The sequence below is a fragment of the Vibrio gallaecicus genome (assembly GCF_024347495.1).
Taxonomy (GTDB): Bacteria; Pseudomonadota; Gammaproteobacteria; order Enterobacterales; family Vibrionaceae; genus Vibrio; species Vibrio gallaecicus.
In genome coordinates this window covers 1,499,458-1,614,800 of the sequence record NZ_AP025490.1, presented here as the reverse complement: position 1 = coordinate 1,614,800, position 115,343 = coordinate 1,499,458, and the positions used below count along the sequence as shown (strand labels likewise).

At 45.2% G+C, this 115,343-nt stretch carries 64 protein-coding genes and 1 pseudogene (2 of these 65 only partly in view); 37 read left to right on the top strand and 28 right to left on the bottom strand.

Annotated features, from left to right (window positions below; translation table 11 throughout):
• The 4 genes from OCU78_RS06970 to rsmF form a co-directional block, all read left to right on the top strand.
• Positions 1-1,204, top strand: the 3' portion of a protein-coding gene (locus OCU78_RS06970; protein WP_137373311.1) for an ABC transporter ATP-binding protein. It extends 593 nt beyond the left edge of the window; only the last 1,204 of its 1,797 coding nucleotides appear in the window; the start codon falls outside the window, past its left edge; its stop codon occupies positions 1,202-1,204.
• A gap of 111 nt (positions 1,205-1,315) precedes the next feature.
• Positions 1,316-2,557 (top strand): paraquat-inducible protein A, encoded by a 1,242-nt coding sequence (locus OCU78_RS06965; RefSeq protein WP_137373265.1) that lies wholly within the window; start codon positions 1,316-1,318, stop codon positions 2,555-2,557.
• Positions 2,550-5,207: an MlaD family protein gene (locus OCU78_RS06960; protein WP_137373266.1), complete on the top strand. Its 2,658-nt coding sequence runs from the start codon at positions 2,550-2,552 to the stop codon at positions 5,205-5,207. Before OCU78_RS06965 ends, OCU78_RS06960 begins: the two co-directional genes overlap by 8 nt.
• Positions 5,208-5,407: 200 nt before the next feature.
• Complete coding sequence (gene rsmF / locus OCU78_RS06955; protein ID WP_137373267.1) at positions 5,408-6,829, top strand: 16S rRNA (cytosine(1407)-C(5))-methyltransferase RsmF; 1,422 nt, start codon at positions 5,408-5,410, stop codon at positions 6,827-6,829.
• Between the two features lie 119 nt (positions 6,830-6,948).
• Here rsmF and OCU78_RS06950 read toward each other — a convergent pair whose 3' ends face one another.
• On the bottom strand, positions 6,949-7,791 hold the full coding sequence (locus OCU78_RS06950; RefSeq protein ID WP_137373312.1) for a CvfB family protein: 843 nt from the start codon (positions 7,789-7,791) through the stop codon (positions 6,949-6,951).
• A gap of 97 nt (positions 7,792-7,888) precedes the next feature.
• Here OCU78_RS06950 and OCU78_RS06945 point away from each other — a divergent pair, with 97 nt between their 5' ends.
• Positions 7,889-9,244 carry a hypothetical protein gene (locus tag OCU78_RS06945; protein WP_137373268.1) on the top strand — a complete coding sequence of 452 codons (1,356 nt, stop codon included), beginning with the start codon at positions 7,889-7,891 and terminating at the stop codon, positions 9,242-9,244.
• A 102-nt stretch (positions 9,245-9,346) separates the two neighbouring features.
• On the opposite strand, the gene OCU78_RS06940 is transcribed toward OCU78_RS06945, so the two are convergent.
• Together OCU78_RS06940 and OCU78_RS06935 are read right to left on the bottom strand one after the other, a co-directional pair.
• A complete protein-coding gene (locus OCU78_RS06940; RefSeq protein WP_137373269.1) occupies positions 9,347-9,829 on the bottom strand; it encodes a PaaI family thioesterase in 483 nt (160 codons plus the stop codon).
• Between the two features lie 259 nt (positions 9,830-10,088).
• Complete coding sequence (locus OCU78_RS06935; RefSeq protein ID WP_137373270.1) at positions 10,089-10,976, bottom strand: putative PEP-binding protein; 888 nt, start codon at positions 10,974-10,976, stop codon at positions 10,089-10,091.
• Between the two features lie 208 nt (positions 10,977-11,184).
• On the opposite strand from OCU78_RS06935, the gene OCU78_RS06930 reads away from it, so the two are divergent.
• Together OCU78_RS06930 and OCU78_RS06925 are read left to right on the top strand one after the other, a co-directional pair.
• Positions 11,185-12,237, top strand: coding sequence for a 3-deoxy-7-phosphoheptulonate synthase (locus OCU78_RS06930; protein ID WP_137373271.1), 1,053 nt, complete (start codon positions 11,185-11,187; stop codon positions 12,235-12,237).
• Between the two features lie 14 nt (positions 12,238-12,251).
• Entirely contained in the window at positions 12,252-12,734 is a 483-nt protein-coding gene (locus OCU78_RS06925; RefSeq protein WP_137373272.1) for a YajQ family cyclic di-GMP-binding protein, read from the top strand.
• Between the two features lie 119 nt (positions 12,735-12,853).
• Here OCU78_RS06925 and OCU78_RS06920 read toward each other — a convergent pair whose 3' ends face one another.
• On the bottom strand, positions 12,854-13,792 hold the full coding sequence (locus OCU78_RS06920; RefSeq protein ID WP_137373273.1) for a precorrin-2 dehydrogenase/sirohydrochlorin ferrochelatase family protein: 939 nt from the start codon (positions 13,790-13,792) through the stop codon (positions 12,854-12,856).
• 495 nt (positions 13,793-14,287) lie between these two features.
• Between OCU78_RS06920 and OCU78_RS06915 the strand changes: the two genes are divergently transcribed.
• The 6 genes from OCU78_RS06915 to OCU78_RS06890 all read left to right on the top strand — a co-directional run bounded on the left by OCU78_RS06915 (position 14,288) and on the right by OCU78_RS06890 (position 19,874).
• On the top strand, positions 14,288-15,316 hold the full coding sequence (locus OCU78_RS06915) for an amino acid ABC transporter substrate-binding protein (protein ID WP_137373274.1): 1,029 nt from the start codon (positions 14,288-14,290) through the stop codon (positions 15,314-15,316).
• 71 nt (positions 15,317-15,387) lie between these two features.
• Positions 15,388-16,593: an amino acid ABC transporter permease gene (locus OCU78_RS06910; protein ID WP_137373275.1), complete on the top strand. Its 1,206-nt coding sequence runs from the start codon at positions 15,388-15,390 to the stop codon at positions 16,591-16,593.
• Position 16,594: 1 nt separating this feature from the next.
• Entirely contained in the window at positions 16,595-17,692 is a 1,098-nt protein-coding gene (locus tag OCU78_RS06905; protein ID WP_137373276.1) for an amino acid ABC transporter permease, read from the top strand.
• 22 nt (positions 17,693-17,714) lie between these two features.
• Positions 17,715-18,479 (top strand): amino acid ABC transporter ATP-binding protein, encoded by a 765-nt coding sequence (locus OCU78_RS06900; RefSeq protein WP_137373277.1) that lies wholly within the window; start codon positions 17,715-17,717, stop codon positions 18,477-18,479.
• 260 nt (positions 18,480-18,739) lie between these two features.
• Entirely contained in the window at positions 18,740-19,405 is a 666-nt protein-coding gene (locus OCU78_RS06895) for a Bax inhibitor-1/YccA family protein (protein ID WP_137373278.1), read from the top strand.
• A gap of 139 nt (positions 19,406-19,544) precedes the next feature.
• Positions 19,545-19,874, top strand: coding sequence for a TusE/DsrC/DsvC family sulfur relay protein (locus tag OCU78_RS06890; protein ID WP_137373279.1), 330 nt, complete (start codon positions 19,545-19,547; stop codon positions 19,872-19,874).
• Between the two features lie 42 nt (positions 19,875-19,916).
• On the opposite strand, the gene OCU78_RS06885 is transcribed toward OCU78_RS06890, so the two are convergent.
• Complete coding sequence (locus OCU78_RS06885) at positions 19,917-20,210, bottom strand: acylphosphatase (RefSeq protein ID WP_137373280.1); 294 nt, start codon at positions 20,208-20,210, stop codon at positions 19,917-19,919.
• A gap of 90 nt (positions 20,211-20,300) precedes the next feature.
• Between OCU78_RS06885 and OCU78_RS06880 the strand changes: the two genes are divergently transcribed.
• On the top strand, positions 20,301-21,704 hold the full coding sequence (locus OCU78_RS06880; protein WP_137373313.1) for a methyl-accepting chemotaxis protein: 1,404 nt from the start codon (positions 20,301-20,303) through the stop codon (positions 21,702-21,704).
• A gap of 120 nt (positions 21,705-21,824) precedes the next feature.
• On the top strand, positions 21,825-23,018 hold the full coding sequence (locus OCU78_RS06875) for a class I SAM-dependent methyltransferase (protein ID WP_137373281.1): 1,194 nt from the start codon (positions 21,825-21,827) through the stop codon (positions 23,016-23,018).
• A 98-nt stretch (positions 23,019-23,116) separates the two neighbouring features.
• Here OCU78_RS06875 and OCU78_RS06870 read toward each other — a convergent pair whose 3' ends face one another.
• A complete protein-coding gene (locus tag OCU78_RS06870) occupies positions 23,117-62,629 on the bottom strand; it encodes an Ig-like domain-containing protein (RefSeq protein ID WP_261856027.1) in 39,513 nt (13,170 codons plus the stop codon).
• Positions 62,630-63,008: 379 nt separating this feature from the next.
• Between OCU78_RS06870 and OCU78_RS06865 the strand changes: the two genes are divergently transcribed.
• From OCU78_RS06865 to OCU78_RS06850, 4 genes are all read left to right on the top strand, one after another.
• A complete protein-coding gene (locus OCU78_RS06865; RefSeq protein ID WP_137372791.1) occupies positions 63,009-64,319 on the top strand; it encodes a TolC family outer membrane protein in 1,311 nt (436 codons plus the stop codon).
• A gap of 3 nt (positions 64,320-64,322) precedes the next feature.
• Positions 64,323-64,937, top strand: a complete 615-nt coding sequence (locus OCU78_RS06860; protein ID WP_137372790.1) for an OmpA family protein — start codon at positions 64,323-64,325, stop codon at positions 64,935-64,937.
• Between the two features lie 140 nt (positions 64,938-65,077).
• On the top strand, positions 65,078-65,428 hold the full coding sequence (locus OCU78_RS06855; RefSeq protein WP_137372789.1) for a DUF2750 domain-containing protein: 351 nt from the start codon (positions 65,078-65,080) through the stop codon (positions 65,426-65,428).
• A 160-nt stretch (positions 65,429-65,588) separates the two neighbouring features.
• Complete coding sequence (locus OCU78_RS06850) at positions 65,589-67,604, top strand: tetratricopeptide repeat-containing diguanylate cyclase (RefSeq protein ID WP_137372788.1); 2,016 nt, start codon at positions 65,589-65,591, stop codon at positions 67,602-67,604.
• Here OCU78_RS06850 and queC read toward each other — a convergent pair.
• Positions 67,543-68,229 carry a 7-cyano-7-deazaguanine synthase QueC gene (queC, locus tag OCU78_RS06845; protein WP_137372787.1) on the bottom strand — a complete coding sequence of 229 codons (687 nt, stop codon included), beginning with the start codon at positions 68,227-68,229 and terminating at the stop codon, positions 67,543-67,545. The two genes, OCU78_RS06850 and queC, sit on opposite strands and share 62 nt — an antisense overlap.
• A 119-nt stretch (positions 68,230-68,348) precedes the next feature.
• Positions 68,349-68,999: a 7-carboxy-7-deazaguanine synthase QueE gene (gene queE / locus OCU78_RS06840; RefSeq protein ID WP_167494004.1), complete on the bottom strand. Its 651-nt coding sequence runs from the start codon at positions 68,997-68,999 to the stop codon at positions 68,349-68,351.
• Between the two features lie 204 nt (positions 69,000-69,203).
• Here queE and OCU78_RS06835 point away from each other — a divergent pair, with 204 nt between their 5' ends.
• The 15 genes and pseudogenes from OCU78_RS06835 to OCU78_RS06765 form a co-directional block, all read left to right on the top strand.
• The gene (locus OCU78_RS06835) at positions 69,204-70,019 is read left to right on the top strand and encodes a Cof-type HAD-IIB family hydrolase (protein ID WP_137372785.1); all 816 of its coding nucleotides are present in this window, start codon (positions 69,204-69,206) and stop codon (positions 70,017-70,019) included.
• 239 nt (positions 70,020-70,258) lie between these two features.
• On the top strand, positions 70,259-71,437 hold the full coding sequence (locus OCU78_RS06830) for a glycosyltransferase family 4 protein (RefSeq protein ID WP_137372784.1): 1,179 nt from the start codon (positions 70,259-70,261) through the stop codon (positions 71,435-71,437).
• Between the two features lie 117 nt (positions 71,438-71,554).
• A complete protein-coding gene (locus OCU78_RS06825; RefSeq protein ID WP_137372783.1) occupies positions 71,555-72,781 on the top strand; it encodes a glycosyltransferase family 4 protein in 1,227 nt (408 codons plus the stop codon).
• Positions 72,778-74,310 carry a lipopolysaccharide biosynthesis protein gene (locus OCU78_RS06820; RefSeq protein WP_137372782.1) on the top strand — a complete coding sequence of 511 codons (1,533 nt, stop codon included), beginning with the start codon at positions 72,778-72,780 and terminating at the stop codon, positions 74,308-74,310. The genes OCU78_RS06825 and OCU78_RS06820 overlap by 4 nt, the downstream gene beginning before the upstream one ends.
• Complete coding sequence (locus OCU78_RS06815) at positions 74,310-75,689, top strand: O-antigen ligase family protein (protein ID WP_137372781.1); 1,380 nt, start codon at positions 74,310-74,312, stop codon at positions 75,687-75,689. Before OCU78_RS06820 ends, OCU78_RS06815 begins: the two co-directional genes overlap by 1 nt.
• 86 nt (positions 75,690-75,775) lie before the next feature.
• The gene (locus OCU78_RS06810) at positions 75,776-76,540 is read left to right on the top strand and encodes an acyltransferase (protein WP_137372780.1); all 765 of its coding nucleotides are present in this window, start codon (positions 75,776-75,778) and stop codon (positions 76,538-76,540) included.
• On the top strand, positions 76,533-77,651 hold the full coding sequence (locus OCU78_RS06805; RefSeq protein ID WP_137372779.1) for a glycosyltransferase: 1,119 nt from the start codon (positions 76,533-76,535) through the stop codon (positions 77,649-77,651). Before OCU78_RS06810 ends, OCU78_RS06805 begins: the two co-directional genes overlap by 8 nt.
• Positions 77,648-79,072, top strand: a complete 1,425-nt coding sequence (locus OCU78_RS06800; protein ID WP_137372778.1) for a GumC family protein — start codon at positions 77,648-77,650, stop codon at positions 79,070-79,072. Before OCU78_RS06805 ends, OCU78_RS06800 begins: the two co-directional genes overlap by 4 nt.
• Before the next feature lie 271 nt (positions 79,073-79,343).
• Positions 79,344-80,456 carry a glycosyltransferase gene (locus OCU78_RS06795; protein ID WP_137372777.1) on the top strand — a complete coding sequence of 371 codons (1,113 nt, stop codon included), beginning with the start codon at positions 79,344-79,346 and terminating at the stop codon, positions 80,454-80,456.
• The gene (locus OCU78_RS06790; RefSeq protein ID WP_137372776.1) at positions 80,453-81,640 is read left to right on the top strand and encodes a glycosyltransferase family 2 protein; all 1,188 of its coding nucleotides are present in this window, start codon (positions 80,453-80,455) and stop codon (positions 81,638-81,640) included. Before OCU78_RS06795 ends, OCU78_RS06790 begins: the two co-directional genes overlap by 4 nt.
• A gap of 12 nt (positions 81,641-81,652) precedes the next feature.
• Positions 81,653-82,312, top strand: coding sequence for a sugar transferase (locus OCU78_RS06785; protein WP_372266786.1), 660 nt, complete (start codon positions 81,653-81,655; stop codon positions 82,310-82,312).
• 50 nt (positions 82,313-82,362) lie between these two features.
• Complete coding sequence (locus OCU78_RS06780; RefSeq protein ID WP_137372774.1) at positions 82,363-83,241, top strand: LysR family transcriptional regulator; 879 nt, start codon at positions 82,363-82,365, stop codon at positions 83,239-83,241.
• Between the two features lie 99 nt (positions 83,242-83,340).
• Entirely contained in the window at positions 83,341-84,465 is a 1,125-nt protein-coding gene (locus OCU78_RS06775) for an efflux RND transporter periplasmic adaptor subunit (protein WP_137372773.1), read from the top strand.
• 7 nt (positions 84,466-84,472) lie between these two features.
• Positions 84,473-87,592: an efflux RND transporter permease subunit gene (locus tag OCU78_RS06770; protein WP_137372818.1), complete on the top strand. Its 3,120-nt coding sequence runs from the start codon at positions 84,473-84,475 to the stop codon at positions 87,590-87,592.
• A gap of 17 nt (positions 87,593-87,609) precedes the next feature.
• Positions 87,610-89,088, top strand: a pseudogene (locus OCU78_RS06765) (efflux transporter outer membrane subunit); the annotation flags it as partial.
• Between the two features lie 257 nt (positions 89,089-89,345).
• Here the strand turns inward: OCU78_RS06765 and artM are convergent.
• From artM to artP, 4 genes are all read right to left on the bottom strand, one after another.
• Positions 89,346-90,014 carry an arginine ABC transporter permease ArtM gene (gene artM, locus OCU78_RS06760; RefSeq protein WP_137372772.1) on the bottom strand — a complete coding sequence of 223 codons (669 nt, stop codon included), beginning with the start codon at positions 90,012-90,014 and terminating at the stop codon, positions 89,346-89,348.
• Positions 90,011-90,700, bottom strand: coding sequence for an arginine ABC transporter permease ArtQ (gene artQ / locus OCU78_RS06755; protein WP_137372816.1), 690 nt, complete (start codon positions 90,698-90,700; stop codon positions 90,011-90,013). The genes artM and artQ overlap by 4 nt, the downstream gene beginning before the upstream one ends.
• A 1-nt stretch (position 90,701) precedes the next feature.
• A complete protein-coding gene (locus OCU78_RS06750; protein ID WP_137372771.1) occupies positions 90,702-91,433 on the bottom strand; it encodes a lysine/arginine/ornithine ABC transporter substrate-binding protein in 732 nt (243 codons plus the stop codon).
• A gap of 88 nt (positions 91,434-91,521) precedes the next feature.
• Entirely contained in the window at positions 91,522-92,250 is a 729-nt protein-coding gene (gene artP / locus OCU78_RS06745; protein ID WP_137372815.1) for an arginine ABC transporter ATP-binding protein ArtP, read from the bottom strand.
• 412 nt (positions 92,251-92,662) lie between these two features.
• Here artP and OCU78_RS06740 point away from each other — a divergent pair, with 412 nt between their 5' ends.
• A complete protein-coding gene (locus OCU78_RS06740) occupies positions 92,663-94,549 on the top strand; it encodes an ABC transporter ATP-binding protein/permease (protein WP_137372770.1) in 1,887 nt (628 codons plus the stop codon).
• A gap of 122 nt (positions 94,550-94,671) precedes the next feature.
• On the opposite strand, the gene OCU78_RS06735 is transcribed toward OCU78_RS06740, so the two are convergent.
• From OCU78_RS06735 to OCU78_RS06720, 4 genes are all read right to left on the bottom strand, one after another.
• A complete protein-coding gene (locus tag OCU78_RS06735; RefSeq protein WP_137372814.1) occupies positions 94,672-96,888 on the bottom strand; it encodes a TonB-dependent siderophore receptor in 2,217 nt (738 codons plus the stop codon).
• 456 nt (positions 96,889-97,344) lie between these two features.
• Positions 97,345-99,321 (bottom strand): Fe(3+)-hydroxamate ABC transporter permease FhuB, encoded by a 1,977-nt coding sequence (fhuB, locus tag OCU78_RS06730; RefSeq protein WP_137372769.1) that lies wholly within the window; start codon positions 99,319-99,321, stop codon positions 97,345-97,347.
• Positions 99,318-100,241: an ABC transporter substrate-binding protein gene (locus tag OCU78_RS06725; RefSeq protein ID WP_137372768.1), complete on the bottom strand. Its 924-nt coding sequence runs from the start codon at positions 100,239-100,241 to the stop codon at positions 99,318-99,320. Before OCU78_RS06725 ends, fhuB begins: the two co-directional genes overlap by 4 nt.
• Positions 100,238-101,017 carry an ABC transporter ATP-binding protein gene (locus OCU78_RS06720; protein WP_137372767.1) on the bottom strand — a complete coding sequence of 260 codons (780 nt, stop codon included), beginning with the start codon at positions 101,015-101,017 and terminating at the stop codon, positions 100,238-100,240. The genes OCU78_RS06725 and OCU78_RS06720 overlap by 4 nt, the downstream gene beginning before the upstream one ends.
• A gap of 430 nt (positions 101,018-101,447) precedes the next feature.
• Here OCU78_RS06720 and OCU78_RS06715 point away from each other — a divergent pair, with 430 nt between their 5' ends.
• A complete protein-coding gene (locus tag OCU78_RS06715; RefSeq protein ID WP_137372766.1) occupies positions 101,448-101,885 on the top strand; it encodes an acyl-CoA thioesterase in 438 nt (145 codons plus the stop codon).
• A 173-nt stretch (positions 101,886-102,058) separates the two neighbouring features.
• On the opposite strand, the gene OCU78_RS06710 is transcribed toward OCU78_RS06715, so the two are convergent.
• A complete protein-coding gene (locus tag OCU78_RS06710) occupies positions 102,059-104,314 on the bottom strand; it encodes a peptidase U32 family protein (RefSeq protein ID WP_137372765.1) in 2,256 nt (751 codons plus the stop codon).
• 229 nt (positions 104,315-104,543) lie between these two features.
• Between OCU78_RS06710 and OCU78_RS06705 the strand changes: the two genes are divergently transcribed.
• On the top strand, positions 104,544-105,191 hold the full coding sequence (locus OCU78_RS06705; protein WP_137372813.1) for a glutathione S-transferase: 648 nt from the start codon (positions 104,544-104,546) through the stop codon (positions 105,189-105,191).
• 89 nt (positions 105,192-105,280) lie between these two features.
• Here the strand turns inward: OCU78_RS06705 and OCU78_RS06700 are convergent, their stop codons facing one another.
• The 11 genes from OCU78_RS06700 to OCU78_RS06650 form a co-directional block, all read right to left on the bottom strand.
• Complete coding sequence (locus OCU78_RS06700) at positions 105,281-105,898, bottom strand: OmpA family protein (protein ID WP_167494002.1); 618 nt, start codon at positions 105,896-105,898, stop codon at positions 105,281-105,283.
• 11 nt (positions 105,899-105,909) lie between these two features.
• On the bottom strand, positions 105,910-107,340 hold the full coding sequence (locus OCU78_RS06695) for a TadE/TadG family type IV pilus assembly protein (RefSeq protein WP_240701711.1): 1,431 nt from the start codon (positions 107,338-107,340) through the stop codon (positions 105,910-105,912).
• A 1-nt stretch (position 107,341) separates the two neighbouring features.
• Positions 107,342-107,878 carry a tight adherence pilus pseudopilin TadF gene (gene tadF / locus OCU78_RS06690; protein WP_137372812.1) on the bottom strand — a complete coding sequence of 179 codons (537 nt, stop codon included), beginning with the start codon at positions 107,876-107,878 and terminating at the stop codon, positions 107,342-107,344.
• Entirely contained in the window at positions 107,862-108,428 is a 567-nt protein-coding gene (locus OCU78_RS06685; protein ID WP_137372763.1) for a TadE/TadG family type IV pilus assembly protein, read from the bottom strand. The genes tadF and OCU78_RS06685 overlap by 17 nt, the downstream gene beginning before the upstream one ends.
• Complete coding sequence (locus tag OCU78_RS06680) at positions 108,418-109,020, bottom strand: tetratricopeptide repeat protein (RefSeq protein ID WP_261856026.1); 603 nt, start codon at positions 109,018-109,020, stop codon at positions 108,418-108,420. Before OCU78_RS06680 ends, OCU78_RS06685 begins: the two co-directional genes overlap by 11 nt.
• Before the next feature lie 163 nt (positions 109,021-109,183).
• Positions 109,184-110,068: a type II secretion system F family protein gene (locus OCU78_RS06675; RefSeq protein ID WP_137372761.1), complete on the bottom strand. Its 885-nt coding sequence runs from the start codon at positions 110,066-110,068 to the stop codon at positions 109,184-109,186.
• Positions 110,068-110,997, bottom strand: a complete 930-nt coding sequence (locus OCU78_RS06670; protein WP_137372760.1) for a type II secretion system F family protein — start codon at positions 110,995-110,997, stop codon at positions 110,068-110,070. The genes OCU78_RS06675 and OCU78_RS06670 overlap by 1 nt, the downstream gene beginning before the upstream one ends.
• Positions 110,994-112,274: a CpaF family protein gene (locus tag OCU78_RS06665; RefSeq protein WP_137372759.1), complete on the bottom strand. Its 1,281-nt coding sequence runs from the start codon at positions 112,272-112,274 to the stop codon at positions 110,994-110,996. Before OCU78_RS06665 ends, OCU78_RS06670 begins: the two co-directional genes overlap by 4 nt.
• Positions 112,274-113,509: an AAA family ATPase gene (locus OCU78_RS06660; RefSeq protein WP_137372758.1), complete on the bottom strand. Its 1,236-nt coding sequence runs from the start codon at positions 113,507-113,509 to the stop codon at positions 112,274-112,276. Before OCU78_RS06660 ends, OCU78_RS06665 begins: the two co-directional genes overlap by 1 nt.
• A gap of 12 nt (positions 113,510-113,521) precedes the next feature.
• Positions 113,522-114,073, bottom strand: coding sequence for a hypothetical protein (locus tag OCU78_RS06655; protein WP_137372757.1), 552 nt, complete (start codon positions 114,071-114,073; stop codon positions 113,522-113,524).
• Positions 114,070-115,343 carry the 3' portion of a type II and III secretion system protein family protein gene (locus OCU78_RS06650; RefSeq protein WP_137372756.1) on the bottom strand. It continues 64 nt past the right edge of the window, so the window shows 1,274 of its 1,338 coding nt (coding positions 65-1,338); its start codon lies beyond the right edge, outside the window; the stop codon is at positions 114,070-114,072. The genes OCU78_RS06655 and OCU78_RS06650 overlap by 4 nt, the downstream gene beginning before the upstream one ends.

Genomic DNA, 115,343 nt, shown 5'->3' with positions numbered 1-115,343 from the left:
AAAGCTAGGCAGTAAGGTTAAGCACCTAAAGAAACGTGAGAACCAATCATTTGAGCATTTTCAAAATCGTTTAGTTGAAACGTTAGACGGCATTTACCAACTAAGAGCCGCGAATAAAGAAAGAATTTTTTTAGACGAATTAAAAGCGCAAGCTAATCAGGTTCGTATAGATGCTGATAAATATGCTTGGCAATCGGAAGCGGCAGGCCGAGTTTCATTCCTTCTCTTTTTATTGGGTTTCGAACTTTTTAGAGCTGTTGCTATGCTGATGGTGTTATTCAGCGACTTAACTATCGGTCAAATCTTCGCTGTCTTTGGCTATCTATGGTTTATGTTAGGTCCTGTACAAGAGTTATTAGGTATTCAATTCTCTTGGTATAGCGCTAAGGCAGCCTTGAAACGAATCAATGACCTTTTACTACTTGAGGAAGAGTACCGACCAATTAGTAAGGTCAACCCGTTTACTTCTAATAAAGAAGTTGACGTCTCCATAGAAAACGTTACATTCTCTTACAATTTAGAAAACACTGTTTTAAATGATTTATCGCTGGAAATACCCGCAGGGAAGAAAGTCGCACTTGTTGGTGCCAGTGGTGGTGGTAAATCTACGTTGATACAGCTTTTGATTGGTGTCTACCAAGCAGATTCCGGTAATATTCGTTTCAATGGTGAGACGACAGAAGACATCAGCTTCGACATAATAAGAAATCAAATAGCAGTTGTATTACAACAACCTATACTCTTTAACGACACCTTAAGGCATAATCTGACTCTTGGTGAAGACTACGACGAAATGGCTTTATGGCGTGCACTTGAAGTATCACAAATGCAAGATGTCATTACTCAGCTAAGTGATGGGTTAGATACTCAGATTGGTCGTAGTGGTGTTCGCTTATCAGGCGGGCAAAGACAAAGGTTAGCTATTGCTAGAATGGTGCTCAGTAACCCGAAGTTTGTTATTCTTGATGAAGCAACGTCGGCTTTAGACACCGCAACAGAAGCCGCTCTTCATAAAGCATTAAGTGAGTTTCTTAAAGATAGAACAACGCTCATTGTTGCTCATAGACTTTCAGCCGTGAAGCAAGCTGATTTAATATATGTATTGGAAGATGGGCAAGTTACCCAAACAGGAACACATGGCGAACTGGTTGAACAACAAGGTCTCTATCAAACACTTTATGGGAGTGTACAGTCGCACGCCTAGCGTTTTACATTTTATGAATGCCTGCTCATTTGAGCAGTCATTCATAAACCTTGTCGGGCACGTTTCACTTATACGTGCCCTTATTGCCTTCTCACCTATCAGGAAGGCTGCATGACCGTCTCAACCAAGCATCAATGTGATACAACCAATGTCCGTCTTTGTCAGGGTTGCGAACTACCTGTAGAGCGCGTCTCTGTTCCTTCTGGTAAAACAGCTTACTGCCCGAGATGTAGTACACAACTTTATAGAGGCGGGAGCCCTAGTTTATCCGGAAACCTAGCTTTAGCAGTAACATGCTTATTGCTATTTATACCCTCTCATTTTTTTGATTTTATTAGTATTCGTCTTATAGGGGTGATGATCCCTGCAACGTTACCTTCAGGTATGGTGACATTAATGGGCGAAGGCTTCCCTCTGCTCGCCCTTTTAATCCTATTCTGCAGTTCGATCGCCCCGTTTCTAGTCTGCTTTTCAGTTTTAGTGGCTCACGCTTCCCTGCATTTCAGATGGTTTATACCTCTTAAGTTATCTCTAAAGACTATTCAGACTTTAAAGCACTGGATGATGCTCGATGTATTTTTAGTGAGTGTCGCGATCTCATGTTTTAAGCTGCAAGATTATTCCGATATTTTTATTGGTGTAGGTTTAGTTGGATTGCTACTTTTACAATTGTTTTGCGTGTTGTTGATCACTCGAATCAGTGTAAGGCGTTACTGGGAGTCGTGGACCCAAGAGTCTCAATATGATTTCGAGAATAAAACCGTGCATTGCCACAATTGCCACCTTTCACAGCCTGAAAACGGAGCTTGCGTGCGTTGTCATCAAAAGCTTCACCACAGAAAACCCAATTCGATTCAAAAAACGTGGGCACTGCTTATAGCGGCATCGGTTGCGATAATACCTGCGAACGTCATTCCGATTTCTATACTGATAACAAATGGTCAGCGCTTAGAAGACACCATATTTTCTGGTGTAGCGTCATTAATCAAAAGTGAAATGTATGGCATCGCCATTATTATTTTCGTCGCTAGTATTGTTGTACCTGTTGCGAAAATTTTAGGGCTTGCTTACATCTTGCTGTGCATCCAATTTAAACGTTCCGTCTTCCATAAGCAGAGGATGATTGTTTACTTCGTTGTTAAATGGGTTGGAAAATGGTCTGTGATGGATTTATTCGTTATTTCGATAATGATGACATTAGTTGACCGTGGACAAATTTTGAACTTTACACCGGGCTTTGGTGCCGTTGCATTTGGTATTGTCGTCATCCTTACCATGCTTGCTGTTGAAAGCCTTGATCCTAGATTAATTTGGGATAACTACACCTCTAAAGATGAGTCAGTGAATGAATAATAACAACCAATCACAAACTTCTTATTCGCCAGAAGTTAAAAAGAACAAAGGCATATCTCCACTTTGGATATTGCCAATTCTTACTATGTTGCTTGCTGGTTGGCTTGTCATGAAGTCGATACACGATGCTGGTCAACGCGTTCAAATTTACTTCTCGGACGCGGCAGGGTTGATCGCAGGTCGCACAACAATCCGCTATCAAGGTTTAGAGGTCGGTATGGTTCGAGATATTACCCTATCTGAAGACCTTTCTAATATTTATGTGGATGCGGATATCTACCCTGAAGCAAAAAAACTTCTTTCAAAAGAAACTCGCTTCTGGCTAGTGAAACCAACAGCAAGTTTATCTGGAATTTCCGGGCTAGATGCTTTGGTCTCTGGTAACTACATTGCGATCCACCCTAGCGAAACGTCTAGTGAACCTGAAACAGTATTTAACGCTTTAGATAGTGCCCCCTCTGATTTACTCGCATCTGACGGCTTAAATATTATGCTCACCGCAAAAGATTTAGGCGGTATTTCTGTTGGTTCTCAGATTGTTTATAAAAAAATCCCTATCGGTGAGGTATACAGCTACAAGCTCAATGACAATTCTAAATCTGTAACAATCAAAGCAGCAATTCATGACGAATATAGCCATATCATTACAGACGAAAGCCGTTTTTGGAATGTCAGTGGCTTAGGTGCAAGTATTGGGTTTTCTGGTGTTGACGTTAGGATGGAAAGCCTAAGTGCCCTTCTTGGCGGTTCTATTGCTGTCGACTCTCCTGGCGGTGGAGAGGCAGTTGAAATGAACACCAAATTCAAACTCTATCAAGATTTGAAAACGGCTGGCCGTGGTATAGCGGTCAAAATATCCGTTCCTGATGACAATAAAATCAGTTCAACAGGCGCTCCTATTATGTATCGAGGAATTGAGATCGGACAAGTCACTGACTTATCTTTAAGCGAAGGTCGTGAAGAAGTGATCGCCTCCGCTGCTATTCAGCCGGCTTTCAGTGATTTTCTCAATACAGGCAGTAAATTCATATTGGAAGAAGCAAAAGTATCCCTAACTGGTGTGGAAAACATTGCTAACCTTGTCACCGGTAATTTCTTAACTCTCGTGCCAGGAGAAGGAAGTAAAGCCCGCAGTTTTCACGCTATTCGCAAGCATGAATACAATCAGCAACAAGAGAAATCCATTGCGATTCGTTTAAAATCTAATAACTCTTTTGGATTAGATGTAGGCACAAACCTCCTTTATAAAGGGATTGCCGTTGGCTCGATTATCGAAGTTGGCTTGATAGAAAACGTTGGCAAAGATAATGCTAAACATGAAGTCTACATGGATGCACTTATTGATAACCAGTATGCTCACCTTATCAAAAGTAATAACCGCTTTTATGTGACCGGCAGCGCGACTGCTGAACTCACAGAATCAGGACTTAGTGTGACAGTCCCACCTGCGAAACAGTTATTAACAGGCTCTATTAGTTTTGTGAGTGAAGGCGCTGAAAGAGCACGCCCTGACTATCAATTATTTAAAAGCCAGTCGCTAGCTGAACTGGCAAAATATAACCAATCGGGCTCTCAGACTTTATCGCTTTTTGCCAGTGAGTTGCCTCCTATTTCTAAAGGAAGTCCCCTTCTCTATCGCAACCTACAAGTAGGCAGCATTTCTGATTTTTACCTAACTGACGGTGGTGTGAAAATTAAAGCGACTATTGAAAACCGATACAAGCACCTCGTGACCAACCAAACTGTATTTTGGAATCGTTCAGGTGTGGAAGTTGATGCGTCTTTATCAGGTATCAGTATTAAAGCAGATCCTCTAAAAACATTAGTTCAAGGTGGAATAGCGTTTGATTCTCTACCTGGCATTGATAATAAGATCGGTAAACAATGGAAGCTTTATTCTGATTCAAAGACCGCCCGTAAATTTGGTAGAGCTATCCAGCTGACATCTTCTGGCGCTCAAGAAGTCAGTAAAGGTACACCAATTAAATTCCAAGGCGTTACAGTTGGCGAAGTGACACTAGTTGTTCCAAACTTCAAAAAACGCGGCATAGAAGTAACAGCAAGAGTACTACCTGAATACGTGGATAGAATTGCAGTCAATGATAGCCACTTTTGGGTCGCTGAAGCGGAAATTGGTTTGGATGGAATAAAAAATGTATCGGCTTTATTATCTAAGTACATCAACGTTGAGCCGGGGAAAGGTCAACCACAACTCTCTTTCACGCTTTCAAGCTCTCCGAATAAGGTCGAAGGCAAAACCTTCATTCTTCAAAGTGAAACCCGAGGCTCTGTGAAAGTTGGAACTCCAGTATTATTCCGTGAAATGGAAATAGGCTCAGTAACCGATGTAAAACTTGGACAATTTGCTGACCGCATTATTTCAACGATTGAAGTCCTACCTGAATACACCTACTTAATAAGAAGCAACAGCGTATTTTGGAACACTTCTGGTGTGGATGTCTCTATTGGTTTGTCCGGCGCAAATATTAAGTCAGGAACAGTAGATAGCTTAATTCGTGGTGGAATTACTTTCTCAACCCCTGAAGGTAAGCAATTACAGGCAACAGCAGAAGAAGGTCAATCATTCTATTTATATCCTACTGCCGAAGATGGATGGAAAGAATGGCGCACAGCCATCCCTAAGCCATAAGGTTTAGGTTTAGGTTTAGGTTTAGGTTTAGGTTTAGCCAAGTTTCTAGTCCACCTTTACCAAAAGATTGTCAGAATAGACTTAACAAGTCGAAATCAACAGTAATTATAAATGCAGCCTTAGTGCTGCATTTTTATTGTTTAGCCTACCTCCATTTTCGATTACACTTCCCACATTATCGCTTTTATCGAGATTTTCATTTGCACGCTAATATTTATATCCCCGAAGAATTCTTAAAAAATATTGAAGAGATCATGCCTAGCCACTTAGATATGGCTTCTTTTATTTCCGCATGCCAAAAGCCTCTTCGTAAAAGTATACGCGTCAATACTCTAAAAATTAGCGTTACTGACTTTTTAAAACGTGCTGAAGCTAAGGGCTGGGAATTAGAACCTGTGCCTTGGTGCAACACTGGATTTTGGATAACAGCAGACGAAAGTGAAATTCCATTGGGAAACACGGCTGAACACATGTCTGGTTTATTCTACATTCAAGAAGCCAGTTCTATGATGCCTGTTTCTGCACTCTTCCAAAACAATGAAAAGTATCAAGCTGTTTTGGATACCGCAGCTGCCCCAGGGTCTAAAACCACGCAGATTGCCTCTCTGATGAATAACGAAGGCGTACTTGTTGCTAACGAATATGCAGCAAGTCGTGTAAAAGTACTCCATGCGAACATTGAACGATGCGGTGTAAGAAATGCGGCATTAAGTAATTTCGATGGACGAGTATTTGGCGGTTGGTTACCAGAGCAATTTGATGCGGTATTACTTGATGCTCCTTGTTCAGGAGAAGGTACAATTCGTAAAGATGCTGATGCGATGAAAAACTGGAGCCATCAGTCAGTTTTAGACATTGCTGAAACACAAAAAGATCTGATTGAAAGTGCTTTTCATGCATTAAAAACTAATGGGGTTCTAGTTTACTCAACCTGCACATTAAGCACAGAAGAAAACCAGCAAGTTTGTCATCATCTAAAAGAAACATTTGGCGATGCCGTTGAGTTTGAAACCTTAGATACTTTATTTGAAAATGCTCAAGCAGCAACAACTGAAGAAGGCTTCTTACACATATTCCCGCAAGTTTATGACTGTGAAGGTTTCTTTGTTGCTAGGATTCGAAAGCTAGCATCTGTCACTCCGCCAAAAGTTAAGAAAAGAATGGGAAAATTTCCATTTTCGAAAGCACCATCAAAAATTCAAGATGAAGTGTCTAGCCTCCTGTTAGAAGCACTAGATGTCACCTTGCCTTCAGACTCTCAGGTATGGATACGTGATAAAGATGTTTGGTTATTCCCTGCTGCATTAGAACCAATGATTGGTGAGTTTCGCTTTTCCCGTATGGGAATTAAAATTGCCGAGACTCATAAAAAAGGTTATCGCTGGCAACACCAAGTAGCAACCACGCTGGCTACAGGCAACGAGTCTAATATCATCAAACTGTGCATTGAAGATGCCAGAGAATGGTTTATGGGAAGAGATGTTCGCCCTGAATCAATACCAGGCAAAGGTGAAGTACTCGTAGAATTTGATGGAGCAATTATTGGATTAGGTAAGTGGGTAGGAAACCGAATTAAGAATGGTCTGCCTCGTGAACTAGTAAAAGATAAGAACTTATTCTAAATATTCAGTTCAGAAATTTCATTCAGAGAGCTCTATGACTCATATAGCTTCTGATAAACATAAAAAAGCCCCAATCAATAAGCGTATTGATTGGGGCTTAAATCTTTGAATTTTAAAAATTAAGCTTCTTTAGCTAAACGGATACCTTCAGAATCGATAGTGATTTTACCTGCTTTATATAAACCACCGATTGTTTTCTTAAACGTACCTTTACTTGTTCTAAATGCGGCAAAGATTGCATCAGGTGATGATTTATCGTTTAGAGGTAAAAAGCCCTCTTTCTTTTCAAGTAAGTCCATTACTTTTGCGCTTAGGTCGTCCATTTTACCTACGCCAATTTTTTGAAGTGATAAATCAATTTTGCCATCTTCGCGTACGTTCTTAATGTAGCCTTTTAGAGCTTTACCAATAAATAGCTTTCCAATGACTTCAGAAGGGAAAATCATACCCCAGTGTTCACCGTTCACAATCGCTTTGTAGCCTAATTGACTACGCTCCGCAATGATCAAATCCACCTGTTCGTTAGTCTTGTATTCGGCTGGAGTATTATCAAGCCATTTATTGAATTTTGTTGTACCAACAATACGGCTCGATGCCTTATCAATGTACACGTATACTAGGATAGATTGACCTTCATTCAAACGACCGCGTTGTTCGCTAAATGGAACTAACAAATCTTTACTTTTTACGCCCCAACTCATGAAAGCGCCAATGCTATTAACACCTTCAACAGTCATTAATCCAAATTCACCTACTTGTGCGATAGGTTTTTCTGTTGTCGCTGCAATTTGATTATCTGAGTCGATGTATAAGAAGACATCTAACTTATGACCAATTTCAACACCTTCAGGAGTAAATTTTTTCGGTAATAACACGGTTCCGTAGTCACCAGCATTAAGGAATACACCGAAATCAGCTTGTTTTACTACTTCTAAGTTGTTTACTTGACCAACATTAATCATCAAAATTGTCTCTACTTTAAATTTGCCAGAGATTATACGTGATCTCTGTTATGCTTTCGCTAGTTTCATTAATATTTTTCAACTCTAGGAGCCCTCGTTGATCACCGTAGATAAACAAGATGCAATTACACTCAAAATAAACCATGCAATGGCGAAAACAAAAACGTTGGACATGGATGTATATCTTTTTATTCCCGGCGAACTCGGTCTTACTCCTGAAGTCCTCTCTGAAAGTGCTTTTTACTACAGTTCGATTACTCAAAAACGCGCGTATTATAGTGATAAAACACTATTACCTTTGGTTCACAGTCGCTTGGCCAAACGTGGCAGGTTATCAATTACCCAATATCGAGTAAGTCTAAGTTTATTCGCATACCAATACGTTATCGCTCTTGATACCGCGGTTAACAGTTTAAATAAAGCACCTGGTGACAGCGTAACAGCTGATGAGGTCGATGAAGTCATTGAACTTGCTTTAGATATTCTCAAGAAACTAAGACGAAGTATCCCTTACGAAGAAAACCTCAAGCGCTACTATGCCAATATTGATAACTACCTTTCTTGGTACACAGAACAGAAGTTTTTATCTCTTATTGCTCATATGCCAAGAGACAATGAATACTCCACTATAAAAGAGCGTTTAGTTGCACTTTGTGAAAAAGAAACCGCTCACCGCCGATTAAATCGATATAACTCGACTCAAGTTCGTGAAGATGTCACGCGCTTAAGTAATAAGATGCGCCTTTTAAGACGTTTGATTGAACACCCGATTGTCTTAAAAGAAAAGACAACCTCTATGGGTAACAATGTCAAACGAGCAGTAAAAGGGATAGCAACTGGGTTGGTGATGGTCTTTGTTACCACTACAGTCATATTAGCTCGAGACTTTCTTGGAGAGATCACCGCATCTTTCATCGTTTCTATGTCGTTTATTTATGCGCTACGAGAGATATTTAAAGACGATTTAAGAGATATTCTATGGCGTTGGATCCGTAAAGGAAAACCTAAGTGGAAGCGCCGCTACTACGACCCAACAACTAACAAATCAGTTGGGCAAAAATTGGAATGGCTGGACTACACTGCCTTCTCAAAGTTAGCGGATAAGATTCAATCCATCCGTAAAAAGCGAGTGGTTCAACGGGAAGAGCAAATTTTGCATTATCGCTCTCAAACCCACATGTCTACATCACTGTTTATGAGTGGCTACGAAGAAACACGCGAATCTGTATCCATTAGCCTTCGAGCTTTAACTCGATTAATGGATAAAGGCTCCAATAAGATCTATAGGCTGAATGAGGGGCAAGTTAGCAGAGAGTCTGTTGAAAAACGCCACCTATTAAACTTGATTATTAAAGAAAATAACCATGATGCAGAGCCAACTTATTATCGTTGGAAAATTGTCATGAACCGTTCAAAGATTGTCGATATCGAAGAAATTAAGCAAGATGCTTAACCGGTAATTTACACTTTCAATAACAAGAGCCCATTTTACCTAGATGGGCTTTTTGACATCAAAGAGCCTACCTCTCAGTACAAACACAAATTGACTCTCTCATTATTGCTTCGGTATTTTCTTAATTGAGAGTGTTAAGGTGAATTTTGCCATCACTTCGTCATTACTCAATGTTGGGCATGTTGCTAAGATCGTAACTGTTTGATTAATTCTTTCACCAGTTTCCATTGTTTCCTCTAGCATCGCATCAATCAACTCACCATCGGTACAAGTAAAATGAACATCCGCTTCAGGTCGTTTCAAGAACTCTCCTGTCACCCCTTTAAAAGCCAGTGATATTTTCGCGCCTTGATCTTGAGCTTTACTCATTGCTAGGAAACCACCCGCAACATCTGCCCCAACAGCAAGAACACCAAAATACATGCTATTTAGATGATTCTTAGTTCTTCGCTTTAATGGAATTTTAACTTCAACTAGTTGTTGATTAAGCTTAATTAGCTTAGGTCTAGCAAGCCAAATAAACGGAACTTGGAAGAAGCCAAACATGTTCAGATACAGGTTTGCTTTTTGAAGTGAAGAGAGCATATTAATCAGCCTATTTTATAGTTGTCCGACCAGTTAATATTCATTCCATTTAAATGTCAAAATTTTGTTACAAAAAAGTGCAGTTAAAACAAAGTTTAAAGAAATGTACTGACTCGTTGATGATATAGCTGGCGAGAAGTAACAAAAAAGGCATTGCTATAAGAAGCAATGCCTTTCATCAATTTACGGAGTAACGTGTACTAGTATTTAAATACTCGCTTTTGATAACTAGTACTTAGTCACTTGAAGAGAAGTAACATTATGCTGTAATAACAGCATCAACACCTTCTAAGTCAGCAATGTAACCTTGAAGTTTCGGATAATCCACAAGCCCTTGAGTAACCAATAATACTGGCTTTTTCGCTTGTAAAGACGATTTCACAATCATATCAATTAAAGTAATTACAGACTCATTCTGTGGGTCAAATGCATGTTGCTGAGCTTCATTCTGTTTATCTACGCCCAATGTAAATTGCGTTAAGTTATCAACATTGACCACTACACCATCAAAGTAATGCAGTAAACGTTCACTAAGTAGAACAGCTGATGGGACATCACATGAGAATAAAACTTTGAGCCCGTTTAGACCTCTAGGCAAGCCTTGCTCTGCAAGTAAATCGATAATTTTAGCAGCGTCACTTAACGAGCGAACGAAGGGCACAACAATCTCAATATTGAAGCCTTGCTCTCTTAACGTTTTGATTACCATACATTCTAGCGAAAATGCATGACTATAAGCATCAGTCGCGTATCGAGCAACCCCTCTCACACCAAGTGCCGGGTTAACTTCTTCTATCTCATTCTTGCCGCCGAGAAGTGAGTTAAGCGCATAACTGTCAGCGCCGCTCAATGCGACGCGAATTGATTTATGAGAAGGCTGAACAGCGGCAGAGATAGCTGAAACTAGAGTTTGGACAAAATGTTCTGAAACGGCTTGTTCACCAACAATGGCACCTAGCGATGTTTTTTCTAAGTCAGATAAAGCACTTAGATGATTTTCGATACTCGGATGATAAAAAACGCGCTCCATAAGCAATTCAGATAATGAAACGTATAAATGTTCCGAACCATTACTCTCATTATAAGAAGGCAATACATCACCTAAAGTTAATTCAGGGTGTAACTCTCTTGGGTTTCCTTGAGTCATGACTGCTCCAGCATTGTTATATTTGTATTGAATTGAAAATACCGATAGCTGCTTGTTAATACAAGCAAAAATAGACTGTTTAAGACCTTGGCAATGATAAAACACGTAATATTGGAAATATGAGAGATAAGTTTGACGCAAGGGAGTTTATTCCTAGGGTCAATTCCGTTATCTTAACCGCTTCGCAATAGAATAATAAAGTTATCACATGCCATTAAAAACTGATGAGTTGAGAACCCAAGCACTGGGGCCAATGCCAACTCCTGCCGAATTAGGCAATGCACACCCTATTACAGATGATGTGGCTGAGCGTATTGCACAGTCACGTCGTCAAATTGAAGACATCCTAACTGGTCGCGACAATCGTTTACTTGTTATTGTTGGTCCATGTTCAGTTCATGATACAGATGCAGCTCTAGACTACGCGCAGCGCCTAAGTCAAATTCAAGAACAATATAAAGACGAACTTTTCGTAGTAATGAGAACATACTTTGAAAAGCCTCGTACTGTCGTTGGCTGGAAAGGTTTGATTACAGATCCGAACCTAGACGGGTCGTATGCCTTAGAAACAGGACTAAACAAGGCTCGTAAATTATTGCTTGATATTAACAAGCTTGGTTTAGCGACAGCTACTGAGTTCTTAGACATGATCACAGGTCAATACATCGCTGACTTGATCACTTGGGGCGCTATCGGTGCACGCACTACAGAGTCACAAATTCACAGAGAAATGGCTTCAGCTCTTTCATGCCCTGTTGGTTTCAAAAACGCGACTAATGGCAATGTGAAGATTGCTATTGATGCTATTCGTGCTGCTCAAGCTTCTCACTATTTTTACTCTCCAGATAAAAATGGTCGCATGACGGTGTACCGCACTGCTGGTAATCCTCATGGGCATATCATTTTACGTGGTGGCGACAAAGGCACAAACTTCGATAGCGAATCAGTTGCTGAAGCTTGCACTCAACTAGAGCAATTCAACTTACCTCAGCGTCTAATCGTCGATTTCAGCCATGCAAACTGCCAAAAGCAGCATCGTAAGCAGTTAGAAGTTGCTGAAGATATCTGCAACCAAATCAAATCTGGTAAAAACCAAGTTGCAGGTATTATGGCGGAAAGCTTTATTGAAGAAGGCAACCAGCCGATGACTGACATCACCAACCTAGAATATGGTAAGTCAATCACTGACCCATGCCTAAGCTGGAGTGACACCGTCACCATGCTAGATATGCTTGCTAATGCAATTAAAGAACGAAACTAATTAGGAACGTCGACATGCCATCATTTGATATTATTTCTGAAGTAGAAGCAGTAGAGCTGCGTAATGCTGTAGATAACGCTAACCGTGAACTATCAACTCGTTTTGATTTTCGTGGCGTAGAAGCAAGCTTCGACTACAAAGATGAGTCAGTAAAACTAAGCGCTCAAGATGATTTTCAACTTAAGCAAATGCGTGACATTCTGCGCAGTAACTTAACGAAGCGCAATGTAGATCCTAACGCAATGGAAGCCAAAAAAGCCGACCAAACGGGTCGCACATGGTTCCAAACTGTTATCTTCAAGCAAGGTATTGAAACTGACGTTGCTAAGAAAATAGTTAAACTGATTAAAGATAACAAAGTCAAAGTTCAAGCTTCAATTCAAGGCGAGAAAGTTCGCGTTACTGGTAAAAAGCGCGATGACCTACAAGCAGTGATGAGCCTAGTTCGTAACGGTGAACTTGGTCAACCATTCCAGTTTGATAATTTCCGTGACTAATTAGCCCTATTTGCCTTTATCTAGTATTAAAGGAAATAAGTGCAAGCTAATTAGTACAGATTAAAAAGCCTCTGTTTTATACAGAGGCTTTTTTGTAGTCATCTTAATCCTAGTAAGGATTACATCACTTTCGCAGTAGACAGCTTTAAATCCTGACCAACAAGTAGGTTGTACTCAACGCTTGCTGGTGGAATAAATACACACACCCTCAGGTTCTCAGCTCTCGCATTTTCAAGCTTTGTTGAAAGCTCGCCACTTCCATCGAAGCTATCTCTTTCAGCATCACGCCTGCATAAGTCAACAAACTCAAAAGGACAAGCTTTCGGGTACAGCACAAGTTCCGATTCTTGCATTAAGCGCAGCGCCTTCATAGAAAGCAGTTCAACGTCATCTTCAAACTCAACCCAAGTTACTCGCCCTTCACTCTCTAAATTTTCAACCAACGATTTTTGATAATAGGCTTCTAGTTGCTCTCGGTTTGAAACTTGCTCTATAAAGCTCGAAGATAGAAAACGCTCCCAGAACTTTCTTCTTTCATCGACTGTAGGAAATGACTCTTTAATTGAATTGCGTTTTGATGCACCAAAGTCCGCTACTAAACCGAGGTTTTGAGGTAATACGGTTTCGAGTTTTTCTCTAATGTTTCGAACTAAAACAGGAGATGCACCACCACTAGAGATAGCAATTTGGATTCTTCCGCGATTTATCATCGACGGAGTGATGAAATCACAATATGGAAGGTCATCAACCACATTGACTAAAATACCAAGCTTTTTTGCATCATTATGTACTTGATGGTTTAGGTTAGGATTATCAGTTGTCGCCCAAACTTGTAGGTATTGTTTTGAAATAATATTCGAAGAATAAAAATTTTGAATCCAATGAATTTTGCCTTCATCTATTAAATTCTTTAAATAAGGCTCTACCTTAGGTGAAACTAGCGTAACTTCCCCTCCAGCACGCAATAAACTATCTACTTTACGGCAAGCAACTTCTCCACCGCCTACTACTAAGATTGGCTTATTTTCTACATCTAAAAACATTGGGAAATAACGCATATTCTTCCTTGAGTTCATTTATATAACTATTCAATCATGCTACCAAATTTGGAGCATATTCACAGTTAACTGATCTGTTTAAAAATAATTAATCACCAAATTTCACTATTTGTTGAGTTCATTATTTCAGCAAATAGACATTAATTTGGAATATATATCTAGTCGTTTGAGAATATCAAACCCTAAATCTCGTTGCACCAAGTGTGTGAGATGTTGCACTATTTACATTCACGTAACATTTGGTCATTCTAAATGTGTTCGGATTTGTGATTTCACTCAAAATTCTTTTTAAATTATACATTTGTGAAACTACGAATCCTTTCCTAATCTTATAAACAGTTGTTTAAAAACCGAACTTATGGATTTGCAAAATGCAAACGGTGATTTAAAAACAACGACAAAAAGTAAACGCGACAGTAACACGTACACAGAATTTTATTCGCACACTTGCTCAGGCATATTTGATTTTACATGGAATATACAGGAAGGATACAAATGACAAATAAACTCACACTTCTTGCTTCAGTAGTAGCTGCTTCAACAGCAATGATGGCAACATCTGCGTCAGCGGCAGAAAGCACTCTGGACAAAGTAACTTCACAAGGCGTATTAACTTGTGGTGTAAGTACGGGGCTTCCAGGGTTTTCTAACCCTAACTCAAAAGGTGAGTGGGAAGGAATCGATGTTGAATATTGTCAAGCTCTTGCTGCTGCAGTACTTGGTGATAAATCAAAAGTTAAGTATGTACCATTAACAGCAAAAGAACGATTCACTGCGCTTCAATCTGGTGAAATTGATGTTCTTTCTCGTAACACAACTTGGACTCTGCACCGTGACACAGCACTTGGTCTAAATTTCGTAGGTGTGAACTACTACGATGGTCAAGGCTTCATGGTTAAGAAAGATCTAGGTCTAACAAGTGCTAAACAACTTGATGGCGCATCTGTTTGTGTACAATCAGGTACTACTACAGAGCTAAACCTAGCCGATTACTTCCGTAATAATGGTATGTCATACAAACCAGTAGTATTTGATACAGCAGCACAAACATCTAAAGGTTTTGATGCTGGACGTTGTGATGTCCTAACAACAGACCAATCTGGTCTATATGCCCTTAGACTGAACCTAAAAGATCCATCTTCTGCACAAGTTCTACCAGAAATCATTTCTAAAGAACCACTTGGCCCAGTTGTTCGTCAAGATGACGACAAATGGTTCAATGTTGCTAAATGGACACTTTCAGCGATGATTAATGCTGAAGAATATGGCATTAGCTCTAAAAACGTAGACCAAATGCTTAAATCTAAAGATCCAAACATCAAGCGTATTCTTGGCGTAGATGGTCCTAAAGGTAAAGCTCTAGGTATCAGTGATGATTGGGGTTACCAAGTAATCAAACAAGTAGGTAACTACGGCGAAAGTTTTGAGCGTACTGTTGGTACTGGTTCACCACTAGCGATTTCTCGTGGTGTGAATGCACTTTGGAATGCGGGCGGCTTTATGTACGCTCCACCTATCCGTTAATAAAATAGAAAGTATCAATTAGGGCGGGAATTTCCGCCCTCTTTATTAAATGGATTTGAGGTTATAGCAGTATGAAACCTAACGAAACTCTCACCCCATCCCAGGCAAAGCCTAAACCTAAAAGCGCCAACCTTCTTTACAACCCTACTTTCCGCTCTGTTGTCTTTCAAATAATTGCGGTAGGCGCTCTCGTAGCGTTCATTTATACAATTGTAAATAACGCTTTAACAAACTTAGATGCCCGTGGTATTGCCACTGGTTTTGATTTTTTATCCCAAGAAGCTGGTTTTGGTATCGGCTTAACCCTTGTTGAGTACGATGAAACTTTCTCTTACGGAAGAACCTTCTTAGTCGGCTTACTTAATACTGCACTGGTTTCAGTTCTAGGTATCATCCTGGCAACAGTGATCGGCTTTAGTATGGGTATCGCAAGACTTTCATCTAACTGGCTCGTCAGCCGTTTTGCAGCAGTCTATATAGAAATTTTCCGAAATATCCCTCTACTACTACAAATATTCTTTTGGTATTTTGCTGTGTTACAAGCACTACCATCTGCACGAAATAGTATGAGTTTGGGCGAAGCTATCTTTTTGAATGTTCGTGGATTGTACTTCCCAGGTCCAGTACTGGAATCAGGGAGTAACATTGTTATTGCGGCGTTTATTGCAGGCATTATTGCTACGATCTTCATCAACATATGGGCAAATAACAAACAAAAACTTACAGGACAGCAAACCCCTATGGGTCGCATTGCAGCTGCTCTCATTATCGGTTTACCTTTGGTCATGTACTTTATCATGGGTATGCCAATTTCAGCTGATTACCCAGAACTTAAAGGATTCAACTTTAAAGGCGGGATAAGCATTATCCCAGAGCTTGCAGCACTGATGCTTGCATTGAGCATATACACAGCCTCTTTCATTGCTGAAATTGTTCGCTCGGGTATTAACGCAGTAAGTCATGGTCAAACAGAAGCCGCTATGTCTCTTGGCATCCCAAGATCTCGTACGCTTAAACTTGTTATTATCCCGCAAGCGTTAAGAATCATTATTCCTCCTTTGACCAGTCAATATTTAAACCTAACTAAAAACTCATCGCTTGCTATGGCTATTGGTTACCCAGATCTTGTCTCTGTTTTTGCAGGCACAACACTAAACCAAACTGGTCAAGCTATAGAAGTGATCGCAATGACTATGGGTGTTTATCTAACATTAAGCCTATTAACGTCTGCCCTTATGAATATATACAACCGCAAAGTTGCGTTGGTGGAGAGATAAGATGAGCATACATCAATTTCAACCAGACCTTCCGCCACCAGGAAATACTGTCGGCCCAGTCGGTTGGTTAAGAAAGAATCTTTTTAATGGTCCAGTAAACAGTGTTGTTACTGTCGTTCTTGCTTACTTTGCACTGTCACTTTTGTGGTCGGTTGCTGATTGGGCAATTATTAGCGCAGATTGGATAGGCACAACTCGTGATGCTTGTACAAGTGAAGGCGCTTGTTGGGTTTTCATTAGTGTTCGTTGGGATCAGTTTATGTATGGGTTTTACCCAGAAGCTGAACTTTGGCGCCCTCGTCTATTTTATATCACTCTTGCGATATTCGTGGTTTTGCTTGCTTACGAAAAAACCCCTAAACGTATTTGGATCTGGTTATTTTTTGTAAACATTTACCCATTCATTATTGCAGCTTTACTTTATGGCGGAGTCTTTGGACTTGAAGTTGTCGATACTCACAAATGGGGCGGTTTACTCGTCACACTGATTATCGCGCTTGTCGGGATTGTTGTTTCATTACCTATTGGTGTTGCTTTAGCACTAGGTAGACGCTCTGAAATGCCGATAATTCGCAGTATGTGTACCGTGTATATCGAAATATGGCGTGGTGTACCTCTTATTACTGTTCTATTCATGGCTTCGGTTATGTTGCCTCTATTTTTATCTGAAGGCACAGAAACAGATAAGCTAATCCGAGCTTTGATTGGTGTGGTGCTATTTAGTGCTGCGTATATGGCGGAAGTAATTAGAGGTGGACTTCAAGCCATTCCAAAAGGTCAATATGAAGCTGCCGATGCTTTAGGCTTAAGTTACTGGAAAAAGACAGGACTAATCATCCTTCCACAAGCTCTGAAAATCACAATCCCATCAATTGTGAATACTTTCATCGGGCTGTTCAAAGATACAAGTCTAGTTTTAATTATCGGTATGTTTGACGTACTGGGTATTGGTCAAGCAGCGAATACCGACCCAGAGTGGCTTGGGTATTCAACAGAAAGTTATGTATTTGTCGCGTTAGTGTTCTGGGTGTTCTGTTTCGGCATGTCGAGATATTCGATATGGCTAGAAAATAGACTTCACACCGGTCACAAACGATAGTTAACAAGATCAAGGACGTATTATGACGCAGCAATCAGACAACAACTCACAAGGTCTTATGATCGAGTTAAAAGACATGAACAAGTGGTACGGAGAGTTTCACGTACTTAAAAATATCAACTTAGAAGTAAAGAAAGGCGAGAAAATTGTAATCTGTGGTCCTTCTGGCTCTGGTAAGTCGACGATGATTCGTTGCATCAACCGCCTAGAGGAACACCAAAAAGGTCACATTTTTGTTTCAGGCAATGAGCTAACAGAAGATCTAAAAAACATTGAGGCAGTTCGCCGTGATGTAGGAATGTGCTTCCAACATTTCAACTTGTTCCCTCACCTAACGGTTTTAGAGAACTGTACGCTCGCTCCAATTTGGGTTAAGAAGATGCCAAAGGGTGAAGCCGAAGCCATCGCAATGAAATACCTTGAGCGTGTAAAAATCCCTGAGCAAGCAGATAAATTCCCGGGGCAACTGTCCGGTGGTCAGCAACAACGTGTAGCAATTGCAAGATCTCTATGTATGAACCCGCAGGTAATGTTGTTTGATGAACCAACGTCAGCACTCGACCCAGAGATGGTTCGTGAAGTACTTGATGTTATGGTGGAGTTAGCAGAAGAAGGCATGACTATGCTTTGTGTTACTCATGAAATGGGATTCGCTAAAGAGGTAGCTGATCGGGTTATATTCATGGATGCCGGTGAAATCATTGAAGAAAATAACCCTGTAGACTTCTTTGAAAACCCACAATCAGATCGAACTCAAAACTTCTTGAGCCAAATCCTGCATCACTAATGTGATATAATCATGATAATACAGAGGCGACTTCGGTCGCCTCTTTGTTGTTAATGTATCAATTGCAAAATAATTCATTGTTAACCGTTTCATTTGTGGCACATCAACCCTAGCAACACTTTGTTACATATTGAGAAACACTTAACCTACTATTTTGATTATTATTTTAAATATACAAAAGGAATGAAAGACTTGATTTTTCGAACTTTCAGCCCCATAAATGTACTAATAACTATTGAAGTCACCTTACGAGGAAGATTATGAACAGCCCTATGTTTTCACGCACAGCATCTCAAGAGAGCGCTTTGCAAACCAATAAAGTACTGCGTAATACTTATGCTCTACTTTCTATGACGTTACTTTGGTCTGCTCTTGTGGCAGGTGTATCTATGGCGATGAACCTTCCTCGTCCAGGTCTAATTATCATGCTTGTGGGTTTCTACGGCTTACTTTTCCTAACAGAAAAGAACCGCGACAACAGCATGGGTCTTGTATTTACGTTCCTATTTACAGGCTTCCTTGGCTACACAATCGGTCCGATCCTGAATATGTATGTTGGCGCTGGTATGGGTGATGTCATCCTAACCGCTCTTGGCGGTACTGCACTAGCCTTCATGGCAGCGTCTGCTTATGCACTAACGACTAAACGCGATCTTTCATTCCTAAACGGTATGTTAATGGCTGGTTTCGTTGTTCTACTAGTTGGTATGGTTGCTAACATCTTCCTACAGATGCCACTACTTTCACTAGCGATGAGCGGTATGTTTATCCTGTTCTCTACTGGTGTAATTTTGCTAACTACGCAAAGCATCATTCGTGGCGGTGAGACTAACTACATCTCAGCAACGATTAGCCTGTACGTTTCAATCTACAACATCTTCATCAGCCTACTAAGCATTCTAGGCATCATGAATAGCGACGACTAGTTACATCCATTACTAAATAAATCTAGCCCAAGAGCCTCCCTCTTGGGCTTTTTTGTATCTAGAAATACAATATCTCTTGAGAAAAGTGATCTTGGCCATGTACCCTACTTTAAATAGCTAATTTGATTCTGGATTAAACATGTTTGAATATAACGGCAAACAAATAAAAACTGATGCTCAGGGTTACCTGTTAGACTCGACGCAGTGGGAAGCGGGCATGATTGAGATACTTGCCAAAGATGAAGGTATTGAACTTACTGAAGCTCATTTGGAAGTGGTCCATTTTGTCCGAAGTTTTTACGAGGAATTCAATACCTCACCAGCGGTTCGTATGCTTGTTAAAGCGATGGCAAAAGCTCATGGTCCAGAAAAAGGGAACAGCAAATATTTATTTAAGTTGTTTAAAACGGGTCCTGCCAAACAAGCGACTAAATTAGCGGGGCTACCTAAGCCTGCAAAATGCTTGTAAGATTAAGTACTTCATTTAAATAGTACCTGTACGATACTGTTGCTACAGTATCGTAAATGACTCAAAGCCTCTTACAACACCACCTTCAATTAACTCCTTTTCTTCCAGTAAATCAACCGCTTCAACAGCCGCCCTTTCAGGTCCAATACTCACCCAGTTACGTAATTCAGATATATTCTCTTGGCTCCCAATAGCTAAAGTTTCAACACTCCCGTTAATGAGGTTCTTGGCATAACCTCGAATCCCAAGCTTTAAAGCAATTCTACGAGTGTGATATCGAAAACCCACGCCTTGAACTCTGCCAGAAACGACAATTTTTGAACGGATAGAATTCATAATATTGCTCCGTAATTTACAAGGGTGATATAATTCTCAATATCTATTCATCCACTTCTCACAAGTGGAACAAAAATGAGAATAATAATTATGAAAGAAATACCATTCCGCTGGATCGATAAGTACCTTATTCACTTAAAGATCCAAGAAAAGTTTTACCTGCTCTTCATCCTTCCCTTAATTGCTCTCATCATATTAACTTTAGTTCTTGATAACGCAGCTGACTCATTACTTGCACACTTATATCAGGATGAACTTTTATTGATGAAAGGGCTTATTGAAGCTGGGCAATTATCAAAAGACCAGGTAGGCGCTTTAATCAGTAACTCAGACAGTATTACATTTGGGTATGGTGTAGGCTCAGTATCAGTAATGAACGGTGCATTTAGTTTAGTTGCCAATTATGAGCAAAACTTATGGACATCATTATCGACGACGCAAATTACTCTTATTGCCGTAACACTCTCTCTTATTGCACTAGGTGTTTATTACATAATGACATTCATCGGTGGAGCGATGTTCTCAATGAACAAGGCTTTAAATACGCTAGCCAATGGTGATTTAACAAGTAGGATGAATTACTTTTCGGTTCGTGATGAATTTAGTGAAATCGCAATTACTATCGATAAAGTTGCTGATCGCGAACAAAAAATGGTGCTATCAATCCAAGAATCTGTCGCTCTTATGCAGCAGATCAGTTCTGATTTAAACCTGTCCACACAACAGAGCTCTGCTATATCTAATACTCAACAAGAACATTTAAATGGACTTGCAAGTGCTACGGAAGAAATGGCTTCAACAATCCGCGAAGTAGCGAATTTAGCACACGAATCAAGCAATCAGACCATGGATGCTCAAAGCGTCGCACAAAGTGGTCAGCATAAGGTTTCAAATACTTTAAATTCCATTTCAAACCTATCGACTGAAATTCAATCAGCCTCTCAAGCGGTGGAAGAGCTTGATGCGAATGCGGCTCAAATCGATGAAGTGGTTACCACTATCAACGCTATTTCTGAGCAAACTAACTTATTGGCATTGAATGCTGCAATTGAAGCTGCGCGAGCTGGTGAGCAAGGTCGTGGGTTTGCTGTAGTTGCTGATGAAGTCCGTGCATTAGCAGGAAGAACTCAACAAGCAACGGTTGAAATTCAAACCATGATTGAGGCGCTACAACGTAACAGCCAATCTCTTACTAAGTTAATGGAAGTGACCGTTTCAAATGCAAATGAAGGTCAAACATTAATGTCTGAGGTAAATGTTGAAATTGGTTCGTTAGCTGAGAAAAACCAATCGATTTCTGATAGTAGTACACAAATTGCTACAGCAGCTGAAGAACAAGGCGTTGTTGCAGATAACATTGCACATAGTGTTGAAGAGATTCGTAATCAATCTAATAACGTATGCGAAATGATCAGCACAACAAATTCCAACGTTGATCGTCTTCGCTCACAAAGTGACTCAATGGAAGGCTTATTAACGGGATTAAAGGCCTAGCCTTCTTCCTTAGTCCCGTTTTACTCTATAAGGGCTGTTCATACAGCCCTTTCTTATTTGCTTTTCCTACCTTCTTACCCGACAATACAGCCCCTCCAAATTCAACTAAAAGATCAGACTATGATTCCTGCAATTTATCTAGCTAAAGGCCGTGACAAATCACTTCGTCGTAAACACCCATGGGTTTTTTCACGTGGTATCGACAAAGTAGAAGGAGAACCTCAATCAGGAGAGACTGTTGATGTTTTCGCACAAAATGGTAAATGGCTAGCTAAAGCAGCGTACTCTCCATCGTCACAGATCAGAGCTCGTATTTGGAGTTTTGAAAAAGAAGAAATTGATAAATCATTCTTCATTAAACGAATCCAAAATGCGCAACTCATTCGTGAAGACATTATTGAACGTGACGGGCTAACTGGTTATCGCCTAATCGCTGCTGAGTCAGATGGCTTACCAGGTATCACTATTGATAAGTATCAAAATTACCTTGTATGCCAATTATTAAGCGCTGGTGCTGAGTTTAACAAACCAGTATTAGTTGAAGCTCTTGTTCATTGCTTCCCTGATTGCAATATTTATGAACGCTCTGATGTGGCGGTTCGTAAAAAAGAAGGCCTAGAACAAACTGTTGGGGTATTGCATGGTGATGAGCCACCTAAATCGGTAGTTATCGAAGAAAATGGTGTAAAAATCAGCGTCGATATCGTTGACGGACATAAAACTGGCTTCTACCTCGATCAACGAGATAGCCGAAAAGAAGCAATGAAATATGTAAAAGACAAAGATGTTCTAAACTGTTTTTCTTACACTGGCGGCTTTGGTCTATACGCTTTAAAGGGCGAAGCGAAACGAGTAATTAACGCTGATGTATCACAACCAGCTTTAGACACAGCTAAGTTTAATGCCGAATTGAATAAGTTCGACATTTCAAAAAAACGTGCCGTATTTTTGAATGCTGACGTTTTTAAGTTACTGCGTGAGTACCGAGACCAAGGTACTAAGTTCGACGTAGTTATCATGGATCCACCAAAATTTGTTTCAAGTAAGAACAACCTGACATCAGGCGCGAATGGCTATAAGGATATTAATATGCTTGCCATGCAAATCCTTAAACCAGGTGGAACCCTACTTACATATTCTTGTTCAGGTTTGATGGGAGCAGATTTGTTCCAAAAAATCATTGCAGATGCGGCATTAGATGCCGAGCGCAGCGTGAAATTTGTTGAACGCTTTGAACAAGCTGCAGACCACTTAACAGATACAGCCTACCCTGAAGGTTTCTACTTAAAAGGTTTCGCCTGTAAAGTACTGTAGCAAATGAAAGGCAGTAAGCCACTTCGCTTTTTATATCGCAGACTCATTTTCAATAGACACAAAAAAGGGCCTTTCGGCCCTTTTTATTTATCATCTATTTATGATGTTGGTAAGTTTGTCATCAATGAGTTCACAAGATTAGTAAGTTCATCACTTGTAAAGGTACCTGAATTATCAGTATCTAACCCGCTCAAGTTACTCGCTTGACCTTGTAGAACAATAGTCTGCGAACCTTGATCATTAGTAACTGTAATTTCTAAGTCCTGACTATCATCACTGATTCTTGCAGTTAAGCGCCCTAGAACTTCATCCATAGTATTATCGTCATGTAATAATTCAGATAAATCAATTCGATCACTACCTACTTCAAAATCAGTAATCACATCTTGATGGTTGTTCAAAGGTTCATCAACCCACTTGAAGATATCATCACCGTCGCCACCAGTAAGAATGTCATCACCTAAACCGCCGATTAAGATATCGCTACCGTCGCCACCGAGTAAAATATCGTCACCAGCGGCTCCTAGAAGTACATCATTACCGGCATGACCTAAGATAATGTCATCTTGTTCAGTACCTTGGAACTGATCATCCCCTGTAGAAGCATTAAATGATGAAGTAGGAACAGCGTTGACTTCTCCATTAGGACTGATGTTTAAAGTAATGAGTTGTTGTGACTGAACGCCTTGGCTGTCTTCTACAGTTACAAGGATTTCAAACGCAACCGCTTTACCAGTTTCAATTTCTGTGACGCCACTTGATGGTTGGAAATAATACGAACCATCTTGTGCAATTCGGAATTCACCGTAGACAATATCAACAACCAGTTCATTTCCAACAGTATCTTTAGCAAATGTTAAACCTGTTGGCAGGTTGATGGTATTACCATCAGTATCGACTTTCTGAATTACAGAAGCTTTAGTCTCATCGATTACTACTGCTGCTGCATCTAAACCAGATAAAGAGAGTAACAAAGAACCTGCAATGCCGATTGTAGGGCGCAGCTTAGGTAATTCTGTAGTAATTGTTGAGTCTGGTATGTAGACAACTTTTCCATTAGCGCCTGCAACTTCTGTAAGGCCACTTACTGGAACATTTCCCGAGCTACCTACACCTACAGCTGTTACCTCTTTATCAACAATGAAGCTGTCCCAATCGCTATTGGTATCACTATCCCAGCTACCATTATTTTGACCATCACTCAAGAAGTACACAACGTCATTAGTTTGACCAGACGGCAAATCAGACACAGGAGAAACCTTATAACCATCTATTGCAGCTCCTACTCCATCTTCATAATAAGTCCAGCCTTCTGCATCAAAAATGCCGTTATAATCGTCTTCATCTACTTTTTCTTGTGCTGTCTCCAAAAGAGCTATTGCTTCCGTAACGGTTTTCCAACCAGTATTCGTCGCTTCAGAATCAAAGTCTATTAGTTGTACCCAAACTTTTTCACTGCCTTCTTGTGAATCGACGTTTTGCAAGAGATTAATTGACGCTTGAAGCACGTATTCAATTCTCATGTCACTCAGGCCACTAGGAGTACTTGCCATACTACCAGATGAGTCAATAATCAGTGAGATAACCGTTGTTGGAACACTACCACCTTGATCTGCCATGACATCGTTAGTTTCAGCAACATTAACACTAGTACTTGCTGTTGAACCATTCACATCAACGGCAACAACTTCAACATCAATATCTAACTGTTCACCAGAACTATCTCTTACAGCAAGATTGTCATAGTTAATATGTTGCGTAGTGTCTCCTACAATGTCGATGACCCAAACAGATTCATTACCTACTGTTACGAAGCCCCCGATAACATTACCTGTATCTTTATCAACAATTTCTGCAGAATCTGGTAACCCGGAAATTCTAACTTCATCTAGGTACTCACTTCCGTCCGTATCAGCAACAGAAGCTGTAACTGTAAATCCAGCATCTTGAAGCACATTGAATGTTCCATCTTCATTCAGTTCAACAATGGCATCAGCAAAAATTAAACGTTCAATTTGATACAGTTTATCACCAGTACTGCCCGACTCCGGTGTGTCGCGATTCAAATTATCAATGATTGTCCAATCATGCAGCGTCGTCGTATCACCGACAAAAGTTAGATTGTATTCAGAAAAGTTACCTTCATAAACAGCTGTATCAATAGCGCTTTCAGCATCCAAAGAACCTGTACCGCCAGATATATGATCATCCCCATCACGTCCAACGAAAATATCAGAACCGGTGCCTCCTGGGTTTGTATTAGCATCTCCAATCAAACTATCACCAGAGCTTACATCAGAACCAACAATTAAATCATTTCCTACAGTTCCCGTTTTTTGATCATATTGATTCATTACAGTATGACCAAGTTCAGCATAATCACTCTCAGTAAAACTGGTGTTAGCGTTAGCATTAACGAGCTTAGTATGCAGTGCATCACTAATTACAACATTTGAAGCATCCCCAAATACTACTGTGACATTAGGTTTATCGGCTACAGCATTTACCGCAAGTGTTGCAGTACCTTCAGTAGATTTGACTCCATCTGAAACAGTAACTGTAAACGGTACGCTATCAAAATGTTTATCCGAAGCCGGTGTAAACTCTGCTGAGGTCACTTCCCCTTCTGAATCTATTACAAGCTGAACCGAACCATAAGATGGGTCAACCTTTACATCTGTAATAAATGTCTGGTCTCCATCAGCATCGGTAATATTAAGCTTATCCAGAGACAAACTAACCACTTGATCTTCGTTAGAAGCATCAAACTGAGAGTCATTCAAAACTGGTGCTTTATTTGTTGAATCCTGTGTGCTTGAAGTTGAAATGGTTATAACACCAGTATCGGTTCCTTTGTCACTATCTGTAGCTTCATAGGTGATTTTTTCAGAAACAATCGCATCTACAACTTCAACACCTTGCAATGTGATATTAGAGTTCGAACCATTTGATTGGTCCCCATTAACTGTATATACACGAATCTCATCAAACCCACCATCAAGCTGGATATTTGCAGTGAATTCACCACTTCCATCATAAACGGCAGAATTAGTATCATCATCAAAGATGTAAGGGTCGTTGCCTACCTGAACACCATCTTTAAATAAGATAACTTGTATCTCAGCATCAGCATCATTGTTGTCGGCATAGTGAGCCCAGACACTGCCAAAATCGATATTAACCTCAGTTACTGTTACCTCAGTGGCGTTAGGATCACCAACCTTAGTAAAGTCTATAGAGATATAATCCTTAGTTGAAACGTCAAGCTCTTTATCACCTACACCTAACCCTGACTCATTAACAACATTATCATAATGCAAAGTTTCAGGTGTTAATGTGCTAGATGAATCCGGTCTATCTCCATCGAAACGACCACCAGAAATGATTACACCGCTGCCCAATGTATAGGTCGTCTCTGAACCACTAATGTTATTAAAATCTTCAGACGCATCAAAAGACAGGTCTGAGTTTATGGTCTCATCAAGTACATATTCGATTTGGGTGTCTTCAGTTAGAACTGTATTTTCATCAACCAATGTACGAGTATCACCATCAACCACATATAAAGAACCAAGCTCAGGAAGAACAATAATCGAAAGTTGAACATCTTTACTATCAGTACTGCTTAAATCATCCTCAGCATCACTTACGTGAGAATCGAACATGAACTGTGCTGACTGCTCTGTACCTAAATCAACACTAAAGCTAGAAGCACTAGGGTCGATATTGGTAGATAACGCATCACTCCCAATAAACTGAGTACCTGCAGGTTGATCTTGATATGTTAACTCAGCAACAATATTCAGTTCACCGTCTACAACCGTACCCATATCAACATCAAAAGATAAAGACCCAGAATTTATATCAGCTTGAGTAAGAACTTTAGTCTCAATCTGTTGCCCTTCGACTTGAACCGTCAAGGTAGCACCGACTAGGGCACCAGCAGGCAATAACACATTGTATGAAACTACAGATCTATCACTGTTAATAATATCGTCTTCATCTTTTACGATAACGACCGAAGGAGCAAATAGCTCTTCAACAGTTTTACCGCCATCAGTAAAGTTAAAGTTTTCAAACTCAATGAAAGTATTCACATCACCATTGTTTTCGGTGATTGACACTGAACCATCTGCATTAAGTGTCACTGAAGCAGAGTCCAAAGAGAAATCAAACACAGCTGTATCTGTACCGGCTCCGCCATCTACTATTAACCTATTGTCAATGTCATTTTCAGTGGCATTGAATTGGTCATTACCTTCACCAAGCAATACGAAATCATCGGTCGCCTCTTGTACAGCTAGATTAGCGTCGCCATGGTAATAATGAACAGTATTCGACGCTTCGCTTGTATTGCCATAATTGTCGACCTGCTTAGCAGTAAAGAACTCATTGTCATTAACAGATGTAGATACCAGGTTTGATATATCGGTAGTCCAATTACCATCCTTATCTACTGTAATCGGAGCAACGTTCACCTGATTATTGTCTTCATCGAATAATAAAATGGTTGAGCCAGGCTCACCCGTACCGTCCAATGTAACTTCAGAATAATTACTAGCTGCAGAATCATCTGAGATATTTGTAATCACAGGAGATTCTGGAGTCTCAGTAAACACAAAGTAACGTTCTGTATTTGAAGCAACGAAATCGTTACCAGCATCATCACTTCCAGTCACAGTTGCAGTAAGATCTGCAGGATTAGGCATGACCAAATTCGAACCATGAGTTACTAGCTTAAAGGTATTGTCGGCAAGAACCTCTGTCGAACCAATAAGAACTTTGCTACCTCCAACTCCCAAATAAATAAGTACAATATCCCCTTCACTTGCATCACCAGAAACTTTACCTGTTATCTCTTGATCAGATGACGCTTCTTCAGCATTAACAATCCCATCACCAGTCACTTGATCGATATCGATACCAGCTCCCGCTTCGGTATCGATGATGACTTCAAGCTCGGTCGACGTCGCGCTATTACCCGCATCGTCCGTCGCTTTCACCGTGATGCTGTTCGCACCTTCTGTCAGCTGACCGTCTGTCGCCGTGAAGGTCCACACGCCCTCAACTTTAACCGCTTCACCCAGCAAGGTCGTGCCGTTGAACACTTCCACTTTCTCAACATCATCATCGATGTTGCCGAACGTGAAGGTTGGCGTCGTATCGTTGGTCAGGTTGTCTGTGTCGCTGCCGTGAGCGTCTTCTTTGCCGCTGTCGCTCGACGCAACCAGATCGATGGTCGGTTTGCTGATACCCGTATCAACCTCGTAACCACCGTCTTTGTTGTCTCCGCTGGTTTCGGTCGTCGCCGTGAACGGGTTGCCCGCTTCATCGGTGCCACTCACGCTCGCCACGATGGTGCTGTCCGCATCCGCAACTAACTCGCTGCCCGGTACATTGATGCTGTAAGTGCCATCCGCTTTCACCGTGCCTGTGTAATCGGTTGAGTTGCCGTTCACCGTCAACGTCACCGTATCACCTTCTTTCGCGTCGCCACCCACGGTACCCGTAATGGTCACGTCACCAGCCGCTTCCGCTGCGTTCACGATGTCGTCGCCTGCGATATCATCATCGATTGTGATGGTCGCCGCCGCGTCGGTATCGATGGTCACTGCGAGTGCGTCTGATGTGTCGCTATTACCCGCATCGTCCGTCGCTTTCACCGTGATGCTGTTCGCACCTTCTGTCAGCTGACCGTCTGTCGCCGTGAAGGTCCACACGCCCTCAACTTTAACCGCTTCACCCAGCAAGGTCGTGCCGTTGAACACTTCCACTTTCTCAACATCATCATCGATGTTGCCGAACGTGAAGGTTGGCGTCGTATCGTTGGTCAGGTTGTCTGTGTCGCTGCCGTGAGCGTCTTCTTTGCCGCTGTCGCTCGACGCAACCAGATCGATGGTCGGTTTGCTGATACCCGTATCAACCTCGTAACCACCGTCTTTGTTGTCTCCGCTGGTTTCGGTCGTCGCCGTGAACGGGTTGCCCGCTTCATCGGTGCCACTCACGCTCGCCACGATGGTGCTGTCCGCATCCGCAACTAACTCGCTGCCCGGTACATTGATGCTGTAAGTGCCATCCGCTTTCACCGTGCCTGTGTAATCGGTTGAGTTGCCGTTCACCGTCAACGTCACCGTATCACCTTCTTTCGCGTCGCCACCCACGGTACCCGTAATGGTCACGTCACCAGCCGCTTCCGCTGCGTTCACGATGTCGTCGCCTGCGATATCATCATCGATTGTGATGGTCGCCGCCGCGTCGGTATCGATGGTCACTGCGAGTGCGTCTGATGTGTCGCTATTACCCGCATCGTCCGTCGCTTTCACCGTGATGCTGTTCGCACCTTCTGTCAGCTGACCGTCTGTCGCCGTGAAGGTCCACACGCCCTCAACTTTAACCGCTTCACCCAGCAAGGTCGTGCCGTTGAACACTTCCACTTTCTCAACATCATCATCGATGTTGCCGAACGTGAAGGTTGGCGTCGTATCGTTGGTCAGGTTGTCTGTGTCGCTGCCGTGAGCGTCTTCTTTGCCGCTGTCGCTCGACGCAACCAGATCGATGGTCGGTTTGCTGATACCCGTATCAACCTCGTAACCACCGTCTTTGTTGTCTCCGCTGGTTTCGGTCGTCGCCGTGAACGGGTTGCCCGCTTCATCGGTGCCACTCACGCTCGCCACGATGGTGCTGTCCGCATCCGCAACTAACTCGCTGCCCGGTACATTGATGCTGTAAGTGCCATCCGCTTTCACCGTGCCTGTGTAATCGGTTGAGTTGCCGTTCACCGTCAACGTCACCGTATCACCTTCTTTCGCGTCGCCACCCACGGTACCCGTAATGGTCACGTCACCAGCCGCTTCCGCTGCGTTCACGATGTCGTCGCCTGCGATATCATCATCGATTGTGATGGTCGCCGCCGCGTCGGTATCGATGGTCACTGCGAGTGCGTCTGATGTGTCGCTATTACCCGCATCGTCCGTCGCTTTCACCGTGATGCTGTTCGCACCTTCTGTCAGCTGACCGTCTGTCGCCGTGAAGGTCCACACGCCCTCAACTTTAACCGCTTCACCCAGCAAGGTCGTGCCGTTGAACACTTCCACTTTCTCAACATCATCATCGATGTTGCCGAACGTGAAGGTTGGCGTCGTATCGTTGGTCAGGTTGTCTGTGTCGCTGCCGTGAGCGTCTTCTTTGCCGCTGTCGCTCGACGCAACCAGATCGATGGTCGGTTTGCTGATACCCGTATCAACCTCGTAACCACCGTCTTTGTTGTCTCCGCTGGTTTCGGTCGTCGCCGTGAACGGGTTGCCCGCTTCATCGGTGCCACTCACGCTCGCCACGATGGTGCTGTCCGCATCCGCAACTAACTCGCTGCCCGGTACATTGATGCTGTAAGTGCCATCCGCTTTCACCGTGCCTGTGTAATCGGTTGAGTTGCCGTTCACCGTCAACGTCACCGTATCACCTTCTTTCGCGTCGCCACCCACGGTACCCGTAATGGTCACGTCACCAGCCGCTTCCGCTGCGTTCACGATGTCGTCGCCTGCGATATCATCATCGATTGTGATGGTCGCCGCCGCGTCGGTATCGATGGTCACTGCGAGTGCGTCTGATGTGTCGCTATTACCCGCATCGTCCGTCGCTTTCACCGTGATGCTGTTCGCACCTTCTGTCAGCTGACCGTCTGTCGCCGTGAAGGTCCACACGCCCTCAACTTTAACCGCTTCACCCAGCAAGGTCGTGCCGTTGAACACTTCCACTTTCTCAACATCATCATCGATGTTGCCGAACGTGAAGGTTGGCGTCGTATCGTTGGTCAGGTTGTCTGTGTCGCTGCCGTGAGCGTCTTCTTTGCCGCTGTCGCTCGACGCAACCAGATCGATGGTCGGTTTGCTGATACCCGTATCAACCTCGTAACCACCGTCTTTGTTGTCTCCGCTGGTTTCGGTCGTCGCCGTGAACGGGTTGCCCGCTTCATCGGTGCCACTCACGCTCGCCACGATGGTGCTGTCCGCATCCGCAACTAACTCGCTGCCCGGTACATTGATGCTGTAAGTGCCATCCGCTTTCACCGTGCCTGTGTAATCGGTTGAGTTGCCGTTCACCGTCAACGTCACCGTATCACCTTCTTTCGCGTCGCCACCCACGGTACCCGTAATGGTCACGTCACCAGCCGCTTCCGCTGCGTTCACGATGTCGTCGCCTGCGATATCATCATCGATTGTGATGGTCGCCGCCGCGTCGGTATCGATGGTCACTGCGAGTGCGTCTGATGTGTCGCTATTACCCGCATCGTCCGTCGCTTTCACCGTGATGCTGTTCGCACCTTCTGTCAGCTGACCGTCTGTCGCCGTGAAGGTCCACACGCCCTCAACTTTAACCGCTTCACCCAGCAAGGTCGTGCCGTTGAACACTTCCACTTTCTCAACATCATCATCGATGTTGCCGAACGTGAAGGTTGGCGTCGTATCGTTGGTCAGGTTGTCTGTGTCGCTGCCGTGAGCGTCTTCTTTGCCGCTGTCGCTCGACGCAACCAGATCGATGGTCGGTTTGCTGATACCCGTATCAACCTCGTAACCACCGTCTTTGTTGTCTCCGCTGGTTTCGGTCGTCGCCGTGAACGGGTTGCCCGCTTCATCGGTGCCACTCACGCTCGCCACGATGGTGCTGTCCGCATCCGCAACTAACTCGCTGCCCGGTACATTGATGCTGTAAGTGCCATCCGCTTTCACCGTGCCTGTGTAATCGGTTGAGTTGCCGTTCACCGTCAACGTCACCGTATCACCTTCTTTCGCGTCGCCACCCACGGTACCCGTAATGGTCACGTCACCAGCCGCTTCCGCTGCGTTCACGATGTCGTCGCCTGCGATATCATCATCGATTGTGATGGTCGCCGCCGCGTCGGTATCGATGGTCACTGCGAGTGCGTCTGATGTGTCGCTATTACCCGCATCGTCCGTCGCTTTCACCGTGATGCTGTTCGCACCTTCTGTCAGCTGACCGTCTGTCGCCGTGAAGGTCCACACGCCCTCAACTTTAACCGCTTCACCCAGCAAGGTCGTGCCGTTGAACACTTCCACTTTCTCAACATCATCATCGATGTTGCCGAACGTGAAGGTTGGCGTCGTATCGTTGGTCAGGTTGTCTGTGTCGCTGCCGTGAGCGTCTTCTTTGCCGCTGTCGCTCGACGCAACCAGATCGATGGTCGGTTTGCTGATACCCGTATCAACCTCGTAACCACCGTCTTTGTTGTCTCCGCTGGTTTCGGTCGTCGCCGTGAACGGGTTGCCCGCTTCATCGGTGCCACTCACGCTCGCCACGATGGTGCTGTCCGCATCCGCAACTAACTCGCTGCCCGGTACATTGATGCTGTAAGTGCCATCCGCTTTCACCGTGCCTGTGTAATCGGTTGAGTTGCCGTTCACCGTCAACGTCACCGTATCACCTTCTTTCGCGTCGCCACCCACGGTACCCGTAATGGTCACGTCACCAGCCGCTTCCGCTGCGTTCACGATGTCGTCGCCTGCGATATCATCATCGATTGTGATGGTCGCCGCCGCGTCGGTATCGATGGTCACTGCGAGTGCGTCTGATGTGTCGCTATTACCCGCATCGTCCGTCGCTTTCACCGTGATGCTGTTCGCACCTTCTGTCAGCTGACCGTCTGTCGCCGTGAAGGTCCACACGCCCTCAACTTTAACCGCTTCACCCAGCAAGGTCGTGCCGTTGAACACTTCCACTTTCTCAACATCATCATCGATGTTGCCGAACGTGAAGGTTGGCGTCGTATCGTTGGTCAGGTTGTCTGTGTCGCTGCCGTGAGCGTCTTCTTTGCCGCTGTCGCTCGACGCAACCAGATCGATGGTCGGTTTGCTGATACCCGTATCAACCTCGTAACCACCGTCTTTGTTGTCTCCGCTGGTTTCGGTCGTCGCCGTGAACGGGTTGCCCGCTTCATCGGTGCCACTCACGCTCGCCACGATGGTGCTGTCCGCATCCGCAACTAACTCGCTGCCCGGTACATTGATGCTGTAAGTGCCATCCGCTTTCACCGTGCCTGTGTAATCGGTTGAGTTGCCGTTCACCGTCAACGTCACCGTATCACCTTCTTTCGCGTCGCCACCCACGGTACCCGTAATGGTCACGTCACCAGCCGCTTCCGCTGCGTTCACGATGTCGTCGCCTGCGATATCATCATCGATTGTGATGGTCGCCGCCGCGTCGGTATCGATGGTCACTGCGAGTGCGTCTGATGTGTCGCTATTACCCGCATCGTCCGTCGCTTTCACCGTGATGCTGTTCGCACCTTCTGTCAGCTGACCGTCTGTCGCCGTGAAGGTCCACACGCCCTCAACTTTAACCGCTTCACCCAGCAAGGTCGTGCCGTTGAACACTTCCACTTTCTCAACATCATCATCGATGTTGCCGAACGTGAAGGTTGGCGTCGTATCGTTGGTCAGGTTGTCTGTGTCGCTGCCGTGAGCGTCTTCTTTGCCGCTGTCGCTCGACGCAACCAGATCGATGGTCGGTTTGCTGATACCCGTATCAACCTCGTAACCACCGTCTTTGTTGTCTCCGCTGGTTTCGGTCGTCGCCGTGAACGGGTTGCCCGCTTCATCGGTGCCACTCACGCTCGCCACGATGGTGCTGTCCGCATCCGCAACTAACTCGCTGCCCGGTACATTGATGCTGTAAGTGCCATCCGCTTTCACCGTGCCTGTGTAATCGGTTGAGTTGCCGTTCACCGTCAACGTCACCGTATCACCTTCTTTCGCGTCGCCACCCACGGTACCCGTAATGGTCACGTCACCAGCCGCTTCCGCTGCGTTCACGATGTCGTCGCCTGCGATATCATCATCGATTGTGATGGTCGCCGCCGCGTCGGTATCGATGGTCACTGCGAGTGCGTCTGATGTGTCGCTATTACCCGCATCGTCCGTCGCTTTCACCGTGATGCTGTTCGCACCTTCTGTCAGCTGACCGTCTGTCGCCGTGAAGGTCCACACGCCCTCAACTTTAACCGCTTCACCCAGCAAGGTCGTGCCGTTGAACACTTCCACTTTCTCAACATCATCATCGATGTTGCCGAACGTGAAGGTTGGCGTCGTATCGTTGGTCAGGTTGTCTGTGTCGCTGCCGTGAGCGTCTTCTTTGCCGCTGTCGCTCGACGCAACCAGATCGATGGTCGGTTTGCTGATACCCGTATCAACCTCGTAACCACCGTCTTTGTTGTCTCCGCTGGTTTCGGTCGTCGCCGTGAACGGGTTGCCCGCTTCATCGGTGCCACTCACGCTCGCCACGATGGTGCTGTCCGCATCCGCAACTAACTCGCTGCCCGGTACATTGATGCTGTAAGTGCCATCCGCTTTCACCGTGCCTGTGTAATCGGTTGAGTTGCCGTTCACCGTCAACGTCACCGTATCACCTTCTTTCGCGTCGCCACCCACGGTACCCGTAATGGTCACGTCACCAGCCGCTTCCGCTGCGTTCACGATGTCGTCGCCTGCGATATCATCATCGATTGTGATGGTCGCCGCCGCGTCGGTATCGATGGTCACTGCGAGTGCGTCTGATGTGTCGCTATTACCCGCATCGTCCGTCGCTTTCACCGTGATGCTGTTCGCACCTTCTGTCAGCTGACCGTCTGTCGCCGTGAAGGTCCACACGCCCTCAACTTTAACCGCTTCACCCAGCAAGGTCGTGCCGTTGAACACTTCCACTTTCTCAACATCATCATCGATGTTGCCGAACGTGAAGGTTGGCGTCGTATCGTTGGTCAGGTTGTCTGTGTCGCTGCCGTGAGCGTCTTCTTTGCCGCTGTCGCTCGACGCAACCAGATCGATGGTCGGTTTGCTGATACCCGTATCAACCTCGTAACCACCGTCTTTGTTGTCTCCGCTGGTTTCGGTCGTCGCCGTGAACGGGTTGCCCGCTTCATCGGTGCCACTCACGCTCGCCACGATGGTGCTGTCCGCATCCGCAACTAACTCGCTGCCCGGTACATTGATGCTGTAAGTGCCATCCGCTTTCACCGTGCCTGTGTAATCGGTTGAGTTGCCGTTCACCGTCAACGTCACCGTATCACCTTCTTTCGCGTCGCCACCCACGGTACCCGTAATGGTCACGTCACCAGCCGCTTCCGCTGCGTTCACGATGTCGTCGCCTGCGATATCATCATCGATTGTGATGGTCGCCGCCGCGTCGGTATCGATGGTCACTGCGAGTGCGTCTGATGTGTCGCTATTACCCGCATCGTCCGTCGCTTTCACCGTGATGCTGTTCGCACCTTCTGTCAGCTGACCGTCTGTCGCCGTGAAGGTCCACACGCCCTCAACTTTAACCGCTTCACCCAGCAAGGTCGTGCCGTTGAACACTTCCACTTTCTCAACATCATCATCGATGTTGCCGAACGTGAAGGTTGGCGTCGTATCGTTGGTCAGGTTGTCTGTGTCGCTGCCGTGAGCGTCTTCTTTGCCGCTGTCGCTCGACGCAACCAGATCGATGGTCGGTTTGCTGATACCCGTATCAACCTCGTAACCACCGTCTTTGTTGTCTCCGCTGGTTTCGGTCGTCGCCGTGAACGGGTTGCCCGCTTCATCGGTGCCACTCACGCTCGCCACGATGGTGCTGTCCGCATCCGCAACTAACTCGCTGCCCGGTACATTGATGCTGTAAGTGCCATCCGCTTTCACCGTGCCTGTGTAATCGGTTGAGTTGCCGTTCACCGTCAACGTCACCGTATCACCTTCTTTCGCGTCGCCACCCACGGTACCCGTAATGGTCACGTCACCAGCCGCTTCCGCTGCGTTCACGATGTCGTCGCCTGCGATATCATCATCGATTGTGATGGTCGCCGCCGCGTCGGTATCGATGGTCACTGCGAGTGCGTCTGATGTGTCGCTATTACCCGCATCGTCCGTCGCTTTCACCGTGATGCTGTTCGCACCTTCTGTCAGCTGACCGTCTGTCGCCGTGAAGGTCCACACGCCCTCAACTTTAACCGCTTCACCCAGCAAGGTCGTGCCGTTGAACACTTCCACTTTCTCAACATCATCATCGATGTTGCCGAACGTGAAGGTTGGCGTCGTATCGTTGGTCAGGTTGTCTGTGTCGCTGCCGTGAGCGTCTTCTTTGCCGCTGTCGCTCGACGCAACCAGATCGATGGTCGGTTTGCTGATACCCGTATCAACCTCGTAACCACCGTCTTTGTTGTCTCCGCTGGTTTCGGTCGTCGCCGTGAACGGGTTGCCCGCTTCATCGGTGCCACTCACGCTCGCCACGATGGTGCTGTCCGCATCCGCAACTAACTCGCTGCCCGGTACATTGATGCTGTAAGTGCCATCCGCTTTCACCGTGCCTGTGTAATCGGTTGAGTTGCCGTTCACCGTCAACGTCACCGTATCACCTTCTTTCGCGTCGCCACCCACGGTACCCGTAATGGTCACGTCACCAGCCGCTTCCGCTGCGTTCACGATGTCGTCGCCTGCGATATCATCATCGATTGTGATGGTCGCCGCCGCGTCGGTATCGATGGTCACTGCGAGTGCGTCTGATGTGTCGCTATTACCCGCATCGTCCGTCGCTTTCACCGTGATGCTGTTCGCACCTTCTGTCAGCTGACCGTCTGTCGCCGTGAAGGTCCACACGCCCTCAACTTTAACCGCTTCACCCAGCAAGGTCGTGCCGTTGAACACTTCCACTTTCTCAACATCATCATCGATGTTGCCGAACGTGAAGGTTGGCGTCGTATCGTTGGTCAGGTTGTCTGTGTCGCTGCCGTGAGCGTCTTCTTTGCCGCTGTCGCTCGACGCAACCAGATCGATGGTCGGTTTGCTGATACCCGTATCAACCTCGTAACCACCGTCTTTGTTGTCTCCGCTGGTTTCGGTCGTCGCCGTGAACGGGTTGCCCGCTTCATCGGTGCCACTCACGCTCGCCACGATGGTGCTGTCCGCATCCGCAACTAACTCGCTGCCCGGTACATTGATGCTGTAAGTGCCATCCGCTTTCACCGTGCCTGTGTAATCGGTTGAGTTGCCGTTCACCGTCAACGTCACCGTATCACCTTCTTTCGCGTCGCCACCCACGGTACCCGTAATGGTCACGTCACCAGCCGCTTCCGCTGCGTTCACGATGTCGTCGCCTGCGATATCATCATCGATTGTGATGGTCGCCGCCGCGTCGGTATCGATGGTCACTGCGAGTGCGTCTGATGTGTCGCTATTACCCGCATCGTCCGTCGCTTTCACCGTGATGCTGTTCGCACCTTCTGTCAGCTGACCGTCTGTCGCCGTGAAGGTCCACACGCCCTCAACTTTAACCGCTTCACCCAGCAAGGTCGTGCCGTTGAACACTTCCACTTTCTCAACATCATCATCGATGTTGCCGAACGTGAAGGTTGGCGTCGTATCGTTGGTCAGGTTGTCTGTGTCGCTGCCGTGAGCGTCTTCTTTGCCGCTGTCGCTCGACGCAACCAGATCGATGGTCGGTTTGCTGATACCCGTATCAACCTCGTAACCACCGTCTTTGTTGTCTCCGCTGGTTTCGGTCGTCGCCGTGAACGGGTTGCCCGCTTCATCGGTGCCACTCACGCTCGCCACGATGGTGCTGTCCGCATCCGCAACTAACTCGCTGCCCGGTACATTGATGCTGTAAGTGCCATCCGCTTTCACCGTGCCTGTGTAATCGGTTGAGTTGCCGTTCACCGTCAACGTCACCGTATCACCTTCTTTCGCGTCGCCACCCACGGTACCCGTAATGGTCACGTCACCAGCCGCTTCCGCTGCGTTCACGATGTCGTCGCCTGCGATATCATCATCGATTGTGATGGTCGCCGCCGCGTCGGTATCGATGGTCACTGCGAGTGCGTCTGATGTGTCGCTATTACCCGCATCGTCCGTCGCTTTCACCGTGATGCTGTTCGCACCTTCTGTCAGCTGACCGTCTGTCGCCGTGAAGGTCCACACGCCCTCAACTTTAACCGCTTCACCCAGCAAGGTCGTGCCGTTGAACACTTCCACTTTCTCAACATCATCATCGATGTTGCCGAACGTGAAGGTTGGCGTCGTATCGTTGGTCAGGTTGTCTGTGTCGCTGCCGTGAGCGTCTTCTTTGCCGCTGTCGCTCGACGCAACCAGATCGATGGTCGGTTTGCTGATACCCGTATCAACCTCGTAACCACCGTCTTTGTTGTCTCCGCTGGTTTCGGTCGTCGCCGTGAACGGGTTGCCCGCTTCATCGGTGCCACTCACGCTCGCCACGATGGTGCTGTCCGCATCCGCAACTAACTCGCTGCCCGGTACATTGATGCTGTAAGTGCCATCCGCTTTCACCGTGCCTGTGTAATCGGTTGAGTTGCCGTTCACCGTCAACGTCACCGTATCACCTTCTTTCGCGTCGCCACCCACGGTACCCGTAATGGTCACGTCACCAGCCGCTTCCGCTGCGTTCACGATGTCGTCGCCTGCGATATCATCATCGATTGTGATGGTCGCCGCCGCGTCGGTATCGATGGTCACTGCGAGTGCGTCTGATGTGTCGCTATTACCCGCATCGTCCGTCGCTTTCACCGTGATGCTGTTCGCACCTTCTGTCAGCTGACCGTCTGTCGCCGTGAAGGTCCACACGCCCTCAACTTTAACCGCTTCACCCAGCAAGGTCGTGCCGTTGAACACTTCCACTTTCTCAACATCATCATCGATGTTGCCGAACGTGAAGGTTGGCGTCGTATCGTTGGTCAGGTTGTCTGTGTCGCTGCCGTGAGCGTCTTCTTTGCCGCTGTCGCTCGACGCAACCAGATCGATGGTCGGTTTGCTGATACCCGTATCAACCTCGTAACCACCGTCTTTGTTGTCTCCGCTGGTTTCGGTCGTCGCCGTGAACGGGTTGCCCGCTTCATCGGTGCCACTCACGCTCGCCACGATGGTGCTGTCCGCATCCGCAACTAACTCGCTGCCCGGTACATTGATGCTGTAAGTGCCATCCGCTTTCACCGTGCCTGTGTAATCGGTTGAGTTGCCGTTCACCGTCAACGTCACCGTATCACCTTCTTTCGCGTCGCCACCCACGGTACCCGTAATGGTCACGTCACCAGCCGCTTCCGCTGCGTTCACGATGTCGTCGCCTGCGATATCATCATCGATTGTGATGGTCGCCGCCGCGTCGGTATCGATGGTCACTGCGAGTGCGTCTGATGTGTCGCTATTACCCGCATCGTCCGTCGCTTTCACCGTGATGCTGTTCGCACCTTCTGTCAGCTGACCGTCTGTCGCCGTGAAGGTCCACACGCCCTCAACTTTAACCGCTTCACCCAGCAAGGTCGTGCCGTTGAACACTTCCACTTTCTCAACATCATCATCGATGTTGCCGAACGTGAAGGTTGGCGTCGTATCGTTGGTCAGGTTGTCTGTGTCGCTGCCGTGAGCGTCTTCTTTGCCGCTGTCGCTCGACGCAACCAGATCGATGGTCGGTTTGCTGATACCCGTATCAACCTCGTAACCACCGTCTTTGTTGTCTCCGCTGGTTTCGGTCGTCGCCGTGAACGGGTTGCCCGCTTCATCGGTGCCACTCACGCTCGCCACGATGGTGCTGTCCGCATCCGCAACTAACTCGCTGCCCGGTACATTGATGCTGTAAGTGCCATCCGCTTTCACCGTGCCTGTGTAATCGGTTGAGTTGCCGTTCACCGTCAACGTCACCGTATCACCTTCTTTCGCGTCGCCACCCACGGTACCCGTAATGGTCACGTCACCAGCCGCTTCCGCTGCGTTCACGATGTCGTCGCCTGCGATATCATCATCGATTGTGATGGTCGCCGCCGCGTCGGTATCGATGGTCACTGCGAGTGCGTCTGATGTGTCGCTATTACCCGCATCGTCCGTCGCTTTCACCGTGATGCTGTTCGCACCTTCTGTCAGCTGACCGTCTGTCGCCGTGAAGGTCCACACGCCCTCAACTTTAACCGCTTCACCCAGCAAGGTCGTGCCGTTGAACACTTCCACTTTCTCAACATCATCATCGATGTTGCCGAACGTGAAGGTTGGCGTCGTATCGTTGGTCAGGTTGTCTGTGTCGCTGCCGTGAGCGTCTTCTTTGCCGCTGTCGCTCGACGCAACCAGATCGATGGTCGGTTTGCTGATACCCGTATCAACCTCGTAACCACCGTCTTTGTTGTCTCCGCTGGTTTCGGTCGTCGCCGTGAACGGGTTGCCCGCTTCATCGGTGCCACTCACGCTCGCCACGATGGTGCTGTCCGCATCCGCAACTAACTCGCTGCCCGGTACATTGATGCTGTAAGTGCCATCCGCTTTCACCGTGCCTGTGTAATCGGTTGAGTTGCCGTTCACCGTCAACGTCACCGTATCACCTTCTTTCGCGTCGCCACCCACGGTACCCGTAATGGTCACGTCACCAGCCGCTTCCGCTGCGTTCACGATGTCGTCGCCTGCGATATCATCATCGATTGTGATGGTCGCCGCCGCGTCGGTATCGATGGTCACTGCGAGTGCGTCTGATGTGTCGCTATTACCCGCATCGTCCGTCGCTTTCACCGTGATGCTGTTCGCACCTTCTGTCAGCTGACCGTCTGTCGCCGTGAAGGTCCACACGCCCTCAACTTTAACCGCTTCACCCAGCAAGGTCGTGCCGTTGAACACTTCCACTTTCTCAACATCATCATCGATGTTGCCGAACGTGAAGGTTGGCGTCGTATCGTTGGTCAGGTTGTCTGTGTCGCTGCCGTGAGCGTCTTCTTTGCCGCTGTCGCTCGACGCAACCAGATCGATGGTCGGTTTGCTGATACCCGTATCAACCTCGTAACCACCGTCTTTGTTGTCTCCGCTGGTTTCGGTCGTCGCCGTGAACGGGTTGCCCGCTTCATCGGTGCCACTCACGCTCGCCACGATGGTGCTGTCCGCATCCGCAACTAACTCGCTGCCCGGTACATTGATGCTGTAAGTGCCATCCGCTTTCACCGTGCCTGTGTAATCGGTTGAGTTGCCGTTCACCGTCAACGTCACCGTATCACCTTCTTTCGCGTCGCCACCCACGGTACCCGTAATGGTCACGTCACCAGCCGCTTCCGCTGCGTTCACGATGTCGTCGCCTGCGATATCATCATCGATTGTGATGGTCGCCGCCGCGTCGGTATCGATGGTCACTGCGAGTGCGTCTGATGTGTCGCTATTACCCGCATCGTCCGTCGCTTTCACCGTGATGCTGTTCGCACCTTCTGTCAGCTGACCGTCTGTCGCCGTGAAGGTCCACACGCCCTCAACTTTAACCGCTTCACCCAGCAAGGTCGTGCCGTTGAACACTTCCACTTTCTCAACATCATCATCGATGTTGCCGAACGTGAAGGTTGGCGTCGTATCGTTGGTCAGGTTGTCTGTGTCGCTGCCGTGAGCGTCTTCTTTGCCGCTGTCGCTCGACGCAACCAGATCGATGGTCGGTTTGCTGATACCCGTATCAACCTCGTAACCACCGTCTTTGTTGTCTCCGCTGGTTTCGGTCGTCGCCGTGAACGGGTTGCCCGCTTCATCGGTGCCACTCACGCTCGCCACGATGGTGCTGTCCGCATCCGCAACTAACTCGCTGCCCGGTACATTGATGCTGTAAGTGCCATCCGCTTTCACCGTGCCTGTGTAATCGGTTGAGTTGCCGTTCACCGTCAACGTCACCGTATCACCTTCTTTCGCGTCGCCACCCACGGTACCCGTAATGGTCACGTCACCAGCCGCTTCCGCTGCGTTCACGATGTCGTCGCCTGCGATATCATCATCGATTGTGATGGTCGCCGCCGCGTCGGTATCGATGGTCACTGCGAGTGCGTCTGATGTGTCGCTATTACCCGCATCGTCCGTCGCTTTCACCGTGATGCTGTTCGCACCTTCTGTCAGCTGACCGTCTGTCGCCGTGAAGGTCCACACGCCCTCAACTTTAACCGCTTCACCCAGCAAGGTCGTGCCGTTGAACACTTCCACTTTCTCAACATCATCATCGATGTTGCCGAACGTGAAGGTTGGCGTCGTATCGTTGGTCAGGTTGTCTGTGTCGCTGCCGTGAGCGTCTTCTTTGCCGCTGTCGCTCGACGCAACCAGATCGATGGTCGGTTTGCTGATACCCGTATCAACCTCGTAACCACCGTCTTTGTTGTCTCCGCTGGTTTCGGTCGTCGCCGTGAACGGGTTGCCCGCTTCATCGGTGCCACTCACGCTCGCCACGATGGTGCTGTCCGCATCCGCAACTAACTCGCTGCCCGGTACATTGATGCTGTAAGTGCCATCCGCTTTCACCGTGCCTGTGTAATCGGTTGAGTTGCCGTTCACCGTCAACGTCACCGTATCACCTTCTTTCGCGTCGCCACCCACGGTACCCGTAATGGTCACGTCACCAGCCGCTTCCGCTGCGTTCACGATGTCGTCGCCTGCGATATCATCATCGATTGTGATGGTCGCCGCCGCGTCGGTATCGATGGTCACTGCGAGTGCGTCTGATGTGTCGCTATTACCCGCATCGTCCGTCGCTTTCACCGTGATGCTGTTCGCACCTTCTGTCAGCTGACCGTCTGTCGCCGTGAAGGTCCACACGCCCTCAACTTTAACCGCTTCACCCAGCAAGGTCGTGCCGTTGAACACTTCCACTTTCTCAACATCATCATCGATGTTGCCGAACGTGAAGGTTGGCGTCGTATCGTTGGTCAGGTTGTCTGTGTCGCTGCCGTGAGCGTCTTCTTTGCCGCTGTCGCTCGACGCAACCAGATCGATGGTCGGTTTGCTGATACCCGTATCAACCTCGTAACCACCGTCTTTGTTGTCTCCGCTGGTTTCGGTCGTCGCCGTGAACGGGTTGCCCGCTTCATCGGTGCCACTCACGCTCGCCACGATGGTGCTGTCCGCATCCGCAACTAACTCGCTGCCCGGTACATTGATGCTGTAAGTGCCATCCGCTTTCACCGTGCCTGTGTAATCGGTTGAGTTGCCGTTCACCGTCAACGTCACCGTATCACCTTCTTTCGCGTCGCCACCCACGGTACCCGTAATGGTCACGTCACCAGCCGCTTCCGCTGCGTTCACGATGTCGTCGCCTGCGATATCATCATCGATTGTGATGGTCGCCGCCGCGTCGGTATCGATGGTCACTGCGAGTGCGTCTGATGTGTCGCTATTACCCGCATCGTCCGTCGCTTTCACCGTGATGCTGTTCGCACCTTCTGTCAGCTGACCGTCTGTCGCCGTGAAGGTCCACACGCCCTCAACTTTAACCGCTTCACCCAGCAAGGTCGTGCCGTTGAACACTTCCACTTTCTCAACATCATCATCGATGTTGCCGAACGTGAAGGTTGGCGTCGTATCGTTGGTCAGGTTGTCTGTGTCGCTGCCGTGAGCGTCTTCTTTGCCGCTGTCGCTCGACGCAACCAGATCGATGGTCGGTTTGCTGATACCCGTATCAACCTCGTAACCACCGTCTTTGTTGTCTCCGCTGGTTTCGGTCGTCGCCGTGAACGGGTTGCCCGCTTCATCGGTGCCACTCACGCTCGCCACGATGGTGCTGTCCGCATCCGCAACTAACTCGCTGCCCGGTACATTGATGCTGTAAGTGCCATCCGCTTTCACCGTGCCTGTGTAATCGGTTGAGTTGCCGTTCACCGTCAACGTCACCGTATCACCTTCTTTCGCGTCGCCACCCACGGTACCCGTAATGGTCACGTCACCAGCCGCTTCCGCTGCGTTCACGATGTCGTCGCCTGCGATATCATCATCGATTGTGATGGTCGCCGCCGCGTCGGTATCGATGGTCACTGCGAGTGCGTCTGATGTGTCGCTATTACCCGCATCGTCCGTCGCTTTCACCGTGATGCTGTTCGCACCTTCTGTCAGCTGACCGTCTGTCGCCGTGAAGGTCCACACGCCCTCAACTTTAACCGCTTCACCCAGCAAGGTCGTGCCGTTGAACACTTCCACTTTCTCAACATCATCATCGATGTTGCCGAACGTGAAGGTTGGCGTCGTATCGTTGGTCAGGTTGTCTGTGTCGCTGCCGTGAGCGTCTTCTTTGCCGCTGTCGCTCGACGCAACCAGATCGATGGTCGGTTTGCTGATACCCGTATCAACCTCGTAACCACCGTCTTTGTTGTCTCCGCTGGTTTCGGTCGTCGCCGTGAACGGGTTGCCCGCTTCATCGGTGCCACTCACGCTCGCCACGATGGTGCTGTCCGCATCCGCAACTAACTCGCTGCCCGGTACATTGATGCTGTAAGTGCCATCCGCTTTCACCGTGCCTGTGTAATCGGTTGAGTTGCCGTTCACCGTCAACGTCACCGTATCACCTTCTTTCGCGTCGCCACCCACGGTACCCGTAATGGTCACGTCACCAGCCGCTTCCGCTGCGTTCACGATGTCGTCGCCTGCGATATCATCATCGATTGTGATGGTCGCCGCCGCGTCGGTATCGATGGTCACTGCGAGTGCGTCTGATGTGTCGCTATTACCCGCATCGTCCGTCGCTTTCACCGTGATGCTGTTCGCACCTTCTGTCAGCTGACCGTCTGTCGCCGTGAAGGTCCACACGCCCTCAACTTTAACCGCTTCACCCAGCAAGGTCGTGCCGTTGAACACTTCCACTTTCTCAACATCATCATCGATGTTGCCGAACGTGAAGGTTGGCGTCGTATCGTTGGTCAGGTTGTCTGTGTCGCTGCCGTGAGCGTCTTCTTTGCCGCTGTCGCTCGACGCAACCAGATCGATGGTCGGTTTGCTGATACCCGTATCAACCTCGTAACCACCGTCTTTGTTGTCTCCGCTGGTTTCGGTCGTCGCCGTGAACGGGTTGCCCGCTTCATCGGTGCCACTCACGCTCGCCACGATGGTGCTGTCCGCATCCGCAACTAACTCGCTGCCCGGTACATTGATGCTGTAAGTGCCATCCGCTTTCACCGTGCCTGTGTAATCGGTTGAGTTGCCGTTCACCGTCAACGTCACCGTATCACCTTCTTTCGCGTCGCCACCCACGGTACCCGTAATGGTCACGTCACCAGCCGCTTCCGCTGCGTTCACGATGTCGTCGCCTGCGATATCATCATCGATTGTGATGGTCGCCGCCGCGTCGGTATCGATGGTCACTGCGAGTGCGTCTGATGTGTCGCTATTACCCGCATCGTCCGTCGCTTTCACCGTGATGCTGTTCGCACCTTCTGTCAGCTGACCGTCTGTCGCCGTGAAGGTCCACACGCCCTCAACTTTAACCGCTTCACCCAGCAAGGTCGTGCCGTTGAACACTTCCACTTTCTCAACATCATCATCGATGTTGCCGAACGTGAAGGTTGGCGTCGTATCGTTGGTCAGGTTGTCTGTGTCGCTGCCGTGAGCGTCTTCTTTGCCGCTGTCGCTCGACGCAACCAGATCGATGGTCGGTTTGCTGATACCCGTATCAACCTCGTAACCACCGTCTTTGTTGTCTCCGCTGGTTTCGGTCGTCGCCGTGAACGGGTTGCCCGCTTCATCGGTGCCACTCACGCTCGCCACGATGGTGCTGTCCGCATCCGCAACTAACTCGCTGCCCGGTACATTGATGCTGTAAGTGCCATCCGCTTTCACCGTGCCTGTGTAATCGGTTGAGTTGCCGTTCACCGTCAACGTCACCGTATCACCTTCTTTCGCGTCGCCACCCACGGTACCCGTAATGGTCACGTCACCAGCCGCTTCCGCTGCGTTCACGATGTCGTCGCCTGCGATATCATCATCGATTGTGATGGTCGCCGCCGCGTCGGTATCGATGGTCACTGCGAGTGCGTCTGATGTGTCGCTATTACCCGCATCGTCCGTCGCTTTCACCGTGATGCTGTTCGCACCTTCTGTCAGCTGACCGTCTGTCGCCGTGAAGGTCCACACGCCCTCAACTTTAACCGCTTCACCCAGCAAGGTCGTGCCGTTGAACACTTCCACTTTCTCAACATCATCATCGATGTTGCCGAACGTGAAGGTTGGCGTCGTATCGTTGGTCAGGTTGTCTGTGTCGCTGCCGTGAGCGTCTTCTTTGCCGCTGTCGCTCGACGCAACCAGATCGATGGTCGGTTTGCTGATACCCGTATCAACCTCGTAACCACCGTCTTTGTTGTCTCCGCTGGTTTCGGTCGTCGCCGTGAACGGGTTGCCCGCTTCATCGGTGCCACTCACGCTCGCCACGATGGTGCTGTCCGCATCCGCAACTAACTCGCTGCCCGGTACATTGATGCTGTAAGTGCCATCCGCTTTCACCGTGCCTGTGTAATCGGTTGAGTTGCCGTTCACCGTCAACGTCACCGTATCACCTTCTTTCGCGTCGCCACCCACGGTACCCGTAATGGTCACGTCACCAGCCGCTTCCGCTGCGTTCACGATGTCGTCGCCTGCGATATCATCATCGATTGTGATGGTCGCCGCCGCGTCGGTATCGATGGTCACTGCGAGTGCGTCTGATGTGTCGCTATTACCCGCATCGTCCGTCGCTTTCACCGTGATGCTGTTCGCACCTTCTGTCAGCTGACCGTCTGTCGCCGTGAAGGTCCACACGCCCTCAACTTTAACCGCTTCACCCAGCAAGGTCGTGCCGTTGAACACTTCCACTTTCTCAACATCATCATCGATGTTGCCGAACGTGAAGGTTGGCGTCGTATCGTTGGTCAGGTTGTCTGTGTCGCTGCCGTGAGCGTCTTCTTTGCCGCTGTCGCTCGACGCAACCAGATCGATGGTCGGTTTGCTGATACCCGTATCAACCTCGTAACCACCGTCTTTGTTGTCTCCGCTGGTTTCGGTCGTCGCCGTGAACGGGTTGCCCGCTTCATCGGTGCCACTCACGCTCGCCACGATGGTGCTGTCCGCATCCGCAACTAACTCGCTGCCCGGTACATTGATGCTGTAAGTGCCATCCGCTTTCACCGTGCCTGTGTAATCGGTTGAGTTGCCGTTCACCGTCAACGTCACCGTATCACCTTCTTTCGCGTCGCCACCCACGGTACCCGTAATGGTCACGTCACCAGCCGCTTCCGCTGCGTTCACGATGTCGTCGCCTGCGATATCATCATCGATTGTGATGGTCGCCGCCGCGTCGGTATCGATGGTCACTGCGAGTGCGTCTGATGTGTCGCTATTACCCGCATCGTCCGTCGCTTTCACCGTGATGCTGTTCGCACCTTCTGTCAGCTGACCGTCTGTCGCCGTGAAGGTCCACACGCCCTCAACTTTAACCGCTTCACCCAGCAAGGTCGTGCCGTTGAACACTTCCACTTTCTCAACATCATCATCGATGTTGCCGAACGTGAAGGTTGGCGTCGTATCGTTGGTCAGGTTGTCTGTGTCGCTGCCGTGAGCGTCTTCTTTGCCGCTGTCGCTCGACGCAACCAGATCGATGGTCGGTTTGCTGATACCCGTATCAACCTCGTAACCACCGTCTTTGTTGTCTCCGCTGGTTTCGGTCGTCGCCGTGAACGGGTTGCCCGCTTCATCGGTGCCACTCACGCTCGCCACGATGGTGCTGTCCGCATCCGCAACTAACTCGCTGCCCGGTACATTGATGCTGTAAGTGCCATCCGCTTTCACCGTGCCTGTGTAATCGGTTGAGTTGCCGTTCACCGTCAACGTCACCGTATCACCTTCTTTCGCGTCGCCACCCACGGTACCCGTAATGGTCACGTCACCAGCCGCTTCCGCTGCGTTCACGATGTCGTCGCCTGCGATATCATCATCGATTGTGATGGTCGCCGCCGCGTCGGTATCGATGGTCACTGCGAGTGCGTCTGATGTGTCGCTATTACCCGCATCGTCCGTCGCTTTCACCGTGATGCTGTTCGCACCTTCTGTCAGCTGACCGTCTGTCGCCGTGAAGGTCCACACGCCCTCAACTTTAACCGCTTCACCCAGCAAGGTCGTGCCGTTGAACACTTCCACTTTCTCAACATCATCATCGATGTTGCCGAACGTGAAGGTTGGCGTCGTATCGTTGGTCAGGTTGTCTGTGTCGCTGCCGTGAGCGTCTTCTTTGCCGCTGTCGCTCGACGCAACCAGATCGATGGTCGGTTTGCTGATACCCGTATCAACCTCGTAACCACCGTCTTTGTTGTCTCCGCTGGTTTCGGTCGTCGCCGTGAACGGGTTGCCCGCTTCATCGGTGCCACTCACGCTCGCCACGATGGTGCTGTCCGCATCCGCAACTAACTCGCTGCCCGGTACATTGATGCTGTAAGTGCCATCCGCTTTCACCGTGCCTGTGTAATCGGTTGAGTTGCCGTTCACCGTCAACGTCACCGTATCACCTTCTTTCGCGTCGCCACCCACGGTACCCGTAATGGTCACGTCACCAGCCGCTTCCGCTGCGTTCACGATGTCGTCGCCTGCGATATCATCATCGATTGTGATGGTCGCCGCCGCGTCGGTATCGATGGTCACTGCGAGTGCGTCTGATGTGTCGCTATTACCCGCATCGTCCGTCGCTTTCACCGTGATGCTGTTCGCACCTTCTGTCAGCTGACCGTCTGTCGCCGTGAAGGTCCACACGCCCTCAACTTTAACCGCTTCACCCAGCAAGGTCGTGCCGTTGAACACTTCCACTTTCTCAACATCATCATCGATGTTGCCGAACGTGAAGGTTGGCGTCGTATCGTTGGTCAGGTTGTCTGTGTCGCTGCCGTGAGCGTCTTCTTTGCCGCTGTCGCTCGACGCAACCAGATCGATGGTCGGTTTGCTGATACCCGTATCAACCTCGTAACCACCGTCTTTGTTGTCTCCGCTGGTTTCGGTCGTCGCCGTGAACGGGTTGCCCGCTTCATCGGTGCCACTCACGCTCGCCACGATGGTGCTGTCCGCATCCGCAACTAACTCGCTGCCCGGTACATTGATGCTGTAAGTGCCATCCGCTTTCACCGTGCCTGTGTAATCGGTTGAGTTGCCGTTCACCGTCAACGTCACCGTATCACCTTCTTTCGCGTCGCCACCCACGGTACCCGTAATGGTCACGTCACCAGCCGCTTCCGCTGCGTTCACGATGTCGTCGCCTGCGATATCATCATCGATTGTGATGGTCGCCGCCGCGTCGGTATCGATGGTCACTGCGAGTGCGTCTGATGTGTCGCTATTACCCGCATCGTCCGTCGCTTTCACCGTGATGCTGTTCGCACCTTCTGTCAGCTGACCGTCTGTCGCCGTGAAGGTCCACACGCCCTCAACTTTAACCGCTTCACCCAGCAAGGTCGTGCCGTTGAACACTTCCACTTTCTCAACATCATCATCGATGTTGCCGAACGTGAAGGTTGGCGTCGTATCGTTGGTCAGGTTGTCTGTGTCGCTGCCGTGAGCGTCTTCTTTGCCGCTGTCGCTCGACGCAACCAGATCGATGGTCGGTTTGCTGATACCCGTATCAACCTCGTAACCACCGTCTTTGTTGTCTCCGCTGGTTTCGGTCGTCGCCGTGAACGGGTTGCCCGCTTCATCGGTGCCACTCACGCTCGCCACGATGGTGCTGTCCGCATCCGCAACTAACTCGCTGCCCGGTACATTGATGCTGTAAGTGCCATCCGCTTTCACCGTGCCTGTGTAATCGGTTGAGTTGCCGTTCACCGTCAACGTCACCGTATCACCTTCTTTCGCGTCGCCACCCACGGTACCCGTAATGGTCACGTCACCAGCCGCTTCCGCTGCGTTCACGATGTCGTCGCCTGCGATATCATCATCGATTGTGATGGTCGCCGCCGCGTCGGTATCGATGGTCACTGCGAGTGCGTCTGATGTGTCGCTATTACCCGCATCGTCCGTCGCTTTCACCGTGATGCTGTTCGCACCTTCTGTCAGCTGACCGTCTGTCGCCGTGAAGGTCCACACGCCCTCAACTTTAACCGCTTCACCCAGCAAGGTCGTGCCGTTGAACACTTCCACTTTCTCAACATCATCATCGATGTTGCCGAACGTGAAGGTTGGCGTCGTATCGTTGGTCAGGTTGTCTGTGTCGCTGCCGTGAGCGTCTTCTTTGCCGCTGTCGCTCGACGCAACCAGATCGATGGTCGGTTTGCTGATACCCGTATCAACCTCGTAACCACCGTCTTTGTTGTCTCCGCTGGTTTCGGTCGTCGCCGTGAACGGGTTGCCCGCTTCATCGGTGCCACTCACGCTCGCCACGATGGTGCTGTCCGCATCCGCAACTAACTCGCTGCCCGGTACATTGATGCTGTAAGTGCCATCCGCTTTCACCGTGCCTGTGTAATCGGTTGAGTTGCCGTTCACCGTCAACGTCACCGTATCACCTTCTTTCGCGTCGCCACCCACGGTACCCGTAATGGTCACGTCACCAGCCGCTTCCGCTGCGTTCACGATGTCGTCGCCTGCGATATCATCATCGATTGTGATGGTCGCCGCCGCGTCGGTATCGATGGTCACTGCGAGTGCGTCTGATGTGTCGCTATTACCCGCATCGTCCGTCGCTTTCACCGTGATGCTGTTCGCACCTTCTGTCAGCTGACCGTCTGTCGCCGTGAAGGTCCACACGCCCTCAACTTTAACCGCTTCACCCAGCAAGGTCGTGCCGTTGAACACTTCCACTTTCTCAACATCATCATCGATGTTGCCGAACGTGAAGGTTGGCGTCGTATCGTTGGTCAGGTTGTCTGTGTCGCTGCCGTGAGCGTCTTCTTTGCCGCTGTCGCTCGACGCAACCAGATCGATGGTCGGTTTGCTGATACCCGTATCAACCTCGTAACCACCGTCTTTGTTGTCTCCGCTGGTTTCGGTCGTCGCCGTGAACGGGTTGCCCGCTTCATCGGTGCCACTCACGCTCGCCACGATGGTGCTGTCCGCATCCGCAACTAACTCGCTGCCCGGTACATTGATGCTGTAAGTGCCATCCGCTTTCACCGTGCCTGTGTAATCGGTTGAGTTGCCGTTCACCGTCAACGTCACCGTATCACCTTCTTTCGCGTCGCCACCCACGGTACCCGTAATGGTCACGTCACCAGCCGCTTCCGCTGCGTTCACGATGTCGTCGCCTGCGATATCATCATCGATTGTGATGGTCGCCGCCGCGTCGGTATCGATGGTCACTGCGAGTGCGTCTGATGTGTCGCTATTACCCGCATCGTCCGTCGCTTTCACCGTGATGCTGTTCGCACCTTCTGTCAGCTGACCGTCTGTCGCCGTGAAGGTCCACACGCCCTCAACTTTAACCGCTTCACCCAGCAAGGTCGTGCCGTTGAACACTTCCACTTTCTCAACATCATCATCGATGTTGCCGAACGTGAAGGTTGGCGTCGTATCGTTGGTCAGGTTGTCTGTGTCGCTGCCGTGAGCGTCTTCTTTGCCGCTGTCGCTCGACGCAACCAGATCGATGGTCGGTTTGCTGATACCCGTATCAACCTCGTAACCACCGTCTTTGTTGTCTCCGCTGGTTTCGGTCGTCGCCGTGAACGGGTTGCCCGCTTCATCGGTGCCACTCACGCTCGCCACGATGGTGCTGTCCGCATCCGCAACTAACTCGCTGCCCGGTACATTGATGCTGTAAGTGCCATCCGCTTTCACCGTGCCTGTGTAATCGGTTGAGTTGCCGTTCACCGTCAACGTCACCGTATCACCTTCTTTCGCGTCGCCACCCACGGTACCCGTAATGGTCACGTCACCAGCCGCTTCCGCTGCGTTCACGATGTCGTCGCCTGCGATATCATCATCGATTGTGATGGTCGCCGCCGCGTCGGTATCGATGGTCACTGCGAGTGCGTCTGATGTGTCGCTATTACCCGCATCGTCCGTCGCTTTCACCGTGATGCTGTTCGCACCTTCTGTCAGCTGACCGTCTGTCGCCGTGAAGGTCCACACGCCCTCAACTTTAACCGCTTCACCCAGCAAGGTCGTGCCGTTGAACACTTCCACTTTCTCAACATCATCATCGATGTTGCCGAACGTGAAGGTTGGCGTCGTATCGTTGGTCAGGTTGTCTGTGTCGCTGCCGTGAGCGTCTTCTTTGCCGCTGTCGCTCGACGCAACCAGATCGATGGTCGGTTTGCTGATACCCGTATCAACCTCGTAACCACCGTCTTTGTTGTCTCCGCTGGTTTCGGTCGTCGCCGTGAACGGGTTGCCCGCTTCATCGGTGCCACTCACGCTCGCCACGATGGTGCTGTCCGCATCCGCAACTAACTCGCTGCCCGGTACATTGATGCTGTAAGTGCCATCCGCTTTCACCGTGCCTGTGTAATCGGTTGAGTTGCCGTTCACCGTCAACGTCACCGTATCACCTTCTTTCGCGTCGCCACCCACGGTACCCGTAATGGTCACGTCACCAGCCGCTTCCGCTGCGTTCACGATGTCGTCGCCTGCGATATCATCATCGATTGTGATGGTCGCCGCCGCGTCGGTATCGATGGTCACTGCGAGTGCGTCTGATGTGTCGCTATTACCCGCATCGTCCGTCGCTTTCACCGTGATGCTGTTCGCACCTTCTGTCAGCTGACCGTCTGTCGCCGTGAAGGTCCACACGCCCTCAACTTTAACCGCTTCACCCAGCAAGGTCGTGCCGTTGAACACTTCCACTTTCTCAACATCATCATCGATGTTGCCGAACGTGAAGGTTGGCGTCGTATCGTTGGTCAGGTTGTCTGTGTCGCTGCCGTGAGCGTCTTCTTTGCCGCTGTCGCTCGACGCAACCAGATCGATGGTCGGTTTGCTGATACCCGTATCAACCTCGTAACCACCGTCTTTGTTGTCTCCGCTGGTTTCGGTCGTCGCCGTGAACGGGTTGCCCGCTTCATCGGTGCCACTCACGCTCGCCACGATGGTGCTGTCCGCATCCGCAACTAACTCGCTGCCCGGTACATTGATGCTGTAAGTGCCATCCGCTTTCACCGTGCCTGTGTAATCGGTTGAGTTGCCGTTCACCGTCAACGTCACCGTATCACCTTCTTTCGCGTCGCCACCCACGGTACCCGTAATGGTCACGTCACCAGCCGCTTCCGCTGCGTTCACGATGTCGTCGCCTGCGATATCATCATCGATTGTGATGGTCGCCGCCGCGTCGGTATCGATGGTCACTGCGAGTGCGTCTGATGTGTCGCTATTACCCGCATCGTCCGTCGCTTTCACCGTGATGCTGTTCGCACCTTCTGTCAGCTGACCGTCTGTCGCCGTGAAGGTCCACACGCCCTCAACTTTAACCGCTTCACCCAGCAAGGTCGTGCCGTTGAACACTTCCACTTTCTCAACATCATCATCGATGTTGCCGAACGTGAAGGTTGGCGTCGTATCGTTGGTCAGGTTGTCTGTGTCGCTGCCGTGAGCGTCTTCTTTGCCGCTGTCGCTCGACGCAACCAGATCGATGGTCGGTTTGCTGATACCCGTATCAACCTCGTAACCACCGTCTTTGTTGTCTCCGCTGGTTTCGGTCGTCGCCGTGAACGGGTTGCCCGCTTCATCGGTGCCACTCACGCTCGCCACGATGGTGCTGTCCGCATCCGCAACTAACTCGCTGCCCGGTACATTGATGCTGTAAGTGCCATCCGCTTTCACCGTGCCTGTGTAATCGGTTGAGTTGCCGTTCACCGTCAACGTCACCGTATCACCTTCTTTCGCGTCGCCACCCACGGTACCCGTAATGGTCACGTCACCAGCCGCTTCCGCTGCGTTCACGATGTCGTCGCCTGCGATATCATCATCGATTGTGATGGTCGCCGCCGCGTCGGTATCGATGGTCACTGCGAGTGCGTCTGATGTGTCGCTATTACCCGCATCGTCCGTCGCTTTCACCGTGATGCTGTTCGCACCTTCTGTCAGCTGACCGTCTGTCGCCGTGAAGGTCCACACGCCCTCAACTTTAACCGCTTCACCCAGCAAGGTCGTGCCGTTGAACACTTCCACTTTCTCAACATCATCATCGATGTTGCCGAACGTGAAGGTTGGCGTCGTATCGTTGGTCAGGTTGTCTGTGTCGCTGCCGTGAGCGTCTTCTTTGCCGCTGTCGCTCGACGCAACCAGATCGATGGTCGGTTTGCTGATACCCGTATCAACCTCGTAACCACCGTCTTTGTTGTCTCCGCTGGTTTCGGTCGTCGCCGTGAACGGGTTGCCCGCTTCATCGGTGCCACTCACGCTCGCCACGATGGTGCTGTCCGCATCCGCAACTAACTCGCTGCCCGGTACATTGATGCTGTAAGTGCCATCCGCTTTCACCGTGCCTGTGTAATCGGTTGAGTTGCCGTTCACCGTCAACGTCACCGTATCACCTTCTTTCGCGTCGCCACCCACGGTACCCGTAATGGTCACGTCACCAGCCGCTTCCGCTGCGTTCACGATGTCGTCGCCTGCGATATCATCATCGATTGTGATGGTCGCCGCCGCGTCGGTATCGATGGTCACTGCGAGTGCGTCTGATGTGTCGCTATTACCCGCATCGTCCGTCGCTTTCACCGTGATGCTGTTCGCACCTTCTGTCAGCTGACCGTCTGTCGCCGTGAAGGTCCACACGCCCTCAACTTTAACCGCTTCACCCAGCAAGGTCGTGCCGTTGAACACTTCCACTTTCTCAACATCATCATCGATGTTGCCGAACGTGAAGGTTGGCGTCGTATCGTTGGTCAGGTTGTCTGTGTCGCTGCCGTGAGCGTCTTCTTTGCCGCTGTCGCTCGACGCAACCAGATCGATGGTCGGTTTGCTGATACCCGTATCAACCTCGTAACCACCGTCTTTGTTGTCTCCGCTGGTTTCGGTCGTCGCCGTGAACGGGTTGCCCGCTTCATCGGTGCCACTCACGCTCGCCACGATGGTGCTGTCCGCATCCGCAACTAACTCGCTGCCCGGTACATTGATGCTGTAAGTGCCATCCGCTTTCACCGTGCCTGTGTAATCGGTTGAGTTGCCGTTCACCGTCAACGTCACCGTATCACCTTCTTTCGCGTCGCCACCCACGGTACCCGTAATGGTCACGTCACCAGCCGCTTCCGCTGCGTTCACGATGTCGTCGCCTGCGATATCATCATCGATTGTGATGGTCGCCGCCGCGTCGGTATCGATGGTCACTGCGAGTGCGTCTGATGTGTCGCTATTACCCGCATCGTCCGTCGCTTTCACCGTGATGCTGTTCGCACCTTCTGTCAGCTGACCGTCTGTCGCCGTGAAGGTCCACACGCCCTCAACTTTAACCGCTTCACCCAGCAAGGTCGTGCCGTTGAACACTTCCACTTTCTCAACATCATCATCGATGTTGCCGAACGTGAAGGTTGGCGTCGTATCGTTGGTCAGGTTGTCTGTGTCGCTGCCGTGAGCGTCTTCTTTGCCGCTGTCGCTCGACGCAACCAGATCGATGGTCGGTTTGCTGATACCCGTATCAACCTCGTAACCACCGTCTTTGTTGTCTCCGCTGGTTTCGGTCGTCGCCGTGAACGGGTTGCCCGCTTCATCGGTGCCACTCACGCTCGCCACGATGGTGCTGTCCGCATCCGCAACTAACTCGCTGCCCGGTACATTGATGCTGTAAGTGCCATCCGCTTTCACCGTGCCTGTGTAATCGGTTGAGTTGCCGTTCACCGTCAACGTCACCGTATCACCTTCTTTCGCGTCGCCACCCACGGTACCCGTAATGGTCACGTCACCAGCCGCTTCCGCTGCGTTCACGATGTCGTCGCCTGCGATATCATCATCGATTGTGATGGTCGCCGCCGCGTCGGTATCGATGGTCACTGCGAGTGCGTCTGATGTGTCGCTATTACCCGCATCGTCCGTCGCTTTCACCGTGATGCTGTTCGCACCTTCTGTCAGCTGACCGTCTGTCGCCGTGAAGGTCCACACGCCCTCAACTTTAACCGCTTCACCCAGCAAGGTCGTGCCGTTGAACACTTCCACTTTCTCAACATCATCATCGATGTTGCCGAACGTGAAGGTTGGCGTCGTATCGTTGGTCAGGTTGTCTGTGTCGCTGCCGTGAGCGTCTTCTTTGCCGCTGTCGCTCGACGCAACCAGATCGATGGTCGGTTTGCTGATACCCGTATCAACCTCGTAACCACCGTCTTTGTTGTCTCCGCTGGTTTCGGTCGTCGCCGTGAACGGGTTGCCCGCTTCATCGGTGCCACTCACGCTCGCCACGATGGTGCTGTCCGCATCCGCAACTAACTCGCTGCCCGGTACATTGATGCTGTAAGTGCCATCCGCTTTCACCGTGCCTGTGTAATCGGTTGAGTTGCCGTTCACCGTCAACGTCACCGTATCACCTTCTTTCGCGTCGCCACCCACGGTACCCGTAATGGTCACGTCACCAGCCGCTTCCGCTGCGTTCACGATGTCGTCGCCTGCGATATCATCATCGATTGTGATGGTCGCCGCCGCGTCGGTATCGATGGTCACTGCGAGTGCGTCTGATGTGTCGCTATTACCCGCATCGTCCGTCGCTTTCACCGTGATGCTGTTCGCACCTTCTGTCAGCTGACCGTCTGTCGCCGTGAAGGTCCACACGCCCTCAACTTTAACCGCTTCACCCAGCAAGGTCGTGCCGTTGAACACTTCCACTTTCTCAACATCATCATCGATGTTGCCGAACGTGAAGGTTGGCGTCGTATCGTTGGTCAGGTTGTCTGTGTCGCTGCCGTGAGCGTCTTCTTTGCCGCTGTCGCTCGACGCAACCAGATCGATGGTCGGTTTGCTGATACCCGTATCAACCTCGTAACCACCGTCTTTGTTGTCTCCGCTGGTTTCGGTCGTCGCCGTGAACGGGTTGCCCGCTTCATCGGTGCCACTCACGCTCGCCACGATGGTGCTGTCCGCATCCGCAACTAACTCGCTGCCCGGTACATTGATGCTGTAAGTGCCATCCGCTTTCACCGTGCCTGTGTAATCGGTTGAGTTGCCGTTCACCGTCAACGTCACCGTATCACCTTCTTTCGCGTCGCCACCCACGGTACCCGTAATGGTCACGTCACCAGCCGCTTCCGCTGCGTTCACGATGTCGTCGCCTGCGATATCATCATCGATTGTGATGGTCGCCGCCGCGTCGGTATCGATGGTCACTGCGAGTGCGTCTGATGTGTCGCTATTACCCGCATCGTCCGTCGCTTTCACCGTGATGCTGTTCGCACCTTCTGTCAGCTGACCGTCTGTCGCCGTGAAGGTCCACACGCCCTCAACTTTAACCGCTTCACCCAGCAAGGTCGTGCCGTTGAACACTTCCACTTTCTCAACATCATCATCGATGTTGCCGAACGTGAAGGTTGGCGTCGTATCGTTGGTCAGGTTGTCTGTGTCGCTGCCGTGAGCGTCTTCTTTGCCGCTGTCGCTCGACGCAACCAGATCGATGGTCGGTTTGCTGATACCCGTATCAACCTCGTAACCACCGTCTTTGTTGTCTCCGCTGGTTTCGGTCGTCGCCGTGAACGGGTTGCCCGCTTCATCGGTGCCACTCACGCTCGCCACGATGGTGCTGTCCGCATCCGCAACTAACTCGCTGCCCGGTACATTGATGCTGTAAGTGCCATCCGCTTTCACCGTGCCTGTGTAATCGGTTGAGTTGCCGTTCACCGTCAACGTCACCGTATCACCTTCTTTCGCGTCGCCACCCACGGTACCCGTAATGGTCACGTCACCAGCCGCTTCCGCTGCGTTCACGATGTCGTCGCCTGCGATATCATCATCGATTGTGATGGTCGCCGCCGCGTCGGTATCGATGGTCACTGCGAGTGCGTCTGATGTGTCGCTATTACCCGCATCGTCCGTCGCTTTTACGCTCAAGTCGTAAGTGCCATCCGCCAGGTCGGCGCTCGGCGTGAAGCTCCAAGTGCCGTCTTGCTCTTCGGTCAGCGTGCCTTCTAGGGCAACGCCGTCTTTGAGCACCACGATGCCCGCTGCCACCACATCGTCATCGATGTTGCCCAGCGAGAACGTCGGCGTCTTGTCATTGGTTAGGTTGTCTGTGTCGCTGTCGCCGCTGTCGCTCGACGCCACCAGATCGATGGTCGGTTTGCTGATATCGGTGTCTAAATCATAAGCTTTAGAGGTCGAACTACTAAATTCATTCCCAACCCAATCTTGCCCGGTAACAGTAGCAGTTACTGAATTATCAGCTACAAGATCACTACCCTGAACATCTACACTCCATGTTTTATCGCTTTGGACAACAGTTAGATAAGTCACACCATTTACTAATACTGATACCTGGTCACCAGTATCTGCATCTCTTCCAACGGTACCTTTAACTGAGACAGTACTTTCGCTTTCACTTTGATTGATAACATTGTCGTCAGCAATTGATTCAATAACGATCGTTCCTCTAGCTGTTAAATCAACCAGATAGAACTCTGTTGAAGTAGCCGATCCAACATTGCCAGCTTCATTTACTACATCTACCTTCGCGTCGACGATATTATCGCTATCAAAGTTTAGGTCAGACCCATTGACGTCAATACTGTATTTTCCGTCGATTACTTGACCTACGTACTCAACGCCATTGATGGTCAGTGCCACTGTTCCAGAAACGTAATTCTCACCAGTGACAGAACCTGTAATCGTAACTGTCCCTTGAGCTTCAGTTGCGTTAATCACCGAGTCTTCAGTAATCGGATCAATATCTATGTTTACATTAACCGGAGTCGAGTCATAAATATGAGTAGAAGTTCCTGAGCTTGAAACACTATTTCCTGCATTATCGGTTGAGCTAACAGAAACAGTGAACTCGGTGTCTTCTGCTAGGTCCTCACCATTAACACTTAGCTCCCATGTACCATTCTCTTTTACAACACTAGTATATGTCGTTCCATTAATAACAGCAGTTACGACGTCGTTAGGTTGTATGTCTCCATCGGTAGCAGTGCCTGTAACAAAAATTGTTTGCTCTTTTTCAGTCTCAGTAACAACATCATCTGATGTAATGCTATCTACGCTCACATTTCCTGATTCTGCCTGTGTATCAAGAGTGAACGTCAGCGTTGAGCTACCTGAGGTATTACCCGCTGCGTCGGTTTGACGAACGGTAATTGTGTTATCACCTTCCGTTGGTACTGGCGCCGTTGTCGTCCAGTTTCCGTCAACAAGGTATTCGACTGTCGCGCCATCTTCTGTACCACCGACTGTGAAGCTGCCGTCGTTGGTTAAGAAGTCATCCGCCGCTGAGCCTGAGTCCGTATCAAGTGTCAATGCTGGAGCATCAGGTGCTGTGGTATCAAGAGTGAACGTCAGCGTTGAGCTGCCTGAGGTATTACCCGCTGCGTCGGTTTGACGAACGGTAATTGTGTTATCACCTTCCGTTGGTACTGGCGCCGTTGTCGTCCAGTTTCCGTCAACAAGGTATTCGACTGTCGCGCCATCTTCTGTACCACCGACTGTGAAGCTGCCGTCGTTGGTTAAGAAGTCATCCGCCGCTGAGCCTGAGTCCGTATCAAGTGTCAATGCTGGAGCATCAGGTGCTGTGGTATCAAGAGTGAACGTCAGCGTTGAGCTGCCTGAGGTATTACCCGCTGCGTCGGTTTGACGAACGGTGATCGTGTTATCACCTTCCGTTGGTACTGGCGCCGTTGTCGTCCAGTTTCCGTCAACAAGGTATTCGACTGTCGCGCCATCTTCTGTGCCACCGACTGTGAAGCTGCCGTCGTTGGTTAAGAAGTCATCCGCCGCTGAGCCTGAGTCCGTATCCAGTGTCAATGCTGGTGCATCAGGTGCTGTGGTATCAAGAGTGAACGTCAGCGTTGAGCTGCCTGACGTATTACCCGCTGCGTCGGTTTGACGAACGGTGATCGTGTTGTCACCTTCCGTTGGCACTGGAGCCGTTGTCGTCCAGTTTCCGTCAACAAGGTATTCGACTGTCGCGCCATCTTCTGTACCACCGACTGTGAAACTGCCGTCGTTGGTTAAGAAGTCATCCGCCGCTGAGCCTGAGTCCGTATCCAGTGTCAATGCTGGAGCATCAGGTGCTGTGGTATCAAGAGTGAACGTCAGCGTTGAGCTACCTGAGGTATTACCCGCTGCGTCGGTTTGACGAACGGTAATTGTGTTATCACCTTCCGTTGGTACTGGCGCCGTTGTCGTCCAGTTTCCGTCAACAAGGTATTCGACTGTCGCGCCATCTTCTGTACCACCGACTGTGAAGCTGCCGTCGTTGGTTAAGAAGTCATCCGCCGCTGAGCCTGAGTCCGTATCAAGTGTCAATGCTGGAGCATCAGGTGCTGTGGTATCAAGAGTGAACGTCAGCGTTGAGCTGCCTGAGGTATTACCCGCTGCGTCGGTTTGACGAACGGTGATCGTGTTATCACCTTCCGTTGGTACTGGCGCCGTTGTCGTCCAGTTTCCGTCAACAAGGTATTCGACTGTCGCGCCATCTTCTGTGCCACCGACTGTGAAGCTGCCGTCGTTGGTTAAGAAGTCATCCGCCGCTGAGCCTGAGTCCGTATCAAGTGTCAATGCTGGAGCATCAGGTGCTGTGGTATCAAGAGTGAACGTCAGCGTTGAGCTGCCTGAGGTATTACCCGCTGCGTCGGTTTGACGAACGGTGATCGTGTTATCACCTTCCGTTGGTACTGGCGCCGTTGTCGTCCAGTTTCCGTCAACAAGGTATTCGACTGTCGCGCCATCTTCTGTACCACCGACTGTGAAACTGCCGTCGTTGGTTAAGAAGTCATCCGCCGCTGAGCCTGAGTCCGTATCCAGTGTCAATGCTGGAGCATCAGGTGCTGTGGTATCAAGAGTGAACGTCAGCGTTGAGCTGCCTGAGGTATTACCCGCTGCGTCGGTTTGACGAACGGTGATCGTGTTATCACCTTCCGTTGGTACTGGCGCCGTTGTCGTCCAGTTTCCGTCAACAAGGTATTCGACTGTCGCGCCATCTTCTGTGCCACCGACTGTGAAGCTGCCGTCGTTGGTTAAGAAGTCATCCGCCGCTGAGCCTGAGTCCGTATCCAGTGTCAATGCTGGTGCATCAGGTGCTGTGGTATCAAGAGTGAACGTCAGCGTTGAGCTGCCTGACGTATTACCCGCTGCGTCAGTTTGACGAACGGTGATCGTGTTGTCACCTTCCGTTGGCACTGGAGCCGTTGTCGTCCAGTTTCCGTCAACAAGGTATTCGACTGTCGCGCCATCTTCTGTGCCACCGACTGTGAAGCTGCCGTCGTTGGTTAAGAAGTCATCCGCCGCTGAGCCTGAGTCCGTATCAAGTGTCAATGCTGGAGCATCAGGTGCTGTGGTATCAAGAGTGAACGTCAGCGTTGAGCTGCCTGAGGTATTACCCGCTGCGTCGGTTTGACGAACGGTGATCGTGTTATCACCTTCCGTTGGTACTGGCGCCGTTGTCGTCCAGTTTCCGTCAACAAGGTATTCGACTGTCGCGCCATCTTCTGTGCCACCGACTGTGAAGCTGCCGTCGTTGGTTAAGAAGTCATCCGCCGCTGAGCCTGAGTCCGTATCAAGTGTCAATGCTGGAGCATCAGGTGCTGTGGTATCAAGAGTGAACGTCAGCGTTGAGCTGCCTGAGGTATTACCCGCTGCGTCGGTTTGACGAACGGTGATCGTGTTATCACCTTCCGTTGGTACTGGCGCCGTTGTCGTCCAGTTTCCGTCAACAAGGTATTCGACTGTCGCGCCATCTTCTGTGCCACCGACTGTGAAGCTGCCGTCGTTGGTTAAGAAGTCATCCGCCGCTGAGCCTGAGTCCGTATCAAGTGTCAATGCTGGAGCATCAGGTGCTGTGGTATCAAGAGTGAACGTCAGCGTTGAGCTGCCTGAGGTATTACCCGCTGCGTCGGTTTGACGAACGGTGATCGTGTTATCACCTTCCGTTGGTACTGGCGCCGTTGTCGTCCAGTTTCCGTCAACAAGGTATTCGACTGTCGCGCCATCTTCTGTGCCGCCGACTGTGAAGCTGCCGTCGTTGGTTAAGAAGTCATCCGCCGCCGAGCCTGAGTCCGTATCCAGTGTCAATGCTGGTGCATCAGGTGCTGTGGTATCAAGAGTGAACGTCAGCGTTGAGCTGCCTGACGTATTACCCGCTGCGTCAGTTTGACGAACGGTGATCGCGTTGTCACCTTCCGTTGGTACTGGCGCCGTTGTCGTCCAGTTTCCGTCAACAAGGTATTCGACTGTCGCGCCATCTTCTGTACCACCGACTGTGAAGCTGCCGTCGTTGGTTAAGAAGTCATCCGCCGCTGAGCCTGAGTCCGTATCCAGTGTCAATGCTGGTGCATCAGGTGCTGTTGTGTCTAATGTCGAATCTAGAGCCTGAAAAGCTTCGATCAAACCCAGGCTTTGAGTCTCAGATAAGCCTATAGAAACAAACCCTTCAGTTAGGAACTCCGTTTGTGCAATTATTTCAGTGCCATCTCTTTCTATACTTCCACCAGCAACCAAGCTTGAACCGCCACTGGTACCTGCTGCTGTAGCAAACTCATCATTTAGTTGAGTTGGGTCTTCACCTTGCTCTAAAGCCGCAAAGATATTTGCAATATCGTCAGTTATATCGAGTTCATTGTCGTCAACAAATCGATTCACCTTAACTATAGGTTGATTAGATTCATCCGATGTTTCGAGAACAACGTCACCATTGAGTAATGGCTCGCCATCTTTTAACACTCTTATTTGGCCATCTACACCAACGACAATTCGTTGTCCAATAACCAATGCACTACTAGCGATGACTGCGGTGATATCCATAAAAACCTCTAAATCCGAAAGCTTCGTTAATGTCGTCAACGAAATGACACTAAAATATTATCTTGTTAATATATCATTATAACTTATAGAATTCACGCCTGCGCAATATATAAATAACAGTTCATCATTCGCATTAACACGACTAAAAATGTGCCAAAAAGTCATTAAGTTACACAAATATTAAGCAAGTTAACTCATTATTTTATATAATAACTTTAATGGGCCTTAATATAGATAAAAACCAAGCAAATGCATGGTGACACATATCTATTTTTGGTCTAATAAAAACGTAAATTTGTTGACACCTTGTTATGATTCTCAGATGTGAGACTCATCTTTGTTTAACATTCACACATTACATATGCTCCGGAGAAATAAATTGAATTGGATTCAAAAATGCACTCTAGGTTCTATGGTAGCTTTAAGCCTTTCTTCTAATGCTCAAACACTCGAGCAGGCTGTCGCTATTACATTAGAAACTAATCCAAGCATCAAAAGTTCATACAACGAATATATTAGCAAGCGATATATAAATGATGCCTCTGGAGGAGCTTATAGACCTAGCATAGATTTAGATGCGGGTATTGGATATGAGCATACTAGCCTTGCTTCAAATAATAATGATGAAACTGACTTAACTCGTAAAGAAGCGACCTTGACGCTTACACAGTTAATTTGGGATGGTTCGAATACTCTTAATGATATTGACCGCACAGCCGCTGATGCAGAATCTGTTCGTTACCAATTACTTTCTGATGCTCAAGATATGGCTCTAGAAGTAACCAAAGTTTATTTAGATGCAGTGAAGGCATACGAAGTGTTATCTCTTTCTGAAAGTAACTTGGCTACTCATAAAGAGATTTATAGAGATATTAAAAAGCGAGTTGATTCTGGAATTGGCTCAACTGCAGATATGTCTCAAGTCGAAGCCCGTATAGCAAAAGCGCATGGTAATTTACTTGCCGCTCAAAACAACTTGTTCGATACACATATACAATTTGAGCAACTAGTAGGTCAATCACCTCTTGGATTAGTATTTCCTAGAGCAGATTCTAGCGCTCTACCACTCACAATCGAAAAGGCACTCACTCAAGCTTTTGAAATGCATCCTGTAATAAAAATTGCTCAAGTAGATGTAGATTCAGCAAAATTTCAATATAAACAGTCAAAAAGCAATAACTACCCAACGATTTCAGTAGAAGCCGCACAAACTTGGCGAGATGATGCAGGCGGAACTGAAGGCAACAGTGATGAATTCTCAGCTATGCTACGCTTACGTTACAACTTATATAATGGCGGTTCAGATTCTAGCCGTTCAGAAAGTATGGCATATCAATTAAATAAATCGAAAGATCTTCGAGAACGTACTTTTAGGAGCGTAGAAGAGAGTCTACGTTTATCTTGGAATGCGCTAGACCTAACGGTTCAACAAAAAGAGTTTCTTTCTGACCATGTAGATTCGGCTTCACAAACCGTAATTTCTTATGAGAAACAGTACCGTATAGGTAAGCGTACACTTTTAGATCTATTGAACACTGAAAACGAACTTTTCGAAGCACGTAAAGGTTATTTAGATGCAAAATATGATGAACAATATGCAAAGTATCGTGTAATGAATGCATCTGGTAACTTACTAGCCGCTTTAAAGGTTGAAACACCAGCGCAGTGGAATGAAAAGGTTGAATATTAATTTATGACTAAGCGAATCATATTTCCATTACTTGCTCTCTTAGTATCTGTGAGCACATTTGCATCTGAGAGTGATGAGTTTGATTATGTCCCAACGCCTATCGCTGAAAGAAACTATGATCTTTTAGATGAGGATAATGACGGAGTAATCAATGAGCGGGATTTATGTCCTGATACCCCAGCACGCGCAGAGATTGATAATGATGGCTGTGGTACTTTTTTAAAAACTACAGAAAAAATGCAACTTCAAATATTGTTTGCAAATAACTCCGTAGACATCAACCCAGCTTTCTTGGCTCAAATCCGTGAGATGGCTAGTTTTCTAAAACAATATTCATCTACTGCTATCGAACTTCAGGGCTATGCAAGTAAAACTGGTAATGCAGAGCACAACCTACAACTTTCGAAAACTCGTGCTGCAAATGTGAGAAGAGCATTAATCAGTAACGGTATTCTGAGCTCGAGAATTGAGATTGTTGGTCATGGCGACACTGGCCTAGAAAACAAAGGAACAGACAAAATCAGCCATGCAATGAACCGTAAAGTTGTTGCTTCAGTTGTCGGGTTTAAAGGTAATATCAAAGAAGAATGGAATATATTTACTACTATCAGTAAATAAATTGTTTAAAACGTCCCCTCTTTTATAATTAAAGACTAGCATTTATTGCTAGTCTTTTTTATTTCTTCATTTCTAATTACGTGTACCTTGGATTTCTATAATGTTATTCTCTTCACGTTATCAAAATAGAGAACTAATCAATGAGCAAACTAACCGCCGATATTCAAGCAAACCTTGACCTTTTTGTTGCAGAAACAAAAGAAACTCAACTTGTATGGGGTCTTCGCAATGATGAAGGATGGCTTGCATGTGATTCTACTGAATTCGAAACAAGCGAAGTAATGCCATTTTGGTCTACAAAGGAAGATGCTATTACTCATAACGTCGAAGAATGGGCTGATTTTGAAGTTCTTGAAATCCCATTAGACATTTTTGTTGAAGATTGGTTACTGACTCTAGCTGAAGACGGTGTTTTAGTTGGTACAAACTGGAACGCTAATTTAGAAGGCAAAGAGCTTGAGCCTTCAGATTTAGCTAAACTATACATCTAATCATTCACTTAAAGGTCATGTATGTAACGCATGACCTTTTCTTTACCCCTAATGACTTCACTCACACTCCCATCTAAAAAAAATATATACCATTGATTTGACTATTTTTTAATTTTAGAATGTCATTCCTTATAATTTAGTCTATATAGCAAACTCTCTGATGAAACATACCTTTCTCATACTAATGGCACTAATTAGTTTATCTTCTCATGCCAATCTAATGTCATCAGATCCAACTAAAGAATCTTCCAACACCCCAAACATCAATTGGAACACACTTTATCTATCAAACTCACAACACGAAGAGTTTCGATCATTAAATATGCTACAAAGCCGTTATGCATCCTTACCCTCCTCAGGTGAAAAATTGTATATCAGCTCTTTGCTCTACCAATTCATGACTAAACACAACCAGCCATACTACGGCGGAAATTCTGATGATAAAAACTATAAAGTAACAGAAGAAACTTTTATTGAAGCTTTAAAGCTAGATGCTCGTGGGCAATATAAAGAGGCGCAAGAACTTTTTATTTCTGTATCTGACACCATGCAACAAGCTAATGACTCGGTTGGTAAAGCGATAATCAAATACAATTTATGCCGTTCACTTAACGAACAATCTAAATATCACCAAGCTCACTACTATTGCTCTGCATTACAAAGCTATTTTGAAGATAATACGGACCCAGTATTACAAATTTCTTTAGGCTATCGTGTGATTGCCAATAATCAATACTTTAGAGGTGATTATAAATCTGCTCTAAACAGTTACATGCTTTTAATCGATAATTTCCCTAAAGGGCAAGATATATCAGGCATTTATAACGATATCGGGAACCTTTATAAAGAGATTGAACAATTTGACAGTTCTGAAACGTACCTATTAACAGCTTTAGACCTTAGAGCAGACAGCTCCAACCTTATGAAAACACAAGTTTTGCATAGCCTAGCCGAACTTTACATCATCATGGAGCAACCAACTCAAGCAATCTCTTATTTCCAGCAAGCCTACGATGCCATACAGGCTACTAACTCGATATATGGTAAAGCGCTGGTCAATTTGGGCTTAGGCAAAGCACACATCCAAGCAGAAAACTACAGCTCAGCACATGACTACCTTGTTGAAGCTTTAACGGCCTCTGAGAAATTAGATAATAATAAAATTCGAATAGAAGCTTACTTAGCGATTAGTGATCTATTCGAGCATCAAGATCTCTTTGAAGAATCATTTTACTATGCTCATTTGGCTAGCGAGCTATCCAAACAAATTGACCGAAGCAAGTACCTTGCAGATTCGCTTCTTCAGCTCACTGATTTATCTGTCGCAACCAATCAGCACAAAGAAGCATTTAGCTTTTATAGGCAGTATTCAGCGATTCAACTTAGCAGCAGAGATATCGATAATCGCTTAGCTTTGGAAGCATTGGAACTCACTAGAAGCAAATTCGAGAAAGAACTGCAAAGTTCGTTATTAGTGAGTCAAGCACAACTCGATAAGCTGAAGATTGATAAAATGACTCAACAAAAGCTCATGTACAATATTATCGTTATCATCCTTCTGTGTGCCGCTAGCTTTTCTTTTTGGTCCAGTAAACGAGTAAGAGAAAAATCATCTTTAGACTCCCTCACGAGTGCTTACAACAGAGCGGCAGCAATAAGAAAAATTAAAACTGTTAAACACAACTCAAACAATAAAAAACATGTTTTAATTCTTTTAGATTTAGATAAATTTAAATCAATCAATGACGACTATGGGCATCCAACTGGCGATCAAGCACTCAGTAATATAAGCCAGCAAGTTAGAAATCGAATTGGTAAACATGATTTACTAGGTAGATTAGGTGGGGAAGAATTTGTCATTCTATTAAAGGATGTTGAAGAAAGTGAAGTAAGAGAACGAGTTGAGGAAATTCAATATGCTGTTTCATCAACAAAATTTTCATCTGAAAGCAAAAAGCCACTGAGTATCACTGCAAGTTTTTCTTACCTTTCAACTTCACAGGCACTGAGTGACTTTGATGTATTGTATTCAGTTCTCGACCAAGCTCTTTATCAAGCTAAAAAGAATGGCCGTAACTGTATTATTGATGCGTACAACGACGCAATTGATTTACCTAGTTCTGTTTTCGAACCAGTTCAGACATCACTTCAGAGCGATTCTCAAGGTAATCCGTAAGCCCTACTTTGCGTAACTCACATGCAGGGCAATCGCCACAGCCATCTCCGACAATTCCGTTATAGCAAGTTAGGGTTTTATTTCTGATCAGCTGCAAAGATTCATACTGATCAGCTAAAGCCCACGTTTCTGCTTTATTAAGCCACATCAGAGGCGTTTTAATTTCCAACGCCTTATCCATCCCTTGAACTAAAGCTGAGTTCATTGCTTTAACAAAGTCATTTCGACAATCCGGGTAGCCTGAAAAATCCGTTTCACAAACGCCGGTAATGGTACTTTCAGCGCCAATCTGGTAAGCATAAATACCCGCAAGAGTTAAGAACAAGATGTTACGACCAGGCACGAAAGAATTAGGTAAGCCATTCTCTTGCAGTTCGTGTGAAACAGGAATGTCATCTCGCGTTAGAGAGCTGATTGCTAGCTCATTAAGCAAGGTAACATCCATCACTTTATGAGCTTTTACGCCTAGTTCAGCAGCTAATGACTGCGCGACTTCAATTTCAAGCCTATGACGCTGCCCATAATCAAAAGTGATCGCATGTACTTCATCGTATTCTTTTAATGCTTGTACAAGGCAAGTTGTAGAATCCTGTCCTCCACTGAAGACAACTACCGTTTTTTTCATGTTTAATCCTTACAAAACAGCCGTTAAAGACGCTGTTAATCACTAAGATGATAATAATCGAATATATAGATCAAGCTTAAATGCATAGGCTGCCCTTATATAGCGACTAATAGTTAATACTAGGCAATACTCAAATATTTATGAGTTTGAATGGATAAGCGCCAGTTTCGCTTCACACAGGTATCAATACATAGCTGAGTAGCACGGGGCTTCTGGCTAATTGGCTGTAAGGCAATAACTGTTTCTTCAGCCAGCTCAGCCTTCGACATAAGTTCGTCGAGCTGATCAATATCTTTTTGTGTACCTACTGGATGTTTAATTTCATTTGCACGAACAAGTGCCGAAATTAACACAGGTAACTTACCTTTCATTGCAATCTTAGGTGACAGCGTCACCCAGGTATTAGGCGTAGCTTTTACTTCAGAAGTGCCACTAGTTTCAATCTGGCATTTACAGCCGATTTTTTCGAAAGCTTCAGTCAGAGGAACAAGATCATAAATACAAGGTTCTCCGCCAGTGATCACAATATGATTAGCTGTATAACCTTGGCGGATGTATTCTTGGACAATACCTGCAGCATCAATTGGCGACCAAGTTGGTGAGTCTTGTGTTTTCAACATGATGTCACCTAAGGTAGTTTGGTCTTTTTCTAAAGCTTCCCACGTTTGTTTCGTGTCACACCATGAACACCCAACCGGGCATACTTGCAACCTCACAAATACCGCAGGCACACCGGTAAAGACACCCTCACCTTGGATGGTTTCAAACATTTCGTTAATCTTGTACAACTTCGCCTCAGCTCTATCATCTTATTACGTTATTTAAGCCGCAGACGATAAAGCACTTAACCCTTTGGGTCAAACAATTGAATATTTGCGTTCAAAATGCTCAAACGTCTAGCCTGTTTTTCTAACTTCCCTTATCCTTGCGAACATTAGATTTTATTCAGTTTTCATTCTTTGGTAGGTAATTAAATGTACAAGTTAGTAGCACTAGATATGGACGGCACACTATTAAATAGTGATAAAGTCATTTCTCAAGAAAACAAAGACGCGATTGCAAAAGCTCGTAAAGCTGGTGTGAAAGTCGTATTAGCCTCGGGGCGACCTTTAGAAGGAATGCAAAGTAAGCTTGATGAACTAGAAATAGACGGTACTGATGACTTCGTACTTTTCTACAATGGATCAATGGTACAAAATGTATCAACGAAAGAAATTATTCACAGTAAGATCAGTAATGGTCAAGCCGCTAAAGCGATTGCAAAACTAGCAAATGAACTCGGTGGTTATGTTCATGCCTTTAGTAAAAAGCACGGGCTCATTACTCCTCAGAATAATGAATACACTCAAATCGAAGCAACAATCAATGGTTTAGATATCACTGAATTCAACTTTTCTGATTTAGAGGATAGTCACGAAATTATTAAAACCATGATTGTCGCGGAACCATCGAAGCTAACAGAAATCATCAGTAAGTTGTCACCAGAACTGCATAAAGAATTTACGATAGTCCAGAGCGCTCCTTTCTTCCTTGAGTTCTTAAACCCTAAGTCAAATAAAGGTGTAGGTATTGAAGCTATCGCGAATCATTTAGGTATTAAAGCTGAAGAAGTAATCTGTATGGGCGACGCAGAAAATGACCACCATATGCTTGAATATGCTGGTTTAGGTATCGCAATGGAAAATGCAATGGACGAAACGAAAGCAATTGCTGATTACATTACTGCTGGTAATAATGAACATGGCGTAGCCCGAGCAATTGAAAAATTCATTTTAGAGCCTATGGCTTAGTTCCTGCTTTATCATAAAAGGCGCGGTTGATTGTGACTCGATTTATCAATAACACTTCAATCAGCCCGCGTCTTCCCTTTCTAACAAAGACTCAAACTGATTCTCAATTTGAGATACGTAAACACCAACAAATATAAATATTTAAAAACAAACACTTAATAAATCACCCTTTTGGCATTCGATTTGCAATTCCCATATTAACAACCAATAACTAAAACACTCGTTGGTAAGGGAATACAATGAAAAATACAAAACGAATACTTTATGTTCATTACGGTGATAACTGGATCAGAGGCAGTGAAGTCTGCTTAATTAACTTGATAGACTCGCTCAACAAAGAGCGCTATACCCCCTTTCTTTGGACAAACTGTCCGGCTTTGCTTCATCACTATGAAGGTCAAAACCTCACATCAGAACTGTCTGCCTTCCCACTTATCGGAGGTTGGCAATCTCCTCGTTTTGATACTGTTAGTTGGTGTCATCTCGTCAAACAAGCTATCCATTACATCAAATCCTATGGTATCGACTTAATTCATGTAAACAGTGGTGCACCTTGCCAATGGATGTGTTTAGCGGCTCGTATTTGTCGAGTTCCTCTTGTGACACAACTTCATAGCCATTACCAACTTAGAGACCGCTTTACACTCGGCTTGCATATGTCTCCTCACATTGTTTGTGTTAGTGATGCCATCAGCAAAGAACTTCTATCCGATGGATACCCTAAAAGTAAATTATCTGTGATACCTAACGGTGTCAGTATGAACTTCAACCAATATATCAATGTAAGACAGACTCTAAACATTCCAGAAAATGCTTTTGTATTCGCCACTGTGGGATCATTGATTATTCGCAAAGGTGTCGATCTAATCATTCAAGCATTACAGCACATTTCTCCTGCTGGAAACTTTCATCTTGTGATTATAGGTGAAGGAGAAGAAAGGAAAAATCTAGAAACTCTCGTGTTAAAGCTAAATCTAGCAGACAAGGTTCATTTCGTTGGAGAACAACATAATGTCTCTAATTGGCTTGTGGGAGGAGTCGACGCTTTTGTCAGTGGTGCTAGAGAAGAAGCATTTGGCCTTGTACTTGCAGAAGCAGGCTTAGCGAAATTGCCAGTGATAGCTCCACGAGTCGGTGGCATACCTGAATTCATCAAAAATGATGTCACTGGGCTTTTATACTCACCTAAGAACCCAATCATTGATATGGCGAGTTGTATGCTAGCGCTAATTTCAAATACCTCATTACAGTCTAGGTTAGCTGAAAACCTATACCAACTCGCCTCTACTCATTTAACCATTCAGGCTAACACTCATGCTTTGGAAGCTTTGTACGCCCGTATCACTCATGAACCCAGCAGCCACTGTGTGCCTATCGCTCACGGTTTAAAACCATTATTACGCTGGACGTTCAAGTAGGTAATCTGCCGTAAAACACATGCAATGTCAGCAAGCAATTAATACAAATACAAATACAAATACAAACTAACAAAGCATTGAGTAAATGAGTACACCGTCAAATATGAGGATAAGGCTATGAACATAACCAGTCATAAGTTTACATTCAGTAAAACATTGAGCCACACTCAGGTTCATAGCTTAGTGTATGACCCAATTCCGTTTGCTGGAGGCTCAAAAGTAGCGACCGCAGAAATGCTTCAATCTTGTCATCACAGCAAAACTCAATTCACAATTCTTAGTGCTGATTCCGATTCTTGGAGTAAATTATCAGAGCATTCGAACTGTCGAATTTTATCACTGCCAAAATGGAAATTTCTGACAAAAACACAAGGCTTAGGCTACTGGTTTGCACAACTTTGCTTACTCAGTTTCATTCTCGTTACTATGTTAAGAGTAAAACGTATTGATCATGCGGTTGGGGCCTCTGGCCCTGGTATTGATATGGCTATTTACTTGGCTGGTTTTTTCTCTGGGTATTCAATCATTCAATTAATACATGGTCCTGTCGCTCAATCTCGCTCTATCGGCTACTGCTTGACTAAAGCCTTCAAAGTGTTTTACTTAAAAAGTAGCGAGCAATCTATAGAAAATGCCATTTATCATTATTTCATTTTGACAAATGACCCCATACAGAACCAAATCCTTGCTCGATTTTCAATGGATAAAGAGCAGTTTCAGCCATTCAATAATGGAATTGCTCATTGTAATTGGCCATCTACTTCAAGCTTTCAATCAACCAGAGTTTTATGGGCGGCTTCGTTATTAAAATGGAAAGGTTTAGGTGTACTGTTAGAAGCCATTAACCCGGTACACAATAAACAATCTATCGAAACTGATATCTGCTATATACGCCCGACAAGTACAGAGATTGGAGTGAGTTCTCTTCCCGAAAATTGGGCTAATGTTTCACTTTACCAATCACCATCAAATTTGGATCAAATTCGTTCTCAAGCTGGCATATTTGTCTCTACAAGTATTGAGGAACCTTTTGGGTTATCAATTCTTGAGGCACTGGCTGCGGGGTTAAGTGTCGTCATACCTGAAGACGGGGCTTACTGGGATAAAGTGCTCACTCATGGCATCAATTGTATGAAGTACTCCCCTCGTAGTGCAACGGCATTACGTGACACCTTGAACACGCTTACACACAGCTCGTCCCTAAGAGCTTCACTTGCAATCGAAGCTAAAAAAATCGCTTCTGACTACCACGCTGAATACTGCTATGCCGACATTTGCCAAAGCCTTTCAACGCCTAAAGTTAAGACTACTTTAGGGCATCAGCCACAAGGGAAAGCACTATGAGCTTAAGAACAAGTGCTACGAGCTCAACAACAAACGCTATGAGCTTAAGAGAAAGCACGATAAGCCAAAAAAAAAGTCCTGTGGCAAATATGCTCATTTATGGTTTAGGCTTGGTTTTAAACAAAGGCATATCATTAATTATGCTGCCTCTTATGGCGAGTTATTTACAACCTCAGCAAATCGGTAAACTCGATCTACTCGCTTCCATTGGAGCCGCAAGTGGTATTGTGATCGCCCTAGCAATGCATGAAGTCTTATATCGATTTGTCGGAACAGAAAAGCAACCAAGCAATCAATTTAAACGAGCGAGTGAGTTATACAGTTCAACTTGTATGATTGCTGTTGTAATAAGCCTAGTGCTATTTTCGATCATTAATATAACCCCATTTCCCACTGACTTCCTTGTGTCACAATTCGAATTAAATTTACTTCTAGTTTGCGCATCATTAGAAGGTGTTCTTGGGTTATCCACCGCGTGGCTTCGAATGCAAGATAAAGCTAAAACATTCTTAATGGTCAGCGTCTTATCCACCACATTACAAGTTGGGCTGATTGTAGTGGTACTGAGTACTCAACCAACAGTGGTCAACATACTTGCTTGTGGTGCAATTGCTTATGGCGTTCAATTTCTGTCATTACACTTCATAAATAGATTTGAATGGCGCCTACCTTCTAGATCTCACTTCAAAAATCATTTAAGCTATGGCGTTCCGTTGATGTTAACCGCGTTTGTCGGGTTTGGACTTAATGGTTCAGAACGGTTCTTCCTCGCCTATAGCACCGATTTGAGCACACTTGGTCTATACGCAGTTGCCATTAAATTTTCCTTCGCCATGTGTATTCTTATGCAGCCATTTGGGATGTGGTGGATGCCCAAACGCTTTCAGTACATCAATGAACATGGCATAAAAAAAACGTGTTTGGTTACTCAGTTAGGTATTTCATACTTAACCGCTTTAACGATTTTTGTCGCCTTCTCTGCGAAAGTGTTTATCTCCTTAGCTTTACCTGAATCCTATGTTATTTCTACCCAATTACTCGTAGGTACACTTTTAGTCGCTTGGTTTAAAGAGTTAGCTGAACTAGTGAATATAGGCGTTTTATATAATAAAAATACCCAACAACAGTTTAGAGTCAGCTTTGCTTCTACTCTTATTGGGCTTGGTCTAATGTGGGGGTTAGGAAGTGAGCTTGGCATTTGGGGAATAATCATTGCGTTAGGTGCAGCACAAGCATTGAAAGCCGTATTAATCTATTGTCTTAGCCAGCGCCAGCTATTTATGCCATATCAATTAAAGCTTCTCACCGTAAACATCACCAGCCTCTTTATTTTTTTATACATAGCTTTTCATGTTTCAGACCTATGGCTCTGCACAATTCTCGCATTATTAAGTCCAATTTTTTCCTTATTACCTACACTGTTAATAAAGGAAGTGAATCAGTGGGTTACCAATAAAGTTATGTCAAAAAGCGCAGATAATGATGTTCTACAACCAGGTGAATCCAGTCATTGTGGGAGTGATAGATAATGACAACGCAAACTAATCGTCTCACATCTATCATTTCAATTTCACTCCTATGCTTAGCCATTGGCGTGGTTTGGTACCTTGTCCCTCACCCACTGGTCGCTATTGTTATTTCGTTTCTGCCTCTCGGTGCTTTGTTTGTCATAAACAAAACATTCTGGTTAGTGATCATGTTTGTCGTTTTTTCATTCTTTCGAATTCACGAAGCGATCCCTGTTTTGTACTCGTTAAAAATCCCGCTATTACTCTCTCTTGGGGCTCTTTCTGCTTTACTTTGGCATGCGTTAATTAGTAAAGAATTAAAAATGTATTGGCACCACTCGCTCACTTGGTTAGCCATATTTTGGGGGCTAGTTTTTATAGGGATCATCTTTGCTTCGAATCGCCCTATTGCCATTGAACAATTCAAAGGCATTTATTGGAAAATCATAGTGATGACTCTTGCCATTGTTTGGCTTGTAAATAGTACTGAAAACTTAGGACGAACTTCACTCATCATTATATTGTCAGGGCTACTGATAGGTTGTATTGCGCTATTCAATTCAATGAATGGGATTGGGTTAGTGGAAGGAACGCGAGTGACTATTGGGCGAGATCTTGGTTCAATGTTAGGCGACCCAAACGATTTAGCCTTGGTACTGATGTTCCCCCTTGCCTTTGCCTTAAGTCATACCACCACTCGAGGTATATCTGTGTTATTACGGATCTTATGCGGTGTTATTTGTCTTGTTTTGCTTGCGGCTATCATAGCAACACAAAGCCGTGGCGGGCTGCTAGGCTCCATGGCAGTATTTGGATTATTTGCCATTAAATATATACGGTCTAAAACCCTACTCCTTACTCTTTCCGTCGTTGGTGCGATAGTGCTTTATTTTGCCGCTGGAATATCCGATAGAGCTTCAGGAGGAGCTGCAGAAGCTGGTGTTGATGCCTCTGCCATGGGTCGCTTATATGCTTGGGAGGCAGCTTTTAAAATGGCGGTAGATAACCCTCTAACAGGTGTTGGACTTAATAATTTTTATTCGAATTACTACTTTTACAGCCCGCATTGGGACGGCTTAAATCACGCGGTACACAGTACATGGTTTGGTGTCTTAGCCGAAACAGGTTTTGTAGGACTGTTAGTTTTCATCATTCTCATTGCTTCTTTAATTCGCACGGCTCGTAAAACACAGCAAACTTTAGCGCAATCACAGCTCACCCACGACGCTAATCTCATTTCTTCTGCCAATGCGGTTTATGCAGGTTTAATTGGAACCATAGTCTCAGGAACTTTCTTAACACAGGGGTTTAATTGGCCCATTTATATCCTTGCAGCGCTCACCGTATGCGTCTCTCATATATGCCAAAATGCTTGTCAGAATGAGAAATTACAAGATTGAAACCATAACCAATTGAAAAGTAATAATTAAATAACTGGCACATTACGTGAAAGAACTCCTATATAACAAAACTAGGAGTGTCCATTATGACGTCAGTATCTATTCATGAATTCAAACATTGGCTTAAATCTCATCCTAATTCTCAAATTAGAAATGTCTTTTTCATTTTGAAAAGTATTAGAAACATTGAGCTTCCTACCCCTCAATTCGTTAATCAGACACTTTATCAAGGCCACCAGCTTATCACTGGCATTGTAAGTGGAGGTTCTCGTTTTTTGTATTGGACACCAGCATTTAAAGGGCGACTCGCACACTGTGGTAAGCGTCTATATTTGTACGGTGGTCTACCATTTGTTAGCGGTCCATTACAAATTCGCATTGGAGATGACTGCCGTATTTCAGGGCACACGACTTTTTCAGGGTGCACCATGAGTGAAGCACCTCTACTTTCAGTGGGAAACAATGTGGACATTGGCTGGCAATCGACCATTGCGGTTGGTAATAAAGTCACCATTGAAGACAATGTTCGCATCGCAAGTGGTGCTTTTATCTTCGGGTACTCAGGTCACCCACTAGATGCAAAACGCAGAGCGTTAGGAGAAGGTGATGATGCTAATCAAATTGGTGAAATCATTCTTCGTAAAGATGTATGGATAGGCACAAATGTCACCATTAAAGGGGGCGTAACAATCGGTGAAGGCGCCGTTGTAGCTGCGGGTAGCGTTGTAACAAAAACGATCCCACCTTATTCGATTGCCGCAGGGAACCCAGCCCGGGTTATAGGAAGCATCCCTGCATCTCAACCTTTAACTACTTTGAATGATGAGATACTAGGAGGTTACGATGCGTGATTTAATCGTATTTGGTGAAGATTTCGGAGGTTTACCATCTTCCACTCAACATTTAGTTCGTCACCTATCGAAAACTCATAAAGTGCTGTGGGTTAATTCAATCGGCTTAAGACAACCTAAGCTATGTGCTAAAGATATCAAACGTGCGTTAAACAAACTGTTTGGTCGTAATAATGCACACGCACAAAACATGTCAAATGCGACAGACGCCCCCAACATTACCGTGATTAATTTGCGTACGATACCGGCTCCAAAATCACAGCTAACTAGACAAGTCGCTAAACACCTTATGCTCAGCCAACTAAAGCCTGTGATGAAACAGATTGGAATCACCGACCCGATACTCTGGACGTCACTGCCTACGGCTGTTGACCTATGTGGACACCTTGGGGAGTCATCTGTTGTGTACTACTGTGGAGATGACTTTGATGCTCTTGCAGGGGTCGACCATGACACGGTGAAAGATCATGAACATGATTTAATTGATAAAGCTGATTTGATTTTTTCTGCCAGTAATAAGCTAATGACTAAATTCCCAGCCTGCAAAGCACAACTTTTGCCCCACGGTGTAGATTTAGAGCTATTCAGTACCCCGACGCCAAGAGCGTTAGATCTCCCAACTGGGCACAGACCAATTGCAGGCTTTTACGGCAGTTTATCCAAATGGCTTGATTATGATCTATTGGATACGGTAGCTAAAAACCTGCCGGAGTGGGACTTTGTATTCATCGGTCCTAATGAACTCCCTACATTACAGTTACCAAGCTATAACAATGTTTACTATCTTGGTCCGAAGGCACATTCCGAACTTCCGCGATACTCACAACACTGGGATGTAAGCTTACTTCCATTTGTTGATAATGAGCAGATACGAGCTTGTAGCCCTTTGAAGCTAATGGAATATTTAGCGGCTCAAACACCTATTATTTCAACACCGTTTCCTGCGTTGAATACCTATCAAGGTTACGTTTCAACCGTTAATAATGCTGAGGAAATGGTACATACTCTACAGAAGAAAAGAGACTTAAAATTAATCCCTAGTGATGTTGTTCAACAAGAAAGTTGGCAACAACGAGGTAAATTTGTCAATTGGATGTTGGAGTTATTATGAGTAATCTAAAACTTCGCTTATTAATCATTCTTGGTGCTATTTGGCGTCAGCGTTACGTAATTCTTATTCCTATTATGATCTTACCTTTTGTAGGGTTTGGAGTGAGTAAGATGGCCCCACCTAAATACGATGCTCATACCAGCATGCTGATCCAAGAAACTGCAAAGATGAATCCTTTCTTGGAAGACATTGCAGTCTCGACCATGCTAAAAGACCGGATTAATGCGCTAAGAACACTATTACATAGCCGACATGTGCTTTATTCCGTCGCGACTGAGCTTGAGCTTATTTCTTCAGATATGTCAGCAAGAGAGCAGCAAGAAATCATCAGTGACCTTTCAAACCGATTATCCGTAACGCAGCTAGGTAAAGACTTTTTAAAAATTAGCCTAACTTCGAACACTTCAGAAGGCATGAAAGACACACTGCAATCCGTCAGTGAGCATTTCATTGAACAACTACTCGCGCCGGAACGTTCATCCATACAAGACTCAAGTGACTTTTTGAGCATACATATAGAGAAAAGGCAGGTAGAACTGCAAGCCGCTGAAGAAGCACTTGCTAACTACAAAAATAACAACGCTCAATCCACACCTGAGATTCAAAGCCAAAGTTTAAACCGCTTAGCATCTCTGAAACAAAATTTAGCAGAGAAACAAGCAGAACTCGCGGGTGTTGAAAAAAGCCTAGGTACAATAGATCAGCAGCTATCTAAAACTAACCCTGTAATAGGCAAACTTGAAGACCAAATCATAGACATCCGAAGCGATCTAACGCTACTTCAAGCTAAATACACAAACCAACACAGCGCAGTACAAGCCAAAGTGTTAGAACTGGAAAGACTGGAAAACGAGAGAACTGCGATTCTCAAAATGAAACAGCCAACGCTGAATAGTGATCAGCTTTGGGATATTGCCAGCAGTAATACACTCACAAAATTAAGCGATACACAGCCCCTTTTAGTTACACAACTTCACAGCCTGCAATTAGTTCGCGCGAGATATGAATCGTTAAAAGAAGAAACGAAAAGCCTGAAAAAAATGATTTTCGAATTAGAGAATAAAGCCAATAACTTTGGGGAAAATGCGAAGGTCATGTACCGACTTCAGAGAGATGTTCAGATTAAACGTCAACTTTATGATGAATTAATGGAACGATACGAAATGGCCCAATTAACAGGATCACTCAGTCTTTTTGAACAAAACAAGCGAGTAAAAATTATAGACTTACCTTTTACACCTAGCATCCGCTCCAACTTACCTAGTGTGTTATTCGTTATTGCAGGGCTATTGGCTGGCTTAGGCTTTGGCGCAGGTCTAGCTATCATATTCGAACTATTCGACTCATCAATTAAACGTAAAAGTGAGATAGAGGATATTTTAAATGTGCCAGTGCTCACTGTTATACCAAAAATGAATTAACCAAACATTCTGCTTCCTATCTACACCCCCTTACTATGCGTCAGTTTACAGCTGGCGCTTTTTATTGCTCCACTATTGAAACTCACAGTTGCGAAAAGAACACAGGTTGATTCCATTTTGATTCTTAAATTAAAACGAAAATGACAAAACAAAAAATTTAAACATAAACAATTGATATTAAACAATAAAATAACTGGCACGGTCCATGCTTAACCTTAATGAAGAGTTCAAAAATAAAATCTAATTATTGATACTTAAAGGGACTTAGCTTATGAAAACACAGCCTAAAGGAAAGAAGATCATACACGTAGTTCAACACCTGGCACCAGGTGGTTTGGAAACGTTAACACTCGATTTACTTCAGTTTGCAAAGAAAGAAGACCAAGTTCTTATTGTCAGCCTTGAAGGCACTCGCGAACAAGCACTAAAGAATTGGACAAAGCTAGAGCCTTTCCAATCACAGCTTGTATTTTTAGATAAAGCGCCAGGAGTCCAGCTTAACCTCATTCTTACTCTTATGAAGGCCTTTCAAGGTGTAAAACCCGATGTTGTCCATACTCACCACATTGGTCCTCTTTTGTACGCTGGATATGCTGCAAAAATCACGGGGGTTCCTGCTCGCATTCATACAGAACATGATGCATGGCATTTGAATAATACTAAGCGTCGTAGAATTCAAGATATGGCACTTAAAGCTGCGCAACCGACCCTAGTTGCTGATGCAACTTGTGTTTACAACCAACTGAAATCGACTTTCTCTTATGCAAACATCACTACCATCAAAAATGGTATTGATTGCCAAAAATTTAAGCCTAGTTCAAAAGAAGCCGCTCGAGATGTCTTTTCACTCCCACACGACAAAACCATCATTGGCTGTGCTGGTCGTCTCGAGACTGTTAAAGGGCAGGATCAATTAATCAAAGCGTTAACTCTTATTCCAGCCAATGCTGTTGCTGTTTTTGCAGGGCAAGGTTCGCAAAAAGAGGAATTAGAACAGCTAGCCAAAACACTGCAAGTTTCTGAACGAGTCATCTTTCTAGACTTAGTGGATGATATGGTGAACTTCTACCGCTCATTAGATGTATTTTGTCTGCCATCACGCCATGAAGGGCTACCTTTATCAACGCTCGAAGCTCAAGCTTGCAATATTCCTACTGTCGCGATGAACGTTGGAGCGGTAAATGAAACACTTTGTCCTAAGACTGGTCATCTCGTTAAAAGAAACCATATCCCTCACTTGTCACATGCTTTGTTACAGGCAATAGCTGATAACAAAAATAACAATGACCTTTCCCAAGGACCAAGACAGTTCATTTTAAAGAACTTCGACGTTCGTAACATGGTTGAGTCATACAATGACATAGCAAATGGAGCTTACGCATGATTGATATTCTATTAGTGGTGACGTGCATTTTTTCTGGTGTGTTCATTATTTATCATCACCTCGGCTACCCTTTATTGCTGCGTTGGTATTCAAAAAAACACCCAAGCGACGGCGTAAAGGAAAGCACCAGAAGCTACAAGAAAATGAGAAGTGATAGAGTTCTACCAAGTATCACTATCCTAGTACCGGCTTATAATGAAGAGCAGTGGATAGCAGAGAAAATAAGAAATCTCGCTTCATTAGATTACCCAAACGAAAAATTGAGAGTCATTATTGCCTGTGATGGCTGTACAGATAACACAGTACAAGTGGCTGAAATGACAATCCAAGAAGCTATTTGCTGTGATGTCCATTTTGAAATTCATAACCACAGTAAAAATCGCGGAAAAGTTGCTCTTGTTAACGAAGAAATTTGCCAGATAGACAGCGATATCACAGCACTTAGCGATGTATCAGCTTTGATCTCGCTGGATTCTTTATTAATTGCCAGTGCCCACTTTTCAAATAACCGTGTAGGTGTGGTAAACGCAACTTACCGTATGTATCCAACAGGAAACCAAGGTGAGAGTACTTACTGGGCTTACCAAACCGCAGTCAAAGAACAAGAAGCATCGCTGGGTTCAAGCTTAGGAGCACATGGCGCATTCTATTTGTTTAGAACAGAATTGTTCGACCAATTGCCAACCAACACCATCAATGATGATTTCATTCTGCCAATGCAGATAGTAAGAAAAGGTTATCTAGCCGACTACGAGCCTAAGATGATTGCGCTAGAACTGGAAGAAACCAACAGAAGTAATGACTTCAAAAGAAGGCTAAGAATCTCAGCTGGTAACATGCAACAAGTTATTGAGTTATTTGGTTTATTCAATCCAAAGTTTGGAGGTACGGCTTTCGCTTTCTTTTCAGGGAAAGGGTTAAGATTATTGACTCCTTACTTAATGATCATCTGCTTCGTCACCTCGACATTATTAAGTCACCACCTTGTATTCGATATTCTGTTCTACCTACAAATAATGATTTATAGCATAGGAATTATTGGTTACTTACTTCCACAGCACTTAAGTGCCAAGCCAATTTCACTGATTTCTTATTTAGTGGTTGGGCACTATGCAAACTTTGTTGGCGGGCTTCGTTACCTGCTGGGCTTTGAAAATTCACATTGGGCACGCGTCAGTCGTTAAGGACTTATTATGATGAACACTAATCTTTACCTAAACAAAAATAGCCTGTACCAGAATAAAATTTCGCACGCTAAACGTACTTTTGACTTTCTGGGCGCTCTAGTCGCACTTGTGATTTTTCTACCTCTCTTCCCTATTATTGCATTTGCGATTGCAGTTTCTTCAAAAGGTCCTGTTTTTTATCGCCAACTAAGAGTAGGAAAATCGACGCCCGATAAAATGGCGTTGTTTGAAATAATGAAGTTTCGTAGCATGTACCAAGATGCTGAAACACGTTCAGGTGCTGTGTGGGCCAGTAAAAATGACCCAAGAATCACCCCCATTGGCAACTTCCTAAGAAAAACAAGACTCGATGAGTTACCACAACTGTTTAACGTACTAAAAGGAGAGATGTCACTTATTGGTCCAAGACCCGAACGCCCTACTTTCTACAATAAATTAGAGACTGAAATTCCATACTTTGCAGATAGAACTTATGGCGTACTTCCAGGTATCACCGGCTTAGCTCAAGTAAACCAAGGCTATGACACCTGTATTGAGGATGTAAGACGCAAAGTAGGTTTTGACCACAGCTATGCGCTCAGCCTATGCTCTGTTAAATCGTGGATAAAAACGGACTTAAGCATTATCACTAAAACAATTGTTGTTATGGTTGATGGTCGAGGTCGCTAAAATAAGATAGGATTTGCCTTTCTCGCAAGTTACGAAAGTTCCTAAAAACTATGAAAATTGAAGACTTAAAACTGTTTACGACTGTCGTTGAGCTAGGCAATTTCACTGCAGCAGCAAACGCACTGGATTTACCAAGAGCCAACGTCAGCCGTCGAATTAATGATTTAGAAAAAGCTCTCAGTATTCAATTGTTTTTTAGAACGACTCGCAGCCTGTCGTTAACTAAATCAGGCGAGCTTTATTATCACGAGTTAACCAAAGCGCTTACCGCTTTAGAAAAAGCCAATCGAGTTGCTTCTAATCTATTAGAAATCCCCCACGGGCGAGTAAAAATTGGTCTATTGCCAGAAACAGGTGACATTATTCAAGCCTCACTGTTTAAGTTCCAAGATCTATATCCAGAGATAGAACTCGATATTAGGAGCATAAACAACGGATTCCTTGATATGTATCGACAAGGGCTGGATTTGGCGATGCATGGCGGTCGTTTACACGATACAAACGTAGTCGCTCGTAAAGTGATGGACCTTCAGCGTATATTCGTTGCTAGTCCAACTTACCTCGAACAGTTCGGATCACCGGCTAATCTAAATGAACTCGTCAGCCATAAATTTATCTGTTTTCGCTGGCCTAGTGGAGACATTGATAAGCAATGGGAAATACTTGATCAAGTCATCAAAGTGGAACCTAAAGTCGTTAGTGATAGTATCGGTTTTGTAAAAGGTGCAACCTGCCGTCATCGTGGTATTTCACTATTACCTGAGCTTCTCGTTCGACAAGAACTCAAAGATGGAACCTTAATTAATCTATTTCCTCAAAAAGAAGTCAAAACTGAAGAAGCATGGTTGCTGTACCCACAGCGAAAAGCTCTAAGTCATGCCAGCCAACTTTTGATCGACTTTTTATTACAAGAACTTCCAAAAATATAATCATTGTCTCATTTATCGAGACAGTGTTATTCAACTAGGCCTGATTATCTTATAGCGCTGTAACGATAGAATTGCTCCACTTATTTATAGGAGCAATCTATGACTATTCCTCATCGATATACTGTATTAGCAGCCACTCTATTTTCTCTTGTTGGCTGCAATAATTCGCTAGAACCACAAACCGCTGCTGATCAAACCTCAACGGAAAAACTAAACCGTCTTGTTCATGTTGTTGAACTTAAAGACAGCGCTCATTTATCTACCAAAGTTTTTACCGGTAAATTGCAATCAGCAGAAACCGCAGGGGTTGCTTTTCGAGTGCCGGGGACAATTCAAAATATTCTCGTTAAAACAGGCGAAACGGTTAAAAAAGGTCAACCTATTGCGCAGTTAGACCCACACGACTACCACGTTGCTTTAGAAGAGCTCCAAGCCCGTGCTTTAGAAGCAAAATCAGCGCATAAGCTCGCAAAAGCGGAACTCGCAAGAGTAAAACAAGCCATTGCTGATGATGCGATTGCTAGTGTCAACTTAGACCGAGCAATCAGCGGCTATGAAAGAAGTGAATCTGCCGTAAAAGTGGTTGAGCAGAACATACGTCGAGCAAAAGATATGATTCGATACACTCGTCTTTTAGCACCTTTTGAAGGTGTCATTGCCGCTTCAAACTTTGATCAATTTGAACAAGTGCTACCGGGCATCGCGGTCTTTACCATTCATAAGCCAGATGAGCTAGAAGTGAAGATTGATGTGCCTGAAAACCTCATCCACCAATTTAAACCAGGTCAAAGCGCCAACATTAGCTGGTACCAATCCAATACACCGCTTACTGGGTACGCAGAAGAGATTTCGTCACTCCCACACCCAATAAAGCAGACCTACTCCGTCACTTATCGTCTAAACACCCAAAATGAACAAGGTATAGACATATCCGAGCATGGTTTATTACCAGGCAAAGCCGTAACACTTTCAACTCAACTCGGTGAAGCAAACTCTAACCATTGTTTACCTTACTCTTCACTTGTTTCTAAGGAAGGTATTGACAAAGTTTACGTCGTTAAGGATGCACATGCTTCTGGTGTCACAGTCAATGTTTCTTCATTCAGTGACCAATCTGTATGTGTTCAAGGTGATTTGAACATGGGAGATCATGTTGTCATAAGTGGTGCTGCTTACCTTTACGAAGGGCAAGAGCTTAATTCTATTCAAGTCAAAGACATATAGGTGAATGATGATTAATTTAGCTGATTTTGCGATTAAACAACGAACCTTTGTTCTCTTCTTTACAGTTTTAAGTGTAATTGCTGGACTGTATTCCTACTTTGATTTAGGGAAATTAGAAGATCCTAGCTTCACCATTAAAACCGCGGTAGTCGTTACGATTTACCCAGGAGCTTCTGCTGAAGAAGTAGAACAACAGGTGACCGATACCGTTGAAACCAAATTACAAGAAATCGGGACATTAAACCGTTTGAGATCGCTTTCTCGACCGGGAATGTCGATGGTTTTTGTTGACCTAAAAGAGTCTTTAAACTCTCAAGAGCTGCCACAGGAATGGGATCTATTGAGACGTAAGGTATCAGACATGAAAATGCTGCTCCCTTCCAGTGCTCAAATTAGTATTGTTCAAGATGAGTTTTCAGAAGTCTATGGCATGTTATTTTCTATCCATAGTGAAGATGCTTCTCCTGTGTCACTTCGTCTATATGCTGAAGAATTACAACGCCGAATTAAAACCGTGGATGGCATAAAGAAAGTCGAACTACATGGCGTTCAACCACGCGTGGTACATATTGACATTCCTGATGAAAGATTGGCTCAGTATGGTTTATCTATCGCGCAAGTATGGAGCCAGCTAAATACTCAAAATACCACATTCGAAGCTGGAAAATATGCCGTTGGGCAAGAACGTATCCGTATTCAACAATCCAGTGAATTTCGTTCCCTAGATGACATAAGAAACCTTGTCCTTAAAGGTGGAGTCAGTGAAATTGGTACAGGTCTAATTCGACTAGGTGATATAGCTGAAGTCTCGATGGGTTATCAAGAACCCGCAATGACAGAAAACCGCTACAATGGCTCACCCGCTGTTACATTAGCTATGAGCCCTGTTTCTGGTATTAATGTCGTATCACTGGGAGATCAGATAGATGAAATCGTCACTCAATATCAGTCTGAACTGCCTCTTGGTGTTGAGATTGCAACGGTTGCTAATCAACCTGAAGAAGTTCAAAAATCGATTGATAATTTCGTAAGTAACCTACTTGAAAGTGTCGCGATTGTATTCATTGTTTTATCAATTTTTATGGGGCTGAAAAGCGCCACAATTGTTGGTACTAGCCTATTACTAACCATACTCCTTACTTTGATTTACATGAATCTATCGGGTATCGACTTACATCGCGTTTCGCTGGGTACCTTCATCCTTGCGCTCGGTATGCTGGTGGATAACGCGATTGTGATCACCGATATGATGATAAGTAAAATCAATAAAGGGGTTGATCGTACCAAGGCAGCCATTGACTCAGTTAAAGAAACAGCAACCCCACTCTTTGGTGCAACCGTCATTGCTATCATGGGGGCTAGCCCAGTTATTTTTTCTCAAACTGATGCCGCTGAATTTGCCAGTTCTGTCTTCCTGATTATTGCATCTTCGCTGTTGCTATCATGGTTTGTGGCAATGACCTTTACAGCATTGATGTGTTGGATGTTCATCAAGCCATCTAAAGAAAAAAAACAAGAGAAAAACAGCATCTACAAACGCAGTGTCAGCTGGACGGTCGACAATCCTTTAAAGGCATTGTCAGCACTTATCCCGTTGATTCTAGTCACTGCATTTGCGGTTCCACATATTGCGATTAACTTTATACCTCAAGCTGACAGACCGATTTTGTTCCTTGATTACTGGCTACCTAATGGTGCCAAAATAGAGCAAACCTCAGTTGATATGAAGCGCATAGAGGGATGGCTATTAGAGCAACCTGAAGTCGAAAGTATTTCAACGTATGTTGGCGCAGGAGCACCTAGGTTCTCGGTAACGATTGAACCAGAACCATTTGACCCTGCTTACGGCCAGATTCTTATTAATGCTACCGACTATCCGTCACTCAGCCCACTTATCGCTCGCTCTGATGAATGGCTTGCTAAAGAGTTTCCGAATGCAAACCCAAGGTTCAGAAGCCTGAAGTTAGCAACTGCTGATAAGTTCAGTGTTGAAGCTCGATTCTCAGGACCTGATGAAAAAGTTCTACATGACCTAGCAGACCAAGCAAAAACTATTTTCTCAGCTCATCCAGATGCTAAATATGTCCGTGATGATTGGCGCCAGAAGAGTAAAGTTTTAGTTCCAATCATTAACCAAGATAAGATGCGCCACGCAGGTGTAAACCGTGCTGATATTGCCTTTGCAATGAAACGAGCATCTGAAGGTATGCCTCTAGGTCGAATGAATCTGAATGACGAGCTGATCACTATTCAACTTCGCGGCACTGCACAGTCAATAGAGTCTCTTGAAACGCTGCCTGTCAGTTCAATATTAGGAATGCACAGCGTACCACTTGGTCAAGTTGTGGATGGTTTCGAGCTTGTTACTGAAGAAAGCATGATTTGGCGAAGAGATCGCGTAAAAACAATTACAGCTCAAGCTGGTGTTGGCAGATATACCACTCCAGCCGCAGTAAGAAACTCAGTTAAGCCTCTAATCGAAGCGATTGAATTACCTGAAGGTTATTCCCTTGAGTGGGGCGGCGAATATTACGACGAGCATAAAGCCGTCAGTGATATTTTGAAGCAACTTCCTAAAGCAATGCTACTCATGGTCATCATCTTGGTTGCTATGTTTAACGGCTTTAAGCAGCCTGTCATTATTTTCACTACTCTTCCACTGGCAGCTACTGGCGCAACATTCAGCCTATTGCTACTGGATAAACCATTTGGCTTTATGGCGTTAATTGGCGCAGTAACCTTAACGGGCATGATCATCAAAAATGGCATTGTTCTAATGGACCAGATTGAACTTGAGCGTAGCTATGGAAAGTCACTTTCAGAAGCCATTAAGGAAGCAACGGTAAACCGCACAATGGCAATTTCAATGGGCGCGCTAACCACCGCACTTGGAATGATTCCACTATTGACCGACCTACTATTCGACCAGATGGCTGCAACGATCATTGGCGGATTAGCAGCTGCTACAGTTCTATCACTGTTTGTTATGCCAGCCTTGTATCAACTGTTCTACAAAGCAGAAGATAAAAAGGCAAATAATCAAGGTACAAAAAACGACGACGCTAAAGATCTTGATTCCAAAAGCTTAGAAACAAGCCTTAAAACAAACCAACAAGCAGCCCAATAAGGAGTTCAAAAATGAAAATGCTATCTAAGCCAACATTTAAAATCGCCCCTATCATGCTCGCTTTGCTATTAACAGGCTGTGCAGTAGGGCCAGATTACCAAGCTCCTGAAACCACAATGGCTGAAACGTATTTATACAGTCCGTCAGATGAAAATACGGCAGCTCAAAACATTGAGAATAATCAATGGTGGACTCAATTTAATGATCCGGTATTGAACCAATTAGTGCTAAATGTTCAGCAAGACAACATACCCATAAAATTAGCCGCAGAAAGAATCAATATGGCTAATTCATATAAAAGCGTTGTTGAGTCTTTTAAAGTTCCAACCGTCAGTCTTGGTGGTGGTTACTATAACTACCAACTGAGTGAAAATGACTCTCTACTTGGTCCTGTATTTGGTGCATCCGATCAAGTTGAATCAGCGACAGGAATGTCTTTAATGGAGGCTCAACATGACGGCGGTTTTCTTGGGGCAAGTATTGCTTGGGAAATGGATCTGTTTGGAAGAATTGATAAACAAGTCAACTCGGCCACTATCCGCGTAGAGCAGGCTGAAATATTTCAGTCAGGACTCACGACTTTGATAACTGCGGATCTTATCCATAACTACCTTCAATACCGAGGAGCACATGAACGTAAAGCACTGGCTTTATTGAATATTGAAGACCAAAAGAAGACCTTAGATCTGGTTTCTAAAGTAGTAAGAAGTGGTTACGGCTCAGAACTCGACTTAGCACAGGCAAAAGCGATGTTAGCCGCAACTGAATCCGTGGTACCTCAACTTGAGATTGCAGAACAAGTACACAAGCAAAGAATGGCAGTATTACTTGGTGAATCACTTGGTAACATCAATGCTCGTCTAGAGAGTGATTACCAATTACCAACGCTCACAGATGTCATTCCAACAGGGTTGCCTTCTGAATTATTAACTCGCCGACCAGATATCAAAATGGCAGAGCGAGAGATGGCTGCAATTAATGAAGACTTAGGGGCGAGTATTGCTCACCGCTACCCTAAATTTTTCTTAACGGGTACACCGGGTGTAACAGCAGGTAGTTTTGATGACCTGTTCAGCAGCGATTCATTTGGTTGGGCTGCTGCTGCGGGTATTCAGTGGAATGTGTTCGATGGTGGTCGTGGTGAAGCCATGGTTGAGCTCAATGAAGCGAGGTTTAAAGTTGCAGCACTGAGTTACCAACATACGGTAGACAGTGCGTTTCTAGAAGTCGACTCGACCTTATTTGCTTATGGTCGTAGCCAAGAAAATCAAAAACGTGTTGATGAAGCGACTCGTGCGGTCGATAACGCAGTTGAAAAAGCAAAAGCCTTGTACAAAGCTGGTTTAGCGGATCACCTAGCGGTTTTGGATGCTCAAAGGCAACAGAGAATGATGCAAGACAGACAGGTAGCAGCCAAGCTTCAGACTGCTCAAACGACAGTCGCGGTTTACAAAGTATTAGGAGGAGATTGGAAGGTTCCCGTTCAAGAACAAGCTCCAAAAGTCGAAGGATCAGCAGAAACGAAAGCCGATTCAGATGTGGCTAATACAAGAAATGCAGATAATACAAAATCTAATTCATAGAGCGAATTAGTAGTACAAGGACAGAAACAAAAAACGCCGTCACTTCGAGCACCAACATTCAGGAAAGCTCCTTATTTGGTATGTATAGAAGTAACGGCGTTTCTATTTATACTTACGAATTAGTTTAGACTTACAAATTAGATTTACGGAAAAACGAACTGACTTGGCGATTAAACCGTTTCAAAAGCTAAAGCTTTCTTTTCTACTTGACGGAAAATCAGCGTCAACACTCCATTTACCGCTAAGTAAAAAGCACCGGCTACACCAAATACCGCTAAGGTATCGTAAGTTTGGCCATTAATACGCTGCGCGTACCCCATTAAATCCATAATGGTAATCGTGCTTGCCAAAGAAGTCCCTTTGAAAACTAAAATTACTTCATTAGAATAAGCAGGAACAGCACGACGCAATGCATAAGGCAATAACACTTTTAGAGTCGCTACTTTATCCATTCCTAATGCTCGGCATCCTTCCCACTGACCAGCAGGAATTGCGTTAAATGCACCTCTAAACAGTAAAGTACTGTATGCCGCCGTGTTCAAAGCTAACGCTAACATGGCACAGAACCAAGGTTGGCTTAACCAAGCCCATAAAAAGCTTTCACGAATCCAATCAAATTGACCCGGTCCGTAATACACCAAAAAGATCTGCACTAGTAACGGAGTGCCCGTAAATAGAGTAATCAAACCGCGAGTAAACCAATGAATAACCGGTAAACGTAAAATCAGCGTTACCGTCATAAGCAATGACAAGATACAACCAACTAATAATGAAGCTCCTGTTAGCTGTAGGCTTGTCACCAAACCTTCAAGCATCTGACTGAAGTGTTGTTCATTCATGCCAAAGCCCCTTTACCTGAACTATGTCCTTGAATCGCGAATTTACCATCAATGACCTTTACCGCCCTTTGAGTGATCAGAGTAATTATCAAGTAAATCGCCGCAGCCGTTGCATACCAAGTAAATGCTTCATGAGTTGCTGCAGATGTTAGCTGTGCTTGCTTAAGTAAATCGGTCACGCCAATCAGTGAAACCAGCGCAGTATCTTTAAGTAGAACCAGCCATTGGTTGGTTAAGCCAGGTAAAGCATGTCTCACTGCTTGTGGCAGAACAACTCTAAAAAAAGAACGAGCTTGGGAAATACCTAAAGCACTCGCGGCTTCTCTTTGACCTTTGCTAACGGCTTTAAGTGCGCCGCGAATCGTTTGAGATGCATAAGAAGCAAAGATTAAAGACAGCGCCACTACACCAGAAAGAAACGGGCTAACTTCAATAAAATCTCCCGTCATCATGAAAAGCACTTGAGTTGAACCGAAGTAAATAAAGAGCACAACTAAGATTTCAGGCAGTCCACGCACTATCGTTACGAAAGCAGTCGTTGGCCATTTTATTGCAATTCGACGAGACATCTCGCCCCCAGCAAATAAAACCGCTAGAACTAAACCAACTAATAAGCTAGTGAAGGCAAGCTGAATAGTCATCCAACTTGCTTCTACGAGCCCTAAAGAGTAACCCGTTAATGCCATATTACTTACCGAAGTACTTGTTAAAGATTTCTTCGTACGCACCATTCGCTTTCACAGCTTTAAGTGCTGCGTTTAGCTGAGCTACTAACTCTGGGTTACTTTTGTTCACAGCAATACCAAAGCCATTACCAAAATAATCTTGGTTAGTTACTTGCTCGCCAACATACGTTAGGTTGTCTTGCTTCTTAAACCATTCTGCAACCACGGCTGTATCACCAAACACTGAGTCAATACGACCATTTTTCATATCGATGAATGCATCTTGATAGCTAGAATAAGGCACGGCTGTTACGCCAGACATTTGCTCAAGCAGGTAACTTTGGTGAGTTGAACCATTTTGAACACCTACACGCTTGCCTGATAAAGCCGCTTGATCCACCACTTTGCCTTCAATTGAAATGAAAGCGGCTGAATTGTCGTAATACGCATCTGAGAAGTTAACTTGCTGTAAACGAGCTTCAGTAATATCCATTGCCGAGATAGCCGCATCATAACGTTTGAATTTAAGAGCAGGAATTAGGCTATCGAATGCTTGGTTATGGAATGTACATTTTGCTTTCATCTCTTCACAAAGCGCATTGGCTAAGTCAACGTCAAAACCTTGGATTTGGTTATTTTTGTCCATGTATTCGAACGGAGCATAAGTCGCTTCCATTGCGAATTTAATTTCGTCTTGAGCGGCTGCATTAGCTGAAACAAGGCCAATTAGTGAAGCTAGTAAAATCTTTTTCATGGTGTGACTCCGAATGATCTGTAAATAGTTGGCTAGACGCCATTCTTATAGTTTGATTGGTTTAACTAAATCTCATGCGTAAATAGATCTAATGCGTTAAATATTCGGCAAACTCTGGGGTTTGCGGATTAATAAAGGAATCGCTCGTTCCGTGTTCAACGATGTAACCTTTTTCAAGGTACAAAACATGGCTAGCAATTTTTTTGGCGAAATCAACTTCGTGCGTTACAACAACTTGAGTGATACCTGTACCACTTAAATCTTTAATTATTTTAACGACTTGATTGGTAATTTCCGGGTCAAGTGCTGCAGTTGGTTCATCAAAAAGTAACACGTCTGGTTTCATCATTAATGCTCGAGCAATAGCGACACGTTGCTGCTGACCTCCAGAAAGTTGTAATGGCCATGCGTTCGCTTTATCTGAAAGTTGGAGCGTAGTCAGGATTTTTTCAGCCTGAGCTAAAGCTTCTTCTTTATCTAAGCCTGCGACCTTAGTCGGGGCTTCAATGAGATTTTCCATTACAGTCATGTGCGGCCATAAGTTGTATTGCTGAAAAACCATTCCAACTTTACGACGTAATTTAAGACCCTGCTTCTCTGGCACTTCAGCTGAAAAATCAAAGCTTTCATTTGCAATGTGTAAATTGCCGTTATCTGCAGTTTCTAACAGGTTCAATACGCGTAATAACGAGCTTTTCCCTGCGCCACTTGGACCGAGTAACACTAAAGTCTCACCACTTTCGCAATTAAAGCTAATGTCGTGAAGAACTTGTGTTTCCCCGTACGATTTGTTGATGCTTTCTACTTGAATACTCATGCCGGAATACTGCATTAATTGTCATTTGTCAGTTATTCTATTCATATTGATGTTTTATGCAAGAAAAATGTATAAAAAACTATTTTGTTGAATTTTTGTAACAAAATGGAAGGTTATTTTAGATTCTATGACTGGTCTGATCTGAACAAGATCTAAACCACTGAAATTACTAGATTGAATAAAATAGCAATCGCTTGCTCGCCATTTTATAAATCAACGCCTCTTTCAATCCATTCGTTAAAACACTCTGACAAACCCCAAGACCTTTGCATAAATAAACAGACAAGGCTTAGTGTGTATAAACGTGAAGTAGAATAATTTAGGCAGAATGCCGCAGGATACTCAGAGGTAGAGTCAAAAAGATGTTTTAATAGCTCCTTGTTTCAAATGAAAAATGACCCAAGGCTCAATTATGCAAGACAATGTTGCTTCTGAATCAACAGGTATTAGCCAAGAACATAAACCCGAGAAAAAAAGCTTAGGAATACTGTTTGAATTAATTAAATTCATACAACCTTATAAAGGTCGAGTGGCAGCAGCGTTAGTCGCGTTAATCTTTACCGCAAGTTTAACGCTCTCCGTTGGTCACGGTATTCGCATTCTGATCGACCAAGGTTTTACTGAACAATCATTAGAAGACTTAGGCAGCGCGATTCAATTTATTTTGCTCGTGACCGTTCTCATATCAATAGGCACTTTCTTTCGATTCTATCTAGTTTCATCAGTTGGTGAACGAGTCAGCGCCGACATTAGGCTGGCAGTGTTTAATCATGTGATCACTCTTCATCCTAGCTATTTTGAAACAAATGGCAGCGGCGATATCATGTCTCGGATCACAACCGACACGACCTTACTACAAAGCATCATTGGTTCTTCATTTTCAATGGCAATGCGCAGTGCTTTAATGTGTATTGGCGCCATCATCATGTTGTTTGCCACCAATATTAAGCTGACTCTCATCGTGTTAGCTTCTGTGCCTTTCATTCTGATCCCAATATTGGTTTATGGGCGAAGAGTTCGAACCCTTTCCAGAAAAAGCCAAGATTCAATGGCAGATGTTGGCTCTTATGCTGGCGAAGCGATTGAACACATCAAAACGGTGCAAAGCTATAGTAATGAAGAGCAGGAAAAAGCGTCGTTCTCGGCTGAAGTAGAAAAAGCCTATGAAATTGGGCGTCAACGCGTAAAGCAACGCGCTATCTTGATTTCAGGTGTCATCATCATCGTGTTTAGTGCTATTTCAGGCATGTTATGGGTCGGCGGAAGTGATGTCATTAACGGCACTATGTCTGGTGGTGATCTGGGGGCATTCGTCTTTTACGCAATTATGGTAGCTTCTTCTTTAGGTACTATTTCCGAAGTTTTAGGTGAGCTACAACGCGCTGCTGGGGCAACAGAAAGGCTCATTGAGATACTTCAAGTTGAAAGCCATATTATTGCTCCGGTCCAAAACCCGATATCGCTAGGATCTGACTTGACCCAAGCTACTTCAACAAAAGTTGGTTCAATCAAAGCTGATTCAAACCAAGCAAATTCAACTGAAACTAATCAACTAACAGCAGAAGTTGCCTTTGAAGATGTCACATTCCACTACCCTTCACGTCCCGATCAAGCCGCTACAGAGCATCTCGCTTTAAAAGCAGAAGAAGGAAAAGTGCTAGCATTAGTCGGACCGTCAGGAGCGGGTAAAACAACTCTATTTGAATTACTGCAACGCTTTTATGATCCGCAGCTTGGTCGAGTAACATTAGGTGGGGTCGATATTCGTCGTTTTGAACCAAATGAGCTAAGAAAGCAAATGGCATTAGTGCCACAGCAGCCTGCTTTATTCAGTAACGATGTTTATCACAACATTCGTTATGGCAGCCCTGAAGCAACAAATGAACAAGTGATTGAAGCCGCTAAAAAAGCCCACGCGCATGAGTTTATTCTTAATTTACCAGAAGGTTATGATAGCTTCCTTGGTGAACGAGGAGTCCGACTTTCTGGAGGGCAGCGTCAACGAATTGCGATTGCACGAGCCATTTTGAAGGACCCTAATATCTTACTTTTAGATGAGGCCACCAGCGCACTAGACAGCGAAAGTGAGCACCATGTCCAACAAGCTTTGGAGGAGTTAATGCGCGGCAGAACCACATTGATTATTGCTCACCGCCTGTCGACGATTAAGCATGCGGATCAAATAGCCGTATTGGACCAAGGTAAACTTGTCGATGTAGGAGACCACCAATCACTCCTTGAAACCTGCGAACTTTACCAAAGGTTAGTCGAGCTTCAATTTAAATCGATGAACCGTTAACTACTAATCTCTCCCCACACACAATTAACCCATTAAAAACAAAAACACTCTGCCAAATTGGCAGAGTGTTTATCGTTTCGATTCCAAGACCTAAATCTCTAATCCAGAAGACCTAAGCCTGATTACCAGTCATACGTGATACTTGCGATAACGTTTCGGCGGTCACCGTAGAAACAGTAGTAATCGCAAGTTGCGATGTATTCTTTGTCTGCTAGGTTTTTCGCAGCCACTTGGAATTTGTAATCTTCGATTCGGTAGCTAACGGTGGCATCAAATAAAGTATAAGAAGGCACTTTATTGGTTTCTAGATTATCTGCATAAGAGTCACCGACATAACGAGCGCCAGCACCAATAGTTAACCCGTCTAAAGGACCATTTAGGAAACGGTAGTTCGCCCAAGCTGAAGCAAGTTGGTCAGCAATTTGAGAAGGCGTATTGCCTACGTAATTGCTATTAGCATCTTCTGTTATTTCCGAATCGATAAACGATACGTTACCAATCAGAGTTAAGGCTTCAGTGACATTCGCCACAGCTTCAAGCTCTACCCCGCGGTTACGAACTTCACCAATTTGAGTCAATTGGCCACCCACTTGGCGTGCTAAGTTTTCTTTTGATACTTCAAATGCTGCAATGTTGAAATAACCGTTGAAAGTACGTGGCTGGTATTTCAAACCGACTTCGTACTGTTGACCTCGTTCTGGTTTCGCAGGGTCACCATTTTTATCAAGCTGAATAATGGGATTGAACGACTGAGCATAACTTGCATAAGGCGTGAAGCCACTGTCCATTAAGTAAGCCACACCAAAGTTTGTCGTCCACTCTTCATTATCGACTTTGGTTTTAGCGCCTGTCGTAGTGTTATGTGTCTTGTTACGTGAATCATCGTAACGAACACCCAATTGAACAGCCCATTTATCAGCAATCATCATTTGGTTTTGTAAGTACAAACCAAGTTGATTATTTTTCGTTTTCGTTGTCTGACGATCTGACTCATCCAACTCGGCAAAAGTTGCAGGGTTCAACAGGGCAACATTACTGCTGTATGACGGGTTAAATACATTGAAGATAGGATTTGGAACATTCCCCACTCCAGGGATAGGCAGCATGCTATTTCCATCACCTATGATAGGGTCAGCGGCGTAATCTTTGCTGTCGATATCTATACTTTGATAATCGATACCCGCTAATAACGTATGTTCCACTACACCCGTTTTGAAATTATGAATCAAACGGTTATCAATATTGAATGCGTTTGAGGTTCCTTCTTCCGTAGAAGCTTGGCGAATAATAGAAGTACGAGTTGGATCATACGGAGCCAGTGCTGTGTCACCCACATATTGCGAGTAATACATTTGGCGTAAATTGATATCCATTTGGCTAAAACGAGTGTTTTGCATGAAATAAGTGCGATCATTAAAGTGATGCTCGAACTCATAACCAATGGATAACTGTTCACGTTCAAACGTTTCCCAATCAGTATTACCTAGCGCTGTGCTATCGCTGATTGTGCCATTAGGGTTTGAAGTCAGGGTTCCTTCCATAGGTAGGAACTGCAAGTATGGAACTGAATCGTCTTTCTGGTAACTCGTTAACAGGGTAATTTGAGTATCGTCGGTGAATTTGTAAGCCAAAGAAGGGGCAATAAAAATGCGTTCGGCTTCAACACCATCGACACGGCTACCATTTTTACGGGTCAAAGCTTGCAGCCTGAATGCAACTTTATCACTCACTTCTGAATTGACATCTAAACTGAGCTGCTTGCGATCGTCTGTACCAAATTCAGCCGAAAATTGACCTGAACCACCATCAAACTGTGGTCGTTTGCTGACAACATTTATAACACCACCTGGAGGTGTTTGACCGTAAAGAGCAGAGCCGGGACCACGTAAAATTTCTACTCGCTCTAAACCAAATGGGTCTATTTGCCAGCTATAAAAACCTGAAGAGTACAGACGAGTACCATCTTGATATAAGCCACTGTTTGCTTGCTTAAAACCGCGAATAACAAACCAATCTTGCTTGTTGTCTTCACCAAAGTAATTCGCTTGAATACTTGGCGTATATTGCAAAGCATCGGCAATGCTTATCGAGGCACGATCATCCATATGCTCTCGAGTCACAATAGAGATTGCACGTGGAGTTTCTCCAATCGCCACATCCGTTTTTGTTGCTGTACGGCTGCTTAACCCAACATAACTAAAATCTGGACCGACTGAGCTATCTTCAAGTTGATGCCCTAGCACTACAACCGTTTCGTCTTCTTCAGCTTGAACCATCCCTGACGTTAAGACCCCAGACGATACCGCTAAAGCAACTGCGAACGCCGTTGGGGTACGCATAAAATGCCGATTCATATACTTTCCTTAATACAATCTCGATATAAAAGAAACAAAAACACAAACGATAATAAATATCATTTGTGTTAATTATTTAGCGGAGTGTATCAATCTTATTTCAAAAATGAAACATTTTAGATATGTATTTTATAAAAACATTTTGCATATGAATGACATCTTAACTCATTGATTAATAAGCTAGGTTAAAAATGGTCAGATGCATTAATAATAAAGAGAATTCCATCAACTGCATGTCGGCAACTGACAGAGCATACTCACAAATTGGACGCGTAGGACACACATTATTATTGTCAGCATATGTGGCTAACACGATTGTAGAGCGAACACGGTTTTGCGTACGATCTAATTAAATTAATACAAAAAGATAGCGGCTCCACCTACTTGAGCCGCCTTATCTTCTTTATCCGAGCTTTTAGTCGGAGATAAATCTAAGGCTAATTAATATCGCCTTAGTCCCCACATCAAATACATACCACCGATAATCGATGCTACTAGCCCTGCCGGAATTTCTTGAGGATATAACCACTGCCTTCCAAGCCAGTCGGAAAATAGCATTAACGCCATACCGATGAGAGATGAACAAATTAAATGCTCTCTTGCCCGGCTAAAACCTAGTAATCTAGCCATGTGTGGCGCCATCAAACCAATAAAACTTAAAGGTCCAACAACTAAAGTGGCACTCACCGTCAAACAAGCAACCAGAACCAATAGCAGCACTCGAGAGCGTGAAACATTTAACCCTAATGACTTAGCACTAGCCTGACCGAGTGGTAAAACATCTAGCCAGCGAGCACAAATAAACCCTAGAGAAACGAAGACAACAGAAGATAGCATTAAAGGAAAGAGCGTCTCTTCAGTTACGTAATAAGTAGAACCGGCTAACCATGCTAATACTTGATAACTTCTTGGATCACCTCCCGCTAATACAAAGCTTTGTACGGCATTCATTAACGCAGTGATTGCGACACCAGTCAGCAGCACTCGCTCTGGTTGGAAGCCTGACTTTTGGTTCAGTAGGACAATAATCGCTAGCGTACATACCGCACCAATCAAACCACCTGTATAAAGCCCGATGACACTGCCGCCGAAACCAGCCAAAATAGCAATAATCAAACCTAAAGCGGTTCCTGAGCTGATGCCAATCACTTCAGGGCTCGCCATCGGATTACCACTTAAGCGTTGAACGATTGTTCCCGCTACCGCTAGCATTCCCCCAGCTATTGCGGCTGCAATCAGCCGAGGTAACCGCCATTCTAGCAATGCCCAATCTTGCGTTAAAAACAGCCAACGCCACCCTTCAGTTTGTAACGAAAACAGACTGAATATAATAAGAGCAAAAACAATCAAAAGGCTTGAAAATGCCACAGTTCTTTTACTTAAACGCGGAGTCACTTCATTGTGACGAGTAAGAATTGTTTGTGTCTGAGATTGGCTTTTCATCGAGAGCTTTGGCAATAGCCATAACAATAATGGCGCCCCTAATGCAGCCGTTGCTGCACCAGTAGGAATGAACATTGCCATCAAACCCGGTAGCTGTTGAATCAGTAGATCAGTTAAGCTTAAAAGCAGCCCACCTAGTAACATTGACACTAACAGTTTAGGAACTAAACGGTGAATACCCATTAAACGAGTAAGAGCAGGGGCAGCCAAACCAATAAACCCAATAATACCAACGGCGCTCACCACCCAAGCCGTTAGCATGACAGCTAAACCTAAGCACACTACGCGTAATTTAGGTAACGAAACCCCAAGGCTTTTCGCTCCTTGTTCTGAAAGTTGTAGCAAACTTAAAGGTTTCACAAAAATAAAGGCAATCAACACTGCAATCGTTAGGCGTGGAGCGAGATATTGAACGTCTTCCCAACCACTTTGAATGAGAGACCCTGCCCCCCAAATCATTAGCCCACTGAGCTTATCTTGATTCATCATTAGCAAGACTGTACTGATAGCCCCGCAATAAAGGTTCACGACTAAGCCAGAAACAATGACCACCGTTGGAGAAAGCGCTCGCCGCCAAGACAAAACAAATACTAGCCCCATCGTAGCGACACCACCCACAAGGGCTACCAGTGAGTATGACCACTCCAATAACCAAGGCGCATAAAGTGTTGCGAGCATAAGAGAAAAACTAGAGCCGCTTGCGACACCTAAAGTTGAAGGTGATGCTAGCGGGTTTCTTAAAACTTGCTGCATCAATACACCAGCGACAGCTAGAGCCGCACCCGATAATAATGTGGTGAATAGCCTTGGCCACCACGATAAATGTAACTTTACTGATTCAGGAGAGCTAAAATCAGCTGCCCATAAACTCGATAGCTGACTTAAACCAAATTGTGAAACAGAAAGGTTTTGACCAATCAAAACTAGAGTCGAGAGAATTAAAAGTGAAAACATGCCAAGAGTTATGGTTCTCATAGTGTCCCCTCCTGTTCCATCGTTTTTCCTTGATTCAAAGCAGACGAAATGAAGTGAGCAAATCTTGTAGCTGAAGGAATGGCACCAAAGCTCCATACCGGCGGTACCTGTATAGTCGGATAACCTGATTCTTTCACTATGTATTTCCAGAACTCATTCTTTTTGAGGTGTTTTTCTGTTCCTGCTGGCATGGGTTCAATAACAACAATTTGCCCTTCCACACCGATTAATTGATCAATGCCGACTAAGCTGTATCCCCAAGTATTGGTTTCTTTTTTCCAAGCAGATTCAAGCCCAAGCTTATTGACGGACGCTTTATAAAGGCTATTTTGACCAAAGACTCGAACATGGTTGGAATCCATGAATTGAACTATGAGCAAGGGAGGAGCTCCCTTAGGTAAACTAGCAGCCAACACCCTTAGCTCTGCATCTGTTTCAGCAATAAGCTGCTCAGCTTGGTACTCTTTTTCTGCAATCTGAGCAATTTCACGAGTGATCTTCTCTAACATCGTCCAATCCACATCACCACTGCGATATAAACCTATATTTGTAACTGGAGCTATTTGGCTTAGTTGAGGCTCCAAAGCCGAGAACATCGGAGAAAGTAATATTCGGTCAGGCTTAAGTTCATGGATACGTTCAAAATTTGGCTGTGTTCTCAACCCCACATCTGGCACATTACTTGGAATTTCAGGTGATTTAACCCAAGCGTTATAATCGGACGTTTGAGCAACGGCAACGGGTGTTGCCCCCAGCGCCAGTAGAGTCTCGGTATGAGTCCAATCAATCGAAACGATTCGTGGAGGTTCTTCGCTTTCTACCGATGAAAGTTCATTGGTCAACGCTGGTGGCGTAAAAATAAGTGCGCTAATAATGAATAAACGATATAGATAAGACTTTCGAAAAGTGGTCAACATCATGCAGGCTCCAAATCACCCGGCATAGCCACAGGATAACCAGCAGAGTGCTGAGTAATGTGCATTGGAACACCATAAATCGACTGTAATTCGGACTCTTGGAAAACGTCATCCACCATACCTTCAATCAGTAATTCACCACTGTGCAGCGCGATAATATGGTCGCAAAAGCGAGCTGCCATGTTGATATCATGGATAACGATGATCACACCTAAGTTTAGAGACTCACTCAGCTTTTTAATCAATGTCAGCATTTCAACTTGGTGACCTATATCCAATGCTGATAACGGCTCATCCAGTAATAGATATTTGGTGCGCTGAGCTAAAAGCATGGCTAACCATACTCTTTGACGTTCCCCTCCAGACAAAGTATCAACCAAGCGTTCTGCATATTGAGCGGTATCAGTTAACTCCATTGCCTCTTCAACATACTGTTTATCTTGGCTTGAAAGACGCCCTAACAAGCCATGCCAAGGGTAGCGACCAAAACTCACTAAGTCTTTACCAGAAAGGCTGTCGGTTGCAGGTAAGTGTTGGGGTAAATAAGCAATGTTTTTTGCGAAATCTTTATCTGACCATTTAGCTACTGTCTTGCTTTCTAACAAAACATTTCCGGATGTCGCATCTTGCTGTTTAGCTAATAGCTTGAGTAGAGTGGATTTACCAGAGCCATTATGTCCAACCAGCGCATAAATTTTCCCTGGTTCAAAAGACACATTAAAGTTATTCAACAGTTGTTTATTTCCGACCCTAAAACCGAGTTCCTTTGCTTCTAGCATACCTTCAACCTTAAGCCACTTACCTATTTAACCACTTACCCATTAATCAACTCACCGACCGTCAATTGGTAAAATGTAAGGAAATTAATAAAACCATTAACAGAGACGCATTTATACACTTGCAATACATTAAATACAAATAACATTCATTTAGATTAACACTCAAAATCCGAACCGCTCCACCTATATATACCAATGCACTTTTATAGCCAGTAAGCCCACCAGCTCAATGAAAAACAGAGATCTATTTCATTAGTTACTTGTCTTTTTAAAATTCATTTAGATGTCGGTTGAATGTGAAAACATATTTCTCGTAAGTTCATAAATCCAACTTACGAATGTTGCACGTTTGTTAACTAGGATGTAGAGTTTTTATTCCAGAGAGGATTTATCCCAAAAGTGGATAAACGAATAATTAAGAAGGATCTTTATGAATACACTGTTAGCTGACTACCCTGTGATTACTGAAATCCCTGTCGCTTGGGGTGAAATGGACGCTCTGAATCACGTCAACAATGCCGTTTATTTTCGGTATTTCGAAACAGCACGCTTGGACTTCTTTAAACACGTCGAGCTAATGGAAGAAATGGCAGTGACCAAAATTGGTCCTGTTCTGGGGGATACCTACTGTAAATATTTTCGACCTGTCACCTATCCTGATACTTTGTTGATTGGATCAAAAATCACCGATGTTCAGGATGATCGATTTACAATGGAATACACCATTGTCAGCAGTAAACAGCAAAAGGTAACCACAGTTGGGAATGCAACTATCGTGATGTTTGACTTTGCATCAAACCAGAAAGCGTTATTGTCGATTCGCTTGCACAGTGCCATTCAAGAAATGAACGGGTTAGTGACTCAATAAAAGAAAGCTGAGTAGACAAGTGAATCGTTGAGCTCAATATTTGAATAGTTTTAAAATGGCTGGCTTTCAAAAACATAAAAAAGCACTGAATGGGGACATCCAGTGCTTTAATTATATAAGTATTCAACTTGTATGTGGCTTTCTAATATCGAGCTAAACTCAACCTTAAGACATTACAACCCTTGTACATACTGAGCATTAGTGCGAACTTCAACCATGCTTTCTAAGCTCTGCTCTGAACCTTCAACACCATTAATTAAGCCTTCGAAATGCTTAATTAACTCGACTTTATCTTGTACTTCTTTTGAGCCTGCACCAATGTTAGTCAGGTCAATAAAGAACTCATCGAATAAACCTGAGAAGTCTGACACGGCGTCATGATTCAAGAACTGCTCATGGTTATAAATACTTGGGTAACCACCTTTCTGCTTATCAACCGCAAATGAAATGCCTTTCACGTTTGTGATAGTCGTTGCTTTCTCACATTTCAGCATACAGCCAGCTTCGATACTTGGTTTATTACAACCTACCGTTCTTTGGAAGAAACACTGTCGGCTCGTCATCATCAAGATTGGGTGATAGATGCTGTAAAACAGTTTGAAGTTTTCTGGGCGGCTAATGTGGCGAATTTGACCTTTATTGATCTCATTTGAGATAAATGCACCCGCACAGTTAAGCTCTTCTTTCAGCGTCACTAATGCATGTGAATTGGTCGTATTCATGAATGGTCCTGCGACCCACTCAATTCCCATCTCGTAAGCTTTATAAGCAATACCAGTGTTGTTCGTGACGATGCGTGCCGGTTTAATTTCTTCTAAAATACGAACCGCTTCATCGTAATCTTTACCGATCAATACCGCTGGGAACCAAGGAATCAAACGAGGATTTTCAGCAAGGATATCGATGTATTTATTACAACGTTTCTTAAAGCTTTCTGGCAATTTGAAGTAAATATCGGCTTCAGTCACATCACATAAATGTAAATCTTCAACATCCGCAATAAGCATTGATAACGTTGGAGTGTCATTTACTTTAGGGTATTTAGGCAAAGCTGGAACTTCAACGTGCTTAATCACTTTAACTGAGCCATTTAAGATGAAATCAATTTCTTCTTTCAACGCAGTCACTTCTTTTAGTGGAATCGCTAAGCCCGCATCTAACTGCTCAAAGTCATAGTTGTCTAAGCTATGAATAGCACTTTTCACAGACTTAAAGCGTTTCTCTAAAAGCTCAGTAGTAATGGCTTTCTCACCGGCAGCTGAAAGAATAGATGGCGATGTCACTTCAAACGTTTCTTTATCTGAAATAACAGACACTTTAAAAGGCTGGCCAAGCTTTGCAGTAAAGGCTAACGTTAGTGAAGTTTTGCGAATATCCAAATATTGAATTTTTTCACGCATCTCTTCGCCAAGCTCGTTCTTAGAACTGTATAAGTTGTCAGTCACTTCTTGGATTTGAACCACTGAAATAGAATCAGTTTCTGATGCAGCTTTATCAACTGCATAATTGACGCTGTTGTCACGAGGGTTATCAATGAACATATCTTTCGTTAAGTTGCCCTTAAGGAAAGAGTTTGTGAAATCTCGGTTGAATACTTTATGTAGGTTCGAATCATCTTCGATCAATAGGCCGCTTTCAACGAAGCTATCAATCTGTTTACGCCATGTATCAACCACGGTGTAAACGTAGTGCGCGCCTTTAATACGTCCTTCAACTTTCAAAGAATCTACTTTTGCGTCAACCAATTCCGGTAAGTCGTAATAAGCAGAGTTATCTTTTAAGTTAAGCGGGAACTTATTACCAGCATTCGTGATTTCATATTCATCGCGACATGCTTGGCTACAACGACCACGGTTTCCTGAATTACCCACACTTACAGAGCTTGAGTAACACTGCCCCGAGAAAGCAATGCACAAAGCACCATGTACAAACACTTCCGTTAGTACATCATGATCATGTGCGACTTCTGTCAGCATTTTGATTTCAGGTAGGTTCAGCTCACGAGAAAGGTTAACGCGAGTAGCGCCAATTTTAGACAAGAACTTAATCTGACCTTCATTGTGTGTTGTAAGCTGAGTAGAAGCGTGGACATCTAGTGATGGAAAGTGCTTCTTAACTAGATCAAATAAACCCAAGTCTTGAACAATAATGCCGTCCAGTTTGGTATTCACCAGTTGGTTTAACAACTTGCTGATGCTCTTAATTTCATGCTCTAAAAGTACAACATTCAGAGTCAAAAACACTTCACAACCATATTCATGAGCAAGGCGAATTACACCGTTCAATTCATCTAATGATAAGTTGGATGCTCGGTTACGAGCGTTGAAGGTGTCTAAACCACAATAAACCGCGTTTGCTCCCGCAACGATGGCCGCTTTAATTGCTTCTACATCGCCACCAGGGGCTAATAACTCAATTTTTCTGCTCATTTGAAACCGCTCACTTGCTTAACTTATAATTTTTTTGAGCGCGTATTCTAACGACATCACCTATTCATTACCACAGATCTAGCTTTTATTGACTTGAATCACATTAATTATTTAGCAAATAGGCTTTGAAATTAAATATATAGTGAATAATTTTATCCGTAATTAGATATGCTAAAACGCAGATCTGTTTTACCACTTACTTTAATAAACCAAACCGCTAGAGGGAATGATGTCGCTACCCACTTTATACTCATTACGCCGTTGCCCATACGCGATGCGGGCAAGAATGGGATTACTGCTAGCAGAGCAATCCGTAATGCTAAGAGATATTGTTACTCGCAATAAGCCCAAGGAGTTATTAGAAGCCTCACCAAAGGGCACTGTGCCTGTGATCGTTCTAGATAATGGAGAAGTGATAGAGCAAAGCCTAGATATTATGTTATGGGCTTTATCCAATAGTGATCCGCACAATTTACTTCGTTTGGATGAGCCTTTAATAGCAAGCGAAATTATAGAATTAGTCAGTCAAAGCGATACGCATTTCATTCCACTTCTAGAACAATATAGAGCATCCGCTAGATACCATAATGATGACCTAGAGCAACGTAGAAACCTATGTGAAGAACTCATCACCGACTTAGAAAAACGCTTGAAAAAGTACGCCTATTTATTTGGTGAGATGCCTTGCCTTGCTGACTACGCATTAATGCCTTTTGTCAGTCAGTTTTCAAGAGTTGAAAAGAAGTGGTTTGTTCAGTCTCAATATTCAGGTGTTGGTCGTTGGTTGAAGAACCATTATGAAAGTGCTTTATATACAAGAATAATGAAGCAATATCCGCAGTGGGTTGAAAGCCAGCAGGAGTTTTTGTTTAAGTAACTTTCTATTTTTAAGTAACTTTCGATGAACTAACAGAGAGAAAATGATCTTAGTATTCAGTCATTTTTCTCTCTACTATAATAATTCACTTAGTTTAGAATAATCTCAACTCGTCTATTTTTAGCTTGGCCCGCCTGAGTCGTATTATTCGCTACAGGGCTGCTTTCCCCTTGAGAAGAAGCCAAAGTATTAACTTCATTTTCATCTAAAAGTGTCCCAACCGCTTGTGCTCGCTTTAGACCAAGTGTGAAATTATAATTTTCACTTCCTCTTGCATCAGTGTGACCTTCAAGTAAAAAGTCATTATCCGTGTGCTGCGCAATTCGAATGATTTTATCTAGTATGTATTTTGATTGTTTAGACAACGTAGAACTATCAAAATCAAAGTACACCCTTGCTAGCACATCCCCTTGTGAGGCGTTTTGAAGGTGTCCATTTGCGATAAGAAATTCAGAGCAATCTTTATCGACTTTAAATTGATTAGCAATCAACTCTGAAAGCTCAATGTTAGCATCATTTTCATAGGTCACGACTAGGTTCATGCTTCCCGCTTTTGGGATAACGGTAACCACCTCACCGGCTTCAACACTCACCGCTTTATCCAGTGACGGCTTCGCGCAGTAATAATTAAAAAGTTCAGAAGAAGTCGAAGCAAATGCTGTATTTGCCAGACCCAAAGCTGTGATTAGGATAAGAGTTCGTTTCATTTTCATATTTCCTACTTTAAGTGCCCTATTTCTTCTGAAATTAAATTAAGAATGATATCGAGTAATTCATCTGGATCTGCTGCGTCATAAACATTTTCGATACCAACGCAATTCGCTAAAGCTTGATTATCACTAACGGTATAGTCAAAACCAACAAACGCCATTTGGAAGTTAACGGGTCGGTTTGAATTAGTTTGTCTACTGTTTAGCTCAGCTTTTATCTCAGTACACATACCAGCATTGACCAAGCTTGCAGTTGGGGTCCCGTATCTAAATGTTCCATTCCCCACTTTGTCTAGCCCATCAGAGAGTATGACCATTAATTGCCTAGGATTTGGATCCGTCAAGTCACCGAAAAACTGAGCAGACTTGATGATTCCCTGATAGGAACCTGTCCAACCATCCGGTCTAAAGTTCTTCATGCTGTTTTTTATAGAGGTAAAGTTATCGGTGAAACTCAAGTTAAAAAATGGATAAGAATCATTGTCGTACTTATCAAAATTACAAACCATGTCTCTATTATCAGCTTGATTATTCCAAATATTATTAACAGTTACAGTCGGATCAACCGTGTTGCTATTAGTATTGGCATAATGTAATTCATCAATAAATTCAATCGTTCCACGGTTATCATATTGGTCATAACAATCGTCTTCGCAATCGTAATATGTCGAAGTGCATCTATTCCTACAATTCCAATCCCAGCTATTACAGCTGGAGTAACACTGACTATAAGTGCTGTAGCATTGGCTTCTGCACTGCTGTAACAACTGACTATCTCTGCATTCAGTAATGCCATCGGACCCTAGTTTGTCGGTATATTCAGAGTAAGGAATGATAGAAACACGATTCAACGTTAAAGCTGTGTCTTGGTATTTATCGAGTTCATCTAATACTGAATTAACAATCTCTCGTACCGCTTTATATTTCTTTTTCCCTTTCCAATTCTCATTCATGGAACCCGAATAATCGACAACAAAAGAAATGTCTATGCTATCCCCTTGGTACTTACGTGCAATACTGTCATGGCTCACATCATAAGTTTCACCAAATCCTACCAAGTCACCGTTTGTCGGTAACCAAGAATTATGTGTTGTCACAATATCAATGGCATATTCGTTATAACGAGTTCCACCGTCACAGTCCGTCTGAGAACTCGCTTTACATTCTGTTCTAACAATATTAATTGATTGAATGCTTTCTTTATCTTCTAAGTAAGCATCAATATACAAAGTAGCAAGAGCTCTGTTTTCTTGTTCATTTTCACTATTTCTAGCTGCAAGAGCCAAAGCTGATACTTCTGCTGCATCTCCTAAACGAGCTTTATTTTGTAATGCGCGGGAACCATCAATCGCTAATGTAAATAAGCCCCATACCCCTGGAATGATCAAAGCAAACAGCAATGCAGCATGCCCACTTTGCTTTCTTAAACTAGGTAACATATTAGCGCCCCATCATAATGGAAGAGGATTGTATGGTCGTGAAGTTCGCATCTAATAATTCACCAGCCCAATTATCTGTTTCATAGCAAATAGTCACACGATATAGAGACGCTCTGCGCCCCCAACTTGTGATCATCGATAGAGCATCATAATCTTGTAAAGTTTGAGCAAGTGAACACCCTCCACTTTGATTTATCGTGGTCAAAGCAGAAGTCGTGTTATCTGAAAATGTCAAAGACTCAAAGGTAGAACTCATATTTGCATTTGAATAATCGCCGGTTGTTCGCTGTAAAGACTGAGCAATTATTTGGTGTAACTCTAACGCGCTGGCATTAGTTATCTCAGAGTTATTAGGTGAATAAAGCTGTGTACGTTCTTTTAAGATATTGACGGCTGAATATGAAAGCCTATCTAATTTACCTTGCATGGAGAGTTTGATAACTAAGTCTGACGTAAAGATCATCAAGGTCGCGAATACAACGCCAAGAAGAGCAAACTCAATTGAAAAGTTGCCTTTCTGTTTAGAAATCGAATGCATCACGCTCATACTCCTGTACAACAATAACCTCACGTCTGAACATGCCCGGAACGGCAATGAACTGGCTTAACATTGGTTCAAAATCATACTCAACGGCATAAACCGCAATTGCGCTAGCTTCCGATGAACCACACTCTAATTCAGAGCTAGTGTCACTCTCACCCCGACAGTCACCAACATAATCACCTAGGTCTTGAATGCTTTTTAAATATTGGATGATAAATCGATAGTTATTACTGTCGACAAGACCTCCGTATTGAGCACTCTCCTGCGTGATTACATTTTTAAATGTTGTCATAAATTCATTGGATGAATTAGAGCTTAATCTGCCATTAGCGTCATAGCTTGGAGAAACTAATTTGGCTTGACGAGCCGCTTCAGATATAGCGACATCCGTCACTGACGATATATGCGCCATATACCCAATTTCAGCCCAAGTCATGCACATCAGAAAAAAAGCCATAAAGCCTAATGAAAATTCGATCGCCGCTACACCACGCTGTTTTTTTCTTAAAATTACTCGCGAAAATGTATTTGATTTAATATTCATAATTGGACTCTAAGGGAAGAGAATGTCCGCTTCGGATAACTTTACTGCTTGCTTCAATCGCCTTTAAAACACTGTCTAGATCTTTACGTTTGTAATGCTGCTTTAGTATTTCTTTCGCTTGGTAAGAATCACCAGATTTAACCAATGCGATGACTAGATTTGAACGGACCATTTCATCTTCAGGTTTATTTTGGTAAAGCGGGGTAAGTAAATTAACAGCTTTATCGTAATGCCCTTGCAGCATATAAACCGTAGCCAAATTATTTTTGACTGCTATATCATTATAAAAATAACGGCGAGCTTGGTTTAACGAAGCCTCTGCCGCATTAAAGTCGCCTAGCTCAGAATACAAAATACCAAGCAAATTATGCAATTCGCCATCTTTTGGTTGAAGCTCTAGTGCTTTTTTAGTCAAACTTAGCGAGCTTGATATCTTTCGCAATTGATATTTTGCTTTGGCTTTAATTTTTAATGCTGCAGTATTATTCTCCAACCCATCCACGCTTTCTAAAACAAACAGCGCCGAATCAAAATCACCCGAAGCCTGATAAACATTGGCGAGTTTAATCCGAGTTTCAACATCTTCAGCCACTTGTAATTGCTGTTTATAAAGCTCGATTAACTGATTATGATTACTGCTCTGGATCAACATGGATTCACGATTACTAGCGGTCGCTTTGTAAGGCTCAGGTTGAGGTGTACCGACTGAAGTACAACCATTAAGAAGCGATAAAACTACGAACACATATATATGCTTAAACATCAGCCATCATCCTCATAATTCCTGGGGCAACAATAATAAAAACAATTGGCATCATGATAAAAAGGATCAACGGAATAGACATTTTCGCAGCCAACTTACCAATTTTCTCTTCAACATGGAGCATGTTTACCGCTCGGATATCAGCAGCTAACGTCGTTAAAACGGAGTAGATTGAAGACCCGTATTGCAAGCTTTGTTTGAGAGTCATCACGAAACTGCGCATCTCAGGACTTGGGATCCGTAAGTACAATTCATCAAGCGACCTTTCTAATCCAACGACTCTAGAACGTTCATTAGTTTTTGCTAATAACTTAGCTAAGTTCTTATCAAAGCCCTTCATTTCATTAGCAAGGTAGCTAAGTGCCGACTCCAAAGTCATACCTGTTTGTACACATATTGCCAAGAGATCTAATAAATACGGCAATTGGCTTGAAGTATGCGCAATTAAGCGTTTTTTCATATAGGCAAGGTAGCTGTCTGGCGCTATGACACAAAAGATAAACCACACCACGCCAGCGATAAGTACTGTGTTAGTTTCCACAAAATTAAGCGTCGATAGAAAATAAAAGCTGATCGCCCCAATTAAAAATACGCCATACTTAATATGCATGTAAAAACGCTTGAACCGAAAGCCTTCTAGACCAGCATCAGCAAATTTTTTATTTATCTCTTCTTCACTTGAAGTAAATTGAGATATTAGAGAATTAAAAACATTCGTATTATTCTCTTCTAGCGGTTCATGCTTATTATCTTCATGCGTTAAAAAACTATGAAAGGTTTGCTTACGCTTGTAATTGCTAAATAGTAAATAAGCTATGATTCCAATACCAAAAGATAGAGCAATCAGAACAATAAATAGGTTCATTTGAGTTGACATCAATTCTGTGCCCCTCTCATCAACAACCAAACAATAGTCAGTCCAATAGATTCGCTTGCAATTAAGTAGTAAAGCAACGGCTTACCAGCAGGGTCGAACATAATAAATTCATAATTTTCTGGGCTAACAAATTGCAAGCCAAAAACAAATATCATAGGAATTGCGGCCACGATTTTCGCCGACATTCGAGCCTCTGACGTCATAGAGTATTTCTTTTTTTCTACGGCACGGCTGTCAAACATCAAACGGTTCAATCGACTTATTACGTCTTTTAATTGTCCTCCTCTTTGCATATTGGCACGTAAAGTAATTACAAAAAAATGAAAAGCAGGGTAAGGGAAACGACTACAAGATTTACGAAATACAGAGTCTGCGCTTTCACCTAATTGTAATCGTTCTCCCATACGCTTAAATTCTTGTCCAACTTCACCTTCTAAAGTCTTACCAACGTAAATGATGGCATGCATGATACTTTCACCAGCGCTGACCGCACTCGCTAACATGTTTAATGCATCAGGGAAAGCTTCATCAAATTGTTTTTTTTCACGTTTCTGTAGCCAACTATAGCCAAGTAATATTCCTACTACTTCACACACTAGGGTCACGTAGATAATATTGCCGCGAATCAGATAAGTATTTAGAGCAGAAGCAATAACACCCAGCACAACTAAATAAGCCACTATCTTGATAGACGCTAACTTGCCTACTTGGCGTTTCACTCTATTCAGTTTTTGCAATAATCGAACATGTAACTTTCGGTCTGACAAAGAAGCAAGATCGACCGCTTGTTGTGCCTCTTCAATAGACTCAACGCGCAATGTCTGTGCCGCTTCTTCTAAATAAAAATGACGGTTTGCCTTATTTTTATTTGGCCAATAAGCGATCATTACCGCTAAGCCACCACCAATCAATGCAAGCCAATAGATCATGCAGGAATACCGACAGAGAACGCTTCATTAAGCTGCTGTTCTAGCCCAAAGAAACGAGCCTTTTCTACTAAAACAGAACGTTGCATCAACCCTGCAGTGACATACTTACCTGTCACCTTTCCAGTATCTTGGCTCATAGAAGGTTGAAACTTAAAGATTTCCTCTAAAACAACGTTATCACCTTCTAAACCAATCACCTCGGTAATACTCATCACTTTACGACTACCGTCGTGCAAGCGACTGATCTGAATAACAATGTCTACTGCACTTACAATGGTTCTGCGTATCGCGGCTAAAGGCAAATTACTGGTCGCCATCATTACCATCGCTTCAACCCTTGCGAGCGCATCTCGTGGAGTATTAGCGTGCAGTGTCGACATGGAGCCATCATGACCTGTATTCATGGCTTGCAACATCTCAAATGCTTCAGAGCCACGGCACTCACCCACAACAATTCTATCTGGGCGCATACGAAGTGAGTTGATCACCAAATCTCGTTGGGTTATCTGACCTGAGCCTTCGATTCCAGCAGTTCTTGTTTCTAAACGAACCACATGTGGCTGAAGTAAACGCAGCTCTGCCGCATCTTCAATCGTTACGATCCGTTCTTTCTCCGAGATAAACTGGGACAATGCATTGAGCATGGTTGTTTTACCGGAACCAGTACCACCTGAAATGAGAATATTTAAACGGCAACGGGCTGCAATCATCAAAATCTTTGCCATTTCAGGGCTCATTGCACCAAAATCAACAAGTTGAGAAAAGTTAATGGATTGCTTTTTGAACTTACGAATCGAGATAGACGTCCCATCAATCGCGACGGGTGGAATAACAATATTCACACGGCTGCCATCTTCTAAACGAGCATCACAAGTAGGAGAGGATTCATCTACACGACGTCCTACTCGGCTCGCAATACGCTTGGCAATCTGCTGAAGTTGCTGCTCATCAATAAACATAGCTGCGGATTTTTCAACTAGTCCATTTCGCTCAATGAATACATTTTGGTGACCGTTGATCATAATGTCACTGATGCTTTCATCATCCATCAGTGCTTGCAGTGGACCTAAGCCATGTAACTCATCAACTAAGCTTTGAACATACTCGGCTCTTACTATCGTAGCGACAGACAAACCTAGTTTCTCAACAAGCATCTCAACGGCATTACCGAGTTGCTTAGTTAAAGCACTTTTGGAGAGTGAATTTACCGCTTCGGCGTCCAAAGCATCAAATATTTGAGATCGGATCTCGACATAAGCTTTCTGAGCGAAATCCATTACGCGCCTCGCTTAAGCAAACGATGAATGATGGATTTTTTCTGCTTTTGCTCATTCTGACCTAATAATAAATGCGTAATACGATTAACACTTCGCCCTACAGGTGAATTCATTTCATACATATGTTTCTTGTCTAAAACCATTTTTCCTAGCTTTGGATCATTTGGACACACTACATCCGCAGACTTCCCTAAATACGATTTAATGTCCACTTCGGTTATGGTCGCTGCATTCTCAGGCATCGTATAATTGAGCACAAAAACCGTTCTCGTTTTAGAAGACATAATGTCCATATGCTTCTGTACACGCTTAGCTTCACGTAGGCTAGAAACGGTAGGTTCAATCATTAGCAACAATATGTCTGAATGCTCAGAGATATAATTAAGATCTTGCTTGCAGTTTGAAGAACGAGACAAATCTTCAAGAATAAAGTTAAATTGACCTGATAGCTGATCAGACAAGGTTCTAGCGTATTCTTTCAGTTCAAGTTCATTCAATTCTTCAGATTCGATTGAAAGGACAGATAACATGCCGCTGATTTTTTTTACCATACTGCTAGCGTAAGTCGCGTCTAAACTCGCCGTAATGGAACTTCGCGTAACTGGCTTCTTTTCGTGTTTATCTAAACTCAAAAAGATATCTAGATTCCCACCTCGAAAATCGTGATCAACGATAAGGCATGAACTGTTTTTCTTTGTAGAAAGTTCATAAGCAATTTCAGCCGTCATTAAGGTGGCACCGACTCCCCCTTTCGTGCCCCAAACCGCTACTTTTTTCGCGGTTCTATCTTTACCAAGACCACTATTTCGCTTGCGGTTGCTGTCTACGTTGCGAACGAAATCGATTAATTCTTGTTTAGGAATCGGCCAAAAGACATAGTAAAAGCCCATTCCCTTGAGGTTTCGTATTGTTGAAATTGCATCTTCACTACCAATCACGATGACAGAAGCTTCATTTGGCAACAGGTGGCTTATACGCTCCATATCTTTTGATACGTTCGAACTTTGGTTGAGCTCAACAATGACAACTGAAATTTGAGAGTCACGGATATGTTGCTGGATATTTTGATCCGAATTTTCAAGCATTGAAGGAGAAACTAGCCCCTCAAATCGAAAAGCTTCTTCTACCAGATCCATACATTCCTGAGTCTGATAAAAGAGCACAGTTGTAATCAATTCTTGAGTAACAGGTTTAGCGTCACTTTTCGTTTTTAGAATATCGACTAAATCAAACATTTTAATGACCTACTACTGTGTGTTAGAAGCTTTAGGCAGCATATTTTCAGGGTTCACCATAGACTGCCAACGAGCATTATCGGTGTAGCAATTCGATTCATAAAACCCAAACTTACCTACTTCTGGATACTCGCAAAGATTGGTAATCACTTGGTAGTCTGTAAAGGTCAAACGGAGATCAAATTCAGTGACAGGTTCACCTTCTCTGACTTCAAAACGTTGGATGCTGATACGATTTGCATCGATACCTAATGATTTCGCAAACGTTCGTGCATAATTCGATAGCTGCTTGCCCTGTAGGTTATGCCATTCGGCCAGCATGCCTTTGGCTTCTATTACATCAAAATTTTGAGTAACAAAGACTTCTATTTCTTGTTTAGCAGTTGAAGCACCATTTTTATGAGCGCTGAGTGACAAACTATAAGTTAATGGAACAAGATGAAGAGCTTTACCTTCACGCTCTTGAATTCGCTCAGCACAACCACTAAGAATCAAACCAAGAAGAACGCTCATAACTAGGCGCAGCTTTATCGTTTTAAATGATCTGAATTGGTCAAAAATCATAATTTAAAGCCTCCTGTCGCCATAATCTCACTCGCCCATTTTTCTGAGCTGGTTTGGTAACCTTTTTCTACATAGAAAAAACGTTGCAGTGTTGAGGTTTTTTTCATTGTTGGAAGTTGAATTAAAGCAGGTTCGATAGGCTGAACTAGGTTAACTGTTGCGACAATAATCAACTCTGTTTTGGTTCTTTCAGTACCGGTTTTACGAAACAATGCACCGAGTAAAGGGATATCACCGACTAATGGAACTTTACTCAGTGATTCTTTATCTTCTGTACTCAATAGACCGCCTAACACAAAACTTTTACCATCAGCCAGTTGAACAGTAGTACGTGCCCGGCGGGTTTTTAAAGCAGGTAGATCGTAGGTTTCATTACTGTACTGAGCATCAAGTGAGCTCACTTCTGGCATCAGTGATAATAGAATTTGGTCATCAGACAGCACTTTTGCCATCAAATCTAAACGTACACCAAACTCTTTATATTCTACATTTGTTGTACCATCTACAACGGTCACAACCGGCAGCTCACCACCCACCAAGAAGCTGGCACTTTCGCCGGAAATAACAGAAAGGTTTGGCTCTGCGAGTACTTGACCAACAGTGTCATTACCGATTGCAGTGATCACTGAAACAATGTCGGAAGCACTAAAACTAGTGACTTGATCTAAGAATACGCCCGTACCTGCGCCAGTACTGCCATATTCAATACCAAATTCTTCAAGAAATGAGTGAGAAACTTCAGCAACAGACAACTTTACATTGACCTGTTTTGCGACTGCGACTTCGATATTGTTCACGATACCGTTGTAGTGAAAACGCTTCATGAATTCGATTTCGTAATCGTCATCATCCGATTTCCATTCCATTTTGAATTCTTGCTTTTCTTTATCTAGGTAGGTACCAACTAATTGGTTTATTCCATCTTTTACTTTTTCTGTTGGAACAACACCACTCAGTACGACCTTATCTCCAATGTTAGTAATGGAGACTTCAATATTCGGGTAAAGCATTTGAACTTGCTGCTGCACCACATCAAAAGAAGTATTCACCCACAATTTTCGTGATGCCAATGTCTTACCTTCGCCACCGTATACTGCGAGAGAAGTTCTTCCTACATTCTTACCAAACACAACAACTTTGCGTTTATCGATAACTTGGTAGTCGGCTATATTGGAATCCGAGATAAAAACAGACTCTATATCACTCAACACAGTGACTGTGATCATCCCGCCTTGATCAATATTGGTTATACGTTGAGCAAAAGCAGTAT

Excerpts from the sequence above, each read along its gene's own strand:
- OCU78_RS06965 (WP_137373265.1), top strand. The coding sequence starts at position 1,316 with ATGACCGTCTCAACCAAGCATCAATGTGATACAACCAATGTCCGTCTT.
- OCU78_RS06960 (WP_137373266.1), top strand. The coding sequence starts at position 2,550 with ATGAATAATAACAACCAATCACAAACTTCTTATTCGCCAGAAGTTAAA.
- OCU78_RS06950 (WP_137373312.1), bottom strand. The coding sequence starts at position 7,791 with ATGATTAATGTTGGTCAAGTAAACAACTTAGAAGTAGTAAAACAAGCT.
- OCU78_RS06940 (WP_137373269.1), bottom strand. The coding sequence starts at position 9,829 with ATGCTCTCTTCACTTCAAAAAGCAAACCTGTATCTGAACATGTTTGGC.
- OCU78_RS06935 (WP_137373270.1), bottom strand. The coding sequence starts at position 10,976 with ATGACTCAAGGAAACCCAAGAGAGTTACACCCTGAATTAACTTTAGGT.
- OCU78_RS06930 (WP_137373271.1), top strand. The coding sequence starts at position 11,185 with ATGCCATTAAAAACTGATGAGTTGAGAACCCAAGCACTGGGGCCAATG.
- OCU78_RS06925 (WP_137373272.1), top strand. The coding sequence starts at position 12,252 with ATGCCATCATTTGATATTATTTCTGAAGTAGAAGCAGTAGAGCTGCGT.
- OCU78_RS06920 (WP_137373273.1), bottom strand. The coding sequence starts at position 13,792 with ATGCGTTATTTCCCAATGTTTTTAGATGTAGAAAATAAGCCAATCTTA.
- OCU78_RS06915 (WP_137373274.1), top strand. The coding sequence starts at position 14,288 with ATGACAAATAAACTCACACTTCTTGCTTCAGTAGTAGCTGCTTCAACA.
- OCU78_RS06910 (WP_137373275.1), top strand. The coding sequence starts at position 15,388 with ATGAAACCTAACGAAACTCTCACCCCATCCCAGGCAAAGCCTAAACCT.
- OCU78_RS06905 (WP_137373276.1), top strand. The coding sequence starts at position 16,595 with ATGAGCATACATCAATTTCAACCAGACCTTCCGCCACCAGGAAATACT.
- OCU78_RS06900 (WP_137373277.1), top strand. The coding sequence starts at position 17,715 with ATGACGCAGCAATCAGACAACAACTCACAAGGTCTTATGATCGAGTTA.
- OCU78_RS06895 (WP_137373278.1), top strand. The coding sequence starts at position 18,740 with ATGAACAGCCCTATGTTTTCACGCACAGCATCTCAAGAGAGCGCTTTG.
- OCU78_RS06890 (WP_137373279.1), top strand. The coding sequence starts at position 19,545 with ATGTTTGAATATAACGGCAAACAAATAAAAACTGATGCTCAGGGTTAC.
- OCU78_RS06885 (WP_137373280.1), bottom strand. The coding sequence starts at position 20,210 with ATGAATTCTATCCGTTCAAAAATTGTCGTTTCTGGCAGAGTTCAAGGC.
- OCU78_RS06880 (WP_137373313.1), top strand. The coding sequence starts at position 20,301 with ATGAAAGAAATACCATTCCGCTGGATCGATAAGTACCTTATTCACTTA.
- OCU78_RS06875 (WP_137373281.1), top strand. The coding sequence starts at position 21,825 with ATGATTCCTGCAATTTATCTAGCTAAAGGCCGTGACAAATCACTTCGT.
- OCU78_RS06870 (WP_261856027.1), bottom strand. The coding sequence starts at position 62,629 with ATGGATATCACCGCAGTCATCGCTAGTAGTGCATTGGTTATTGGACAA.
- OCU78_RS06860 (WP_137372790.1), top strand. The coding sequence starts at position 64,323 with ATGACTAAGCGAATCATATTTCCATTACTTGCTCTCTTAGTATCTGTG.
- OCU78_RS06855 (WP_137372789.1), top strand. The coding sequence starts at position 65,078 with ATGAGCAAACTAACCGCCGATATTCAAGCAAACCTTGACCTTTTTGTT.
- OCU78_RS06850 (WP_137372788.1), top strand. The coding sequence starts at position 65,589 with ATGAAACATACCTTTCTCATACTAATGGCACTAATTAGTTTATCTTCT.
- queC (WP_137372787.1), bottom strand. The coding sequence starts at position 68,229 with ATGAAAAAAACGGTAGTTGTCTTCAGTGGAGGACAGGATTCTACAACT.
- queE (WP_167494004.1), bottom strand. The coding sequence starts at position 68,999 with ATGTTTGAAACCATCCAAGGTGAGGGTGTCTTTACCGGTGTGCCTGCG.
- OCU78_RS06835 (WP_137372785.1), top strand. The coding sequence starts at position 69,204 with ATGTACAAGTTAGTAGCACTAGATATGGACGGCACACTATTAAATAGT.
- OCU78_RS06830 (WP_137372784.1), top strand. The coding sequence starts at position 70,259 with ATGAAAAATACAAAACGAATACTTTATGTTCATTACGGTGATAACTGG.
- OCU78_RS06825 (WP_137372783.1), top strand. The coding sequence starts at position 71,555 with ATGAACATAACCAGTCATAAGTTTACATTCAGTAAAACATTGAGCCAC.
- OCU78_RS06820 (WP_137372782.1), top strand. The coding sequence starts at position 72,778 with ATGAGCTTAAGAACAAGTGCTACGAGCTCAACAACAAACGCTATGAGC.
- OCU78_RS06815 (WP_137372781.1), top strand. The coding sequence starts at position 74,310 with ATGACAACGCAAACTAATCGTCTCACATCTATCATTTCAATTTCACTC.
- OCU78_RS06810 (WP_137372780.1), top strand. The coding sequence starts at position 75,776 with ATGACGTCAGTATCTATTCATGAATTCAAACATTGGCTTAAATCTCAT.
- OCU78_RS06805 (WP_137372779.1), top strand. The coding sequence starts at position 76,533 with ATGCGTGATTTAATCGTATTTGGTGAAGATTTCGGAGGTTTACCATCT.
- OCU78_RS06800 (WP_137372778.1), top strand. The coding sequence starts at position 77,648 with ATGAGTAATCTAAAACTTCGCTTATTAATCATTCTTGGTGCTATTTGG.
- OCU78_RS06795 (WP_137372777.1), top strand. The coding sequence starts at position 79,344 with ATGAAAACACAGCCTAAAGGAAAGAAGATCATACACGTAGTTCAACAC.
- OCU78_RS06790 (WP_137372776.1), top strand. The coding sequence starts at position 80,453 with ATGATTGATATTCTATTAGTGGTGACGTGCATTTTTTCTGGTGTGTTC.
- OCU78_RS06785 (WP_372266786.1), top strand. The coding sequence starts at position 81,653 with ATGAACACTAATCTTTACCTAAACAAAAATAGCCTGTACCAGAATAAA.
- OCU78_RS06780 (WP_137372774.1), top strand. The coding sequence starts at position 82,363 with ATGAAAATTGAAGACTTAAAACTGTTTACGACTGTCGTTGAGCTAGGC.
- OCU78_RS06775 (WP_137372773.1), top strand. The coding sequence starts at position 83,341 with ATGACTATTCCTCATCGATATACTGTATTAGCAGCCACTCTATTTTCT.
- OCU78_RS06770 (WP_137372818.1), top strand. The coding sequence starts at position 84,473 with ATGATTAATTTAGCTGATTTTGCGATTAAACAACGAACCTTTGTTCTC.
- artM (WP_137372772.1), bottom strand. The coding sequence starts at position 90,014 with ATGAATGAACAACACTTCAGTCAGATGCTTGAAGGTTTGGTGACAAGC.
- artQ (WP_137372816.1), bottom strand. The coding sequence starts at position 90,700 with ATGGCATTAACGGGTTACTCTTTAGGGCTCGTAGAAGCAAGTTGGATG.
- OCU78_RS06750 (WP_137372771.1), bottom strand. The coding sequence starts at position 91,433 with ATGAAAAAGATTTTACTAGCTTCACTAATTGGCCTTGTTTCAGCTAAT.
- artP (WP_137372815.1), bottom strand. The coding sequence starts at position 92,250 with ATGAGTATTCAAGTAGAAAGCATCAACAAATCGTACGGGGAAACACAA.
- OCU78_RS06740 (WP_137372770.1), top strand. The coding sequence starts at position 92,663 with ATGCAAGACAATGTTGCTTCTGAATCAACAGGTATTAGCCAAGAACAT.
- OCU78_RS06735 (WP_137372814.1), bottom strand. The coding sequence starts at position 96,888 with ATGCGTACCCCAACGGCGTTCGCAGTTGCTTTAGCGGTATCGTCTGGG.
- fhuB (WP_137372769.1), bottom strand. The coding sequence starts at position 99,321 with ATGAGAACCATAACTCTTGGCATGTTTTCACTTTTAATTCTCTCGACT.
- OCU78_RS06725 (WP_137372768.1), bottom strand. The coding sequence starts at position 100,241 with ATGATGTTGACCACTTTTCGAAAGTCTTATCTATATCGTTTATTCATT.
- OCU78_RS06720 (WP_137372767.1), bottom strand. The coding sequence starts at position 101,017 with ATGCTAGAAGCAAAGGAACTCGGTTTTAGGGTCGGAAATAAACAACTG.
- OCU78_RS06715 (WP_137372766.1), top strand. The coding sequence starts at position 101,448 with ATGAATACACTGTTAGCTGACTACCCTGTGATTACTGAAATCCCTGTC.
- OCU78_RS06710 (WP_137372765.1), bottom strand. The coding sequence starts at position 104,314 with ATGAGCAGAAAAATTGAGTTATTAGCCCCTGGTGGCGATGTAGAAGCA.
- OCU78_RS06705 (WP_137372813.1), top strand. The coding sequence starts at position 104,544 with ATGTCGCTACCCACTTTATACTCATTACGCCGTTGCCCATACGCGATG.
- OCU78_RS06700 (WP_167494002.1), bottom strand. The coding sequence starts at position 105,898 with ATGAAACGAACTCTTATCCTAATCACAGCTTTGGGTCTGGCAAATACA.
- OCU78_RS06695 (WP_240701711.1), bottom strand. The coding sequence starts at position 107,340 with ATGTTACCTAGTTTAAGAAAGCAAAGTGGGCATGCTGCATTGCTGTTT.
- tadF (WP_137372812.1), bottom strand. The coding sequence starts at position 107,878 with ATGCATTCGATTTCTAAACAGAAAGGCAACTTTTCAATTGAGTTTGCT.
- OCU78_RS06685 (WP_137372763.1), bottom strand. The coding sequence starts at position 108,428 with ATGAATATTAAATCAAATACATTTTCGCGAGTAATTTTAAGAAAAAAA.
- OCU78_RS06675 (WP_137372761.1), bottom strand. The coding sequence starts at position 110,068 with ATGTCAACTCAAATGAACCTATTTATTGTTCTGATTGCTCTATCTTTT.
- OCU78_RS06670 (WP_137372760.1), bottom strand. The coding sequence starts at position 110,997 with ATGATCTATTGGCTTGCATTGATTGGTGGTGGCTTAGCGGTAATGATC.
- OCU78_RS06665 (WP_137372759.1), bottom strand. The coding sequence starts at position 112,274 with ATGGATTTCGCTCAGAAAGCTTATGTCGAGATCCGATCTCAAATATTT.
- OCU78_RS06660 (WP_137372758.1), bottom strand. The coding sequence starts at position 113,509 with ATGTTTGATTTAGTCGATATTCTAAAAACGAAAAGTGACGCTAAACCT.
- OCU78_RS06655 (WP_137372757.1), bottom strand. The coding sequence starts at position 114,073 with ATGATTTTTGACCAATTCAGATCATTTAAAACGATAAAGCTGCGCCTA.